General features: G+C 70.4%; 86 protein-coding genes. 37 read left to right on the top strand and 49 right to left on the bottom strand.

Annotated features, from left to right (window positions below; all coding sequences use genetic code 11):
• The first annotated feature begins 36 nt into the window (after positions 1-36).
• Together ACFWW9_RS14125 and ACFWW9_RS14120 are read left to right on the top strand one after the other, a co-directional pair.
• A complete protein-coding gene (locus ACFWW9_RS14125; RefSeq protein WP_390376207.1) occupies positions 37-3,747 on the top strand; it encodes a multifunctional oxoglutarate decarboxylase/oxoglutarate dehydrogenase thiamine pyrophosphate-binding subunit/dihydrolipoyllysine-residue succinyltransferase subunit in 3,711 nt (1,236 codons plus the stop codon).
• 71 nt (positions 3,748-3,818) lie between these two features.
• The gene (locus ACFWW9_RS14120) at positions 3,819-3,995 is read left to right on the top strand and encodes a DUF6104 family protein (RefSeq protein ID WP_390376204.1); all 177 of its coding nucleotides are present in this window, start codon (positions 3,819-3,821) and stop codon (positions 3,993-3,995) included.
• A 34-nt stretch (positions 3,996-4,029) separates the two neighbouring features.
• On the opposite strand, the gene ACFWW9_RS14115 is transcribed toward ACFWW9_RS14120, so the two are convergent.
• Entirely contained in the window at positions 4,030-5,022 is a 993-nt protein-coding gene (locus ACFWW9_RS14115) for an aldo/keto reductase (protein ID WP_390376201.1), read from the bottom strand.
• Between the two features lie 159 nt (positions 5,023-5,181).
• Here ACFWW9_RS14115 and ACFWW9_RS14110 point away from each other — a divergent pair, with 159 nt between their 5' ends.
• The gene (locus ACFWW9_RS14110; protein WP_390376198.1) at positions 5,182-6,690 is read left to right on the top strand and encodes a S8 family peptidase; all 1,509 of its coding nucleotides are present in this window, start codon (positions 5,182-5,184) and stop codon (positions 6,688-6,690) included.
• A gap of 21 nt (positions 6,691-6,711) precedes the next feature.
• Here ACFWW9_RS14110 and ACFWW9_RS14105 read toward each other — a convergent pair whose 3' ends face one another.
• From ACFWW9_RS14105 to ACFWW9_RS14060, 10 genes are all read right to left on the bottom strand, one after another.
• Positions 6,712-7,602: a multiprotein-bridging factor 1 family protein gene (locus ACFWW9_RS14105; protein WP_390376195.1), complete on the bottom strand. Its 891-nt coding sequence runs from the start codon at positions 7,600-7,602 to the stop codon at positions 6,712-6,714.
• A 20-nt stretch (positions 7,603-7,622) separates the two neighbouring features.
• Positions 7,623-8,753, bottom strand: coding sequence for an imidazolonepropionase (gene hutI / locus ACFWW9_RS14100; protein ID WP_390376192.1), 1,131 nt, complete (start codon positions 8,751-8,753; stop codon positions 7,623-7,625).
• The gene (locus ACFWW9_RS14095) at positions 8,750-8,926 is read right to left on the bottom strand and encodes a DUF397 domain-containing protein (protein WP_390376189.1); all 177 of its coding nucleotides are present in this window, start codon (positions 8,924-8,926) and stop codon (positions 8,750-8,752) included. The genes hutI and ACFWW9_RS14095 overlap by 4 nt, the downstream gene beginning before the upstream one ends.
• A complete protein-coding gene (locus ACFWW9_RS14090; protein ID WP_390376186.1) occupies positions 8,923-9,747 on the bottom strand; it encodes a helix-turn-helix transcriptional regulator in 825 nt (274 codons plus the stop codon). The genes ACFWW9_RS14095 and ACFWW9_RS14090 overlap by 4 nt, the downstream gene beginning before the upstream one ends.
• A gap of 44 nt (positions 9,748-9,791) precedes the next feature.
• A complete protein-coding gene (locus ACFWW9_RS14085; RefSeq protein WP_390376184.1) occupies positions 9,792-11,024 on the bottom strand; it encodes a formimidoylglutamate deiminase in 1,233 nt (410 codons plus the stop codon).
• The gene (locus ACFWW9_RS14080) at positions 11,021-12,199 is read right to left on the bottom strand and encodes an allantoate amidohydrolase (protein ID WP_390376181.1); all 1,179 of its coding nucleotides are present in this window, start codon (positions 12,197-12,199) and stop codon (positions 11,021-11,023) included. The genes ACFWW9_RS14085 and ACFWW9_RS14080 overlap by 4 nt, the downstream gene beginning before the upstream one ends.
• A complete protein-coding gene (gene hutU / locus ACFWW9_RS14075) occupies positions 12,192-13,844 on the bottom strand; it encodes a urocanate hydratase (RefSeq protein WP_390376178.1) in 1,653 nt (550 codons plus the stop codon). Before hutU ends, ACFWW9_RS14080 begins: the two co-directional genes overlap by 8 nt.
• Positions 13,841-15,349 (bottom strand): histidine ammonia-lyase, encoded by a 1,509-nt coding sequence (hutH, locus tag ACFWW9_RS14070; RefSeq protein WP_390376175.1) that lies wholly within the window; start codon positions 15,347-15,349, stop codon positions 13,841-13,843. Before hutH ends, hutU begins: the two co-directional genes overlap by 4 nt.
• 72 nt (positions 15,350-15,421) lie before the next feature.
• Complete coding sequence (locus ACFWW9_RS14065; protein ID WP_390376172.1) at positions 15,422-16,501, bottom strand: hypothetical protein; 1,080 nt, start codon at positions 16,499-16,501, stop codon at positions 15,422-15,424.
• Positions 16,498-16,995 (bottom strand): sigma-70 family RNA polymerase sigma factor, encoded by a 498-nt coding sequence (locus ACFWW9_RS14060; RefSeq protein WP_390376169.1) that lies wholly within the window; start codon positions 16,993-16,995, stop codon positions 16,498-16,500. The genes ACFWW9_RS14065 and ACFWW9_RS14060 overlap by 4 nt, the downstream gene beginning before the upstream one ends.
• A gap of 71 nt (positions 16,996-17,066) precedes the next feature.
• Between ACFWW9_RS14060 and ACFWW9_RS14055 the strand changes: the two genes are divergently transcribed.
• The 4 genes from ACFWW9_RS14055 (at position 17,067) to ACFWW9_RS14040 (ending at position 21,668) form a co-directional block, all read left to right on the top strand.
• Positions 17,067-17,459, top strand: a complete 393-nt coding sequence (locus ACFWW9_RS14055; RefSeq protein ID WP_390376166.1) for a hypothetical protein — start codon at positions 17,067-17,069, stop codon at positions 17,457-17,459.
• Positions 17,459-19,849 (top strand): DUF4132 domain-containing protein, encoded by a 2,391-nt coding sequence (locus ACFWW9_RS14050; protein ID WP_390376163.1) that lies wholly within the window; start codon positions 17,459-17,461, stop codon positions 19,847-19,849. Before ACFWW9_RS14055 ends, ACFWW9_RS14050 begins: the two co-directional genes overlap by 1 nt.
• Positions 19,850-19,868: 19 nt before the next feature.
• Positions 19,869-20,780 carry an NAD-dependent epimerase/dehydratase family protein gene (locus ACFWW9_RS14045; protein WP_390376160.1) on the top strand — a complete coding sequence of 304 codons (912 nt, stop codon included), beginning with the start codon at positions 19,869-19,871 and terminating at the stop codon, positions 20,778-20,780.
• A 105-nt stretch (positions 20,781-20,885) separates the two neighbouring features.
• Positions 20,886-21,668, top strand: a complete 783-nt coding sequence (locus ACFWW9_RS14040; RefSeq protein ID WP_390376157.1) for an IclR family transcriptional regulator — start codon at positions 20,886-20,888, stop codon at positions 21,666-21,668.
• 43 nt (positions 21,669-21,711) lie between these two features.
• On the opposite strand, the gene ACFWW9_RS14035 is transcribed toward ACFWW9_RS14040, so the two are convergent.
• Positions 21,712-22,599 carry an ABC transporter substrate-binding protein gene (locus ACFWW9_RS14035; protein ID WP_390376154.1) on the bottom strand — a complete coding sequence of 296 codons (888 nt, stop codon included), beginning with the start codon at positions 22,597-22,599 and terminating at the stop codon, positions 21,712-21,714.
• Between the two features lie 133 nt (positions 22,600-22,732).
• On the opposite strand from ACFWW9_RS14035, the gene ACFWW9_RS14030 reads away from it, so the two are divergent.
• Positions 22,733-23,878, top strand: coding sequence for an RNA-guided endonuclease InsQ/TnpB family protein (locus ACFWW9_RS14030; protein WP_390376151.1), 1,146 nt, complete (start codon positions 22,733-22,735; stop codon positions 23,876-23,878).
• Between the two features lie 103 nt (positions 23,879-23,981).
• Here ACFWW9_RS14030 and ACFWW9_RS14025 read toward each other — a convergent pair whose 3' ends face one another.
• The 3 genes from ACFWW9_RS14025 to ACFWW9_RS14015 are packed head-to-tail and all read right to left on the bottom strand — an operon-like array spanning position 23,982 to position 26,482.
• Positions 23,982-24,728: an ABC transporter permease gene (locus ACFWW9_RS14025; protein WP_390376233.1), complete on the bottom strand. Its 747-nt coding sequence runs from the start codon at positions 24,726-24,728 to the stop codon at positions 23,982-23,984.
• A complete protein-coding gene (locus tag ACFWW9_RS14020; RefSeq protein WP_390376230.1) occupies positions 24,728-25,336 on the bottom strand; it encodes an ABC transporter permease in 609 nt (202 codons plus the stop codon). The genes ACFWW9_RS14025 and ACFWW9_RS14020 overlap by 1 nt, the downstream gene beginning before the upstream one ends.
• Before the next feature lie 60 nt (positions 25,337-25,396).
• Positions 25,397-26,482: an ABC transporter ATP-binding protein gene (locus ACFWW9_RS14015; protein ID WP_390376148.1), complete on the bottom strand. Its 1,086-nt coding sequence runs from the start codon at positions 26,480-26,482 to the stop codon at positions 25,397-25,399.
• Positions 26,483-26,656: 174 nt separating this feature from the next.
• Here ACFWW9_RS14015 and ACFWW9_RS14010 point away from each other — a divergent pair, with 174 nt between their 5' ends.
• Positions 26,657-28,234: a bis-aminopropyl spermidine synthase family protein gene (locus ACFWW9_RS14010; RefSeq protein WP_390376145.1), complete on the top strand. Its 1,578-nt coding sequence runs from the start codon at positions 26,657-26,659 to the stop codon at positions 28,232-28,234.
• A gap of 12 nt (positions 28,235-28,246) precedes the next feature.
• Here ACFWW9_RS14010 and ACFWW9_RS14005 read toward each other — a convergent pair whose 3' ends face one another.
• Entirely contained in the window at positions 28,247-31,429 is a 3,183-nt protein-coding gene (locus tag ACFWW9_RS14005) for an EAL domain-containing protein (protein WP_390376142.1), read from the bottom strand.
• A 252-nt stretch (positions 31,430-31,681) separates the two neighbouring features.
• The gene (locus tag ACFWW9_RS14000) at positions 31,682-32,845 is read right to left on the bottom strand and encodes an NADP-dependent malic enzyme (RefSeq protein WP_390376227.1); all 1,164 of its coding nucleotides are present in this window, start codon (positions 32,843-32,845) and stop codon (positions 31,682-31,684) included.
• Positions 32,846-33,156: 311 nt separating this feature from the next.
• On the opposite strand from ACFWW9_RS14000, the gene ACFWW9_RS13995 reads away from it, so the two are divergent.
• Positions 33,157-33,759, top strand: a complete 603-nt coding sequence (locus tag ACFWW9_RS13995) for a dTDP-4-dehydrorhamnose 3,5-epimerase family protein (protein WP_390376139.1) — start codon at positions 33,157-33,159, stop codon at positions 33,757-33,759.
• On the opposite strand, the gene ACFWW9_RS13990 is transcribed toward ACFWW9_RS13995, so the two are convergent.
• Entirely contained in the window at positions 33,752-34,045 is a 294-nt protein-coding gene (locus tag ACFWW9_RS13990; RefSeq protein ID WP_390376136.1) for a S26 family signal peptidase, read from the bottom strand. The genes ACFWW9_RS13995 and ACFWW9_RS13990 overlap by 8 nt on opposite strands.
• A gap of 103 nt (positions 34,046-34,148) precedes the next feature.
• Between ACFWW9_RS13990 and sodN the strand changes: the two genes are divergently transcribed.
• Positions 34,149-34,565 (top strand): superoxide dismutase, Ni, encoded by a 417-nt coding sequence (gene sodN, locus ACFWW9_RS13985; protein ID WP_259627126.1) that lies wholly within the window; start codon positions 34,149-34,151, stop codon positions 34,563-34,565.
• 89 nt (positions 34,566-34,654) lie between these two features.
• Here sodN and ACFWW9_RS13980 read toward each other — a convergent pair whose 3' ends face one another.
• The gene (locus ACFWW9_RS13980; protein ID WP_390376132.1) at positions 34,655-35,233 is read right to left on the bottom strand and encodes a TetR/AcrR family transcriptional regulator; all 579 of its coding nucleotides are present in this window, start codon (positions 35,231-35,233) and stop codon (positions 34,655-34,657) included.
• A 91-nt stretch (positions 35,234-35,324) separates the two neighbouring features.
• On the opposite strand from ACFWW9_RS13980, the gene ACFWW9_RS13975 reads away from it, so the two are divergent.
• Positions 35,325-36,266: an NADP-dependent oxidoreductase gene (locus ACFWW9_RS13975; RefSeq protein ID WP_390376129.1), complete on the top strand. Its 942-nt coding sequence runs from the start codon at positions 35,325-35,327 to the stop codon at positions 36,264-36,266.
• On the opposite strand, the gene ACFWW9_RS13970 is transcribed toward ACFWW9_RS13975, so the two are convergent.
• On the bottom strand, positions 36,263-37,003 hold the full coding sequence (locus tag ACFWW9_RS13970) for a hypothetical protein (protein ID WP_390376127.1): 741 nt from the start codon (positions 37,001-37,003) through the stop codon (positions 36,263-36,265). The genes ACFWW9_RS13975 and ACFWW9_RS13970 overlap by 4 nt on opposite strands.
• A gap of 214 nt (positions 37,004-37,217) precedes the next feature.
• Between ACFWW9_RS13970 and ACFWW9_RS13965 the strand changes: the two genes are divergently transcribed.
• Positions 37,218-37,748 carry a pyridoxamine 5'-phosphate oxidase family protein gene (locus tag ACFWW9_RS13965; RefSeq protein WP_390376124.1) on the top strand — a complete coding sequence of 177 codons (531 nt, stop codon included), beginning with the start codon at positions 37,218-37,220 and terminating at the stop codon, positions 37,746-37,748.
• A gap of 55 nt (positions 37,749-37,803) precedes the next feature.
• On the opposite strand, the gene ACFWW9_RS13960 is transcribed toward ACFWW9_RS13965, so the two are convergent.
• Positions 37,804-38,346, bottom strand: coding sequence for a hypothetical protein (locus ACFWW9_RS13960; protein ID WP_390376121.1), 543 nt, complete (start codon positions 38,344-38,346; stop codon positions 37,804-37,806).
• A gap of 175 nt (positions 38,347-38,521) precedes the next feature.
• Between ACFWW9_RS13960 and ACFWW9_RS13955 the strand changes: the two genes are divergently transcribed.
• Positions 38,522-39,091 (top strand): TetR/AcrR family transcriptional regulator, encoded by a 570-nt coding sequence (locus tag ACFWW9_RS13955; protein WP_390376118.1) that lies wholly within the window; start codon positions 38,522-38,524, stop codon positions 39,089-39,091.
• A gap of 26 nt (positions 39,092-39,117) precedes the next feature.
• The gene (locus tag ACFWW9_RS13950) at positions 39,118-39,723 is read left to right on the top strand and encodes a TetR/AcrR family transcriptional regulator (protein WP_390376115.1); all 606 of its coding nucleotides are present in this window, start codon (positions 39,118-39,120) and stop codon (positions 39,721-39,723) included.
• 66 nt (positions 39,724-39,789) lie between these two features.
• On the opposite strand, the gene ACFWW9_RS13945 is transcribed toward ACFWW9_RS13950, so the two are convergent.
• Positions 39,790-39,945, bottom strand: a complete 156-nt coding sequence (locus ACFWW9_RS13945) for a DUF6131 family protein (protein WP_259627128.1) — start codon at positions 39,943-39,945, stop codon at positions 39,790-39,792.
• 124 nt (positions 39,946-40,069) lie between these two features.
• Here ACFWW9_RS13945 and ACFWW9_RS13940 point away from each other — a divergent pair, with 124 nt between their 5' ends.
• From ACFWW9_RS13940 to ACFWW9_RS13925, 4 genes are all read left to right on the top strand, one after another.
• Positions 40,070-40,681, top strand: coding sequence for a histidine phosphatase family protein (locus tag ACFWW9_RS13940; protein WP_390376111.1), 612 nt, complete (start codon positions 40,070-40,072; stop codon positions 40,679-40,681).
• Positions 40,672-41,166, top strand: a complete 495-nt coding sequence (locus ACFWW9_RS13935; RefSeq protein ID WP_390376224.1) for a GNAT family N-acetyltransferase — start codon at positions 40,672-40,674, stop codon at positions 41,164-41,166. The genes ACFWW9_RS13940 and ACFWW9_RS13935 overlap by 10 nt, the downstream gene beginning before the upstream one ends.
• A 118-nt stretch (positions 41,167-41,284) precedes the next feature.
• Positions 41,285-41,737: a DUF5684 domain-containing protein gene (locus ACFWW9_RS13930; RefSeq protein ID WP_390376108.1), complete on the top strand. Its 453-nt coding sequence runs from the start codon at positions 41,285-41,287 to the stop codon at positions 41,735-41,737.
• 196 nt (positions 41,738-41,933) lie between these two features.
• Positions 41,934-42,320: a DUF5684 domain-containing protein gene (locus tag ACFWW9_RS13925; protein WP_390376105.1), complete on the top strand. Its 387-nt coding sequence runs from the start codon at positions 41,934-41,936 to the stop codon at positions 42,318-42,320.
• Here ACFWW9_RS13925 and ACFWW9_RS13920 read toward each other — a convergent pair.
• The 5 genes from ACFWW9_RS13920 to ACFWW9_RS13900 form a co-directional block, all read right to left on the bottom strand.
• The gene (locus tag ACFWW9_RS13920) at positions 42,314-43,060 is read right to left on the bottom strand and encodes a DUF4328 domain-containing protein (protein WP_390376102.1); all 747 of its coding nucleotides are present in this window, start codon (positions 43,058-43,060) and stop codon (positions 42,314-42,316) included. The genes ACFWW9_RS13925 and ACFWW9_RS13920 overlap by 7 nt on opposite strands.
• A 57-nt stretch (positions 43,061-43,117) precedes the next feature.
• A complete protein-coding gene (locus tag ACFWW9_RS13915) occupies positions 43,118-43,669 on the bottom strand; it encodes a DUF4328 domain-containing protein (RefSeq protein WP_390376099.1) in 552 nt (183 codons plus the stop codon).
• Positions 43,670-43,759: 90 nt separating this feature from the next.
• Positions 43,760-44,539, bottom strand: coding sequence for an SAM-dependent methyltransferase (locus ACFWW9_RS13910; RefSeq protein ID WP_390376096.1), 780 nt, complete (start codon positions 44,537-44,539; stop codon positions 43,760-43,762).
• 193 nt (positions 44,540-44,732) lie between these two features.
• The gene (locus tag ACFWW9_RS13905; protein WP_390376093.1) at positions 44,733-45,476 is read right to left on the bottom strand and encodes a S1 family peptidase; all 744 of its coding nucleotides are present in this window, start codon (positions 45,474-45,476) and stop codon (positions 44,733-44,735) included.
• Positions 45,477-45,639: 163 nt separating this feature from the next.
• Entirely contained in the window at positions 45,640-46,047 is a 408-nt protein-coding gene (locus ACFWW9_RS13900) for a hypothetical protein (protein WP_390376090.1), read from the bottom strand.
• A 260-nt stretch (positions 46,048-46,307) separates the two neighbouring features.
• On the opposite strand from ACFWW9_RS13900, the gene ACFWW9_RS13895 reads away from it, so the two are divergent.
• Both ACFWW9_RS13895 and ACFWW9_RS13890 read left to right on the top strand, forming a co-directional pair.
• Positions 46,308-47,255 (top strand): diacylglycerol/lipid kinase family protein, encoded by a 948-nt coding sequence (locus tag ACFWW9_RS13895; RefSeq protein WP_390376088.1) that lies wholly within the window; start codon positions 46,308-46,310, stop codon positions 47,253-47,255.
• Positions 47,256-47,480: 225 nt separating this feature from the next.
• Entirely contained in the window at positions 47,481-47,735 is a 255-nt protein-coding gene (locus ACFWW9_RS13890) for a WhiB family transcriptional regulator (RefSeq protein ID WP_015104912.1), read from the top strand.
• 154 nt (positions 47,736-47,889) lie between these two features.
• Here ACFWW9_RS13890 and ACFWW9_RS13885 read toward each other — a convergent pair whose 3' ends face one another.
• On the bottom strand, positions 47,890-49,368 hold the full coding sequence (locus ACFWW9_RS13885) for a sensor histidine kinase (protein WP_390376084.1): 1,479 nt from the start codon (positions 49,366-49,368) through the stop codon (positions 47,890-47,892).
• 97 nt (positions 49,369-49,465) lie between these two features.
• Here ACFWW9_RS13885 and ACFWW9_RS13880 point away from each other — a divergent pair, with 97 nt between their 5' ends.
• Entirely contained in the window at positions 49,466-49,540 is a 75-nt protein-coding gene (locus ACFWW9_RS13880; protein ID WP_104061284.1) for a 50S ribosomal protein bL37, read from the top strand.
• Positions 49,541-49,657: 117 nt separating this feature from the next.
• Here ACFWW9_RS13880 and rsrA read toward each other — a convergent pair whose 3' ends face one another.
• Positions 49,658-49,963 carry a mycothiol system anti-sigma-R factor gene (rsrA, locus tag ACFWW9_RS13875; protein ID WP_390376081.1) on the bottom strand — a complete coding sequence of 102 codons (306 nt, stop codon included), beginning with the start codon at positions 49,961-49,963 and terminating at the stop codon, positions 49,658-49,660.
• Positions 49,960-50,592, bottom strand: coding sequence for a sigma-70 family RNA polymerase sigma factor (locus tag ACFWW9_RS13870; protein ID WP_390376079.1), 633 nt, complete (start codon positions 50,590-50,592; stop codon positions 49,960-49,962). The genes rsrA and ACFWW9_RS13870 overlap by 4 nt, the downstream gene beginning before the upstream one ends.
• A 180-nt stretch (positions 50,593-50,772) precedes the next feature.
• Here ACFWW9_RS13870 and ybaK point away from each other — a divergent pair, with 180 nt between their 5' ends.
• The 3 genes from ybaK (at position 50,773) to ACFWW9_RS13855 (ending at position 52,907) form a co-directional block, all read left to right on the top strand.
• Entirely contained in the window at positions 50,773-51,249 is a 477-nt protein-coding gene (gene ybaK / locus ACFWW9_RS13865; RefSeq protein WP_390376077.1) for a Cys-tRNA(Pro) deacylase, read from the top strand.
• A gap of 105 nt (positions 51,250-51,354) precedes the next feature.
• Positions 51,355-51,762: a YciI family protein gene (locus ACFWW9_RS13860; protein WP_390376074.1), complete on the top strand. Its 408-nt coding sequence runs from the start codon at positions 51,355-51,357 to the stop codon at positions 51,760-51,762.
• Positions 51,763-51,770: 8 nt separating this feature from the next.
• Entirely contained in the window at positions 51,771-52,907 is a 1,137-nt protein-coding gene (locus ACFWW9_RS13855; protein ID WP_390376219.1) for an RNA polymerase sigma factor, read from the top strand.
• 4 nt (positions 52,908-52,911) lie between these two features.
• On the opposite strand, the gene ACFWW9_RS13850 is transcribed toward ACFWW9_RS13855, so the two are convergent.
• A complete protein-coding gene (locus ACFWW9_RS13850; RefSeq protein WP_390376071.1) occupies positions 52,912-53,526 on the bottom strand; it encodes an alpha/beta family hydrolase in 615 nt (204 codons plus the stop codon).
• Positions 53,523-54,287: an SOS response-associated peptidase gene (locus ACFWW9_RS13845; RefSeq protein ID WP_390376216.1), complete on the bottom strand. Its 765-nt coding sequence runs from the start codon at positions 54,285-54,287 to the stop codon at positions 53,523-53,525. Before ACFWW9_RS13845 ends, ACFWW9_RS13850 begins: the two co-directional genes overlap by 4 nt.
• Before the next feature lie 104 nt (positions 54,288-54,391).
• Between ACFWW9_RS13845 and aroA the strand changes: the two genes are divergently transcribed.
• Together aroA and rsgA are read left to right on the top strand one after the other, a co-directional pair.
• Positions 54,392-55,657, top strand: a complete 1,266-nt coding sequence (aroA, locus tag ACFWW9_RS13840; protein WP_390376069.1) for a 3-phosphoshikimate 1-carboxyvinyltransferase — start codon at positions 54,392-54,394, stop codon at positions 55,655-55,657.
• Position 55,658: 1 nt separating this feature from the next.
• Complete coding sequence (gene rsgA / locus ACFWW9_RS13835; RefSeq protein WP_390376067.1) at positions 55,659-56,672, top strand: ribosome small subunit-dependent GTPase A; 1,014 nt, start codon at positions 55,659-55,661, stop codon at positions 56,670-56,672.
• On the opposite strand, the gene ACFWW9_RS13830 is transcribed toward rsgA, so the two are convergent.
• Both ACFWW9_RS13830 and ACFWW9_RS13825 read right to left on the bottom strand, forming a co-directional pair.
• Positions 56,669-57,202, bottom strand: coding sequence for a TIGR03086 family metal-binding protein (locus ACFWW9_RS13830; protein WP_390376064.1), 534 nt, complete (start codon positions 57,200-57,202; stop codon positions 56,669-56,671). The two genes, rsgA and ACFWW9_RS13830, sit on opposite strands and share 4 nt — an antisense overlap.
• A complete protein-coding gene (locus tag ACFWW9_RS13825) occupies positions 57,199-58,104 on the bottom strand; it encodes a sigma-70 family RNA polymerase sigma factor (RefSeq protein WP_390376061.1) in 906 nt (301 codons plus the stop codon). Before ACFWW9_RS13825 ends, ACFWW9_RS13830 begins: the two co-directional genes overlap by 4 nt.
• 136 nt (positions 58,105-58,240) lie before the next feature.
• Here ACFWW9_RS13825 and ACFWW9_RS13820 point away from each other — a divergent pair, with 136 nt between their 5' ends.
• Positions 58,241-58,627: a VOC family protein gene (locus tag ACFWW9_RS13820; RefSeq protein ID WP_390376058.1), complete on the top strand. Its 387-nt coding sequence runs from the start codon at positions 58,241-58,243 to the stop codon at positions 58,625-58,627.
• A 766-nt stretch (positions 58,628-59,393) separates the two neighbouring features.
• Here the strand turns inward: ACFWW9_RS13820 and ACFWW9_RS13815 are convergent.
• Genes ACFWW9_RS13815 through ACFWW9_RS13805 form a run of 3 tightly spaced genes read right to left on the bottom strand, consistent with a single transcriptional unit; the run spans position 59,394 to position 61,970 of the window.
• Positions 59,394-59,897, bottom strand: a complete 504-nt coding sequence (locus tag ACFWW9_RS13815) for a DUF6912 family protein (protein WP_390376054.1) — start codon at positions 59,895-59,897, stop codon at positions 59,394-59,396.
• Positions 59,894-61,276 (bottom strand): wax ester/triacylglycerol synthase family O-acyltransferase, encoded by a 1,383-nt coding sequence (locus ACFWW9_RS13810; protein WP_390376051.1) that lies wholly within the window; start codon positions 61,274-61,276, stop codon positions 59,894-59,896. The genes ACFWW9_RS13815 and ACFWW9_RS13810 overlap by 4 nt, the downstream gene beginning before the upstream one ends.
• Before the next feature lie 16 nt (positions 61,277-61,292).
• Positions 61,293-61,970, bottom strand: coding sequence for a phosphotransferase (locus ACFWW9_RS13805; RefSeq protein WP_390376048.1), 678 nt, complete (start codon positions 61,968-61,970; stop codon positions 61,293-61,295).
• A 65-nt stretch (positions 61,971-62,035) separates the two neighbouring features.
• Between ACFWW9_RS13805 and ACFWW9_RS13800 the strand changes: the two genes are divergently transcribed.
• Complete coding sequence (locus ACFWW9_RS13800) at positions 62,036-62,794, top strand: TrmH family RNA methyltransferase (RefSeq protein WP_390376045.1); 759 nt, start codon at positions 62,036-62,038, stop codon at positions 62,792-62,794.
• A gap of 512 nt (positions 62,795-63,306) precedes the next feature.
• On the opposite strand, the gene ACFWW9_RS13795 is transcribed toward ACFWW9_RS13800, so the two are convergent.
• Positions 63,307-63,798, bottom strand: a complete 492-nt coding sequence (locus tag ACFWW9_RS13795) for a cysteine hydrolase family protein (protein WP_390376042.1) — start codon at positions 63,796-63,798, stop codon at positions 63,307-63,309.
• A 36-nt stretch (positions 63,799-63,834) separates the two neighbouring features.
• Positions 63,835-64,245: an HAD-IA family hydrolase gene (locus ACFWW9_RS13790; RefSeq protein ID WP_390376039.1), complete on the bottom strand. Its 411-nt coding sequence runs from the start codon at positions 64,243-64,245 to the stop codon at positions 63,835-63,837.
• A gap of 145 nt (positions 64,246-64,390) precedes the next feature.
• On the opposite strand from ACFWW9_RS13790, the gene ACFWW9_RS13785 reads away from it, so the two are divergent.
• Positions 64,391-64,723, top strand: coding sequence for an Rv3235 family protein (locus ACFWW9_RS13785; RefSeq protein ID WP_390376213.1), 333 nt, complete (start codon positions 64,391-64,393; stop codon positions 64,721-64,723).
• Positions 64,724-64,991: 268 nt separating this feature from the next.
• Here ACFWW9_RS13785 and secA read toward each other — a convergent pair whose 3' ends face one another.
• The 6 genes from secA to ACFWW9_RS13755 form a co-directional block, all read right to left on the bottom strand.
• The gene (secA, locus tag ACFWW9_RS13780; RefSeq protein WP_390376210.1) at positions 64,992-67,850 is read right to left on the bottom strand and encodes a preprotein translocase subunit SecA; all 2,859 of its coding nucleotides are present in this window, start codon (positions 67,848-67,850) and stop codon (positions 64,992-64,994) included.
• A gap of 279 nt (positions 67,851-68,129) precedes the next feature.
• Positions 68,130-68,822: a ribosome hibernation-promoting factor, HPF/YfiA family gene (gene hpf / locus ACFWW9_RS13775; RefSeq protein WP_390376036.1), complete on the bottom strand. Its 693-nt coding sequence runs from the start codon at positions 68,820-68,822 to the stop codon at positions 68,130-68,132.
• Between the two features lie 1,646 nt (positions 68,823-70,468).
• Complete coding sequence (locus ACFWW9_RS13770; RefSeq protein ID WP_390376033.1) at positions 70,469-72,214, bottom strand: LpqB family beta-propeller domain-containing protein; 1,746 nt, start codon at positions 72,212-72,214, stop codon at positions 70,469-70,471.
• Positions 72,211-74,130 carry an MtrAB system histidine kinase MtrB gene (gene mtrB / locus ACFWW9_RS13765; protein ID WP_390376030.1) on the bottom strand — a complete coding sequence of 640 codons (1,920 nt, stop codon included), beginning with the start codon at positions 74,128-74,130 and terminating at the stop codon, positions 72,211-72,213. The genes ACFWW9_RS13770 and mtrB overlap by 4 nt, the downstream gene beginning before the upstream one ends.
• Before the next feature lie 19 nt (positions 74,131-74,149).
• Positions 74,150-74,827: an MtrAB system response regulator MtrA gene (mtrA, locus tag ACFWW9_RS13760; RefSeq protein WP_106187587.1), complete on the bottom strand. Its 678-nt coding sequence runs from the start codon at positions 74,825-74,827 to the stop codon at positions 74,150-74,152.
• A gap of 272 nt (positions 74,828-75,099) precedes the next feature.
• A complete protein-coding gene (locus tag ACFWW9_RS13755; protein ID WP_390376025.1) occupies positions 75,100-75,744 on the bottom strand; it encodes a dTMP kinase in 645 nt (214 codons plus the stop codon).
• A gap of 161 nt (positions 75,745-75,905) precedes the next feature.
• Between ACFWW9_RS13755 and ACFWW9_RS13750 the strand changes: the two genes are divergently transcribed.
• The gene (locus ACFWW9_RS13750; RefSeq protein WP_390376022.1) at positions 75,906-76,886 is read left to right on the top strand and encodes a hypothetical protein; all 981 of its coding nucleotides are present in this window, start codon (positions 75,906-75,908) and stop codon (positions 76,884-76,886) included.
• Positions 76,887-76,909: 23 nt separating this feature from the next.
• Here ACFWW9_RS13750 and ahcY read toward each other — a convergent pair whose 3' ends face one another.
• Complete coding sequence (gene ahcY / locus ACFWW9_RS13745) at positions 76,910-78,382, bottom strand: adenosylhomocysteinase (protein ID WP_390376019.1); 1,473 nt, start codon at positions 78,380-78,382, stop codon at positions 76,910-76,912.
• Positions 78,383-78,526: 144 nt separating this feature from the next.
• Between ahcY and ACFWW9_RS13740 the strand changes: the two genes are divergently transcribed.
• Together ACFWW9_RS13740 and otsB are read left to right on the top strand one after the other, a co-directional pair.
• Positions 78,527-80,962 (top strand): hypothetical protein, encoded by a 2,436-nt coding sequence (locus ACFWW9_RS13740; protein WP_390376016.1) that lies wholly within the window; start codon positions 78,527-78,529, stop codon positions 80,960-80,962.
• A 94-nt stretch (positions 80,963-81,056) separates the two neighbouring features.
• Positions 81,057-83,570, top strand: a complete 2,514-nt coding sequence (gene otsB, locus ACFWW9_RS13735) for a trehalose-phosphatase (RefSeq protein WP_390376013.1) — start codon at positions 81,057-81,059, stop codon at positions 83,568-83,570.
• Positions 83,571-84,254: 684 nt separating this feature from the next.
• On the opposite strand, the gene ACFWW9_RS13730 is transcribed toward otsB, so the two are convergent.
• On the bottom strand, positions 84,255-84,818 hold the full coding sequence (locus tag ACFWW9_RS13730; protein ID WP_390376010.1) for a TetR family transcriptional regulator: 564 nt from the start codon (positions 84,816-84,818) through the stop codon (positions 84,255-84,257).
• Between the two features lie 98 nt (positions 84,819-84,916).
• Here ACFWW9_RS13730 and ACFWW9_RS13725 point away from each other — a divergent pair, with 98 nt between their 5' ends.
• Together ACFWW9_RS13725 and ACFWW9_RS13720 are read left to right on the top strand one after the other, a co-directional pair.
• Entirely contained in the window at positions 84,917-85,786 is an 870-nt protein-coding gene (locus ACFWW9_RS13725; RefSeq protein ID WP_390376007.1) for an oxidoreductase, read from the top strand.
• 14 nt (positions 85,787-85,800) lie between these two features.
• Positions 85,801-87,156, top strand: a complete 1,356-nt coding sequence (locus tag ACFWW9_RS13720) for an alpha/beta hydrolase fold domain-containing protein (protein ID WP_390376004.1) — start codon at positions 85,801-85,803, stop codon at positions 87,154-87,156.
• On the opposite strand, the gene ACFWW9_RS13715 is transcribed toward ACFWW9_RS13720, so the two are convergent.
• Together ACFWW9_RS13715 and ACFWW9_RS13710 are read right to left on the bottom strand one after the other, a co-directional pair.
• Positions 87,133-88,413, bottom strand: coding sequence for an ATP-binding protein (locus ACFWW9_RS13715; RefSeq protein WP_390376001.1), 1,281 nt, complete (start codon positions 88,411-88,413; stop codon positions 87,133-87,135). The two genes, ACFWW9_RS13720 and ACFWW9_RS13715, sit on opposite strands and share 24 nt — an antisense overlap.
• A complete protein-coding gene (locus ACFWW9_RS13710; protein WP_390375998.1) occupies positions 88,410-89,102 on the bottom strand; it encodes a response regulator transcription factor in 693 nt (230 codons plus the stop codon). Before ACFWW9_RS13710 ends, ACFWW9_RS13715 begins: the two co-directional genes overlap by 4 nt.
• 197 nt (positions 89,103-89,299) lie before the next feature.
• Here ACFWW9_RS13710 and ACFWW9_RS13705 point away from each other — a divergent pair, with 197 nt between their 5' ends.
• Positions 89,300-90,517: an ABC transporter ATP-binding protein gene (locus ACFWW9_RS13705; RefSeq protein WP_390375995.1), complete on the top strand. Its 1,218-nt coding sequence runs from the start codon at positions 89,300-89,302 to the stop codon at positions 90,515-90,517.
• On the top strand, positions 90,514-91,827 hold the full coding sequence (locus ACFWW9_RS13700) for an ABC transporter substrate-binding protein (protein WP_390375992.1): 1,314 nt from the start codon (positions 90,514-90,516) through the stop codon (positions 91,825-91,827). The genes ACFWW9_RS13705 and ACFWW9_RS13700 overlap by 4 nt, the downstream gene beginning before the upstream one ends.
• Positions 91,828-91,866: the final 39 nt, after the last annotated feature.

The following is a 91,866-nucleotide window of genomic DNA, read 5'->3' as shown; positions in this document are numbered from 1 at the left end:
CAAAAAGATCCATATGGATAGAGGCGAGCGGCAGCCGTGTCCAGCAGTAGTCCTGCGTCACAGTTCGGCCCCAATGAGTGGTTGGTCGAGGAGATGTACGAGCAGTTCCTCGCCGATCCGTCGTCCGTAGACCCGGCGTGGCACGATTTCTTCGCCGACTACAAGCCGACGCAGCGGGCAGCCGGCAGCGGGGGCGTCACGGCGTCCTCCGCCGGTTCGACGACGACCACCACCACGACGCGTGCGGTCGAGAACGGGCAGGCTCCCAAGGCCACCACGCCCGCTCCGCAGCAGGCCGCGCCACAGCAGGCCGCGCCTGCCGTCAAGCCTCCGGCTCCCAAGGCGGCGGCGCCGAGCAAGCCCGCGCCGCAGCAGGCCGCGAAGGCCGCGCCGGTGAAGCCCGCCGAGGGCGAGGAGCAGAAGCAGCTCCGCGGTGCTTCCGCCGCGATCGCGAAGAACATGGAGCTGTCGCTCACCGTTCCGACCGCGACGAGCGTGCGCGCCGTGCCCGCGAAGCTGCTGGCCGACAACCGCATCGTGATCAACAACCACCTGAAGCGGACGCGGGGCGGGAAGGTCTCCTTCACGCACCTGATCGGCTACGCGGTCGTCCGGGCGCTCAAGGCGTACCCGAACATGAACAACCACTACGCGACGGTGAACGACAAGCCGTTCGTGATCAGCCCCGAGCACGTCAACTTCGGCCTGGCGATCGACCTGCCCGGCAAGGACGGCTCGCGCACCCTCGTGGTGGCCTCGATCAAGGGCTGCGAGGACATGACGTTCACGCAGTTCTGGCAGGCCTACGAGGACCTGATCCGCAAGGCCCGCACCGGCGGTCTGGGCACGGAGGACTTCTCCGGCACCACGATCTCGCTGACCAACCCCGGCACGATCGGCACGAACCACTCGGTCCCGCGCCTCCAGGCGGGCCAGGGCACGATCGTCGGCGTCGGCGCGATGGAGTACCCCGCGCACTTCCAGGGCACCAGCGAGCAGGCCCTGACGGACATGGGCGTCAGCAAGGTCATCACGCTGACCTCGACGTACGACCACCGGATCATCCAGGGCGCCGAGTCCGGCGAGTTCCTGCGCCGCGTGCACCAGCTGCTGCTGGGCGAGGACGGCTTCTACGACGACGTGTTCACGTCGCTGCGGCTGCCGTACGAGCCGATCCGCTGGGTCGCGGACATCCCCGAGGGCTCGGTCGACAAGACCGCCCGCGTGATCGAGCTGATCGACGCGTTCCGCACGCGCGGCCACCTGATGGCCGACACGGACCCGTTGAACTACCGCCAGCGCAGCCACCAGGACCTCGACGTCCTGTCGCACGGCCTGACGCTGTGGGACCTGGAGCGCGAGTTCCCGGTCGGCGGGTTCGCGGGCAAGGAGCGGATGAAGCTCCGGGACATCCTGGGTGTGCTCCGCAACTCCTACTGCCGCACCGTCGGCGTCGAGTACATGCACATCCTCGAGCCCGAGGAGCGCAACTGGATCCAGGAGCGCGTCGAGGTCCCGCACGAGAAGCCGCCAGCCACCGTGCAGAAGTACATCCTCAGCAAGCTCAACGCCGCCGAGGCGTTCGAGACGTTCCTCCAGACCAAGTACGTCGGCCAGAAGCGGTTCTCGCTCGAGGGCGGCGAGACGGTCATCCCGCTGCTGGACGCGGTGCTGGACAAGGCCGCCGAGCACGAGCTGGACGAGGTCGTCATCGGCATGCCGCACCGCGGCAGGCTGAACGTCCTGGCGAACATCGTGGGCAAGCCGATCTCGCAGATCTTCCGCGAGTTCGAGGGCAACCTCGACCCCGGCCAGGCGCACGGCTCCGGCGACGTGAAGTACCACCTCGGCGCCGAGGGCAAGTACTTCCGGATGTTCGGCGACGGCGAGACGAAGGTGTCGCTGACGGCGAACCCGTCGCACCTCGAAGCGGTCGACCCGGTGCTCGAGGGCATCGTGCGGGCGAAGCAGGACATCCTCGACAAGGGCGGCGACGGCTTCTCCGTCCTCCCGGTCGCGATGCACGGCGACGCCGCGTTCGCGGGCCAGGGCGTGGTCGCGGAGACGCTGAACCTGGCCCTGGTGCGCGGTTACCGCACCGGCGGCACGGTGCACGTGGTCGTGAACAACCAGGTCGGCTTCACCACCGCGCCGGAGAACTCGCGGTCGTCGAAGTACTCGACGGACGTCGCGAAGATGATCGGCGCGCCGGTCTTCCACGTGAACGGCGACGACCCGGAGGCCTGCTACTGGGTCGCGAAGCTGGCGGTGGACTACCGGCAGGCGTTCAACAAGGACGTCGTGATCGACATGGTCTGCTACCGCCGCCGCGGCCACAACGAGGGCGACGACCCCTCGATGACGCAGCCCGCCATGTACGACGTGATCGACACCAAGCGCTCGGTGCGCAAGACCTACACCGAGTCGCTGATCGGCCGCGGCGACATCTCCGTCGAGGAGGCGGAGAAGGCGTTGCAGGACTTCTCCAGCCAGTTGGAGCACGTCTTCAACGAGGTCCGCGAGCTGGAGAAGCACCCCGCCAAGGCCAGCCCGTCGGTCGAGTCCGAGCAGCAGGTGCCCGCGAAGCTCCCCACCGGGGTCAGCATCGAGGTGCTGGAGAAGATCGCCGACGCGCACGTCAACCTCCCGGAGGGCTTCACGCCGCACGCGCGCGTCAAGCCGGTCCTGGAGCGGCGCGCGAAGATGGCCCGCGAGGGCGGCATCGACTGGGCGTTCGCCGAGCTGCTCGCGTTCGGCTCGCTGACCCTGGAGGGCCGTCTGGTCCGCCTGGCCGGTCAGGACTCGCGACGCGGCACGTTCGTGCAGCGCCACGCGGTGCTGGTCGACCGCAAGACCGGCGCGGAGTACACGCCGCTGCAGAACCTGTCGGACGACCAGGGCAAGTTCATGGTCTACGACTCGGTGCTGTCGGAGTTCGCCGCGCTCGGCTTCGAGTACGGCTACTCGGTCGCGAACAGCGACGCGCTGGTGCTGTGGGAGGCGCAGTTCGGCGACTTCGTGAACGGCGCCCAGCCGGTCATCGACGAGTTCATCTCGTCCGGTGAGGCGAAGTGGGGCCAGCGCTCGGACGTCGTGCTGCTGCTGCCGCACGGCCACGAGGGCCAGGGTCCCGACCACACGTCGGGTCGCATCGAGCGGTTCCTCCAGCTGTGCGCCGAGGGCTCGATGACGATCGCCGTGCCGTCGACGCCCGCGAACTACTTCCACCTGCTGCGCCGCCACGCCCTCGACGGCGTGAACCGGCCGCTGGTGGTGTTCACGCCCAAGTCGATGCTGCGCCTGAAGGCCGCGACCAGCCCGGTCGAGGACTTCACCGAGGAGCGGTTCAAGTCGGTCATCCAGGACCCGACGAAGCCGGACCCGTCGAAGGTCACCAAGGTCGTGCTGTGCAGCGGCAAGATCTACTACGAGCTGGCGGCCGAGCAGGAGAAGCGCGAGGTCAAGGACACCGCGGTCGTCCGGGTCGAGCAGCTCTACCCGGTGCCCGCCCGCAAGCTGACCGAGGCGCTGGAGCAGTACCCCAACGCCACCGAGGTCCGCTGGACGCAGGAGGAGCCCGCGAACCAGGGCGCGTGGCCGTTCTACGGCCTCGCGCTCCCGGAGCTGCTGCCCCCGCGCTTCCGCGTGGTCCGCGTGTCCCGCCGCCCGATGGCCGCCCCGTCGGCCGGGTCGAGCAAGGTGCACGAGGTCGAGCAGCGCGAGATCATCACGAAGGCGTTCGACTAGGTTTCACGCCCCGAGCCGCCGGAACCGAGCACGTGGGTTCCGGCGGCTCGGCCGTTCACGGAGGAATTCCGATGTACTTCACCGACCGCGGCATCGAGGAACTGGAAACGCGCCGGGGCGACGAGGAGGTCAGCTTCGCGTGGCTGGCCGACCGCCTGCGCGCGTTCGTCGACCTGAACCCCGACTTCGAGACCCCGATCGAACGCCTGGCCACGTTCCTGGCCCGCGACGACGAGGACGACGAGTGACGCGGTGGGGCCTCGGTCGAGGCCCCACCGAGCACTACCAGGCGTAGGCCTCCGGGGCGGACTTGGAGCCGTTCGGGCCGGGGGCCGGGAACAGGGTGTCGAGTTTGGCCAGTACCTCGGTGTCGAGCTTCAGCTCGGCGGCGTGGAGTGAGCCGTCGAGTTGGGCGGCGGTGCGCGGGCCGATGATCGGGGCCGTCACGCCCTCCTGGTGCAGCAGCCACGCCAGGCCGACGTCGGCCGGGTCCTCGCCGAGGTCGGCGCAGAGCTTCTCGTAGCCCTCGATGGCGTCGCGGTGCTTGGCCAGGCCGTCCTTGGCGCGGTCCGAGGTGCCGCGGGAGCCGCCGCCCTCGCGCTGCTTGCGCAGCACGCCGCCGAGCAGGCCGCCCTGGAGCGGCGACCACGGGATGACGCCGAGGCCGTAGTGCCTCGCGGCGGGCAGGACTTCGAGTTCCGCCCAGCGGTTGAGCAGGTTGTAGATGGACTGCTCGCTGACCAGGCCGAGGAAGTGCCGGTTGCGGGCGGCTTCCTGGGCTTGGGCGAGGTGCCAGCCCGCGAAGTTGGACGAGCCGAAGTAGAGCACCTTGCCCTGCTGGCGCAGGACGGAGAACGCCTCCCAGATCTCGTCCCACGGCGTCGCGCGGTCGACGTGGTGCATCTGGTAGAGGTCGATGTAGTCGGTCTTGAGGCGGCGCAACGAGTCGTCCGCCGCGCGGCGGATGTTCAACGCGGACAACAGGTTCGTGTTCGGCCAGTCGCCCATGCCGCCGTAGACCTTGGTGGCCAGCACGGTCCTCTCGCGCCGACCGCCGCCGGTGTCGAACCAGCGGCCGATGATCTGCTCGGTGACCCCCTCCCCCTTCTTCGCGCCGTAGACGTTCGCGGTGTCGAAGAAGTTGACGCCCTGCTCGTGGGCGCGGTCCATGATCGTGAAGCTGTCGGGCTCGGTGGTCTCGGGGCCGAAGTTCATCGTGCCGAGGCAGAGGCGGGACACGGAGAGACCGGAACGACCGAGGTGCGTGTACTCCATGCCCTCCAGCTAACCCCTCGAACGGTCCCGCCGCCACGTGGAGCGACTCCAGCTTCCACAAATTTGACAGTATTGACCTCGAATATTCGACACTGCCATTTCACCCGGTCGTGGAGTTAGTTTCATCTCGGTTCAACCAATTCCCTGCGGAGGACCCAGATGATGAAACAACTGCGCCGAGGAGCCGTTCTCACGGCGCTCGGGCTGACCGGGGCGGTCCTGTTCGCCCCGACCGTCACGGCCGCGCCGCTGGAGGAGGCCGTCCTCCACGCGTCCGGCTCGGAGGCCGTGCCCGGCAGCTACCTCGTGGTCTACAAGAAGGGCGTGAGCGCCGACGCCAACGCGCTCGCCACCCGCTACCAGGGCAAACTGGGCCGCTCGTTCACCTCGACCATCCAGGGCTTCTCGGTGCGGGGGCTGTCCGAGCAGCAGGCGCGGCGGCTGGCCGCCGACCCGGCGGTCGACTACGTGGAGCAGGACGCGATCGTCCGGGTGCAGGACACGCAGACCGATCCGGTGTGGGGGCTCGACCGGATCGATCAGCGCGAACTGCCGCTGGACAAGAAGTACACCTACGACAACACGGCGTCGAACGTGACGGCCTACGTCATCGACACCGGAATTCGCAAGTCCCATTCCGAATTCGAGGGGCGCGCGAGTTACGGTTACGACTTCGTCGACAACGACTCCGACGCCTCCGATTGCAACGGCCACGGCACGCACGTGGCGGGCACGGTCGCGGGCAAGACCTACGGGGTCGCGAAGAAGGCCAAGATCGTGTCGCTGCGCGTCCTGGGCTGCGACGGCTCCGGCTCGTTCGAGGGCATCATCTCGGCGATCGACTGGGTGACCGCGAACGGCGTGAAGCCCGCCGTGGTCAACATGAGCCTCGGTGGCAACGGCAGCAACGCCACCATGGAGAACGCGGTGCGCAAGTCCATCGCCGCGGGCTTCACCTACGCCCTCGCGGGCGGCAACAGCGGGCAGGACGCGTGCGGTTTCACGCCTGCCCGCACTCCGGAAGCCATCACGGTCGGCGCGGTCGACCAAGCGGGGAAGAGGTCGGTGTGGAACTCCTCAGCCAGCTCCAACTTCGGCACGTGCCTGGACATCTGGGCGCCGGGTACGGCTATCCGTTCGGCGTCGTACTCGAGTGACACCGGGTACACCGAGATGGGCGGCACGTCGATGGCCAGCCCGCACGTCGCGGGCGCCGCGGCGCTCTACCTCGGCGCGAACCCGAGCGCCACGCCCAAGCAGGTGCGCGACGCGCTGGTCGCCAACGCCACCAAGGACCTGTTGACCGACATCAAGTCCGGGTCGCCGAACCTGTTCCTGTACACGGGTTCCGGCGGCCAGAACCCGCCGAACCCGCCCGCGGGCAAGCTGACCGCCGCGACCTCCCCTGCCTCGCAGACGATCGGCAACGGCCAGGTCGGCACCACCACGGTGACCGTCCAGGGCGGCTCGGGCACGGTCCGGCTGTCCGCGACCGGCGGCCCGCAGGGGTCGTTGAAGTTCTTCCAGCCGTCGACGATCTCGGCGGCGGGCAGCTCGCAGCTCTCCGTGTACACCGGGTTCGGGTCGGCGGGGACCTACCCGATCACGATCACGGCCACGGACGGCGTGAACAGCGCCACCACGACGTTCACGCTGACCGTCAGGTAGCTGCGCGAACCGGGCCCGGTGTCACTCCCATTCCCAGCGGATGCCGAGGATGCCGGGCCCGGTGTCGTGCGCGACCAGGTGCGCGCTGTGGGTCGTGCCGATCCACAGGTCGCGCACGTCGCTCTCCGGGTCCTTCGACGTCTCGCGGCGGAACCGGTAGCAGCGCACGGGAACCGCGTCGGGGTGGAAGTTCACCTGGAGCACGTAGTCCCGCGCCCCGCGCAGGAACCGCCGGTCGGTGACCGAGCTGATCCCGCCGGGGTTCGACGCGATCCGGTAGTCGACCAGCGCCGTGTCCCCGGCGCGCAGCATCCGGTCGAACAGCACCTCGGCGATGAGGAACCCGTGCTCCTGCTCGGTGCGCACCCGGCCGAGGCGGCACGCCCCCTGCGCGGTGATCGTGCCGACGCTCTCGTCCTCCTCGTCGGCCCGCTGGATGGCGAGGAACCGGTCGATGCCGTCCTCGTCGGCGCGCAGCACGCCGCTGGACCGGAACTCGACCTCCCGGCCGTCCGGTCCGACGGTCATCACGTCGCGCCAGGTCAGGTAGGTGACGGGGGTGGGTTCCAGGTGGTCGACCTTGAGCATCAGCTCGTTGAGGCCGTCGGCCTGCACGTCCCAGATGCCCTCCAGCGTCAACGCGCGCTCGGCGGCCTGCTCGGTCCACCGGCCGCGCGGCCGCTTCGGGCCGAGGCTGCACAGCAGGTCGTCGACGCCGAGGATCTCCTCCAGCAGCTTGACCACGCGCAGCGACTCCGGCCGTTCGGGCCTGCTGCGGCCGCGCCGCCAGTAGCTCAACGTCGACACGCTCACCTGCGCGCCGCGCCGGGCCAGGTGGTGTTGAACCCGTTCCAGGCTCAGTCCGCCCGCCTCGATCGCCCGCGTCAGCGCGTCGCCGAAGTCCTCCGCCACAAGGAGGCACCCTACGTGACCTACAGCACCCTGACCCCTGCTCGCCACACCGCCCGCGTCAGCGGGACACCGGGTCGGTAGGCCAGATGGGTGGTCGAGGGGGCGTTCAACACGTGCACGTCGGCGCGCGCGCCGGGCCGGAGCACGCCGATGTCGTCACGACGCAGCGCTTGCGCCCCACCAAGGGTCGCGGCCCGCACGGCTTCCTCGACGCTCATCCGCATCTGGAGGACGGCGGTGGTGACGCAGAAGGCCATCGACGACGTGTACGACGAGCCGGGGTTGCAGTTGCTGGCCAGCGCCACGGTCGCGCCCGCGTCGAGCAGGCCGCGGGCGTTCGGGAGCGGCTGGCGGGTCGAGAGGTCGCACGCGGGCAGCAGCGTGGCCACGGTGTCCGAGCCCGCGAGCAGCTCGACGTCCTTGTCGGACAGGTAGGTGCAGTGGTCGACGCTCGCCGCGCCGAGGTCCACGGCCAGCCGCACCCCCGGCCCCTCGCCGAGCTGGTTGCCGTGCACGCGCAGGCCGAGTCCCTTGGCGGCGGCCGCTTCGAGCACCGCGCGCGACTGGTCCTCGTCGAACGCGCCGGTCTCGCAGAACACGTCCGCCCAGCGCACGTGCGGGGCCACGGCGTCGAGCATCTCGCCGCGCACGAGGTCCACGTAGTCGTCGGCGGTCGTCCCCGCGGGCACCAGGTGCGCGCCGAGGAACGTGACCTCGTCGGCGTGCTCCCGCGCCAGCTTCGCCGACCGGACCTCGTCGACGACGCTGAGGCCGTACCCGGTCTTGGTCTCGACGTACGTGGTGCCCTGGCTGACGGCCTCGGCGATGTGCCGCTTGAGGTTGGCGGCCAGCTCGTCGTCGGAGGCGGCACGGGTCGCGCCGACCGTGACGGCGATCCCCCCTGCCGTGTAGGGCTTCCCGGCCATCCGCGCGCCGAACTCGGCGGTCCGGTCGCCCGCGAACACGAGGTGCGTGTGGCTGTCGACCCACCCCGGCAGGACGGCCCGGCCCTCGACGTCGACACGGGTGTCGGCGGCGGGCTCCCCGTCCCCGACCCACACGACCCGGTCCCCCTCCAGCACCAGCGCGGTGCCGGAGACCTCGGGGTCGTTGGTGGTCAGCTCGCCGATGCCGGTGATGAGGGTGCTCATCGACGCAGGAACCGCTTCCAGGCCTCGGCCGGGAACGCGATCCGCGCCCCGGTGTTCTTGGAGTCCCTCACAGCGACCACCGGTCCGGTGAAGGCGACCTCGACGCAGTTGCCCTCGTTCCCATCGCCGCTGTAGCTGCTCTTGCGCCACTCCACCACAAACACCTCTTTCACTCGGTGAGCATCCCTTCGATCAACGCCACCGACTCGGAGTGGCTCATGGCCTGGGCGACCACGTGTTCGAAGACCAATCTAGCCCGCGCCACATCGCTCGCGTCCTCGAAATGCGACGCGCCGATGGGGTACTCGATGTACAGCATGTCCGGGTCTTCCTGGTCCGGGAACTCCAGCAGGGTGAACGCTCCGGTCAACCCTCCATGGATGCCGACGTCCTCAGACAGCACCCGGAGGGTGACCGTCGACAGGTCGGACATGATCACCAGGGACTCCAACTGCTCGACCTTGAGTTCCGGGTGGCGGTCCAACCTGCGAAGAGCTGATTCATCGATCAACCCGATCAGGTTCAGCGGGCGCTGCTCATCAGTCAGGCGGAGTTGGCGGATCTTCCGGATCTCCACCTGGTTGGCGATTTCGGACCTGGTCCTGCGCAGTTGGCTCGCCTCGAACACCGCCTGCATGTAGGCCGGGGTCTGGAGCAGGCCCGGCACGTAGGAGAGGGACATCTCCCGCACCACCGATGCCTCACTCTCCAGGTCGACGTAGCCCAGCACGGTGTACCCGTACTTGACCCACCAGCCCGGCTCCAAGGCGTACCGGACGTCGTCCAGAAGCCTTGGCAGGTAGACGTCGTAGACGTCCATCATCGAGCGGGCGAGGTGGACGTCCACCTGTGACTCACCCGCTTCGATGCGGTACATCGAGGTGCGCTTCTTGTCCAGGGCGAGCGCCGCCTCGTCGATGGTCATCCCCGCCTGTTCGCGCATCTGGCGCAGGCGGCGTCCCAGCTTCCGGCGTCGGAATGGTGGCCTCTTCATGGGGGTCATGATGACCTTCGGGAATTCCGAAGATGGGAATCCCATCACCCGTTCGAGAAATGAACACCGTCTTGGGCGATGACCTTCCCGGCCACGACCACGGTCGCCACGTCCGACGCGGTGGCCGTCAGGACCACCTGCTCGGGCCGGGAACCGGCCGTGCGCACCGAATCGAGGCGGATCGCGACGAAGTCGGCCGGTGCGCCGACGCCGATGCGCCCGGCTTCCGGCCAGCCGATGGAGGCGTGGTTGGTCAACGCCGCCATCAGTTCCCGTGGCGAGAAACGGCCTCGCCTGCCGGTGCGGAGGCGTTCGCCGTGCTCCAAGGCCCGTGATTCCAAGAGCGGGTCGATGACGGCGTGCTGGTCGCTGCCCAACGACAACGGGCTGCCGGCGTCGACGAGTTCCCGCGCGGGGCCGATGCCGTCGGCCAGGTCGGCCTCCGTGGTGGGGCAGAAGCACGCGCCCGTGCCGGAGGTGCCGAGGAGGGCGATGTCCTTGTCGGACAGGTGGGTCGCGTGGACCGCCGTGGTGCGCGGGGTCAGCGCGCCCGCCTCGTGGAGCAGCTCGGTGGGGGTCATGCCGTACGCGGCCAGGCAGGCCTCGTTCTCGGCGGGCTGCTCGGACAGGTGGACGTGCAGCGGCTGCTCCGGGAACGCGGCGGCCACCTCCGCCAGCTCGGCGCGGGGAACGGCCCGCACCGAGTGGATGGCCGCGCCGATCCTGGTCATCGCGTCCGGGCGCAGCTCGGCGACGCGGGCGGCCCACGCCGAAGCGGTACCGTCGGTGAAGCGCTCCTGGACACCCTGTACCGGTTGGTCGATACCGCCGGCCAAATAACAGGTGTCCAGCAGGGTCAAGCGGATGCCTGCGTTCGCCGCCGCTTGGCGCAGGGCTTCGCCCATCTCGTTGGAGCGGTCGTGCAGGTAGTGGAACTCGCCCACGGCCGTGATCCCGGCGACGGCCATCTCGCGGTAGACCGAGGTGGCCAGCGCGAGGTAGCTGTCCGGGGTGAGGGACGCGGCGACGGAGTACATGGCCTCGCGCCACGTCCAGAACGTGCCGCCGTCGTCGTGGGTCCGGCCCCGGAGGGCCCGGTGGAAGGCGTGGGAGTGGGCGTTGGCGAAGCCCGGCAGCACCACGCCCGACAACCGGGTGGCGTCACCCGGAGCGTCCGTTGTGGACAGTCGGACGACGACGCCGTCCACGACGTCCACCAGGACGCCGGGGACGACACCCTCGGGCAGCCACGCCTGTTCGCACCAGTAGCTCGTCACGTCGCCAAGTGCTCCAGGGTCGTCGCCAGCGCCACGACACCCGCCGCGCAGTCGTCCGACGACGCGAACTCCTCCGGCGCGTGGCTGACACCGGTGGGGTTGCGGACGAACAGCATCGCGGTCCTGGCGTGGGCAGCGAGGATGCCCGCGTCGTGGCCCGCGCCGGTCGGGAGGGCGGGTACTCCGCCCAGGACCTCGGCCAGGGAGTCGCGCAGGCCGGCGTCGAAGTGCACGGTGTCGCCGTACGACTCCTCGGTGACCTTGAGCGAACAGCCCTCGTCCTCGGCGGCCCGCGTGGCCGCCGCGGTGATCTCGGCGACGACCTCGCGCGTGCGGGCGTCCTCCTCGGCACGCGCGTCCAACCAGACGTCGACCGAGGACGCGATCACGTTGGTGCCGCCGGGGTTCGGGATCAGCCGCCCCACGGTCGCCCGCGCGCCGCCGGTGGCGGCCTTGCGCGCCGCCAGGACCATCCGCGACGCCGGGAGCATCGGGTCGCGGCGGTCCTCGATCAGCGTCGCGCCGGCGTGGTTGCCCTCGCCGGTGAAGCTGAACCGCCACCGCCCGTGCGCCAGGATCGAGGACGCCACGCCGACCGGGACGTCGAGGCCGCGGCCCTGCTCCACGTGCAGCTCGACGAAGTCGCCGATCATCGACAGCGCCCGGTCGTCACGGCCCATCCGCAACGGGTCGAAACCCGCCTTGTGCGCGGCCTCGCCGAACGTGACGCCGTCCGGGTCGGTCAGCGACGCCGCGGCCTGCGCCGAGATCGCGCCGGTCATCAGGCGCGATCCCAGGCAGGCCACGCCGAACCGGCCGCCTTCCTCTTCCGCGAACACGACGATCGCGAACGGCCGGGTGGGCACGAAACCCTTGGCCCGCAACACGTCCACGGCCTGGAGCGCCGACACGACGCCCAACGGCCCGTCGAACGCGCCACCGCCAGGCACGGAGTCCAGGTGGCTGCCGGTCACGACCGCGTTGCGACCGGGCTTGCCCCACCACGCCCACAGGTTGCCGTTGCGGTCCGCCTGCACGTCGAGGCCGCGCTTGGCCGCCTCGGCGGTGAACCACTGGCGCAGCTCCAGTTCCGCGGGCGCGAAGGCGTGGCGGGAGTACCCGCCGCGCTTGGCGTCCCGGCCGACATCCGCGATGTCGGCGAGCAGGTCACCCATTGGACGACATGGGGATGCGCACGCCCCGCTCGTCGGCGACCTCGGAGGCGCGGTCGTAGCCCGCGTCGACGTGCCGCAGCACGCCCATGCCGGGGTCGTTGGTCAGCACGCGCTCGATCTTCTGCGCCGCCAACGGGGTGCCGTCGGCCACGGTGACCTGGCCCGCGTGGATGGACCGGCCGATGCCGACGCCGCCGCCGTGGTGGATGGAGACCCACGTGGCGCCGGAGGCGGTGTTGACCATGGCGTTGAGCAGCGGCCAGTCCGCGATGGCGTCGGACCCGTCGGCCATCGCCTCGGTCTCGCGGTACGGGGAGGCGACCGAGCCGCAGTCGAGGTGGTCGCGGCCGATGACGATCGGCGCGGACAGCTCACCGCTGGCGACCATCTCGTTGAACTTCAGCCCCGCGAGGTGGCGTTCGCCGTAGCCGAGCCAGCAGATGCGGGCGGGCAGGCCCTGGAACTCGACGCGCTCACCGGCCATCTTGATCCACCGGGCGAGCTTCTCGTTCTCCGGGAACAGCTCCAGGATCGCCTTGTCGGTCTTGGCGATGTCGGCCGGGTCACCGGACAGCGCGGCCCAGCGGAACGGGCCCTTGCCCTCGCAGAACAGCGGGCGGATGTAGGCGGGGACGAAACCGGGGAAGTCGAACGCCCGCTCGAACCCGCCGAGCTTGGCCTCGCCGCGGATCGAGTTGCCGTAGTCGAACACCTCCGCGCCGCGGTCCAGGAACCCGACCATGGCCTCGACGTGCGCGGCCATCGACGTGCGGGCGCGGTCGGTGAACTCCTCGGGCTTGGTGGCCGCGTAGTCCTGCCAGTCCTCCAAGGCCACCCCGGCGGGCAGGTACGCCAGCGGGTCGTGCGCGGAGGTCTGGTCGGTGACGATGTCGACGTCCACGTTGCGGCGCAACAGCTCCGGCAGCACCTCGGCCGCGTTGCCGACGACGCCGACGGACAGCGCGCGCCCCTCGGCCTTGGCGGCGAGCACCCGTGCGATGGCGTCGTCCAGGTCGTCGGCGACCTCGTCCAGGTACCGGGTCTCCAGCCTTCGCTGCACGCGGTGGGGGTCGACGTCGACGCAGAGGGCCACGCCCTCGTTCATCGTGACGGCCAACGGCTGCGCGCCGCCCATCCCGCCGAGACCGGCGGTCACGGTGAGGGTGCCGCGGAGGGTGCCGTTGAAGCGCTTGTCCGCCACGGCCCCGAAGGTCTCGTAGGTGCCCTGGAGGATGCCCTGGGTGCCGATGTAGATCCACGACCCGGCGGTCATCTGGCCGTACATGGTCAGGCCCGCGGCCTCCAGCCTGCGGAACTCGGGCCAGTTCGCCCAGTCCGGCACGAGGTTGGAGTTCGCGATGAGCACGCGCGGGGCCCACTCGTGGGTGCGCATGACGCCGACCGGGCGGCCGGACTGGACCAGCAGCGTCTCGTCGTCGGCCAGGTTCTCCAGCTCGCGGCTGATGGCGTGGAAGCTGGGCCAGTCGCGGGCGGCCTTGCCCGTGCCGCCGTAGACCACGAGGTCCTCGGGGCGCTCGGCGACGTCGGGGTCGAGGTTGTTGTGGAACATGCGCAGCGCGGCCTCGGTGGACCAGCTCTTGGCGGTCAGGTCCAGTCCCCTGGCAGCGCGGATCTCGGTGCTCAACGGAGGGCTCCACTTCGGATGAGGGCCTCGGCGGCCGCGATTTCGGGGGCGAGGTGCCGGTCGGGGCCGGGGCCCTGGACGGTCTCGCGGAGCTTCGCCACGGCCGCCGCGGTGGCGGGCGCGGGCTTGAGCGGCGCGCGCAGGTCGAGCGCGCGGGCGGCGGTGAGGAGTTCGATGGCCAGCACGGTGGTCAGCCCGTCGACGGCCTTGCGCAGCTTGCGGGCCGCGGACCAGCCCATGGACACGTGGTCCTCCTGCATCGCCGAACTCGGGATCGAGTCGACGGACGCGGGAGCGGCCAGGCGCTTCAGCTCGGACACGATCGCGGCCTGCGTGTACTGGGCGATCATGTGGCCGGAGTCGACGCCGGGGTCGTCGGCGAGGAACGGCGGCAGGCCGTGCGACCGGTTCACGTCGAGCATCCGGTCGGTGCGGCGCTCGGCGATGCTGGCGACGTCCGCGACCGGGATGGCCAGGAAGTCCAGCACGTACGCGACCGGCGCGCCGTGGAAGTTGCCGTTCGACTCGACCCGGCCGTCGGCCAGCACGACCGGGTTGTCGATCACGGAAGCCAGCTCGCGGTCCGCGACGACCTCGGCGTAGGCCACGGTGTCGCGGGCCGCGCCGTGCACCTGCGGGGAGCAGCGCAGCGAGTACGCGTCCTGCACGCGGGTGCAGTCCGGGCCGCGGTGGCTCTCCATGATCTCCGAGCCCTCCAGCAGCCTGGCCATCCGCGCGGCCGACGCGCCCTGGCCGGGGTGCGGGCGCAGGGCGTGCAGGTCGGCGGCGAACACCCGGTCCGTGCCCAGCAGCGCCTCGACGCTCATCGCGGCCGTGAGGTCGGCCAGGTCCAGCAGGGCGTGCAGGTCGCCGATGGCGAGCACCAGCATGCCGAGCATGCCGTCGGTGCCGTTGATCAGCGCCAGGCCCTCCTTCTCGGCCAGGACGACGGGCTCGATGCCCGCCTTCCGCAGAGCCACCCCGGCCTCGACGAGTTCGCCGTCCGCGTCGCGCACCAGACCCTCGCCCATCAGCGCCAACGCGGCCGCGGACAGCGGGGCGAGGTCGCCGGAGCAGCCCAGCGAGCCGTACTCGTGCACGACGGGCGTGATGCCCGCGTTGAGCATCGCGGCCATGGCGTCGACCGTCGTCGGCCGGACACCGGTGTGACCGGACGACAGCGTGCGCAGCCGCAGCAGTTGGAGCGCGCGGACGACCTCGCGCTCGACCTCGGGGCCCGCGCCCGCGGCGTGCGACCGAATCAGCGACCGCTGCAACGCCGTGCGCCGGTCCGGCGGGATGTGCCGCACGGCGAGCGCCCCGAACCCGGTCGAGACGCCGTACGTCGGCTGCTCGGCGGTGGCGAGCCGCTCGATGTGCGCCCTCGCCGACGCCACCAGTTCCCTGGTGGCCTCCGGGATCTCCACCGGCACGCCGTCTCGGGCGACGGCCTGCACGTCCTCGCGGGTCAGCGGCTTCGGACCCAGCTGCACGGGTTGCACCATGTGCACATCACAACGCCCCGGAGCCGTTTCCACGACCCCGGAGCGGGTGACTCCGTCTGGGATACCAGACAGCTACCTCTTGCCGAACCAGGAGACGTCGACGTGGTCGGCGACCGTGGTGGCGTTCGCCGTGGCGACGAGCGTCTCCAGGGGGATCGCCGACGGCTTGGGCGGAGTCCTCAGGTCGGCCTGGAACGACTTGCCCGCGATGGTCAGGAACAGGTCGCCGACGGGCACCACGACCATCACGTCCGTCCAGTCGTCGCCGACCTGCCTGGCCGGGACGAAGGTCGCGTCCGTCCCACGGGCCCGGACCGGCGTGCCACCGGTGGTGTCCGGGGAGTCGGACGACAGCCGCACCTCGGTCGGCGTGACGGTGCCGAAGGTGGCGATCGTGACCGTCCAGTCGGTCGGAGAGGTCCCCGTCGAGGTGTAGGAGGACGAATCCGTCGTGCGGTTTCCGGCGTAGGGCGCCGCCACCTCCAGCACGGGCCCGTGGACGGACTTGCCGTCGGTCCTCATCGCCTTGGCGATCCGCGGGAGGACCTCGCGCGGGTCGGGCAGGTTCTTGGCCCGGAGCCACACCAGGCGATCGTCCGCGCCGCGCCACAGGAGGGTGGTCGACTGGGGTTCCACGGGCAAGGCGTAGCGGCCCTCACCCAGGGCCCCGAGGTCGACCCGGTCGTCCTTCGCGTCCTTGAAGGTCTGCTCGACCATCGGGTTCGGGCCGTCCTTCGCCTTGGCGCTGAACGCCACGAGTTGCTCGGGGTCGGCCGGGTTCCGCCACTGGCGGGTGTAGATTCCCCCGGAGTAGAGCTCGCGGAACTGCTCCACGAACCCGTCCGGCAGCCATCCAGGCTCGTAGCGCAGCGGCACCTCGCCGAGCGAGTAGTCCGGCTTCGTGTCCGGGCGTGGCGGCTTGCCGGTGTACGACGTCGGCGTCTGGGTGACAGCCGGGTCGGCGACGGGCGCGGGCTGGCGGGTGATCACCGCCGCCACCGCGACCAGCGCCGACGCGGTCACCAGGACCGCGATCACCAGCGGCGTCCGGTTGCGACGCCGTCGGGCGAGCGCGGCCAGCATGGCGTGCGGTGGCGGGGCCAGGTCGGCCTGCTTCGCCAGGGCCTCGCGGATCAGGTCGTCGGTGGTCATCGGGCCTCCTCCAAGCTGTTGGCGGCGCGCAACGTCGTGAGCGCGCGGGAGATGTGGCTGCGGACCGTTCCGGCGGCGCAGCCCAGGACGTCGGCGATCTCGTCGTCGTCGAACCCGTCGTAGTAGCGGAGCACCACGGCCGCGCGCTGCTTGCGCGGTAACAGGGCGATGCGGCGCAGCATGGCGTCGCGCTCGTCGTAGCGGCCCACGGCGTCGACGGCCGTGCTGCCGACCGCGTCGAGGGCGGCGTGCGACATGGCGACGTCCTTGGCCGCCCTGCGCCTGCGCCACGACAGGTACTCGTTGGTGATCATCCGCTTCACGTACGCGGCGGGCGCGTCCAGCGCGCCGATCCGCTGCCACTTCTGCTGCGCCCGCAGGAGGCACTCCTGCACGACGTCCTGCGCCAGTTGGGCGTCGCAGGTGAGAACCATCGCGTAGCGCAGCATCGGGGTGGCCTCGTCCGCGGTGAAGTCCTCGAAACTTCGGCTCATGCCCCTCCAATGCGCGGGCCCACCATTTTGTTGAGCGCGTTTCTGTCGGACCCCTTCCCTACCCTGTCGGCATGGCGAAGGTGATGGTCGTCGACGAGACGACGTCCGGGACGAAGACCGAGCAGTGGATGCTCGACGTGGCCGAGGAGCGGCTGCCGCTGCGCGAGGTCATCCGGCGGCGGGTGTTCCAGGAGGTCGCGGAGTTCAACGCGCGGCAGGGCGTGGTGTTCCGCGGGCTGGTGCGGCCGACGGACGCCGAGGCGGAGCTGAACGGGTTCCGGCTGCGGGAGCACCGGCGGATCGACCCGGAGAAGCAGTCGGCGCTGGCGCTGGAGGCGTTCGGGCGCAACGGCTTCGTGGTGCTGGTCGGCGACCGGCAGGTCGAGGGGCTGGACGAGGTGGTCGACCTGGCGCTCGGCACCGAGGTCACGTTCCTGAAGCTCGTCGCGCTGGTGGGTGGCTGATGAAGCTGCTCGACGAGTTGTGCGGGTTCGTCAAGTCCCGCCACGGCGCCTGGGGCGAGCGGTGGGACTGGGCGCGGGGCAAGGTGGAGGCGCTGTCGCCGGAGGAGCGGGCGGAGTTCCTCGCGGCGTGCGTCGCCCGGTTCCCGAGGGGCGTGCTCGACCGGGGCACGGTGGAGTACAACCTCGCGCACTGCCTGCTGACGCTCACGGCCGCGGCCGATCCGGCGGGCGCGCTCAGCGAGGAGCGGGCCGCGGCGCTGGAGGCGCTGTCCCGCCAGCAGGGGTACTGGCAGCAGATGCGGCACGAACTGCTGGCCGAGGCGGACCTGGCCGTGGGCCGCCCGCTGTCGCCCGCGCTGATCGCGGTGTTCCGCCGAGCGGCGACGGACACGTACACCCTCCCGCAGACGACGGCGTTCGCGAGGAAGCTCACCGAGCCGCTGCTCAACGTCGGCGAGCCGTGGGCCGAGCGGGCGATGGCGGACGCGGAGGCGCGCGGCGAGCCGTGGCGGCGGCTGCTGGCGCACGTGCTGACCGCGACCGCCGCGAAGCCCAACGACAAGTGGAACCGGCCCGCGCGGGAGCTGATCGCCGAGATCGGCGCGGACGCCGTGCTGCCGGTGGTCCTGGAGTGGCTGGCGCTGGTCGGCCGCCCGCGCACGTTCCTGCTCGACCCGAACCCGTACGGGCCGGACGGCAACGAGTCGTACGACCCGTTCAACGCCAACGCGGTGCGCGGGCTCACCTGGCTGGTGGCGCTGCTGCCCGCCGACCCGGCGTCCGCGCGGACGTTGGGCGCGCTGGTGGAGACCTCGCTGCGCAAGGCCGCCGGGATCGGGCCGCGCAACCCGAAGGTCGCGAACGCGTGCGTGGTCGCGCTGACCCTGATGGACGGCGAGGCCGTGCTCGCGGAGCTGGCGCGGCTCGCGACCCGCGTGACGTTCAAGGGGACGTTGAAGATCCTCGACGCCGCCTTGGAGGCGAAGGCCGAGGCGCTGGGGCTCAGCCGGGAGGAGATCGAGGAGCTGGCCGTGCCCGCGTACGGCTTGACCGAGGTCGGCCGCGCCGTGGTGGAACTGGGCGAGACGAAAGCCGTGCTGGCCGTGGTGGGGCCGAAAGCCGTGCTGTCGTGGCGTTCCGCGGCGGGCAAGCCGGTGAAAAGCGTGCCCGCGGCGGTGAAGCGCGACCACGCCGAGGAGCTGAAGGAGCTCAAGGCGTCCGCCAAGGACCTGGACAAGATGCTGACGGCGCAGGCGGAACGGCTCGACCGCCAGTTCCTCGCGCGGCGCACGTGGGCGTTCGGGACGTGGCGCGAGCGGTACCTGGACCACCCGCTGGTCGGCACGCTCGCCCGCCGTCTGCTGTGGACGGTCGACGGTATCTCGTGCGGCTACGCCGACGGCGAACTCCGCGACCTGGCGGGGAATCCGGTGCCACCCGGCGAGGTCGCGCTGTGGCACCCGATCGGCAAGGAGACCACCGAGGTCCTAGCCTGGCGCGAGTGGTTGGAGCGGCACGGGATCACGCAGCCGTTCAAGCAGGCGCACCGCGAGGTGTACCTGCTGACCGACGCCGAGCGGAACACCCGCGTCTACTCGAACCGGTTCGCCGCGCACGTCCTGCGGCAGCACCAGTTCCACTCGCTCACCGCGATCCGGGGGTGGCGCAACAAGCTCCGGCTGATGGTGGACGACACCTACCCGCCCGCCACCCGCGACCTGCCGCACTGGGGGTTGCGGGCCGAGTACTGGGTGCAGGGCGACGGCGAGGACTACGGCGGCGACACCACCGAGTCCGGCAGCTACCTGCGGCTGCGCACCGACCAGGTGCGCTTCTACCCGATCGACGCGCCGGAGAGCCACGCCCACGCCTGGGCCAACGACAACTACACGACACCGGAGGGCGTGGAGCCGGTCCCGCTGGCGGACGTGCCCGCGCTGGTGCTCAGCGAGGTGCTGCGCGACGTCGACCTGTTCGTCGGCGTCGCCAGCGTCGGCAACGACCCGACGTGGCAGGACGGCGGCCCGGACGGCCGGTTCCGCGAGTACTGGACGACGTACGGCTTCGGCGAGCTGGGCGAGACCGCCCAGACCCGCCGCGACCTGCTGACCAGGCTGGTGCCCCGGCTGGCGATCGGCGGGCAGTGCGTGGTCGAGGACCGGTTCCTGCACGTCAAGGGCACGCGGCACACGTACAAGATCCACCTGGGCTCGGGCAACATCATGATCGAGCCGGACAACCGGTACCTGTGCATCGTGCCGAAGTCGGCGACCACCGACGCCTACCTGCCGTTCGAGGGCGACCGCACGCTGGCCGTCATCCTGAGCAAGGCCCTGCTGCTGGCCAAGGACACGGAGATCACCGACCCGACCATCCTCAGCCAGCTCTGAACCCGGCATGATCGTTCCCATGAAGGTTCTGGTGGTGGGTGCGAGCGGGTTGGTCGGGCAGCACGTCGTCGAGCGGCTGCGGGAACGGCGGCACGAGGTGACCGCCGTCGCCCGCACCGCCCGGCCGGGGATCGACCGGACGCTCGACGCGACCGCGGTGTCGGAGGCCGACCTGGCGGGCCTGCTCGCGGGCCACGACGGCGTCGTGTTCGCGGCGGGCGCGGACGACCGGGAGATCCCCCGCAAACCCGCGTACCCGGTGTTCCACCGCGGCAACGTGGAACCGGTCGTGAAGCTGCTCGGCGCGGCCCGCAAAGCGGGCGCGACCAGCACCGTAGTGCTCGGCTCGTACTACACGCACTTCAACCGCGAGCACCCCGAGTGGGAGCTGGAGGTCGTGCACCCGTACATCCGCAGCCGCGTCGAACAGGCGCGCGCGGGCCGTGAGGCGGCGGGCCCGAACCTGCCCGTCGCCGTGCTGGAGCTGCCGTTCGTGTTCGGCCGCGCGGGCGACCGGCTGCCGAACTGGTCCGGCGGCCTGGACAAGTGGGTCCGCTCCCGCTCCCCGCTGCTGGCCCCGCCCGGTGGCAGCGCCGCCACGACCGCGGCCAGCGTGGCGGAGGCGGCGGTGACGGCGTTGGAGGAGCGGTCGGACGCGGACATCCCGGTCGTGGACGAGAACCTGACGTGGAAGGACATGATCAGCCGCATCGCGACGGCGGCGGGCCACGCCCGCAAGGTCCACGACCTGCCGCCCGCCGTGGTCCGAGGGGCCTTGAGCGCCACCGGGGTGCTCCAGTCCCTCACCGGCAAGCAGTCGGGGCTCGACCCGGCGAAGCTGGGCGACCTCATGGTCCGCGAGCTGTTCGTGAAGGTGTCGCCGCCGCGGTCGATCGACCACGCCATCAGCCAGACCTTCCCGGCCCGTTAAGACCGCAAAACGGCGGACAAGCGCTGGTCGCGGGCCGAGTGGCGGACACCTCGACGCCGTTTTTTAGCCCACACGGGCGTGAAGGGACGCACTAACCTCGGTCGCATGGGGATCAGCAGCGACGTGCCCGCCCTGCGACGCGGACTGGCCGTGTTGCAGTTCCTGGCGGGCAGACCGGGACCGGTCTCGGCCACGTCCGTGGCCCGTGAACTGGCCCTGCCGAGGTCCACGACCTACCACCTGCTCGCCGAGCTGACCGAGGCCGGCTTCGCCACGCACTTCCCGGAGGACCGCCTCTACGGGTTGGGCGTGGCGTCGTTCGAGCTGGGCTCGGCCTACCTGCGCCACGACCCGCTCGAACGCCTGGCGCGCCCGGTGCTGCGGCGGCTCGTGGACCGCGTCGAACGCACCGCGCACCTGGGCGTCCTGCACGGCGCGGAAGCCCTCTACCTGGTGCGGGAGCAGCCGAGGCAGCCGCAGTCGATCGTCTCGGACGTCGGCGTCCGGCTGCCCGCGCACCTCACCGCGTCCGGGCGGGCGATGCTCGCGCGACTGCCCGCGGCCCAGGTCCGGGCGCTGTTCCCGACCGCGGGGAGCTTCGTCGACCGCACCGGCCGCGGCCCGCACAGCCTGCCCGCGCTGCGCGGCCTGCTGGGCGCCGAACGCCGCCAGGGCTGGTCGGTGGAGGACGGCTACGTGACCGAGGGCTTCGCGTCCGTGGCGGCCCCGGTCTTCGACCACGGCGAACGCCCCATCGCCGCCATCACCGTGACGTTCCGGCACGTGTGCGACACCGAGTGCGGCGAGACGTGGCCCGACGTCGCCAAGGACGCGCTGCTCGCCGCCGAGGAACTCACCTCGCGCATCGGCGGCCGTCCGACCAAATGAGAAAGGGCCGCCCCTTCCGGGACGGCCCTTTTCCCTTACCGCGTCAGATCTTCTCCTTCGACAGGAAGTCGGCCGCGACGTTCGCGATCGTCTCCTTGTCGACGTCCACGCGCTTGACCAACTCGGCCAGCTTCTCCGTGGTGAGCGCGGCGGACACCTTGTTCAGCGCCGCCTTGCCCTTGTCGTCCAGCGCGTCGGACCGGAACAGCGGCACGACGTTCTGCGCCGGGTACAGGTTCTTCGGGTCGGCCAGCTCGACGAAGCCGTTCGCCTTGATGTCGGCGGACGTCGTGTAGAGGTTGGCGACCTGGACGGTGCCGCCCTTCAGCGCGTCCACGGTGACCGGGCCACCGGCGTCGGTGGTCTTGATCTCCTTGAACTTCACGCCGTAGACCTCGTTGATCTTCGCCTCCCAGCGCTGGGCCCACTCGCCCGCCGCACCGAGCACGAAGTCCGGCTTCGAGGCGAGGTCGGCGACGGACTTCACGCCCGCGTCCGCCGTCGCCTTCGACACCACGAGCACGTCCTTGTCCTCCGCGGCCGACTTGTCCAGCACGGACAACCCGGACGGCGTCTTGGACTTGAGCGCCGTGTACACGTCCTCGGACGTGGTGGTGGCGTTCGTCTTGTCGAAGTAGTTGAGCAGGTTGCCGGTGTACTCGGGCACGACGCCCAAGGACTTGTCCTGCAACGCCTTCACGACGAGTTCGCGGGCGCCGATGCCGGACTTCACGGTCGTCTTCAGACCAGCGGTCTTCAACGCGCCCGCGTACACCTCGGCGAGGATCTTGTTCTCGGTGAAGTCGGCCGAGCCGACCACGACCTCACCCGACGCGGCCTGCTGGTCGCTGCCGCTGAGGTTTTCCGCCGAACCACAGGCCGACACCAGCAGTGCGGCCGCCGCGACGACCACGGCCAAGGAGCGCTTCATGGAAATTCCAATCGGTGGATATCCCGGCCTTGAGGCCGGGGAGGAGCCGATCCGTGGACGGTGCCGAGACGGTCGGGTCCGAAGTGGACAGGTTACTTCGGTCTTCGTTGGCAGGACGGGTATTCTGGAAGTCGTGCCGGAAGCGGTGGTGAAGCGGTCGTACCGCTATCGGTTCTACCCCACCGAGGAGCAAGCGGCGGAGTTGTCGCGGACCTTCGGCTGCGTCCGGCTGGTCTACAACCGGGCGCTGGAGATTCGCACCACAGCGTGGCGCCGGGAACAGCGGCGGGTCGGCTACGCCGACACGTCCGCGCTGCTCACCGCGTGGAAGCAGACCGACGAACTCGATTTCCTCAACGAGGTGTCGTCCGTGCCTTTGCAGCAGGGTCTGCGGCACCTGCAAAAAGCGTTCACCCGCTACTTCGGCAAGCAGGCCGACTACCCGAGGTTCAAGTCCCGCAAGAGGTCGCGAGCGTCCGCGGAGTACACCCGCTCGGCGTTTCGTTGGCGCGACGGCGAGCTCACCCTGGCGAAGATGGCCGAGCCTCTGGCGATCGTGTGGTCGCGTCCACTGCCCGAGGGCGCCGAGCCCTCGACGGTGACGGTCTCGCGTGACCCGGCCGGCCGGTGGCACGTGTCGATCCTGGTCGAGACCACCGTCGACCGGTTCGCACCCACCACGGCCGTGGTCGGCGTCGACGCCGGACTGACCTCGCTGCTGACCCTCTCCACCGGGGAGAAGATCGACAACCCCCAGCACGAGCACCGGGAGCGGGCCGCCTTGGCCCGCGCCCAGCGGAACCTGGCCCGCAAGGCCAAGGGCTCCACCAACCGGGCCAAGGCCAGGGTGAAGGTCGCCCGCGTGCACGCCCGGATCGCCGACCGGCGACGAGACCTGCTGCACAAGCTGACCACCCGACTCGTTCGTGAGAACCAAACGATCGTGATCGAGGACCTGGCAGTCCGCAACATGGTCAAGAACCGGTCGCTGGCCCGCGCCATCAGCGACGCGTCGTGGTCGGAGTTCCGGTCCCTGCTGGAGTACAAGGCCCGCTGGTACGGCCGCACGGTGATCGCGGTGGACCGGTGGTACCCCTCCAGCAAGACCTGCTCGCGCTGCGGGCACCTGCTCGACGCGCTGCCGCTCGGCGTGCGGGAGTGGACCTGCCCCGGATGCGGCGAGGTCCACGACCGCGACGTCAACGCAGCGCGGAACATTCTGGCCGCCGGACGGGCGGTCGCAGCCTGCGGAGACGGAATCAGACCCAACCGGCGCTAGTCGGTGAGGCATCTGTCGGAACCTCCCTTCCGGGGAGCGGAAACAGGAACCGCCCGCCGCGAGGCGGACGGAACTCCCCAGTCCCTCGGGACCGGGGAGGACGTCAAGCCGTGCTTCCTCCTGAATCAGGCTGAGCGGCGGTTGCCACCAGCTTCTGCGAGCGTTTGCCCTTCTTCGGCCCGACCGGTTGCCCGGCGAGCCGCAGTCCTCTCGGGACGATCGCCTTCTGCCCGCTCGCGAGCAGCAGGTCCAGCGCTACGGCGAGCACCGCGATCAGCACCGCGCCGCCCACGAACTGGCCGTAGTCCAGTACGCGCAGGCCGTCCAGCAGCGGGCGGCCGAGGGTTTCGATGCCCACGTACGCGGCGACCGACGCGGTCGCCACCACCTGGAGCGTCGCGTTGCGCAGGCCGCCGATGAGCAGCGGGAGGGCGTTGGGCAGTTCCACCCGCCACAGCACCTGGCCTCCCGTCATCCCCATGCCGCGGGCCGCGTCCACGACGCCGCGGTCGACGTCCTGGATGCCCGCGTACGTGCCCGCCAGAATCGGCGGGATCGCGAGCACGATCAACGCGATGAGCACGGGGCCTGTTCCGCCGCCCGCGATGAGGTACAGGAACGTGACCAAACCGAGCGTCGGCAGTGCCCTCAGGGCGTTGCTGCCGCCGACCAGGAACGTCCCGCCGCGGCCGGTGTGGCCGACGAACAGGCCGAGCGGCACCGCGATCGCGCTCGCGCCGAGCACGGCGCCGAGGCAGTACAGCAGGTGCACGCCGACCCTGAGCGGGATGCCCTTGGGGCCGCTCCAGTTGACCGGGTCGAACAGCCACCCGAACGCGTCCGCGAAGATCACGCTTTCACCCCCCGGACGTGGTTCCACGGCGTGAGCCACTGGCGCAGCGCCACGAGCAGGCCGTCCACGACCAGCGCGAGCAGCAGCGTCAGCACGATGCCGACGATGATCGGCGCCAGGTAGCGGCTGCGGAAGCCGTCGGTGAACAGCACGCCGAGCCCGCCGGTGCCGATCAGGGCGCCGACGCTGACCAGGCTGATGTTGCTGACCGACCCGACCCGCAGCCCGGCGAACAGCACCGGCACCGCGAGCGGCAGCTCCACCGTCAGGAACCGGCGCAGCGGCCGGAAGCCCATCGCGGTGGCCGCGGCGGTGATCTGCGCGGGCACCGCGTCGAGCGCGTCGCTGACCGGGCGGGTCAGCAGCGCCGTGGTGTAGACGGTGAGCGCGATGACGACGTTGTTGATGTCCAGCACCTGCGTGCCGATGATCGCGGGGATGATCGCGAACAGCGCGAGCGACGGCACCGTGTAGACGATGTTCGCCGTGCCGAGCAGCGCGCCGCGGAACCAGCCGTAGCGGTGGCACACCCAGCCGAGCACGACGGCCAGCACGACCGAGATCACCAGCGGCAGCAACGACAGGTAGACGTGCTCCAGCAGCATCGTCCAGATCGCCGACCGCGTTCCCGCGTCGCCGAGGTACTTCCCCAGGTCGCCCACGGGTCAGCTCCTGCTCTCGCGCAGGCCCTCGATCACCGCGAGCACCTGGGTCGCCGTCACCGCGCCGACGACCGCGCCCTCGGGGTCCACGGCCACGCCGAGCCCGGACGGCGACGACAGCGCCGCGTCCATCGCGCCGCGGATCGACTGCCCCACCTCGAACAGCGACCCGCCGGGCTTGAGCACGTCCTCGGTCAGACCACCGTCCACAGTGGTCCCAGGAGCGAGCCAGCCACGGGGGTGCTTGCGCTCGTCGACGGCCAGCCGCCACTCGGACGAGGTCTCGACGGGCGAGCCGACGACGACCGTGGGCACCGGGTCGACCTCCACGCCGGAAGCGTCCACAAAGGACAGGCTGCGGTAGCCCCTGTCCTTGCCCACGAAGTGCGCGACGAAGTCGTCCGCGGGCCGCGCGAGCAGTTCGGCTGGCTGGTCGTACTGCGCCAGGATGCCGCCCTCGCGGAACACGGCGACCTTCTCGCCGATCCGCACGGCCTCGTCGATGTCGTGCGTGACGAACACGATCGTCTTGTCCAGCTCCGCCTGGAGGCGCAGCAGCTCGTCCTGGAGTCCTTCCCGGACGACCGGGTCGACCGCGCTGAACGGCTCGTCCATCAGCAGCACCGGCGGGTCGGCGGCCAACGCCCGCGCCACCCCGACCCGCTGCTGCTGGCCGCCGGAGAGCTGCACCGGGTACCGCTTGCCCATCTCGGCGGGCAGGCCCACCAGTTCGAGCAGCTCCGCCGCGCGCGACCGGGCCTTCGCCTTGGACCACCCGAGCAGCAGCGGCACGGTGGCGACGTTGTCCAGCACCGTCCGGTGCGGGAACAGCCCGGCCTGCTGGATGACGTACCCGATCCCCCGGCGCAGCTCGGGCGGGTCGACGGACAGCACGTCCCGCCCGTCCACCAGGATCGTGCCGGACGTCGGGTCGATCATGCGGTTGACCATGCGCAACGACGTCGTCTTGCCACAACCGGACGGTCCGACGAAGACGGTGATCGTCCCAGCTTCGACCGTGAGGTCCAGGCTGTTCACGGCGATCGTCCCGTCGTCGAACCGCTTGGTCACGGCTCGGAACTCGATCACACGAGATCCCTCCGGTAGGGACGGCCGCCTATCGGCCGCTCTCACAGCAAGCGAAGTTCAGGAGAAACGACCCTAGCCCGAACGGCTGACGTCGGCAGGTCGTTCCAAGGCGTGGAAGCCCAGACGTCTCCTCCCCGTAACCTTCCGGAGCGCGGTCACTACTCTGCTCCGGTTGTGGGTACCAACGAGCCGATCGACCGAGTACGAGCCCTCTTGGCGGAGCGCGGGGTGCACGCGCGCAAGCTGCGCCCGGTGCTGACGCTGCTCGGCAAGGACTGGCACACCCTGGCGGAGCTGGTGCGGCTTCCCGCAGTGCCGCGGCGGACGGTGCAGGAGCTGCTGGCCGCCGCCGAGGAGGACCTGGAGACCCAGGGCGAGCGGTACCGGCTCGCGCCGTACCGGGCGGGGGCGTACGCCGAGGCGTTCGGAGTGGACGAGGGGCTCGCCGACCCGGTGAACACGTTGGTGTCGCGGCACACCGACACGCTGCGGTCGATCCTCGCGGACATCGCGAACGTGCCCGCGCCGCTGACCGCGCTGGACCACGTGCAGGCCACGGCGGACACCGCGTTGAAGCGGGCCCTGTGGCTGGACTCGACCTACGACCTGGGCGGCCGGAAGCTGCTGTGCCTCGGCGACCACGACCTCACGTCCCTCGCGGTGTGCGCGGTGAACCCGGACGTCGAGGTCACGGTCGTGGACGTGGACGACCGGCTGCTGGAGTTCGTCGACGCGCTGGCGTCCGAGCGCGGCTGGAACGTGCGGTGCCTGCACGCGGACTTCCGGTTCGGGCTGCCGCCGTCGGTGCTGGAGTCGGCGGACCTGGTGTTCAGCGACCCGCCGTACACCCCGGAGGGAATGGGCCTGTTCGCCGGGCGCGCGATCGACTGCCTCGCCGACCCCGCCCGCGGCCGGGTGCTGCTGGCGTACGGGTTCAGCGACCGCACGCCCGCGCTCGGGCTGAAGGTGCAGCAGGAGTTGCAGCGGCTCGGCCTGGTGTTCGAGGCGATCCTGCCCGCGTTCCACCGCTTCGACGGCGCGCAGGCCATCGGCAGCGCCGCCGACCTCTACGTGTGCCGCCCCACGTCCCGCAAGGGCGCCGGGTCGCACGGCAAGACCGGCATCTACACCCACGGCCCCCAGTCGTTGGAGGGCACGGGCCCGAGCAGGGAGGCGCTGGACAAGCTGTCCGACCTCGCGCCGCGCCCGGAGTCCTCGCCGCCGCCGAAGCCCCGCAAGCCCGGCTGGTACGAGCCGATCGGCAAGGGCGCGGCGTCGCTCGCCGTCGACCTGACCGGCGACCCCGGCCCGTGGCTGCTGCGGACCCTGCTCGCCAGCGTGCCCGCGCGGCTGGCGGCGCTGGTGCCGAACAACCACCCCAACGTGTCCAGTGAGAAGGGCCAGCACGAGCTGACGTCGTTGGTGGACAGCCGTTTCCGGCTCAAGTTCCTCCGCGGCACACCGGACAACAAGCACACGATCGTCGTCGCGGAACAGGTGCTCGCGGGTGAGCTGTCACCCGGCAAGCTGGTCGTCCGCGAGGTGCTGCTGCGCGCCCACGGCAAGCTCGGCAACGTGTGGCGCGAGGCGCTGATCACCGTGTCGCGCGGCGCGCTGACCAAGCGGGAGGCGCGCGAGCGCATCGACGCCGCCGTCGGCGAGCACGACGACCTGGACGAGCGGCTCGTCGACCTGCCGCGACACCGGATCGCCGCGCTGCTGCCGCTGGTCGAGGCGTCGGTCGCCGACTAGGCCGAACGCGGGCTAGCCCGCGCGGGGGATGTGCAGCGGGCCGAGCGCGAGCACGGCCCGGAACTCCTTCGCGGGCACCGGGCGGGAGAACAGCCAGCCCTGGTAGGCGTCGACGCCGACACCACGCAGCACGTGGAACTGGGTCGCGGTCTCGACGCCCTCGGCGACGCACTTGCGGCCCATCGCCCGCGCCATGTCGACCACGGCCCGCGCGACGGCGAAGTCCGACGAGTCGTTGCCGACGCCGGAGACGAACCGGCGGTCGACCTTGATGATCTGCGCGGGCAGGTCCTTGAGGCGGGCCAGCGACGAGTAGCCGGTGCCGAAGTCGTCCACGGCGAACTGCACGCCCCGCTGCACCAGCTCGTCCATCGACTGGCGCACCCGTGACGGCAGGTCGACCAGCGCGGTCTCGACCAGCTCCAGCACGACCCGGTTCCACGGGATCCCGGCCTCGGCGATCGTGTCCGCGACGATGTCGACGAACTCCGCGTCGCCGGGCACGAGCCCGGACAGGTTGACCGCGATCGACACGGACCGGCCGTTGTGGGTCGGCCACGTCGACGCCTCGCGCAACGCGGTCTTGAGCACCCAGCGGTCCAGGTCGCGCATGAGGTCGCCCTGCTCGGCGACCGGCAGGAACACGTCCGGCGGCAGCAGCCCGCGGTCCGGGTGCGGCCAGCGGACCAGCGCCTCGGCCGTGAGCACGGTGCCGTCGACGCCCACCACGGGCTGGTAGTGCAGCTGGAGCTCGTCGTTGGCGAGCGCGTCCCGCAGCTGGCCCTCGAGGTGCACCTGGCGGTCCGCGGAGGCGATCAGCGCGGCGCTGGCCAGCGACACCCGGCCCGCGCCGCGCCTCTTGGCCTCGAACATCGCCGCGTCCGCGAAGCGCAGCAGGTCAGCGCCGGTCGTGCGGGCCCCGTTCGGCACCGACGCGCCGATCGACGCGGACACCCGGACCAGCTGGCCGTGCACCGGCACGGCGGTCCGCAGCAGGCCCGCGACCTTCGTCGCCAGCACGTCCACGCCGCCCGCCTGCTCCAGGTCGGCGCAGATGATCACGTACTCGTCCCCGGACAGCCGGGCCGCCGTGCAGCCCTCCGGCAGCCCGTCCTCGAGTCTTCGGGCCAGCGCGACCAGCAGCTCGTCGCCCGCGTCGTGGCCGAGGGAGTCGTTGATGCGCTTGAAGTTGTCGATGTCGCAGAACAGCACCGCCACCTTGGCGCGGTCCGGGCTCTCCAGCAGCTCGCCGAGGATCTCCTTGACCAGCGCCCGGTTCGGCAGCCCGGTCAGGTCGTCGTGCGTGGCCTGGTGGCGCAGCGCCTCGGCCGTGCGGCGGCGCTCGGTGATGTCCTGGAACACGATCAGCCAGAACCGGCGGCCGTCGTCCTGCACGGACAGCGCGATGTGCAGCTCGCAGTACACCCGCTCGCCGTCCGGCCGGATCAGGATGCGCTGCGGGATCTTGTGCGTCCGGTCCGCGCCCAGCGCCGTCATCCGGTCCACCGACCGCAGCCGCGACTGGTTGTCGTCCGGGTGCGTCATCTGCTCCGCGGTCATCCCGCGCAGCTCCTCCAGCTCCATGCCGAGCAGGTCGCACAGGGCGTCGTTCGCGTCGACCAGCCGCTCGCCCTCGTCGAACAGGCCGATGCCGACCGGCGTCAGCGACACGAGGTCCGCGAACCGCTGGCTGGACCGCTTCATCCTGGTCTCGGCGGCGCGCTGCTCGGTGATGTCCTGCGCCGTGCCGACCGCGCGCGGCCGTTCACCCGGCTGGCTCTCGACGACCACGCCGTAGGCGCGGAACACCCGGACCTTGCCGTCGCGGCGCAGGATGCGGTGCTCGCACTGCACCGGCGACTGGTTGGCCACGAGCTGCTGCCACAGCTCGTCCACCCACGCCCGGTCGTCGGGGTGCACGAGGTCGAGGTAGGTCTGGTAGGTGGTCCGCTCCTCGTGGGGCACGCCGAACAGGTCGGTGAGCATGTCCGACCACACGGTCTCGTCGGACTGGAGGTCCCACTCCCACACGCCGAGGCGGGCGGCCTTCTGCGCGTCGGCGAGCCTGCGGCGGTCCTCGCGGAGCTGCCGCTCCAGCACGCGGGCCTCGGTGACGTCCTGGACGGTGCCGTGCAGCCGTTCGATGGTCCTGCCGCCCGGCCCGAACTCCGGCCGCGCGCGGCAGATGAACACCTTGTCGTTGTACTTGCTGCGGACCTCGACCTCGACGGTCGACTCGTCCACGGCCCCCAGCAGCTGGTCCCGCAGCTGGTCCAGCACGATCATGTCGTCCGGGTGCACGCCGTCGAGGAGCTTCGCGCCGGGCTCGTACTCGATCTCGTCGTACATCTCGACCAGCACCTCGCTGCGGTGCATGGCCTTGGTGTTCAGCTCGAACGCCCAGCTGCCGATCCGGGCGATCCGCTGCGCCTCCAGCAGGCGGCCGCGTTCGAGCGCCAACTCCTGGTCGGCCCGCCACTGGGCGGTGATGTCGCGGATGTAGCCGGTGATCAGCTCGGCGCTGCCGTCCTCGGCCATCTTCGCCTCGGCGACGCCGCGGATGCGCCGCAGCTCACCGTCCGGGCGGATGACCCGGTACTCGATGTCTATGGCGTCGCCGGACAGCTCGCGGTTCGTCCAGTAGCTGGCGACCATCTCGTAGTCGTCCGGGTGCACGACGTCCAGCACGGCCTGCGCCCCCGGCACGACCGAACCGGGCTCGAGGCCGAGCAGCTCGTAGTGCGAGTCCGACCAGACGGTCACGCCGGTGGCCGGGTCGTACTCCCACGAGCCGATCTCGGCGACCCGCTGCACGGTCCGCAGCCTGCGCTGCTCGTCGCGCAACTCGTCCGCCACCGCGGCCAGGTCCGAGACGTCCACCAGGAGCACGGCCTGCAAGCCGGTGCCGGGGACGGGGTTGCGCACGACGCGCACGGGCAGCGGGGAGCCGATGCCCCGGTTCAACCGGAGGTCCGACTGGGTGCCGAGCAGCAGCTCGCCGAGCGTCCGGCCGACCAGGACATCCGATGATTCCACGCGGGCGAGCTCGACGGCGGCGGCGTTCGCCTGCATGACGACGCCCTTGGAATCGACCAGCAAGGAGGGGGCGTCGGGGAGCGTCACGCCGTCCAGTGTGACGGCAGTTCGCTGGGCAGGCTCAAGCGCCACCGAAGCGATACCGGTCCGCTTGGGCACGGCCCCACCCTTCCCGCGTCGACGCCTGTCGCGGCGCAGGGGTGATCAGCCGTCGAACCTGGCTGCACCCGAATTGCGGCAGAAACGCGTCCCTCTCCTCGGGCATTCACCCGAGGAGAGGGACGGTAGCGCTTCGGAGCGTCATCGCCCACCCCCTTCACGGGGTAACGAGCTACCACGAACGTGGATGCGCTTTCCCGCAAAGTGACGGACGCGTGAACCAGGGCCTTCGCTCGCCCTACTCCTGCAAGATCAGGCTACGCCGTCGACCCGCGCCGCGGCAGCGACGGCGGCCGCGACTTCCGGGCCGACCCTCGGGTCGAGCGCGCTCGGCACGATGCGGTCGGCGGCCAGGTCGTCCGAGGCCACGGCCGCGATGGCGGCCGCGGCGGCCAGCTTCATGCCCTCGGTGATCCGCCGCGCGCCCGCGTCCAGCGCGCCGCGGAAGATGCCGGGGAACGCGAGGACGTTGTTGATCTGGTTCGGGAAGTCGCTTCGGCCCGTGGCCACGATCGCGGCGTGCCGGTTCGCCACGTCCGGGTGAACCTCGGGGTGCGGGTTGGAGAGCGCGAAGACGATCGAGTCCGACGCCATGCTCGCGATCAGGTCCTCGCCGACCTGCGACGACGAGACGCCCAGGAAGATGTCCGCGCCCCGCAGGGCCTCGGCGATGCCGCCGCGCAGGCCGCTGCCGTTGGTCACGAGGGCCATCTCGTCCTTGATGGAGTTCAGCCCGTCGCGACCGGCGTGGATGATGCCGCGCGAGTCGACCAGGGTGACCTCGCCGATGCCCGCGGCCAGCAGGATCTTCGCGCAGGCGATGCCCGCCGCGCCCGCGCCGGAGACGACGACCCGCTGGTTCGCGATGTCCTTGCCCAGGACGGTGTTGGCGCCGCGCAGCGCGGCCAGGGCGACGACGGCCGTGCCGTGCTGGTCGTCGTGCATGACCGGGCAGTCCAGCGCCTCGATGACCTTGGCCTCGAGCTCGAAGCAGCGCGGGGCGGAGATGTCCTCCAGGTTGACCGCGCCGAACGACGGCCGCAGCCGGACCAGGGTCTCGACGATCTCGTCGACGTCCGTCGTGTTCAGCACCAGCGGGATGGAGTCGAGGCCGCCGAACGTCTTGAACAGCGCGGCCTTGCCCTCCATGACCGGCAGCGACGCGGACGGGCCGATGTCGCCGAGGCCGAGGACGGCGGTGCCGTCGCTGACCACGGCGACCAGCCGGTGCGCCCACGTGTACTTGGCGGCCAGCGAGGGGTCCTCGGCGATCGCGCTGCTGACCTTCGCCACGCCCGGCGTGTACGCGATGGACAGGGCTCGGGGGTCGGCCAGCGAGGCCGTGACGCCGAGGCTGAGCTTGCCGCCGACGTGCGCGGCGAAGATCTCCTCGTCCGTCGGCTGGGTGGTGGTCATGGGCTTCTCGTTGAGAGCGGTCACGGGCGTGGTCCTCCTGCGGTGCGTGCCTGGCGGCGCACCGCGACCAGCGTTGTCACGCTCGATCCACGGGGCCTGAAAAGGTGCGACCGGACTCACTTTGTGGCCCGGTCTGGTGAAGCGGTCGGGCAAGCATGACAGCGATCAAGATTTGTGTCTGCGGCGCGCGTCACACTTCCGCCGCAGGTCAGAGGGGGTTTACCAAGACGTCCGTCCGGTTTATAAGACCACTCGGTCCGTTTCCGCAGGCAGAATCGGTCAAGATCAGCACGGTGTTTACGATTACCGCCATGAGAGTGCGCGAGACGAAAATCCTCGGAAGTTGGGAATTCACCCCAAAGGCGTTCCCCGACGACCGCGGGGTGTTCGCCGCCCCGTTCCAGGAGGCCGCGTTCCTCGACGCGGTCGGGCACCCGCTGCGCCTCGCGCAGACCAACCACAGCACCTCGCGGCGCGGCACGATCCGCGGCGTCCACTTCGCCGACGTGCCGCCCGGCCAGGCGAAGTACGTCTACTGCCCGCGCGGCGCGCTGCTCGACGTGGTCGTCGACCTCCGGGTCGGCTCCCCCACGTTCGGCGAGCACGACGTCGTCCGCCTGGACTCCACGGCGTTGAACGCCCTCTACGTGGCCGAGGGCATCGGCCACGCGTTCATCGCGCTGGAGGACGACACGACCATGACGTACCTCTGCTCCGAGGGGTACAACCCGACCGGCGAGCACGGCGTGAACCCGCTGTGCCCGGAACTGGCGATCCCGTGGCCCGCCGACGTGGCGCAGATCCTGTCGGAGCGCGACACCGCGGCCCCCACCCTCTCCGAGGCGCTGGCCGCCGGGCTGCTGCCGGACTTCGAGGAGTGCCAGGCCTGGTACGCGAAGCTCCGCTCTACCTGAGCCGCCGCGGCCGCGGCCACAGCCGCCACCGCACGACCCCCAGCACCTCGGCCGGCCCCAGCGTGCGGGAGTCCGTCGAACCGAACTGGTTGTCGCCAAGTACTTGCCACAAGCCGTTTCCGTGCTGCTCACGGGCGCGCTTGATCGACAGCTGACCGGGCCGCGCGGCCCACCGCACCACCACGACGTCCCCCGCCGTCGGCGGGATCCCGTACCGCACCACCACGACGTCGCCGTCCCGGACCGTGGGCGCCATCGACGGCCCACGCACCCGGAGCAGCGGCAACGGGTTCCCACCATGCGGAGCCAACTGTTCCCCTCCACCTGCCGCGCCGATCCGTCCGGAGTAGGGTCCTCCACGTCGGAGCATTCACTGTCAGGGAGGCAAGATGCGACTGCTGTCGCGCATCCGCCAACTCCGCCGCCCACTGCTGGAGGCCACCGCGCACTGCGACCTTCCGTGCGGTGTCTACGACCCGGCCCAGGCCAGGATCGAAGCGGAGTCGGTCAAGGCGGTACAGGAGAAGTACCAGGCGAACGAGGACCCGGAGTTCCGGGAGCGCGCGATCCTGATCAAGGAGCAGCGCAGCGAGCTCGTCAAGCACCACCTGTGGGTGCTGTGGACGGACTACTTCAAGCCGCCGCACTTCGAGAAGTACCCGGAACTGCACGACCTGTTCAACCGCGCCACCAAGGCGGCCGGTGCCAGCGGCACCAAGGGTTCCATGGACCCGGCCAAGGGACAGGAACTGCTCGACCTGATCGCCCAGATCGACAAGATCTTCTGGGAGACGAAGGCAGCCTAGTTCAGGGCTCTGAAACGGCGCTGACCAGCGAAGATCCTTTCGCCGGTCAGCGCCGTTTTGCGTGTCCGACCAACCCTGGACGACCCCAATCAGTCCACAGTGGACGATGTTGGGTGGCGGAGGCCGTCCAGGAGGAGGTCGAGAAGGCGGGTTGCCAGGGCCCCGCGGTCTGGGGAGGGGGCCACGGTGAAGATGCCGATCAAGGCCGCTGCCACGTCTTCTGCGGGGATGTCGGAGCGAAGGGTGTTGGTGGCGTGGCCTGCTGTGAGGATGGTGGTGATGGCGTCCAGCAGTTCTGCTCTGGTGTCGGTGTGGGTGAGTTCGCCTGATTCGATCATTGCCAGCAGGGTGTCGAGCATGCCGTTCTTTGTTGCTATCCAGTCGCCGAACAGGTCCATCCAGTGGCGTAGGGCCGTGGGTGGGTCGTGTTTGGCGAGCAGGTCGTGGGCGCCTGTGGTGAGGCGGGAGACCTGGTCCTGGTAGACGGCGTCCACCAGTGACTCGCGGGTCGGGAAGTGGCGGTAGAGGGTGGCGATGCCAACCTCGGCCGCGGCGGCTATGGCGCGCATCGACGGTTCCGCCTTGGACGTGGCGAACAGGTGGGTCGCCACGTCCAGCAGCTGTTGGCGGTTGCGGGTGGCGTCCGCTCGGGGTCTGCGGGCAGGCAAAACGGATCACGCTCCACTTGTGTTACGTTGGGGTCGTGGAAACGGAGCGTAATCCGTTTAGGTGACTTCACCCAGCCCCCCAGGAGATCAGGTGGACGTGGAAGAGCTGAGTCGGGCGGTCCAGTTCGAGTCGTTCGGCGGGCCGGAGGCCTTGAGGATCCGCGAGGTGCCGGTGCCACGGGCGGGCGCGGGGCAGATTCGGGTGCGGGTCGTGGCGGCGGGGTTGAACCCGATGGACTGGTTCATGACGTCGGACGCGGAGACGGCCGCTCGCTTCGGGCTGACGTTGCCGTGCGGGTTCGGCACCGACTACGCCGGGGTCGTGGACCAGGTCGGTGACGGGGTGAGCGGGTTCGCCGTCGGTGACCGGGTGTTCGGCGGCGCGTTGTCCCGCACGGTCGCCGACCACGTCGTCGTGGACGAGGCGGGGACCATCGCGGTCGGCGGCCAGGCGCACCGGACCCCGGACGGCGTCGACGACCGCACCGCCGCCACCCTCGCCATCGCGGGCTGCACGGCGGCCGCGGCGTTGGCCGTGGTGAACCCCGGTCCGGGCGACACGGTGCTCATCGGTGGCGCGGGTGGTGGGGTCGGCGTGTTCGCCGTCCAGCTCGCCCGGCTCGCAGGGGCGCGGGTGATCGGGACGGGGTCGGCGTCCTCGGCCGACGCGCTGCGGTCGTTGGGGGCCGAGCCGGTCGCCTACGGCGAGGGTCTGGTCGACCGGGTGCGCGCGCTGGCTCCCGACGGCGTCACCGCCGCCCTCGACCTGCACGGGACCGACACGGTGGCGGCGGCACGCGAACTCGGTGTGCCCGACGGGCGCATCACCACGATCGCCGGCCTGGTCGACGGGATCACGTCCGCGAACGGCGCCAACGCGGCCCCCGGCGCCATCGAGGAGATCGCGGGCCTCGTCGCGGCGGGGCGGCTCCGCGTGCCGATCGAGGCGACCTTCCCGGTCGAGCGGATCCGCGACGCGGTCGAACTCCAGGCCGGGCGGCACGTGCGGGGGAAGGTCGTCGTCGACCTCTAGGCGGTCGGCTCGGCCTCGATCGAGGGGTCGGGCTTGGCGAGAGGTCGCGCGGTCGCCGCCTCGGTCACGTCGGCGACCAGCTCGACGACGTCACTGCCGTACGCGTCGCGGTTGACGACCCGCAGGACCAGGCAGAACGACGTGAGCGAGCCGTACTGGGCGTGCAGGGTGTCCTGCTGGTCCACGAGGTACTTCGCCGCGGCGTGGTTGGTGATGGCGGTCTGGCCGCAGACGAGGAACAGCGGGCGGCGCTTGCCGGGGGCGAGCATCCGGGCCACCAGCACGTACTCGGAGGCGCCCCGTTCGCGGCGGTAGACGCGGTCGCCGACGGTCAGGGCCAGGCCGTCCGGGTCCTCGTCGAAGGACGACTGGGTGACGCCCGGCAGCAGCCAGCGCAGGTGGGCGGCGGTGCGGAGGTTCGACGTCGGGCCGCCGACGCAGAACTCGGCCTGGTCGCCGACGCCTTCGACGACCTCGGTGTGCAGCGCGATGTCCGGCTCGGCACCGGCCCCCTTGGCCAGCACCGCCAGTTCCAGCACGGCCGCGACGTCGGTCTTGTTGATGCTCATCGGCGCGGCCCCGTGCCTGCCGACGACGACCAGCGCCCGCTTGCCCGGAGCCAGGCCGAAGAACGCACGCCTGCGCGCCGCCTTCCGGTAGCGCAGGAGCCGCTGCGCGGCCCACACGGCGACACCGGCGATGAGGCTCGCGAGGAGGTTGATCGCCAGGTCGTTCACGTCGGCTCCCGTCGTCCGCCGTGCCGCAGGCGGATCCCGCGCGATCGGTCGGTCGCCATGGTTGTACCTGAGCGGGCGGTCGCGGGGTAGCGAAACCGGTCGACAAGATTTTCCACGCCGACATAACCGGCCGGACCAGCGAGAACAACGCTCAAGCTCCACAGTGGACGGTCGCCGCGCGATGAGTTCCCGCCGCCCGCCGGGTCTCACCCCCATGGACACCCAGAACCTCGCGGACCTCTACCGGCTGCCCGCACTCGACTGGTCGGCGATCACCGCCCGGCTCGACGCGGGCTACGAACAGGCCCCCGGCGGGGGCGGCCCCGACCGGCACACCACGTGGCTCACGACCCTCGACGCAGACGGCGGCCCGCACGTCACCGCGGTCGGCTCGCTCTGGATCGACGGCTCCTTCTGGTTCGAGACCGGCCTGACCACCCGCAAGGGCCGCAACCTCGCGCGCGACCCGCGCTGCGCCTTGGCCCTCTCGACCCACGACTTCGACCTCGTGGCCAAGGGCACCGCCGAGGTCGTGACCGACCCCGCCACCGTCGCCCGGTTGGCCGCGGCCTGGGCCGAGGGCGGCTGGCCGTGCGAGGTCGACGAGTCCGGCACCGCGCTCACCGCGCCGTTCAGCGCGCCTTCGGCGGGCACACCGCCGTGGGCGGTCTACCGCGTCACCGTCCAGTCGGCGCACGCCGTCGCCACGGTCGAACCGGGCGGCGCCACCCGCTGGACGTTCTGAGGAACGGCGCCGACCAGAGGGCCGACGCCGTTCTCCAATAACCGTCCACAGTGGACTAGGACTTGGCCTTCCGCCCGAGGCGGATCGCCGAGACCAGGAAGAAGATCCCGCCGATCGTGGCGTACCCGGCCAGACTCGTCAGCGACGCACCGGCCTGCGACGCCATCGCGATGAACGACGCGCCGGCGAGCACGGAGATGCCGCCGCTGAGGATCATCGGCCACTGGCCGCCGAGGCCGCGGCGGCGCAGGGCGACGACGAGTTGGACGGCGCCCGCCAGCACGGCCCACGCGCCCCACACCCGCAGCACGGCGGGGATGCCGGAGGTCGCGGCGAACACCAGGCCGAGGGCGGCGGCCGAGCTGATCACGATGTTGAGCAGCAGTTCCCGCGCCCGTGTCGTCCTGGCGTCGACGACGGCCGCGGCCACGTCGAACAGCGGGTAGACCACCAGCAGCACGCCCGCGGCGACGCCCAGGTCCGACGCGGTCAGGGCCAGCAGCCCGGCCCACACGACGGCGAAGCCGAAGCGGACGAAGTACAGGCCGCGGAGCGCGGGAGCGGCGTCGGGCGTCCGGGTCTCGGTGGCGGCGGTCATCGGGCGCTCCGGCCCGCTCGCCCGAGCGGCGACCCCTTGGTCGCGCGGCGGAGATTCCTGGACATGGGAGCCCCTTCGAGTCGTGGAGAAAGAACGTTCGTTCTTGTGGCACGAACAGTGGCACGCCCCGCCCACAACTGTCAAGAACGAACGTTCTTTCTGCTACCGTGGCCAGGTGACCCGCGCAGAACCCTCCGAGGCCAGGGAACGCCTGCTCAACACCGCCACCGGCATCTTCTACGCGGCGGGGATCCACTCCGTCGGCGTGGACCGGATCGTCGCCGAGGCGAAGGTGACCCGCGCCACGTTCTACCGGCACTTCCCCGGCAAGGAAGACCTGGTCGCCGCCTACCTGGACCGCGTGCACCAGCACATCCGCGGCCACTTCGAGCGGACGGTCGCCGTGGACGAGTCCCCGGTCGAGGTCCTGCGGCTCGTCGGCAAGTTGGTCGTCGACGAACTCCGCACGCCCGGCTTCCGCGGCTGCGCCTTCCTCAACGCGGCCGCCGAGTACCCGGACCGCGACAACCCCGTGCACCGCGCGGTGCTCGCCCACCGGGAGTGGTTCCGCACCGCCGTCACCGCCCTCTTCGCCCGGACCGGCGACAGCGAGCCGGAGGACTCGGGCAGGCACTTCGTGATGCTGCGCGACGGCGTGATGGCCGAGGGCTGCCTCGGCGACCCGGACGTGGCGACCCGGATCTTCCTGCGCGGCGTCGAGGGCCTGCTCCTCACGCGGGCATGACCGGCGGCTCGCGGCACGGTGGCCGCGTGCGTGCCGTCGACAGCGGCGAGGGCTACCTCAAGGGGCGGCTGCGGCGGGAGGACATCCTGGCGGCCGCGGTCGTCGTGTACGCGGAGGTGGGCTACCGCGGGTCGTCGCTGCGGGAGATCGCCCGGCGGGTCGGGATGACGCACGCGGGGCTGCTGTACTACTTCCCCAGCAAGGAGGCGCTGCTCGCGGCCGTGCTGGAGCGGCGGGACGCCGAGGACGTGGAGCGCGAGCACCTGTCCGGGCCGCCGGGCCTCGACGCGCTGCTGCGGCTGGTGGCGCTGGCGGCCCACAACGTGCGGCACCCCGGCATCGTGGACCTGTACTCCCGGCTGGCCGCGGAGGCCGTGGCGGAGGACCACCCTGCGCACGACTACTTCGAGCAGCACTACGGGCTGGCGCGCGGGTACGCGGCCGAGTCGTTCCACGCGCTCGCCGACAGCGGCGAGCTCCGCGAGGGCGTCGACCCGGACCTGGCGGCGCTGAACTTCGTGGCGCTGATGGACGGGTTGCAGGTGCAGTGGCTGTCCAACCGCGCGCGGGTGGACCTCGTCGAAGCGCTCCGCTCGTACCTGCGCGGGCTGCTCGCCGTGCCGCTCGACTGACCCCGGAAACGCCACCAGGGGCGTCCCCGGAATGGGGACGCCCCTGGCGAACGTTGGTGGCGGGCTTTAGAAGTAGTGCGCCCGGCCGCCGATCGGACGGCCCACGGCCCCGAGCACGGCGAGGATGGCGCCGATCACCAGAAGGATCGTGCCGACGGTCGTCAGGATCGAAATCCCGGCCAACCAGCCGACGACCAGCAGGATCAAACCCAGAACGATCATCACAACCTCCATGTGTCTTGTGAGGTGGATACCCGTGCCGCCACGGCCCAAACACGAACGAGTGAAATCACAGTGGGTTTTGCCATAAGGCGCTGGTCATCCCGGCCGGACTAGGATCGCGACGGTGAGCACAACTGGGCCCTACTCCGTCTACCTGCTGCGCCACGGCCAGACAGCGTGGTCCGAGAGCGGGCAGCACACCGGCCGCACCGACATCCCCCTGACCGCCAAGGGCGAGCAGCAGGCCCGTCGGGCCGGGGCCGTGCTGGCGCGGCTGCGGGGCACCTCGGTGCCGCCCGCGCTGGTGCTGACGAGCCCGCGCCAACGCGCGCTGCGCACCGCGGAGCTGGCCGGTCTGTCGGTCGACGACATCACCGAGGACCTCTCGGAGTGGGACTACGGCGACTACGAGGGCAAGACGACCCCGGAGATCCGCGAGACCGCGGAGGGCTGGACCGTCTGGACGCACGCGATCCCGAACGGCGAGTCGGCGGACGACGTCGGCAAGCGCGCCGCGGCCGTGGTGGCGCGGGTGCGCACGGCGCTGCTGGGCGGCGACGTGGTGCTGGTCGGGCACGGCCACTTCAGCCGCGTGCTCATCGCGACCTGGCTCGGGCTCGGCCCGCGCGACGGAGTCCACTTCGGACTCGACCCGGCGGGCACGTCGGTGCTGGGCGACGAGCGGGGCGACCCGCAGGTGCGCCACCTCAACGTGCCGCCGTGGGACTGGGACTAGTGGCCATCCGCCGCGTCCGGCCGGACGACGTGCCCGCGGTGGTGGGCCTGGTCGAGGAGCTGGCCGAGTACGAGCGCGCCCGCGAGGACTGCCACCTCAGCGCCGAGCAGCTGCACGACGCCCTGTTCCGCCCGTCGCCCGCGCTGTTCGGCCACGTCGCCGAGGTGGACGGCGAGGTCGTCGGCACGGCGCTGTGGTTCCTCAACTTCTCCACGTGGCGCGGCACGCACGGGATCTACCTCGAGGACCTCTACGTGCGGCCGTCGCAGCGCGGGTCCGGTCTCGGCCGGGCGCTGCTGACGGAGCTGGCGCGGGAGTGCGTGGCCAACGGCTACGAGCGTCTCGAATGGTCGGTCCTCGACTGGAACGAGCCCGCCATCGGCTTCTACCGGTCGCTCGGCGCGCGGCCGATGGACGAGTGGACCGTGTTCCGGCTGACCGACCAGCCGCTGAAGGACCTGGGCAGCACCGTCCACAGTGGATGAGTCTCCGGAAGTCGTTGCCGGAACCCCTATCTTCACCCGCTAGACCGAACGTTCTGACGTCCCCGCCCGTGCTGGGGGTGCGCATTCGCACCCCCGGCACCGCGGAAGGACTCCCCCTGTGAACGAGCAACTGGCCCAGGTCGACCCCAGGATCACCCTGATCTCGCTCGGCGTCGCGCTCTTCGTCGCCGTGCTGAAGATCGCGGCGACGTGGCGGATCTTCCGCAAGGCGGGCAAGCGCCGCTGGGCCGCGCTCGTCCCGATCTACAGCGGGTACACGCTGCTCAAGCTCGTCGGCCGGTCCGGGTGGTGGCTGCTGCTCTACCTGGTTCCGTTCGTCAACATCGTGGTCTCGCTGATCGTCCAGCTCAACCTGGCGAAGTCGTTCCGCCGGAGTGCCGCCTTCGGCTTCTTCGGCCTGTGGATCTTCGACGTCATCGGCTACCTCGTGCTCGGCTTCGGCCGCTCCACCTACTGGGGCCCGGCCGTGGGCCAGTGGCACCAGGCCGCCCAGTACCCCGCCTACCAGCCTGCGTACGTCCACTCAGGACCCCCGGCCTACCGGCGCTGACCGTCCCGTTTGGATGAACACCGGATGGCCGGTCCCTCCCCCCAGGTGGACACTAGGTCTCGAAAGCCTCACGAAACCAAGGTTCCACGGCGAACTCCCGGACGGTCTGGCAGCGTGCCGACTTCCGGCCGCGGGACCCCGAATCGCGCGCGACAGGCGGGCGCGAACCCGAGGGCCGGTCAGTGGAAGGACTCCTGTGAACTACGACAACCCCGGTGTGGACACCTCGATCGGCATCTTCCCGGCCGTCGGTGGCCTCGTCTTCGGCATCCTCTTCATCGTGGCGCTGTGGAAGACCTTCACCAAGGCGGGTCAGCCGGGCTGGGCGGCGATCATCCCGTTCTACAACGTCTACATCATGCTGAAGGTCGCGGGCCGCCCCGGCTGGTGGCTGATCTGGTACATCATCCCGCTGGTCAACATCGTCGTCTCGCTGATCGTCTCGCTGGACATCGCGAAGTCGTTCCGCAAGAGCGGCGTGTTCGGCTTCTTCGGCCTGTGGCTGTTCAACATCATCGGCTACCTCATCCTGGGCTTCGGCAGCGCGACCTACCAGGGTCCCGCCGCCGCCCAGCGCTACTGAGGTGAGAGCGGATCTCCCGCACGTGGGGGCAACACGTGCGGGGGATCCCGGTGGAGGCGGGCGTCGTCCCGCGAGATCCCGAGGACGACCAGGGCCAGCGCTCCGGCGGCGAGCAGCAGGAAGACGCAGCTGAGCACCGTGTCGCCGAGGTAGAGCGAGTAGTTCACGGTCTGGACCGTCCTGCCGTTCGGGCTCCTGGTCAGCGTGACCGTCTCCCGGAACGACGTGAACCACGCCAGGCACCACAGGGCCCACCACGTGAGCACCCGTGCGGTGGCCGCACCGCGCCCGCCGCGCGGCAGCCGGGCCCACCAGACGTCCAGCACGAACCGCACCGGCAGGTACAGGAAGCCGAGCGGGATGATCCAGCCCACGATGGCGAAGGCCTTGGGCAGCTGGTGCCGGTAGCCGATCCCGTCGACGTTCGTCCGGGCTTGGAAGAGCCAGGTGACGAGCGAGACCGCGGTCGCGGTCAGCAGCGCCATGTTCAGCTCCAGGGTCCCCCGGACGCCCAGCAGGACCAGCACGAGGACCACCGCGTGCAGGCCGAGCAGCACGACGGTGATGGTCGCCAGGACCTTGAGGTCGTGGCGCCTGCGCGGCTCCTGGTGCGGGTCGACCGGGACTCCGGTGGCCACCGGGACGGGCGCGGTCGGGCCCGCGGGCATCGCCAGCACCGCCGGGGTGTCGCGCTCCATCGACCCGCCGCACCCCCGGCAGCTCGTCACGCCTCTGGCCACGGTGGCACCGCAGTTCGGGCACTTCATCGCGTTCCCCCCAAGAAAAGCGAGCCTTCTTCACATCGTCCCGATGAGCCTCTCATCCACCGGGTGCAGCGCGGAGAGCTTTCGCACGACCGTTATCAGCAGCACGCTCGCCAGCGCGAGGAACACCGCGCCCACCCAGCGGGGGACCAAGGGCGCGACGACCATGTCGCCGAACCACCACATCCGCACGCTCGTGGCCGTGGTGGCCAGCCCGACGAGCCACGACAGCCACCAGGCCAGCACGGGCCGGGTCACGTCGGAGCGCCGAGCCTCGGGCACACCGGCCGCGGCGATGTCCGCGACGGCCTGGTAGGGCGCCCACAGGTTCAGCACCGGCACGAACCACGCGCCGACCACCCAGCCTGGGCTCCAGCGGTGGACGCGGCCGGGCACCTCGGCGTTGAGCCGGACCCGGCGGAGCCACACGAGCAGCACCGGCACGGTGCACACGAACAGCAGGGCGACGAAGAAGCGCAGGACCGGCATCGCGATGGACAGCACCTGCACGCCCGCCTGGGCCGTGAGCAACGCGGTCAGCAACCCGGCCTGGGTCGCCACGACGTGCGGACGGAGGGTCGTCACGGGGTCCACCCGGCACCCTCCTCACCTGCGCCGACCAGCCTGGATTCTAGATCGGTCGAGAGGCGGGGGCACTACGACGACCAGGGCGGGTCAGCGGTGGCGGACGCCGACCCCGCCGTAGGCCAGCGCCGACGCGGGACCGGTGGTCTCGGCGTCGTCCCGCCACCGGCTCGCCGGGACCAGGCCCGGCTCGACGAGGTCGAACCCGGTGAACAGCTCCGCGACGGCGGACTCGGAGCGGGGCGTCAGGGTGACCCCCGTGAGCTCCGCGAGGGCGGCCAGCTTGTCCATCAGGTCCGGTTCGAGGTCGGCCGTCAGGTGGGAGATCACGAGGTGGCTGCCGGGGGCCATCGCCTCGCGGTACTTCGCGACCACGTCGACGGGCCGGTCGTGGTCGGACAGGTACGGGAGGATGCTGACCATCAGCACGGCGACGGGCTCGTCGAGGTCCAGCAGGCGGGCGGTCTCCGGGGCGTTCAGCACGGCGTCGGGGTCGCGGACGTCGGCGTGCACGATCGCGGCGGTGCGGCTGTAGCGGAGCATCGTGCGGCCGTGCGCGACGGTGGCGGGCTCGTTGTCGACGTAGACGACCCGGCTGGTGGGGTCGATGCGCTCGGCGACCTCGTGCACGTTGCCCGCGGTCGGGATGCCGGACCCGAGGTCCAGGAACTGGCGGATGCCCGCGGCGGCGCACAGCCGCACGGCGCGGCGCAGGAAGGACCGGGCGGCGCGGGCGGCCTCGTCGACGGCGAAGATCTTGGTGGACCGCTCGGCGAACTCGCGGTCGACGGCGAAGTTGTGGGCGCCACCGAGGTAGTAGTCGAAGATCCGCGCCACGTTGGGGCGCTCGGCATCGCCGTTGGTGGTCACCCGATTCGGGCGCTCTTGCACCGCACACCTCACCCTGGAACGTCCCGGAGCAGCGCGAACTCTTCGCCGCACGGTATCCGGCTACTCCGTTCGTGTCTATCCGCCAAAAGTGAACACGTAGGGTGATTATTACTGGTGGCAGCCACCCGGACCAAACCCGGCCGGGGGTGGTGTCCCCCGGCCGGGCCAGTGGTTACACGCCTGCCAGCGACTGGATCCACGGGCGGTAGCGGGTGATGTTCGTGTAGTTCGAGACCGACGAGCGGTCGCTCGTGGAGGCCACGCCGACCTGGTAGTAGCGGCCGTCGGCCGGGCTCGTGGCGAACATCGGGCCGCCCGAGTCACCACCCGCGGCGATGCCGTTGCCGCGGCGCACCGACACGGCGATGCCACCCCGGTAGTCCCGGCCGTTGACCGTGGTCACGGTCGTGTTGGCGACCTTCAGGTAGCGCGACTGGCAGTTGATCTCGGGCTGGTTGGTGCAGGTGGCGCCCCAGCCGTAGAGCTGCACGGTTTGACCGGCGGCCACGGCCGAGGTCGTGCCCAGCGGCGCGTAGGTGGTCGACACCGAACGGTCGATCCGGACGAGCGCCAGGTCGACCGACGGGTGCTGGGTGATGCTGACCGCGTTGACGAGGGTGCCGCCGCTGGTCTGGTCGAGGCTGCCGACCCGGAACGTGTACGTGCCCGCGCTGGCGACGCAGTGCTGCGCCGTCAGGATCCAGGTGGGCGCGATGATCGAGGCCGAGCAGTTCTCGCGGCCGTTGACGAAGAGCCGGGCCGCCCACGGGGCGTTGGACGCGGTGCCGCCGCCGATGATGAACGGGGTCACGCCGCCGGTGGCCGGTTCGGCCGAGGCGGCGGGCGCCAGGGAGGCGAGGGCCACGAGTGCCGCGGCTCCGCCGATCAGCGCGGACAGGGTGCGCTTGAATCGCATGTGATGTCACCTAACGAACGCAGGGAGTGGTGAATTCACCACTCTCAGCGTCACGCTTTCGAGTGACACCGGACACCCGCCGATGGTTGGCCGAGCACCCGACCTTCGGAGGGGGACCAAAAGCACCAAGCGGGACCAATCGGTCTTTTGCCGCGGTGGAGGCCTACTCCTCGGCGTCGGGCTCGTCGACCCCGAGCGTCCAGCGGCGGACCGGGTTCGTGAACAGCAGCGCGATCACCACGACGGTGTAGAGGCCGATCAGCGACCCGACGAGCTGCTGCCCCGACGGGCCGTACATGTACCAGGCGACCCCGAGCAGCAGCAGCTGCACGACGATCGACGGCGTGCGCGCCCAGCGCTTGCCCAGCACCAGACCGACGCCCGCGGCCAGCACACCGGCGCACAGGATCGTGAAGTAGCCCGCCTCGCCGAGGACCTTCCCGGTCGACTCGGCGCCGCCGAACGCCCGCACCACCAGCGCCACGGCGAACGCGATGCCCGCCAGCCCCTGCACCGCGGTCATGGCCCCGGCCACCCGCACGGCTGCCGGGATCTGGGTTTGGATCGCCACCTGCGAGCCCCTCACGACGGTGCATAACGGTCTGTGGTCGTCACGGATCGTAGGCCACCCGTCCGGACCTCCCATCCGGCAGTCGGAGGGGCGAAGATCAAGGGGTCTTCGGCTTGCCGGCGGTCCGCTGGGGTGCACTTGTCGTAGACGGGGCTACTACGCGCGGGAAAGGAGATTTGGACCACTTCCGTGTGCGTGACATCCCTCGTCCGAGGGACGCGCGGGCCGCTCGCGGTCACGCGCTGTCCTACTCTGCGGGGGTGCGCGCACTTCTGGTGGTCAACCCGCAGGCGACCTCGACCACGGCCGGAGGCCGGGACGTGCTGGCGCACGCGTTGGCCAGCACGGTGAAGCTCGACGTCGTCGAGACGGAGTACCGGGGCCACGCGGGCGACGTGGCGGCTCAGGCCGTCGTCGACGGCTACGGCATGGTCGTCGCGCACGGCGGCGACGGCACGGTGAACGAGGTCGTGAACGGCATGCTCCGCGGTGGGCTGTCGGAGGACCTGCCGATGCTGGGCGTCGTGCCCGGCGGATCGGCGAACGTCTTCGCGGGCGCCCTCGGACTCCCCCGCGACCCCGTCGAGGCCACCTACCGCCTGTTGCAGGCGATCGAGAACGGGACGAGCCGTCGCGTCGGGCTCGGCAAAGTCGCCTCCGCCGGCCCCCTCTCCACGGACAACGACCGCTGGTTCACGTTCAACGCCGGTGTCGGCTGGGACGCGGACGTGGTCGCGAACGTCGAGGCGCAGCGTGCCAAGGGCCGCGAGGCCAGTCCTTCCCTCTACGCCCGCACGGCGCTGGCCAGCTACGTCGGCCAGCGCAGGCACATGCCCTCGCTCACGGTGCGGATCCCCGGCGAGGAGCCGCTCACGGACCTGCGGATGGCGTTCGTGTCGAACACCGACCCGTGGACGTACCTCGGCGGCAAGGCGATCCGGCTCAACCCGTCCACGTCGTTCGACAACGACCTCGGCCTGTTCGCGTTGCGGAACCTCGGCCTGCCGACGGTGCTGCGGTACGTGGGCCACCTGCTGGTGCGCGACGGGAATCCCAAAGGCGGGAACCTCTTGAGGCGCGACGACGTTGAATATGTTCGGGTGACGAGCAGGGAGCCGGTCAACCTCCAGGTGGACGGCGATCTGCTCGGTGATTGCACCGAAGTCGAGTTCACGTCCGTTCGGGGAGCTCTCACCGTCGCGGTGTGACCGTCGTGTGATGATCTTGAGGCCGACCTGCGATGTTCGACCAGATGCGAACTTCGTAGAGTGAAACCGCTGGTGAACGGTGTCGATCTTTTGGGTGAGTTCACTCACCGGGTTAGTGCTAACCCCTTGACATCCCCGCCGTTCGTGAAAGCATTCACAAGCACCCCAAAACGACCGCTGACGATCGGCGTGCCTTCGAGCGCGCCTAGCTGAGGAGTAGTTCCAATGGACTGGCGCCACCGCGCAATCTGCCGCGACGAGGACCCCGAGCTGTTCTTCCCCGTGGGGAATAGCGGTCCTGCGCTCCTGCAGATCGCCGAGGCGAAGACCGTCTGCCGTCGCTGTCCCGTCGTCTCCGACTGCCTCGCGTGGGCACTGGAGAGCGGCCAGGACGCCGGCGTGTGGGGCGGGATGAGCGAAGACGAACGTCGCGCACTCAAGCGCCGCAACGCCCGTACGCGGGCCCGGAGCAACGCCTGAGTCGCGAGACCGGCAGTTAGCCCCGAATACCTAGCAGAAACGTAGAGCCCGACACCGTGCCAGGTGTCGGGCTCTACGTTTCTTCGATTGCACACCCTCCCGCATGACCACGAGGCGCCGCTGAGGCTGGTCGCCACGTGTGCACGGAGGTAGTTTAACGCCGCCCCCGGAGCGGCACGCGCAGGACCGCCTCAGTACCGCCTCGTGGCCTCCGCCGCAAGCTCAGGGACCCCCTGAGTTCGGATTCCACGAGGGTCCGGACGATCTGCAGGCCGAGCCGTTCGGTGCGCTCCAGCGAGAACCCCGGCGGCAGTCCCTTGCCGTCGTCGGCGATCACCACGTCGAGCCAGCGCGCCGACCTCTCGGCGTGCACGACGACCTCCCCGCGCTGGCCAGGGGCGTACGCGTGCTCGAAGGCGTTCTGCACCAGCTCGGTCAGCACCATCACCAGCGGCGTCGCCAACTCGGCCGCCACGACCCCGAACGGGCCCTCGCGGCGCACCGACACCTGGGTCTCCGTCGTGGCGACGTCGCTCATCATCGGGATCACCCGGTCGATGACGTCGTCGAGGTCCACGCGCTCGTCGACGGACATCGACAGCGTCTCGTGCACCAGTGCGATCGACGTCACCCGGCGCACCGATTCGGCCAACGCCTCGCGCGCCTCCTCGTTGCTCGTGCGCCGCGACTGGAGCCGCAGCAGCGCGGCCACGGTCTGGAGGTTGTTCTTCACCCGGTGGTGGATCTCGCGGATCGTCGCGTCCTTCGACATCAGCGCCCGGTCGCGCCTGCGGACCTCCGTGACGTCGCGGCACAGCACCAGCGCGCCCGCCGGGTTCCCGCGCGGCCGCAACGGCAGCGCGCGGAACAAGACCGACGCGCCGCGGCGCGACTCGGCCTCCATGCGCATGCTCGGGTTGCCGTCCACCGCGGCTCGGAACCGCTGCGCGATCTCGGTCGCGTCGAACGGGTCGTCGATCAGCGAGCGGGTCAACGGGGCCAGGTGCACGCCGACGAGATCGGACGCGTGGCCCATGCGGTGGTACGCCGACAGCGCGTTGGGGCTCGCGAACACCACGGCCCCGGCCGCGTCGAGCCGGATGAACCCGTCACCGACGCGCGGGCTCGTGTGCACGTCCGGCGACGGCTCGGTCGTCGGGAACGTGCCGTCCGCGATCATCTGGCACAGGTCCGCCGCGCTGCCGAGGTAGGAGATCTCCAACGGGCTGGGCACGCGCGGCACGGCCAGGTTCGTGTTGCGGCTGACGACCGCGATGACCTGCTTGCCCAACCGCACCGGGATCGTCTCGCGCCGCACCGGGACCCCGAGGTGCCACAGCGGGTCCTCCTCGCGGCAGATCCGCGACTCGATGATCGCCCGCCGCAGCTGCGGGTGCTCCTCGACCTGCATCGAGCTGCCGACGACGTCCTCCGGGTGCGCGGTCGGCGCGGTCGTGGGGCGCGCTTGGGCGACGCAGAGGAACGTGGCGTCGTCGAGCGGCACCCAGAGCAGGAAGTCGGCGAACGACAGGTCCGAGAGCAGCTGCCACTCGGCCACCACGAGCTGGAGGTGGTCGACGGCCGCGCCGGACAGGCGGGTGTGCTCGGCGAGCAGATCCGTGAGGGTGGACACGCGTCATACAACCACGGTTCAGACCGCTGCCAGTGGCCAGGTGAGGCCATGTCACACTGGGCTGAAGCAGTTGACCTGATGCATCAAGGAGACACCCATGTCGAAGCGTGCCCGCAAGCGCCGCGATCGCAAGAGGGGTGGCGCTAACCACGGGAAGCGCCCCAACGCCTGATCTCAGGCCCTCTGTGAAAGGCCCTCGGGACATCGTCCCGAGGGCCTTTCGCTTCTATTCTGGGCAACGAAAAAGCCCCCTGGAGACCAGGGGGCTTTTCACGTTCTGGGGAGGCGGTTACTCCTCGACGACCTGGATCGTCGTCGTGCGGACCTCGACCGAACCGTGCTGCACCAGCGTCTCGTGGATGCGGGCGCGCAGGCGTTCCTTCAAGGTCTCGGGGGCGTGCTCGCCGCCGCACTTGCGGGCCAGCAGGGCCTTGAGGTGCTCCTCGATGCCGTACTGCTCCAGGCACGGGTGGCACTCCTCGAGGTGCTTCTGCAGCAGCTCCTTGCGCTTGACGTCGCACTCCTGGTCCAGGAACAGCCAGACCTCGGCGAGGACCTCGGAGCAGTCCGTGTCGTGGGGTTCGCCGCAGTTCATCGCCCCGCCACCTCTTCTTCGGGCTGACCGTTGCGCAGGAAACCGCGCTCGCGCGCGACATCGGAGAGCTGCTCGCGCAGCTGGCGGCGGCCCCGGTGCAACCGGGACATCACCGTGCCGATGGGGGTGCCCATGATGTCGGCGATCTCCTTGTAGGCGAAGCCTTCGACGTCCGCGAGGTAGACCGCGATGCGGAACTCCTCGGGCAGTCGTTGTAGAGCATCCTTCACATCGTTGTCCGGCAGCAAGTCCATGGCCTCGACCTCGGCCGACCGGAGACCGCGCGACGTGTGGCTCTCGGCCTTCGCCAACTGCCAGTCGGTGATCTCGTCGGTGGGCTGCTGCAACGGCTGCCGCTGCTTCTTGCGGTACCCGTTGATGTAGGTGTTGGTCAGGATGCGGTACAGCCACGCCTTCAGGTTCGTCCCCTGCGAGAACGACGCGAAGGCCGCGTACGCCTTGAGGTACGTCTCCTGCACCAGGTCCTCGGCGTCGGCCGGGTTCCTGGTCATCCGCAGCGCGGCCGCGTACAGCTGGTCCAGCAGCGGCATCGCGTCGCGCTCGAACCGTGCGGCCCGCTCAGCGGGCGTCTCATCCGTCGGGTTGGCCTGCGAACGGGTGGCGGGCACCGCGCTCCTCTCCCGCCGACCCGATGATGGCGCGACGGCTACTGCTGGCTGGGACGAGTCCCAGAATACGCGGACCTGATCCGCCAGGCCGTCGGCCGGCCGCTGCTCCATCACCTCGGTAACCACACCCGTCCAAACGCGGTGCGCGACCCGCGCATTCCCCCCGATATCGTGACGCCCATGGCCGGACGCGGGACCCCCGCCACAGCACTGCTGGACAAGCAGCGCGTGGCCCACACCCTCCACTCCTACGACCACGACCCCCGCCACGAGTCGTACGGCCTGGAAGCGGCGGAAGCACTCGGCCTCGTGCCGGGCCGGGTCTTCAAGACCCTCGTCGTGGACCTGGACGGGCAGTTGGCGGTCGGCGTGGTGCCCGTCACGGGTCAGCTCGACCTGAAAGCGCTGGCAGCGGCGCTGAAGGGCAAGAAGGCGAAGATGGCCGAGGTGGCGGCGGCCGAACGCGCCACCGGGTACGTCGCGGGCGGGATCTCGCCGTTGGGGCAGAAGAAGCGGCTGCCGGTGGTGCTGGACGCGTCGGCGGCGGAGTTCGACACGATCTTTTGCAGTGCGGGGCGGCGTGGGCTGGAAGTGGAGATCGCCCCGGCGGACCTCACGAGACTGACCGGTGCTGTCGTGGCGAGCATCTCGGCCTGAAGTCGGGGAAACTTTTTTCGGAGATCGTGTCGAGAACCGGCAACCGGCTCCGTCCCTGCCGTGAACGCGACCACCACGGAGTCGCACCAGCGTCGAGGAGACACCATGGCCAAGTACCTGCTGCTCAAGCACTACCGAGGCGCACCGGCCGCGGTCAACGACGTGCCCATGGACCAGTGGACGCCGGACGAGATCACCGCCCACATCCAGTACATGCGCGACTTCGCCACGCGGCTGGAGGGGACCGGCGAGTTCGTCGACGGCCAGGCGCTGGCCCCCGAGGGGACGTTCGTCCGGTACGACGGCGAAGGCCGCCCGCCGGTCACCGACGGGCCGTTCGCCGAGACCAAGGACCTCATCGCCGGGTGGATGGTGATCGACGTCGACAGCTACGAGCGGGCCGTCGAACTGGCGGGAGAGCTGTCCGCCGCCCCCGGCAAGGGTGGCGAGCCGATCCACGAGTGGCTCGAGCTGCGGCCGTTCTACGCCGAACTGCCCACCGTCACCGAGTGACCGAGATCCTGCCCGAGGCCCTGGTCAGGAGCCTCACGCCCGGTGTGCTGGGCGTCCTCGTCCGCCGCGGAGCCGACTTCGCGGCGGCCGAGGACGCCGTGCAGGACGCGCTGGTGGAGGCCCTTCGGGTGTGGCCCGCCGATCCGCCTCGGGACCCGAAGGGGTGGCTGATCACGGTCGCCTGGCGTCGGTTCCTGGACGCGACGCGGGCGGAGGTGGCTCGACGGCGGCGCGAGGACGTGGTCGAGCCCGCGCCCGCGGACGTTCCCGATCAGGACGACACCCTCCGGCTGTACTTCCTGTGCGCTCATCCGTCGTTGTCGCCGTCGGCGGCGGTCGCGTTGACGTTGCGCGCGGTCGGGGGGCTGACCACCCGGCAGATCGCCCGTGCCTACCTGGTGCCCGAGGCGACGATGGCGCAGCGGATCAGCCGGGCGAAGCGGGTGGTCGGGGGTGTGCGGTTCGACCAGCCGGGCGACGTCGGGACCGTGCTCCGGGTGCTGTACCTCGTGTTCAACGAGGGGTACTCCGGGGACGTGGACCTGGCGGCCGAGGCCATTCGGCTCGCACGGCAACTGGCGGCGGTCGTCGACCACCCGGAAGTGGCCGGGTTGCTGGCGCTGATGCTGCTGCACCACGCCCGGCGGGCGGCTCGGGTCACCGCGGGCGGGGCGTTGGTGCCGCTGGCCCGGCAGGACCGCGGGCTGTGGGACGTCGAGGCCATCGCCGAAGGGGTGGAGATCTTGCAGCGGGCCCTGTCGCGGGACCGGTTGGGGGAGTTCCAGGCCCAGGCCGCCATCGCCGCCCTGCACGCCGACGCGCTGGTGGCCGAGGAGACGGACTGGGTGCAGATCGTCGAGTGGTACGACGAGCTGGTGCTGGTGACGGACAGCCCGGTGGTTCGACTGAACCGGGCCGTCGCGGTCGGGGAGGCGGACGGGGCACGGGCCGGGTTGGCGGCTCTGGCCGGGTTGGACGAGTCGCTGCCGCGGTACGCGGCGGTGGCCGCCCACCTGCGCGAGAAGGGCGGGGAGGTGGAGGTCGCCGCTCGGCTGTACGCGGAGGCGGCGGCGAAGGCCACCAACCTGGCCGAGGTCGACCACCTGACCCGGCAAGCGGCTCGGCTTCGGGCAGGTGGCTCCTGACGCCTCAGACCTCCAGCGGGCGCAGGACCCTGGCCAGCCACTCCCCCACGGCGCGGTGCAGGCCGTCCACGTCGGCCTTCAGGGAGTGGTCCCCCTTCAGCAGGACCACTTCCCGGTGGTGGGCCGCTTCGGGACGCCCGAACGGGTCCGTTTCGCCCTGCACGATGAGCGTGGGCACCTCCACACCGGCCAGTTCGCCGAGGCGGGACTTCTCCGGCTTGCCCGGTGGGTGGACGGGGAACGCGAGGCACAGGACGGCCACCGCCAGGCCCTCCACGGAGGTCCGGCACGCCACCCTGGCACCGGAGGAGCGGCCGCCGAACAGCAGGGGCATCCCGTCGAACCACCGCACGCCCAGGTCCTCGACCACGGCGAGCCACGCGGTGTCCAACTGGCCCGCCGGGGCGGGGGCCTTGCGGCCCGCCACGCGGTACGGCTGTTCGACCAAGGCCACGTGGACGCCCGCGTCCACCGCCGCACGGGTGGCGGCGACCAGGTCGGGGGCGCCTATGCCACCGCCCGCGCCGTGGCCCAGCAGCAACGCCGCTCGTCCCTCCGCCGAGCAGTGCAGCTCGGCCCTGGCCGGGCCGTGCGGCGTGTCGACGAGGACGCTGGTCACGACTTCTCGAACAGGGTGGGTTCAGGCATCGCGTCGGCCGTCAGCGAGATCGGGTCCATCAGGTCCGGGGTGTTGTTGCGGACGCTGTTGACGGCCGTCGAGACCGGGCGCAGCTCCAGCTCCGACACGAGCGTCGGGTCGGGTTCCAGCAGGCCGGAGGGGTCGGTCGAGTCCGGGTCCAGCCACGACTCCCAGTGGTCGCGGGGCAGCAGCAGGGGCATGCGGTGGTGGACCGTCGTCATCTCGCCGATGGCGTCGATCGTCAGCACGGCGCAGGTGATGACGGCCTTGCGACCCAGTTCCTCGTCCGGCTGCCACCAGACGGACCAGATTCCGGCCATAGCCAGGCTGGAGCCGTCATTAGGATTGATGAAGTAAGGCTGCTTCCTGCCTTCTCCCGGCTGCCATTCGTACCAACCGGCGGCGGGGATGATGCACCGCCGTTTGGCCGCCGAGTCGCGGTAGGACGGCTTCGCGAGGACGCTCTCGGCGCGGGCGTTGATCATCTTCGCCGCGCCGGACAGGTCCTTCGCCCAGTGCGGGACCAGGCCCCAGCGCATCACCCGGAGGCTGCGCTCCGTGACCGAGGGGTCCGGTTCGCCGGACTCGTCGCGGGGGTGCCTCTGCACCACTGCCAGCACGGACTTGGTGGGCGCGACGTTGTAGTCCGGACCGGGGGCGTCACCCTCCGTGGCGTCCACCGCGTCGAACTCCGCCGCCAGCAGCGCCGGGTCCTTGGTCGAGGCGTACCTGCCGCACACTTCCGAGCTCACCTCCGCGCCAGATCAACTTCTGGGCAAGCCATCGTCGCACGTCATCAGCACCGGTGCGACCCCTCGACCACCGCATGCGGAATCATCGACCCATGACTCAGCAGTGGTCCGCTCCCACCGCCAACGGCCCCGTCACCGCGACGGTACCCGTGCCCGGCTCCAAGTCGATCACCAACCGCTTGCTGCTGTTGGCCGCACTGGCCGACGGCCCCTCGACGCTGCACGCACCCCTGCGCAGCCGCGACAGCACCCTGATGGTGGAGGCCCTCCGCTCGCTGGGGGTCTCCATCACCGACGGCCCCGACGGCAGCTGGCTCGTCGTGCCCGGTGAGCTGCGCGGTCCCGCGGACGTGGACTGCGGCCTCGCGGGCACGGTCATGCGGTTCCTGCCGCCCGCCGCCGCCGTCGCCACCGGCGAGATCCGGTTCGACGGCGACCCGCACGCCCGCCTCCGCCCGATGGGGACCGTCCTCGACGCCCTGCGCGCGCTCGGCGCGGACATCACCGGCGGCGGGCTGCCGTTCACGCTGAACGGCACCGGCTCGCTGCGCGGCGGCGACGTGACGATCGACGCCTCGGGCTCGTCGCAGTTCGTCTCCGGGCTGCTGCTGTCCGGCGCGCGCTACGACCACGGTGTGCGAGTGCTGCACGACGGCAAGCCCGTGCCCTCGCTGCCGCACATCGCGATGACCGTCGAGGTGCTGCGCGCCGCGGGCGTCGAGGTGGACGACCAGGGGCCGAACACGTGGACGGTCGCGCCGGGCCCGATCCGCGGCCGCGAGTGGCACGTGGAGCCGGACCTGTCGAACGCGACGGTGTTCCTCGCCGCCGCGGCCGTGACCGGGGGCGAGGTGACGGTGCCCGGCTGGCCGACGAAGACGACCCAGGCCGGTGACGCCGTCGGCGACATCCTGACGCGGATGGGCTGCGAGGTCGTGCTGGACGAGCGCGGGCTCACCGTGCGCGGGCCCGAGCGGTTGACCGGGCTGGACATCGACCTGCACGACGAGAGCGAGCTGACCCCGACGGTGGCGGCGCTGGCGGCGCTGGCCGACGGCCCGACGCGGATCCGCGGCGTGGCGCACATCCGCGGCCACGAGACGGACCGGCTCGCGGCGCTCGTCGCCGAGATCAACGGCGTCGGCGGCGCGGCGGAGGAGACCGAGGACGGGCTGGTCATCGACCCCAAGCCGCTGCGCGGCGGACCGTGGCGCGCGTACGCCGACCACCGGATGGCGACCGCGGGTGCGATCATCGGCCTGGTCGTGCCGGGCGTCGAGGTCGACGACATCGGCAGCACCTCCAAGACGATTCCCGACTTCCCAGGAATGTGGGCGACGATGCTCGAGGTCCGTTGACGTGAGCCGTGGCGACTGGCACAAGCTCGACGAGTCCGACGTCCGGGTCCGGCCGGGGAAGGGCACCCGGCCGCGCAGCAAGAAACGCCCCGAACACGCGGACGCCGTGCCCGCGATGGTCGTGGGCGTGGACCGCGGCCGGTGGACGTGCGCGCTGGACGACGACCCGAACCGCCTCGTCACCGCGATGCGGGCGCGGGAACTGGGGCGGACGCCGGTCGTCGTCGGCGACCGGGTCGGGCTGGTCGGCGACGCGTCCGGGCAGCCGGACACGTTGGCGCGCATCGTGAAGGTCGCCGAGCGGAACAGCGTCCTGCGGCGCACCGCGGACGACACGGACCCGTTCGAGCGGGTCGTGGTCGCCAACGCGCAGCAGCTGATCATCGTGACGGCGCTGGCGAACCCGGAGCCGCGCACCGGGTTCATCGACCGGTGCCTGGTCGCGTCGTACGCGGGCGGGCTGACGCCGGTGCTGTGCCTGACGAAGGCGGACCTGGCGTCGCCGGAGGACCTGCTCGCCGCGTACGCCGAACTGGACCTCGTGGTGGTCGTGACGCGGTCGGACGAGGACCCGAAGGCGTTGCGGGAGCAGATGGCGACCAAGGTGTCGGCGTTGATCGGGCACTCCGGCGTCGGCAAGTCGACGCTGATCAACCAGCTCGTGCCGGGCGCGAACCGGGCGGTCGGCGTGGTCAGCGGGGTCGGCAAGGGACGGCACACGTCGACGCAGACCGTGGCGCTGCCGCTGCCCGAAGGCGGGTGGGCGGTGGACACGCCGGGCATCCGGTCGTTCGGGCTCGCGCACATCACGCCGACCGACATCGTGGCGGCGTTTCCGGGGATGCGGGAGATGGCCGAGGAGTGCCCCTCCGGGTGCGGGCACCTCGGCGCGCCGGAGGACCCGGACTGCATGCTGGACGAGCTGGTCACCACCGGGGTGGCGACGCAGGGGCGGTTGGACTCGCTGCGACGGCTGTTGTCGTCCCGCGCCGGGCTGGAGGAGTACCCGGACTAGCGGCGGCCCAGGTAGGCGAGGAGCCGGTCGGCCGGGGTGCTCGGTTCGACCGGTGCGGCGAAGCGTTGTGGGCGGTCGGCGTCGCTGACGAGCAGTAGTGCCAACGGGTACAGCTCGTCGGCTAGCGCTTGCGGGAGTGGGCGTGGTTCGCCGCAGGCTCGGGCGATGTCCCAGCCGTGGACGGCGACCTCCAGTGCTCCTGCGCGGGCGACGATGTCCGTGGTGAGCGGGCAGCCGCCGATGGTGATCTCGCGGCCGTTCTGCGTGGTCCACGCGCCGAGGAGGCGGCGGGCTTGGTCGCGGGTGGCGGTGATGGGGTCCTGTGGTGGGTCGGTGGTGGGTGTTAGCGGGACGTGGCCGTCTTCCGCTGCCTCGCGGAGGGCGGTGAGGGAGTCGATGAGGTGTTCCAGGAGGTCCTGGAGGGTCCAGTCGTGGCACGGGGTGGGGCGTGCGAGGGCCGCTGGAGTGGCTGTTCGGAGGCAGCCGAGGGTGTAGGCGACGGCTCGTTCGAGCAGGGCCACGTGGTTCACGACGGCAGTCCGAACACCGGGAACAGGGACGGGTCGAGGAAGTTGACGACGTGGGAGATCCCCTTGTCGCCGATCGTCAGCACCTGGATGTTGAACGGCTTGCCGCTGAGGTAGACGCCGAAGGCGGGTTGGCCGTTGGCGCGGGTCGGGGTCACGCGGATGTCGCCTGGGCAGCGGACCTTGAGGTGGGTGGCGATCGCGTCCGGGCCTCGGTACCAGGACTTGTACGGGGGCATCTCCCAGATGACGTCGGCGGTGAAGAGGCTGATGAGGGTGGGGATGTCCTTGTTCTCGAAGGCTGTCGTGTAGCGGTCGAGGATGTCGCGTTGGGTCTTCGTGGTCGGTTCTTCTACGTCGTTTTCGGTGATGTCGGCCAGATGGGCGTGGGCTCGTTGGAGGGCGCTGTTGACGGCGGCGGTGGATGTTTCGAGGAGGTCGGCGACTTCTGCGGCTCGCCACTTGAGGACGTCTCGGAGGATGAGGACGGCTCGTTGCCTGGGTGGGAGGTATTGAAGGGAGGCGATCAAGGCCAGTCGGATCGTTTCCCGGCCGGTCACGATGGTGGCCGGGTCGGCTGTGGCGGCGTCGGGGATCGGTTCGAGCCAGGGGATCTCGTCGCCTTCGACGAGGTCGTCCAAGGGGTCGGAGTCGGTGCCCAAGCCGGTGGGGAGGGGGCGGCGGGCGCGTTTCTCGATGGCGGTGAGGCAGGTGGTGGTGGCGATGCGGTACAGCCAGGTGCGGAGGGACGACCTGCCTTCGAAGCGGTCGTAGGCCTTCCACGCGCGGAGGTAGGTCTCCTGCACCAGGTCCTCGGCCTCGTGGACGCTGCCGAGCATCCGGTAGCAGTGAACCAGCAGTTCCCGCCGGAACGGGTCCGAGAGCTGGATGAAGTCGTCCGCCATGGTCAGCCTCCTTGTTCCCCAGTGCAGACCCGTGGCGCGGGGGAAAGTCATCGGTTCGTATGAACGGATGGGGTCGTTAACCCGACCGGGTCGCGGCCATGTCGGGGGGAGCGGGTGTAGCGGTAGCCTGCGCGCCATGGCGCAGGTAACTGGGATCGGCGGCATCTTCTTTCGCGCCAGGGATCCCGCGCGGTTGGCGGTCTGGTACCGGGACAACCTCGGTGTGCCGATGAACGACCACGGGACTGTGACGTTCCACTGGGACGAGTCGGCTACCGACGCGGCGCCCGGGACTACGACGATCGCGTTGTTCGCGAACAACACGGAGTACCTCGGAGAGCCTGGGCAGCGGGCCATGTTGAACCTGCGGGTGGACGACCTGCGGATCCTGTTGGCGAAGTTGAAGGCTCGAGGGGTTGAGGTGCTGCCCCAGACCGAGGATTCGGAGTTCGGGCGGTTCGGGTGGTGCGTGGATCCGGAGGGGAATCGGATCGAGTTGTGGGAGCCTGCTGACGGGATGTGATCCGTTGGATGGGGGAACCCCCGGTTGCGCCAATTATCCCACCCTCTTTCGTCTTGTCAAGGCTGGAAAGACGCCTTGACAAGACGAAAGAGGGTGGGGGCGCAAAAACAACCGGGGGCCGCCAGGGGTGGGGGTTAAAAGAACCTGCCGGCACGTTGCGGTCTTGGTGCGGTGCGAGTGCCGGCCGGGGGCCGGAAGATATTTGGTGCGGTTGCGATCGGTGCAATTTGGATTTGGGTCGGGTTGGTCACGGGGCCGAGTTGAGGCCGGGGGCCCGCCGACTACGGCTGCCGATGTGGCCAGGCGGTAAGGGCCAGACCTGCGGTGCCTCAGGTGAAGGTTGCCTGCGGCAGGCCTACAGGGGCGGAAGTCGCAGGGTTGCCTCCGGCAGGCCCGCAGAGGTTCACGGCGAAGTGTTGCCTGCGGCAGGCCTACGGGAGTCGATGGCGCAGGGTTGCCTGCGGCAGCAGGCTTGATGGCCGATTGCCTACCTGCTGGGGCTGGCTGGTTGGTTCGTGTCCGATTTTATTTGGGGGATTTGCCCCTTAAAATTGGAGATCGGGCAGGGCTTTGGGGCACTGCCTTTTGGCCCGATCAAGGGGCAAATCTAGGGGCCCCAAATCAAATCGGACACAGCGGGCTGGAAATCGAAGCCGCCGACCGGCCAGGCTGGAAGCCGTAGCCGCTGGGTGGGCCCGGCTGGAAGCCGGAGCCACCAACCAACCACGCCGGAAGCCGAAGCCGCCGGGAGACCCCGCCCAAACCCCTACATCAGGTCCAACAAGAACGGCAGCTCCTGCCGCGCGTACCAAGCCAGCTCGTGGTCCTCGGCCGACCCCAGGGTGAACTCCGCATCCGGATCCCCCAGGTCCGCCTCGTCGATCACCTCAGCTGCCGCCCGAACCGCGTCCTCGGCCTCCGATGTGTCCAGGTGCACGGCCGCCACCAGCTCCATCGGCACGGCCCCGGACACCTTCACCACCGAGAAGTCCAGGTCAGGCCGAAGCTTCACGTCCTCGACGTCCACCGACACCACGGCCCGCCGAGGCATCGCCTTGTCGTCGGTGCCGAGTTCGGCGGCCAACAACCGGATGGAGGCGCGGGCCGCGTCGAGCATCGCCGCGTACTCCAGCTCCTCCGTGTCCCCCACCGCGTACGACTCCCGCAGTGCGGGTGTCAGAGCGAACGCGGTGCCGCCGACCGGGCGGAATTCGCCGGTTTCCACCAGGTCTCGCAGCATGGCCACGGTCGCCGGAAGGTAGACCCTCATTCCGACACCGTCCCCATCAGTTCTTCCACGGATTCCTCGACCATCGCAGCTAGAACGTCCACATCGGACATGGCGTCGCGATCGGCGTTGAGACCGAAGTAAACACCACCGTCGTACGACGTGACGCCAATCGACAGGGCTTGGTTCTTGGCCAGGGGGACGACCGGGAAGATCTCGGTCATCCGGGCCCCGGCCGCGTACAGCGGTACCTGGGGGCCTGGGACGTTGGTGACGACCACGTTGAACAGCCTGCGGGAGAACGAGCTCGCCGCGCGAGCGCCCAGGGCGTGCAGGGTTGGTGGGGCGAAGCCGGAGACCTTGACCAGGGTGTCCGCCGCTACGGACTGGCCGGATTCCTGGTGGGCGCGCATGGCGTGGCTGACGTGGTGGAGGCGCACCACCGGGTTTGGTTCGCCTACCGGGAGGTCGATCAGGTAGGCCGCTACGCCGTTGGAGCCGTCCTCGTCCCGGACGGAGAGGGGGGCCATGGCGCGCATCGTCGTGTGGGCCGAGACGACCTCGCCCCTCGACATCAGCCAGGCGCGCATCGCGCCCGACAGCACGGCGAGGACGCCGTCGTTGATGGTGCCGCCGTGTGCTTTGCGGATGGCGCGGAACTGGTCCAGCGTGCCCCTGGCCACGGCGAAGCGGCGGGCCGGGGAGATGCGGACGTTGAGGGGGCTGCCGGGTGCGGGAGTGGACGCGGTGCGCAGTGCTGACGCGAGGCCGCCCAGTGCGCCAGCGACCTTTTCGACGGTGTTGACGGCGTCGAGGGCGGCTGAGCGGACGTTCTCCACCAGTTCGCCGGGGCGTTGGACGACCTCGGCGACGGCGTCGGCGACCAGCTGGAACGAGCTGGGTTCCGGTTGGGGCATCCACAGGCTTTCCAGCGGTCTGCGCGGGGTCGGTGACACGTCGAGCATCACCTGGCCGATCTCGATCGCGCCCACGCCGTCCACCACGGCCTGGTGGGTCTTGGTGATGACGGCGATCTGGTTGCCCTTCAAGCCCTCGACCAGGTACGTCTCCCACAGCGGGCGGGTGTGGTCGAGGGGCCTCGACATCAGGCGCGCCACGAGGTCGTGCAGCTGCGCGTCGGTGCCCGGCTTGGGCAGCGCGGAGCGGCGCACGTGGTACGTGACGTCGAAGTCCGGGTCGTCCACCCACACCGGCCTGGCCAGCCTGCCGGGGACGTGCACGACCTTCTGGCGGTACCTCGGCACGAGCGGCAGGCGCTGCTCGATCAGCTCCACCAGGCGGTCGTAGTCGAACCCCGTCCGCGGTCGGCGGAACACCGCGACCCCACCGACGTGCATCGGCGTCGTGGCGTCCTCCAGGTACAGGAACGAGGCGTCCAACGCGGACAGGCGATCGGGCATGAGATCAGGTTATAGGTCAGGGCCGCCGACAGCGGGCAACCAGCTCCTCCACGGCCCTGACCTCGTCCGGGTCGCGGTCGTGGCGGGCCAGCCGGATCTCGGCGGCGGCGGGCATGGCCTGCCGGACGGCGTCGTCGACACCCGCGAGGAACGACTTGACCAACCGCGACCGGGCCGCGCGGCGGACGGGCCGGAGCTTGCCGACGGCCATCGCCAGCCAGCTCAGGGCGAGGTCGACGCGGCGGTCGCCACGGGCGGCGCACGCCCAGTCGATCACCACGGGGCCGTCCGGGCCCAGGACGACGTTGCCGGGGTGCAGGTCGAGGTGCAGGAGCGCCCCGTGCGCCGCGCCGGGCAGGAAGTCGGGGGCCGGGACGTCGTCGAGGCGGTGGTGCAGGTCGGCCAGCTCGCGGCCGAGCGCCGCCGCCCGCCACGGCCTGCGGTCCAGTTCCGCCGACATGCGGGGGCCGGGGACGTACTCCATGACGAGGTCGTGGTCCTCGACGCCGTAGACCCTCGGCACCGGGATGCCGCGTTTGCGCAGGTAGCGCATCAGCTCGGCTTCGGGATCGAGGTCCCGGCCGTCGCGGTTGTGCTTGACCAGGAGGCCGTCCGGCCGCAAGAAGACGTCCGCGTCCTGGCCGCTGGCCAAGAGGCGGGCGCGGTGCGCAACGCTGCGCTCGCCCGAGCTCATGTGACGATCCTCATGGTTGACGCCGCCAATGCAAGCCCCTAATCGGGCATGGCACCCTTCTGGGCGTGGAAATCTCCCCCAAGGACAAGTTCGTCACGGTCTACGGCCGCAAGCCGGTCCTCGAAGCGCTCGACGACCCGCGCCTCGACGTGGACAAGGTCATGCTCGCCGACACGGCCCGCGGGGCGGCGGCCAGGGAGATCCTCGACGCGGCCAAGCGGCGCGGGGTGCGCGTGCAGCGCGCGACCGAGCAGCGGGTCAAGGTGCTGGCGGGCAACGGGCGGCACGACCAGGGCGTGCTGGCCGACGTCGTCGCGCCCCGGATGCTCCCGCTGGACCTGGCGCTGGACGGCCCGACTCCCCCGCGCGGCGTCCTGGTGCTCGACGGCATCACCACGCCCGCGAACGTCGGCATGATCCTGCGCACCGCGACCGCGGCGGGCCTGGACGGCATCGTGGTGCCGCGCCGCGGTGTCGCCTCGATCGACCCGCTGGTGGTCAAGTCGTCCGCCGGGGTCGCGTTCCGCGCGCCGATGCTGCGCTGCGCGACCGCCGCCGAGGCCGCCGCGAACCTCCGCGCCCACGGCTACCCGCTGTTCGCGCTGGACGCCCACGCCGACGAGTCGATCTACACGGCCGACCTGCCGGAGAAGGCGGCGTTCGTGCTCGGCAGCGAGACCAACGGCATCTCCGACGACGTCCGCCCGCACGTGACCGGCTGGCTGTCGATCCCGATGTTCGCGGGCGTCGAGTCCCTCAACGTGGCCAGCGCCGCCGCCGTCCTCTGCTTCGAGGTGGTCCGCAGGCGCGAGGCGAGGAAGTAGTCGACTGGACCCGCCGCGTGCACCCAGCGGCGGGCCCAGCGAGCTTGAGACGCGGATTGCCGAACGGGTGCACGTGGTAGTCACCCACGCTCACAGCGCCCGGCAATCCGCCTCGGCATTCCCCGACCGACGCCTGGAAACCACGGCGGCGACTTCCCGAACTCGCGCCGCAGTTCACTCCGGAATCACTTTCACAACTACCCGGAAAAGCACGCCGACCCGAAGTCGCGGAACACCACCACCGCCTCCCCAACAGGAACACCCTGGTAGCGAGGGGGAAGCACTCGGGGGCGGACACCCGGAAACGGGCCCGACTCCCCGACAACAATCGCGACCAACTTTCGCATGTCCACCCCCTCGCTATTCGATGCTGACAACTCGAAGTTACGCGGGCGAACAAGGACGGCACAATGACCGAACAGGGGTCGCTTTTTATCGCTGACGGTCACCGATTAACCCTGGAGAGGGAGCCTTAGCAGCCCAACGCACTCCGCGGGGGTGGAACACCCGTGTCAGCGCGCCAGGAGTTCCGCGACGGTGCTGACGGTGACCCCGTCCTCGGACAACCGCCACAACGTGGCCTGGTGCTCCTCCACGGTCGTGCTGGCGGACGCGTCGGACACGACGGTCACCTCAAGCCCGAGCGCCAACGCCTTGGCCGCCGTCGCACCGACACCGTGCTTCGTGGAAACCCCCGCGATGACCAACGACTTGGCCCCCAGATCCCGCAGATCGGACACCAGCCGAGTCCCCGTGAACGCGTCGACCCCCGTCTTGGTCACCAGGTGCTCACCGCGCCCAGGCTCCAACGACTCGACGATCTCGTCCGCCCCGTCACCACGAAGATGCCGAACGATCACCACCGGAGCCGCCACGGCGTCGAAGGCGTCCCGCAACCGCACACTCGCCTCGACCACGGCGACACCGGAGTGGGGAGCGAGGGGTGTGGTGAGGATCCGCTGCTGGAGTTCCACCAGAACCAGAACCGACCGAGCGCTGAACACCGGGAAAGATCACCTGACTTCACGAAGAGTTGATCTTCAGCGTAGCAGCGGCACCCCCAGCAGAACCTCCAGCTCACCAACAGTCGCGGCAACGGAGGTGTGGTGCACCCCAACCATTCCAGCCTCGGCAGCACCACGAACGTTCACGGCCAGGTCATCCACGAACACGCACTCACCAGGAGCCAGACCCAACCGCTCCGCAGCAAGCAGGTAGATGTCCACATCAGGCTTGGCCATCCCCACCTCCCCGGACACGACGGCCACGTCGAACAGCCCGGCCCACTCCCGAGGAGGCGCCCACAACCCATCCGCATTGGACAGCAGCCCGGTCTTGACCCCCCGCCCACGAACCTCCCGAACAACAGTCAGAAGAGGAGGCTCAACGGCCCCGTCGTCACCAAAATCGGTGAGCACCCCACCAAAGTCCAAGACCAGTCCACGCAGCACCCCCAAAACCTACGCCGGGTAGCTGAACCGGGTGATCGTCGTCCTGATCCAGCCCCCACCCACTCGGAACCTGGGTCAAGTCAGCAGAAGGCAGAAGTGGGTGGAGGTCGAGTTGCTGCGTGGCCTGGGATCACTGTCAACACCGATGAAGATCGAAGTACCAGCCATGCGACAAGCACCGGAGCGAAGGCTGAGCGAGGACGACGCCCGACGCCTGCTGACGTTCGTGGTGGAAGCAATGGAAGGCCGACGCACCCCACACCAACTCAGGGACGTGGTGGACGGACGCGTCCTACGAGACCTCAAGGTCCTAGGCGGCCGCATGAAACTGGGCAAGGTCCGCCTCTGCCGAGTAGACCCAAACGCAGCCGAGGCAGCAGCAAGCCTCCACAGAGAAGACCGCGTCTACGCAGTAGCAGCCCGCATAGAACACCTGGCCGGATCATGGGTCTGCTCCGTCTTCAAAATACTGACGTAAGCCCCTCGATCCGCACTCTCCTCCGGCCCCCGGCCGGCACCTGCACCGTGCGGGACTGGACCAAAAATCTTCCGGCCCCCGGCCGGCACTCGCACCGAGACCAACCGCACCATGCCGGCAGGTTCTTCTAACCCCCACCCCGGCCGGCCCCCGGTTGTTTTTGCGCCCCCCACCCTCTTTCGCTTTGTCAAGCCGTCTTTCCAGGCTTGACAAAGCGAAAGAGGGTGGGACAATTGGCGCAACCGGGGGTTAGCCGTTCAAAGACCACCTACCGACGAGGCCCCTTACGAGCAGACTTGGCCTGAGCCCGAGCCGCAGCCCGACGCTCCTTCCGAGTCCCAGCGGAGTCATCCCCCTCGTCCTCACGAACAGCCTCGGCTTCCCCGTCCTCGTTAGGCCCGGAGTAGCTCAACCGCTGCCGCCCAGGCTCATCCAGCCCCTTCCCCCGCAAAGCGGGCGGAATAGCCGACCCAGCCGACAACTGCGCCAACGCGGGCCCAGCAGGCGCCTCAGGAGCCGCAGGCGCGGGAGCCTCAGCAGCCACAGCCCGTGCCCGAGCCCGACTACCGGTCAACGCCCCAGCCCCGTTGCTCAACGAAACAGGAATCGGCGGAGCGGCAACGGGCTCAGGTTCGGCAGCCTCCACCTGGAGGTTGAACAGGAACCCGACCATCTCCTCCTTCAAGGCGTCCAACATCCTGTTGAACATCTCGAAGCCCTCCCGCTGGTACTCGATCAACGGGTCCCGCTGCGCCATCGCCCGGAGGCCGATGCCTTCCTTCAGGTAGTCCATCTCGTACAGGTGCTCGCGCCACTTGCGGTCCAGCACCGACAGCAGCACCCGCCGCTCCAGCTCCCGCATGGCCCCAGGCCCGACGCGCGAGTCGATGTCGGCTTCCCGAGCCTCGTAGGCCTCGAGAGCATCCGCCTGGAGAACCTCCCGCAAGGACTCGCGGGTGATGTCGTCGTCGCCCTCGACGAGCTTCTTCCAGTCCAGCTGGATCGGGTACAGCGTCTTCAACGCCGTCCACAGCTGCTCGAAGTCCCAGTCCTCGGAGTACCCGTCGGCGGTGGCGCCGTCCACGTACTCCTCGACCACGCTGGTGATCATGTGCTCGACCTGCTCGCGCAGGTCCTCGCCGTCCAGCACCCGGTGCCGCTCGGCGTAGATCACCTTGCGCTGGAGGTTCATCACCTCGTCGTACTTGAGCACGTTCTTGCGGATCTCGAAGTTCTGCTGCTCGACCTGCGTCTGCGCGCTGCGGATGGCCCTGGTGACCATCTTGTGCTCGATCGGGACCTCGTCCGGCACCTTCAGCCGGGTCATGACCGTCTCGACCATCGCGGCGTTGAAGCGCCGCATCAGCTCGTCCTTCAGCGACAGGTAGAACCGCGACTCGCCGGGGTCGCCCTGACGCCCGGACCGGCCGCGCAGCTGGTTGTCGATGCGCCGCGACTCGTGCCGCTCGGTGCCGAGCACGTACAGGCCACCGGCCTCGCGGACCTCGTCGGCCTCGGCCTTGACCTCGGAGGAGACGTCCTCGATCAGCTTCGACCAGGCGGCTTCGTACTCCTCCGGCGCCTCGACCGGGTCCAGGCCGCGTTCGCGCAGCTCGTGGTCGGCGATGATGTCCGGGTTGCCGCCGAGCACGATGTCCGTGCCTCGACCGGCCATGTTCGTCGCGACCGTGACGGCGCCCTTGCGGCCCGCCTTCGCGATGATCAGCGCCTCGCGGTCGTGGTGCTTCGCGTTCAGCACCTCGTGCGGGATGCCGCGGCGGACCAGCAGCTTCGACAGGTACTCGGAGCGCTCGACGCTCGTCGTGCCGATCAGGACCGGCTGGCCCTTCTCGTGGCGCTCGGCGATGTCGTCCGCGACGGCCTCGAACTTCGCCTCCTCCGTCTTGTAGACGAGGTCGGGCTGGTCCTGGCGGCGCGCGGGGCGGTTCGTCGGGATCGGCACCACGCCGAGCTTGTACGTCTGGTGGAACTCGGCCGCCTCGGTCTCGGCGGTGCCGGTCATGCCGCCCAGCTTCTTGTACAGGCGGAAGTAGTTCTGGAGGGTGATCGTGGCGAGGGTCTGGTTCTCCGCCTTGATCTCCACGCGCTCCTTGGCCTCGATGGCCTGGTGCATGCCCTCGTTGTACCGACGACCCGCCAGCACGCGGCCGGTGAACTCGTCGACGATCATGACCTCACCGTCGCGGACGATGTAGTCCTTGTCCTTGGTGAACAGCTCCTTGGCCTTCAGGGCGTTGTTCAGGTAGCCCACCAGCGGCGTGTTCGCGGCCTCGTAGAGGTTCTCGATGCCGAGCTGGTCCTCGATGAAGGTGACGCCGATCTCCGAGATGCCGACGGTGCGCTTGCGCTCGTCGACCTCGTAGTGGACGTCCTTCTTGAGCAGCGGCGACAGCCGGGCGAACTCCAGGTACCAGCGCGACGACTGGTCCGCGGGGCCCGAGATGATCAGCGGCGTGCGCGCCTCGTCGATGAGGATCGAGTCGACCTCGTCGACCAGGCCGAAGTAGTGGCCGCGCTGCACGCACTCGTCCAGGCTCCACGCCATGTTGTCGCGCAGGTAGTCGAAGCCGAACTCGTTGTTCGTGCCGTAGGTGATGTCCGCGTTGTACGCCACGCGGCGCTGCTCCGGCGTCAGCTCCGACAGGATCACGCCGACCGTGAGACCGAGGAAGCGGTGGACGCGGCCCATCCACTCCGCGTCGCGCTTGGCGAGGTAGTCGTTCGTCGTGATCACGTGCACGCCCTCGCCCGCCAGGGCGTTGAGGTACGTCGGCAGCACCGAGGTCAGGGTCTTGCCCTCACCGGTGCGCATCTCGGAGATCTGCCCGAGGTGCAGCGCCGCGCCACCCATGAGCTGCACGTCGAACGGCCGCTGGCCCAGCGTGCGCTTGGCGCCCTCGCGGACGACGGCGAACGCCTCCGGCAGCAGCTCGTCGAGGGACTCCCCGTCGGCGTAGCGCTTGCGGAACTCGTTCGTCTTCTCCCGGAGTTCGGCGTCCGTGAGCTCAACGACTTCGTCTTCCAGGTTGTTGATGTGCGCTGCGATGTTGCGCAGGCGCTTGAGCATCTTGCCCTCGCCAGCGCGGAGCAGTCGGGACAGCACCATCCGGGTCGACCTCATTACCTCATCGCGACGCGCCCGGTTGGGCGCCTTCCACCAGGCTCGACAAGCCCGCTCTAGCCGACATCGTAGGCAAGAGCGAGACCTGTGTGCACCGACACAGGCAGGAACCGGTCCCGAACGCGCTGTGACAGGTCCCCGCTAGAGCCGCGCACGACACCTACAACGGGCGAGGGGGCGAGATGGTGCCGGGAAAACGCCGAGATCCCCCGAAGCGGGTGCTCCGGGGGATCTCGGTCGAAGGTCGATGGGCGGCTGGGCCGGTCAGGCGAGCCGGATCACGCCGTAGTCGAACCCCTTCCGCCGGTAGACGACACTGGGCCTGCCGCAGTCGGAATCCGCGAACAGGAAGAAGTCGTGCCCGACCAGCTCCATCTCGTAGAGGGCCTGGTCGACGGTCATCGGCTTGGCGGGGTGTTCTTTCTCGCGGACGATCCGACCGGGGAGGTTGTCCTCCAGTCCTTCGTCCCAGCGCTGCTGGGCAGGCACTTCGGCCATGCCCGCGTCGAGGTCGTCAGAAGGGTCGGGGGCTTCGAGCAGAGCGGTCTGCCCGAGCCGCACGCGCTGCGCGGACCCGTTCGTGTCGGTGGGGGTGACGACTTCCCCGAGGCCACTGGTCGCTTCCGCGACGGATGTCGGGCCACGTCGCCCGTGGTGCACGCGCCTTCTGTCGTGAGATCGGCGCAGGCTGTTCTCCAACTTGCTGACCGCCGAGTCGAGCGCGGCGTAGAAGTCGCCCGCGCAGGCCTCGGCGCGGACGATGGGTCCACGTCCCTTGCCGGTGATCTCGACCCGCTGGCAGTTCTTCGCCTGCCTGCGGTTCGGCTCGTGGAAGAGTTCCACGTCAAAGCGGATGACCTTGCGGTCGTAGCGCTCTAGCCGGGCCAGCTTTTCCGTCACGTGCACCCTGTAGTGATCGGGCACCTCGACGTTGCGGCCCTTAACGACGATGTCCATACACGACCTCCCTCGCTTTGCTGCGAGCTGTGGCTTGGATCAGTGCGGCACCGGAAACGCGAACAGTTGTCGCGGATTGTCGCTGAGGGTCGTCCTCAACAAGTCTTCCGGCACCTGGGTCATGGGCTTTTCGCCTCCTCCCCCACCGGGCCGGGAACGCTGATAGCGCAGCACGTTAGCCCGGTATTCATCTCAGCGACAGCCCCCGAGGCGGGGGAGTTCGAAGAAAAACGTCCCGTCACGCTCCGCGACAAAAACTGGCCACGGCGCGTGCCAACGGGGGCACTCCACGCAGCGCGCAGCCCCTCGTCCTCACCCGGATGGCGCAATCCACGCGGCAGACCACTCGGCAGAGTCACGGCCCTGCTCGGCCTCCGCGTGGACGTCATGTCCGGCCAACGGCCGACGTCGACGCCAGGTTCCCGACCGAGCGGAATAGATCCAATCCATTGTTGATGTTTATTCAGCGTCACTCTTGCGAGTGGTTTGAGCTCCGCGATCTTGGAGTGGATCTTGACAACGTGATGTGAGCGTGATCAAAAACGACCCCGGAGGAACCCGGTCGGACGATCGGATCAACCCGGTGGTGACCACCACCGATCGCCGGCGGCCGACGTGAGGGCGAGAACAGCGGCCACCCGCACACCCACGCTCCGAAGAACCCGCGCGCACTCACCGGCCGTCGCGCCGGTCGTGACAACGTCGTCAAGGAGGACCACCGACGTGCCAGGGGGTGGGAGGGCTTCGGTGAGGAGCACTCGCCCGGCAAGGTTGGCCCGGCGAGCGGCGGCGGGAAGGCCCGCGGAGTCCTGGACGCCAGGAGCGAGGGTCAGCGCCGGGGCTACGGCGGCGGGGACGGTCTGGGCGCGGGCCGCCGCACGGGCGAGGCGCAGGACGTGCGGACCGCCCCGGCGACGACTGGCCGAGCGGCGCGAGGGGGCGGGGACGAACCACCGGACACCGTCAGCGTCGGGAACCGCTTCCGGGATGTGGGACACCGCGCGGCCCAGGAGGGTGCCGAGGTGCGTGGCGAGATCGTGCCTACCGCGCTCCTTGAAGGCGAGGACGAGTTCGCGTGGAGCGCCTTGGTAGTCGGCGAGGGCGTAGGTGGGACGCCCCCGAATCCGAACGGAAACGGGAGGCCCGAACTCCGCGAGACAGGAAGGACAACACGCCCCAGGCCCACCACAGCCCGCGCAACGGGGAGGGAGGACGAGGTCGAGGAGTTCGGTCAGCACCAGGCCAGGATGAAGGTGGGGACCGACAATTTCGGACCGATGACCGCGCCGAGCAGCGCCTGTGCACCCATTGGGCGACCCACAACGAAACCAGCAGCCGACCTGGCGACCCACAACGGGACCGGCCGCCAACTCGGCGACCCACAACGGGACCAGCAGCCGACTGGCGACCACCTACGGAACCGGAACACGCCTGTTGACCTGCTACGGAACGCTACGGGCCGCACGCAACCGTGGCCGATTTTACTTGGGGATTTTGGCCTTAAAATTGGAGATCGGGCAGGCCTTCGGGCACTGCCTTTTGGCCCGATCAAGGCCAAAATGAGGGGTCCCCAAGTCAAATCGGCCACACCAACGACGCAAATCGCCTGGTGACGACGCTGGAACCGGAACACACCGGGAGACCGCTCACCCCGGGTAGAACACGTACCCCGTCGGATCGGGTTTCACCTGGCTGCCTCGCCACACGTCCCCGACCTCGCTCGCACTCCACAACCCCGTGTGGTCCAGTGCCAACACCGGCCGCCCAGGCGCAGCGGCGATCGACGTCACCGGCACCGTCAGGTTCGACGTGTTGTACCGCTCGATCTTCAACCCGTCGATGTTCAACCGCACCACCGGCGAGTTCGGCAGCGACGTCCCCGCCACCAGCACGTCCTGCGCCAGCCAATCAACGGTCGTCACCACCCCGTCCAACGACGTCGGCTGCGGCCGGGGCACCCTGATCGTCGGCGTCGAGTCCTCGCTGCGCACCACCGCCGCGATGAACAGCTTCCCGTTGATCACGCACGCCACTCGCGTACCGTCGCGCGACAGCCGGAGTTCCTCGATGTGCCCGAACCCCGCCAACTCCGTCGCGTTCACCGCGCTGGTGCTCCACACACCACCCTCACCGCGAACGGCCCGGAACACGTTGACGCCATCGCCCACGGTCCACACCTCGGTCCCAGGCTGCCCCGCCGTGTTCCCCGGCACCCACGTGGGCCGGGTGAGGCTGGCGGCCTCCAGGTTGACCTCGCGGAGCGCCTCCTCGGCCGGGCCGAGGAGCAGGCGGACGGCGTTCGGGCCGGTGCGGCTGACCACGGCCAACTGTGAGCCGTCCAACGACTGGGCGCCGCTGACGATGTTGTACTCGCCGGTCCCGGCCGGGCCCTTGACCTGCGTGTCGTCCGGCAGCGAGACGAGCTTGCCGTTGGTCGCCACCATGCCGCGCTCCTCCGCGGACGGGGTGATCAGGGCGTCGCCGGACTGGACGTCGGCGGGCCGCCAGTCCTTCCTGTCCGGGGAGATGGCCGCGCCGTCGAGCAGCACGCGCACCCGGCTGCTGGTCACGCCCGCCAACGACCGCACGACCTGCGCGACGATCTTCTTGCGCACGGCCGGACTCGGGTCGCCGAGTCGGGTCAGGTCTACCTCGAGCGCGCCGTCGTTCGCCTCGCCGGTGGGCTTGTTGATGCCCGCGTCGGGGCCCAGCTCGCTGAAGAGGGCGCCGCGCATCGCGCTGGACGGCCCCTTCACCAGCAGCTCGGTCACCCGCTGCGGGATGCCGATGACGGGCGGCACGAGCACGAACCTCGGGTCGGGCACCAGGACGTTGCGGTCCTTGTCGTAGAAGAACAGCACCACCCGCTGGTAGACGCGGCCGAAGTCCGCGCTGGTGACGAACACCCCCACCGGCGGCGTCGAGATGCGCCACTGGCCGTCGACCTGCTCGACCCGGACGGGCTCGTTGAGGTCGCCGCCCTGCTGCACGAACGAGCTGTCCTGGAGGTCCAGCCTGCCGACGTTGCGGCCGACCACCTGCACCGTCCGCTGCTTGGCGTCCGACGGCAGGTCGGAGTCGCCGCTGCTCGGCACGGTGTTGAAGACGTTGTCGATGATCGTCGGCGTGCCCTTGGTGTTCCACGACTTCCGCGCGTCCGGCGTGAGGTACGCCTTCGCGGCGGCGTAGTCGCCCTCCGGGCTGGCCGACGCGACGATGAACTCGCGCACGATCGACAGCGGGTCCAGGTCCTTCTCCGGCTCGGGGGCCTCGACGGACGTCTGCCTCGACGCCGACGGCCCCAACGGCTTGGGGTTGGTCTGCGTCGGGATCGCCGCGCACCCCGTCAACGGGAGCAGCACCACCAGCAGGGCCAGCACACGCCGCTTCACCTGGCCTCCTCCCGGTCGGACGGGTCGCGGCCGGGAGCACCCGGCGGCCGGTCTTCCTCGCGAGCCTCCTTGGCCGAGTCCCAGGTGAACGCCGGGGTCTCGGCCGCCGTCTCCGAGTCCCAGGCCAGCTTCACGGGCTCCGCGGGCTTCTCCGAGTCCCACGCGAGCTTGGTCTCCTCCGCGGGCGGCTCGCCCGACTCCAGTTCGCCGACCGGCTTGGCGGGCTGCCAGGTGAACTCCGACTCGGCGAGGTCGACCTGCTCCGGCGAGTCGGGGACGGGCTCGGCCTCGATGGCGGGCAGGTCGGTCGGCTCCAGCGGCAGCGGGCTGCTGGTGATCTCGTGGCCGTGGGTGCACGGGAGGGTCAGGCGGAAGACCGCGCCGTAGCCGCGCTCGCCCCACGCCTCCAGCCAGCCGCCGTGCAGCCGGGCGTCCTCCAGGCTGATCGACAGGCCGAGGCCGGTGCCGCCGGTGCGGCGGTTGCGGGACGGGTCCGCGCGCCAGAACCGGTTGAACACAAGCTCGGCCTCGCCGGCCCGCAGGCCGACGCCGTGGTCCCGGACGGTGATCGCGACGGCGTTGCCGTCGCCGCGGACGGTCAGCTCCACCGGCAGGCCCTCGCCGTGGTCGACGGCGTTGGCCAGGAGGTTGCGCAGGATGCGCTCGACGCGCCGCGAGTCGAGCTCGGCGGTGACCTCGTGGTCGGGCATGTCCATGACGATCGTGGTGCCGTTGCCCTTGGCGATGGCGCGGACGGCGTCGTGCGCCCTGCGGGCCAGCACGCGCACGTCGACCGGGTCGGCGGCCAGCTCCTCGACGCCCGCGTCGAGCTTGCTGATCTCCAGCAGGTCGCCGAGCAGGGACTCGAACCGGTCCAGTTCGTCGACCAGCAGCTCCGTGGAGCGGGCGAGGCCGCCGGGGAACTGCTCGCGGGAGGCGTGCAGGACGTCGGCGGCCATCCGGACCGTGGTCAACGGGGTGCGCAGCTCGTGCGAGACGTCCGAGGTGAAGCGGCGCTGGAGCTGGCCGAAGTCCTCCAGCTGCTGGATCTGCTCCTGGATGCTCTCGGCCATCTCGTTGTACGACTGGGCGAGCCGGGCGACGTCGTCCTCGCCGACCACGATCATCCGCTCGTCCAGGCTGCCGTCGGCGAACCTCTCGGCCACCTCCGCGGCCTGCCGGACCGGGCGGACGACCTGGCGCGTGACGAGGTTCGCGATCACCGCGAGCAGCAGCAGGAGGACCAGGCCGCCGACGACGAGGGTGTTCTGCACGACCTCGGCGGTGGCCTGCTCGGTGGTCAGCGGGAACAGCAGGTAGAGCTGCATGGCGCGGGCCGACGTGCTGACCGGGACGCCGACGACCAGCAGCGTGGTCGGGCCGGTCTCGCGGTCGACCGTGGTGATCTGGCTGCCCGAGAACCCGGTCTCGACCATCTTGGCCAGGCCATCGGGCACTTCCCAGTACGGTCCGACGGCGTTCGGCTGGCCGTCCGCGCCGACGTTGTCCGCGTCGTCGAAGACCGGCTCGAACGCCCCCGCGCCCGAGCTGGCGACGTCCTGGCCGTTGCTGGCCGTGTTGATCTTGTTGCGGGCGCTGAGGAAGCGCGTGCGCACGGAGTCCGGTCCGGGGTTGAGCCCCAGCAGGTCCGGCTGCACCACGGCGGCGCTGGCCTTGGCCTGCCGGATCGCGGCGTTCGTCTTCGTCTCCAGCAACTGGTTGGTGATCTGCATCTGGAGCACCATGCCCAGCACGAAGACGACGGCCGAGGACAGCGCGAGCGTGGAGACCACCACCCGCAGCTGCAACGACCGCCGCCACAACTCGCCGAACGCGAGCCACCGCCTGCGCGCCTGCTCCACGACCCGCCGTCCTTGCCGGACGACGGGGAGGAGCAGTCGCGTGCGCCACGTCATCCCAGGCGCTCCCCAGCTGTCACGGAGGACCGGCCTTGTACCCGACGCCGCGGACGGTCAGCACGACCTCCGGGTGCTCCGGGTCGCGCTCGACCTTGGACCGCAGGCGCTGGACGTGCACGTTCACCAGACGGGTGTCGGCGGCGTGCCGGTAGCCCCACACCTGCTCGAGCAGCACCTCCCTGGTGAACACCTGGCGCGGCTTGCGCGCCAGCGCCACCAGCAGGTCGAACTCCAGCGGCGTGAGCTGGATCGGCCTGCCCTCGCGCAACACCTCGTGACCGGGGACGTCGATGCTCAGGTCGCCGATCGCCAGCGTTTCCGCGGGCTCGTTCTCGGTCCGCCGCAGCCGCGCCCTGATCCGCGCGACCAGCTCCTTCGGCTTGAACGGCTTGACCACGTAGTCGTCCGCGCCGGACTCGAGGCCCAGCACCACGTCCACGGTGTCGCTCTTCGCCGTGAGCATGACGATCGGGACGCCCGACTCCGAGCGGATCGCCTTGCACACGTCGATGCCGTTCATGCCGGGCAGCATCAGGTCCAGCAGGACCAGGTCGGGCTTGAGTTCGCGCAGCGCGGGCAGGGCCCTCGCCCCGTCGGCCACCACCGCGGTGTCGAAGCCCTCACCCCTCAGCACGATGGTCAGCATCTCCGCCAACGCGGGGTCGTCGTCCACCACCAGCACACGTGCCTTCATACCCAACATCGTCGCACTGACGGCCGGCCGTTCGCGCACCGCCCAGCGATCATCGCTGCTGGTCGTCGCGCGGGTTCGATCCGTAACCAGCTGGTGCTGTCGTTCCACCAGGCCACCTCGCCCTGTTAGCGCCGCTGAGCGGTTGTCTGGAACTAATACGCGGTGCGCTCACTTTTCGTTACCGAAAGTACCGAAGCGGACAGGAAAACCCACCCTTACGGCCTAATATTGCCCGGTTAACTTCGCACTTCCGAGTGCACTTAGTGTGACGATCAGCGACCAAATAGGCGATCAAGAAGGGGAGAAATTTTCACGTCCGCAGTCCCGTCGACCACTTCCCACGGCCCCAGCCACCCGTCGGCGGCCAACCCGTCGTACACGGACGAGCACCGCTGCTGGAGCCCGCCGTCCGACTCGTACAGATCACGGGCCCGCTCGGCGTCGTCCGCCTCGCGCCGCGCCGCCCGGTCCGCCGCGACCGCCGTCGGCACCCGCAGCAGCAGTTGCAGGTCCGGCACCGGCAGCCCGAACCGGTCCACCTCCAGCGCGCGGACCCACTCCACGAACTCGCCCCGCGAGTCCTGCCGCAGCCGCGCGGCCCCGTACGCCGCGTTCGACGCGATGTACCGGTCGAGCAGCACCACGTCGTACTCGGCGAGGTCGGCGCGGATCCGCTCGGCGGCACCCCGCCGGTCCAGCGCGTAGAGCACGGACATGCCGTGCACCGAGTCGGTGAGGTCGCCCAGCCTGCCGTGCAGCGCGTCGCGCACGAGGTCGGCGTGCACGTCCTCGTCGTAGCGGGGGAACGCGCCCGTCGCCACCTTCGCGCCGCGCACGGCGAGTTCCGCGGTCAGCGCGCCCGCCAGGGTCCGCTTCCCCGCACCGTCAAGTCCTTCGATCACCACGAGCTTTCCCACCCGCACACCCTAGTTGTGCGGCGGATCGTCACCATCGGACGCAGGCGAACGCCGTAACCGTCCCAAGCTTGTAACCCACATGGGTGAAACGGGATCTTCCGGTCACCGGATCGAGTGACTACGGTGAACCAACACTTCGGCGTGCGGAAGGTGGTGCCGCGGTGACCGCGGACTTCGGGCACGCCGGTCCGGCTGACGAGCCGACCGGCCTCCCGACCGGAGAGATGCCCGCCTCACTAGCCGAAACGCTGCGCTACGGACCGTTCCACCGGGCGCTGCGGGACGCGATAGCGCTTCGGGGCCTCTCGCTGGCCCGGCTGCGCGCGCACATCGAGCAGCTCGGCGTGCAGGTCGGCCAGTCGACGCTCAGCTACTGGCAACGCGGGCTGCGTCACCCGGAAGTGCCGAGGGCGATCCCGACCGTGCGGGCCCTCGAGATCGTGCTCAACCTGCCGACCGATTCGCTCACCTCGCTCATCGGCCCGCGCCCGTCCCCCCGCCCCACGCCTTCGGCTTTCGCCGAACTGGCTTCGGCCTGGGCCGACACCGCGCCGCTGCTGTCGGAGTTCGACGCCATCCCCGAGTCGTCCCGGTCGAACGCCGACCTGGAGATGCTCTGCGTCCACGACGCCGTCCTGATCGGCGGCCAGCACGAGCAGCGCGCCGTGACGACCCGCCTGGTCGTCCGGGCCCTGCGAGCGGGGCCGGACCGCTACCTGGCCGTCCACCAGGGCGACGAGGGCAGCCGCATCGACAGCGCCGTCGTCCGCCCTGGGGAGGGGTGCAGGCAGGGCCGTCTGAGACGCCAGGCCGCGTCGCGCGGGCTGGCCGTGGAACTGCTGTTCGACCGGCGGCTCGCCGAAGGCGAGGAGCACGTGTTCAGCTACACCGTCGTCGACGACACCGGCGGCCCCACCCCCGGCCACCACCGCACCTTCCGCGACCCCTGCCGCAGCTACCTCGTGCAGATGGGCTTCCACCGCCGGGCCCTGCCCGCCAGGTGCACCAAGCAGTTCCGCAGCGGCCTGATGGCCACACCGGTGGACGTGGACGAACTGGTGTGCGGCCTTGGAGGCGTTGTGAGCGCCTACTTCAGCGACGTTGGCCCCGGTACCGCGGGTGTCTCCGTCGAGTGGAGCTGACGGAGACACCCCTTCTTTCAAAATCAGTACCTGTAGTGGTCCGACTTGTACGGGCCCTCGACGTCCACGTCGATGTACTCCGCCTGCTCCTTGGTGAGCTTGGTCAGCTCGCCGCCCAGCGCCGCGAGGTGGATGCGCGCCACCTTCTCGTCGTGGACCTTGGGGAGGCGGTAGACCTCCTTGTCGTACTCCTGGTGCTTGGTGAACAGCTCGATCTGCGCGATCACCTGGTTGGAGAACGAGTTCGACATGACGAAGCTCGGGTGGCCGGTGGCGTTGCCCAGGTTGAGCAGGCGGCCCTCGGACAGCACGATGATCGACTTGCCGGAGGGGAAGACCCACTCGTCGACCTGCGGCTTGATGTTGGTCTTGCGGACGCCGGGGTAGCGGGACAGGCCCGCCATGTCCAGCTCGTTGTCGAAGTGGCCGATGTTGCCCAGGATCGCCTGGTGCTTCATCGACGCCATGTGCTCGGCGGTGACGACGTCCTTGTTGCCGGTCGTCGTGATGACGATGTCGGCGATCTCCAGGACCGTCTCCAGGCGCTTGACGTCGTAGCCGTCCATGGCCGCCTGGAGCGCGCAGATCGGGTCGATCTCGGTGACGATCACCCGTGCGCCCTGGCCGCGCAGCGACTCCGCCGCGCCCTTGCCGACGTCGCCGTACCCGCAGACCACGGCCACCTTGCCGCCGATGAGGACGTCGGTGCCGCGGTTGATGCCGTCGATCAGCGAGTGGCGGATGCCGTACCGGTTGTCGAACTTCGACTTGGTGACGGCGTCGTTGACGTTGATCGCGGGGAACAGCAGGGTGCCCGCCGCGGCCAGCTGGTAGAGCCGCATGACGCCGGTGGTGGTCTCCTCGGTCACGCCGCGGATGCCCTCGGCGATCTTGGTCCACTTCGAGGAGTCCGCCGCGAGCGAGTCGCGCAGCGTCTGGAGCACGACCTTCCACTCGTCCGAGTCGTTCTCGTCGTCTGCGGGGACGACACCGGCCTTCTCGTACTGCACGCCGTTGTGGACGAGCATGGTGGCGTCGCAGCCGTCGTCCAGGATCATGTTCGGGCCGCCGTCGGGCCAGGTCAGCATCTTCTCGGTGGCCCACCAGTACTCCGGCAGGGACTCGCCCTTCCAGGCGAACACCGGGACGCCCTTGGGCTCCTCCGGGGTGCCGTGCGGGCCGACGACGACGGCCGCGGCCGCGTGGTCCTGGGTGGAGAAGATGTTGCACGACGCCCAGCGCACCTCGGCGCCCAGCGACACGAGCGTCTCGATCAGCACGGCGGTCTGGACCGTCATGTGCAGGGAGCCGGACACGCGGGCGCCCTTGAGGGGGTACACCTCGGCGTACTCGCGCCGCAGCGTCATGAGGCCGGGCATCTCGTGCTCGGCGAGCCGGATCTCCTTGCGGCCGAACTCCGCGAGCGAGAGGTCGGCGACGGCGAAGTCGAGCCCGTTGCTGGTTTGGAGCCTCGCGGCCTCGATGTCGGCGGTCATTCTCAGTTCCCTCCACGGCAGCACTAACGGGTCAATCGACCCTACCGCCGCCACGCCGGGCCGGTCCGTTCGCCGTGATCGGGTGGCCGATGGCCCACTATGGCGGTTCGACCTCACCACGCGGAGCTGCAGTTAGGACCGACGATGCTCATTCAAGGCCCCGACACACGGGTCGTCGAGTTGCGGGTCCACGGCGTGCAGGGCACGACGCCGCAGTCGCTCGTGGACGCCGTGGCCGCGGTCGACGTGGCGGGTGACGGGCTGGGCCGGATCGTGCGGCCCGCCGACCGGCTGCGCAGGCCCGGACCGGGTCCGGTGCTCCAGGCCGACGGGCGTCCGGTCACGCGGGTGGTCGAGGGGTACGTGTGGGGCGCGATGACGTCCGGTGGGTGGGCGAAGGCGACGTGGGCGGTGCTGTTCCCGTTCAGCCTGGCGAACGCGGCGCACTGGATGCTGCCGCCGGTGCCGGAGCGCAACACCGCCGCCCACCTGCTGGGGATCGGGCTGCGGTCGCTGCTGCGGCTGGCCGCGCTGCTGCTCACCGTGCTGCTGGTGGCGCAGACGGCGGTCGTGACGCTGGACCTGGTGGCGGCGCAGTGCCTCGCGCCGGGCTCCGCGTGCCTGGCCGACGTGGTGCCGCTGTCCCTGCGCACGACGCCGTGGGCGCGGACCGCGGTCGGGCTCGCCCCCATCGCGCTGCTGATCTTCCTGGTGGCCCGGCTGTCGAGGGTGGACTGGCGCGTCGACCGGCCGGAGCCGACCGACGGCGAGCCCGAGTCGTCCGTACTCCCCGGCGCGCACGTCGCCACCGACCCGGACGCCCCCGCGCTGCGCGCTCTGCACGTCGTCGCGGCGCTCGGCGGGGCCTCGGTGATCGCCCTCGGCGGCCCGCTCGGTCCGCTGGTGGCCCCCGGCCCGCAGGGCGTGGCGATCACGGTCGCGTGGGTGCTCGGACTGGTGCTCAGCGGCGTGGCCGCGCTCGGCGTGATGCTGCTGGACGACCCGACGGGCGGGGCGCCGCACCGCGGTGGCCGCTGGCTGCGCGCCGCGCTCGGCCACCGGGTCCGCCGAGGGCTGCTGTTCGGTTCGGGGGCGTTGCTGCTGGTGGCGGGCGGTCTGGTCGACCGGTTGCCGACGCGGATGCCCGGTGTGGACGTCGGCGTCCAGGTGTTGGCGGCGCTGCTGGTGCTGGTGTGCGTGCTGCTCGGGGTCCTGCTGGTCCCGGCGGCCCTGCTGGCCCGGCCCGCGTGGGCCGCGCTGCCGCGCCGGCTGCGGCCGTGGGCCGGTGGCTGGATGGCCGCGCCGATGCTGGCCGTCGCGGGCCTGCTCGGCGGCGGGTTCGGCGCGGGGGTCGCGCTGACCGTGCGGTGGCTGCTCGGCGGCGGGCTGCCGCTGCCCATCGGCTACGGCTACATCACCCTGCTGTGGGGCGTGGCCGGCGTGCTCGGCCTGCTCGCGGGCGTCTTCATCGTCGCGACCACCGGCATGGTGCGGTGGAGCGCGCTGCGGGGGAACCGCGAGTGGGCGCACGAGGCGGCGCTGCTGCACTCCGGGCGAGTACGGGACGTCAAGCTCGCGGCACGGGCGTGGTGGTGGGCCCGGTGGGCGCGCAACCACAGCCACCACGTGCTGCTGATCCTCGCGGCCGTGCTGGTCGCGGGCGCGATCCCCGCCATCGCGCTGCGGCTGCGGCAGATCGAGCCCGCGGCGTGGACCACGCCGTTCTCCGCCTTCGGCGTGCTGGCGCTCGGCGTCCTCGCCGTCACGCTGCTGCGCGCGGTCTGGCTGGCCGCACGACGGCCGCAGTCCGGTCGACGGCTGGGGGTGCTGGCGGACATCGCGTCGTTCTGGCCGCGCGAGGCGCACCCCGTGGTGCCGCCCTGCTACGCGCTGAAGGTCGTGCCGGAACTGGTGGCGCGCACCCGTGAACACCTCCAGGACCGGGGCACCCGCGTGGTGCTGACCGGGCACAGCCAGGGCAGCCTGCTGGTGGCCGTGGCCGCCGCCCGGCTGCTGGAGGTGCTGCCGCCGGAGGACCGCGAACGCGTCGGTCTGCTGACCGCCGGGTCCCAGTTGCAGTGGGCGTACCCGAGGGCGTTCCCCGCCGTGGTGCCGCACAGCTCCCTCGCCGCGCTGGCCGGTGGCCTGGACGGGCGGTGGCGGGCGCTGTGCCGCGGCACGGACCCGCTCGGCGGCGCCGTGACGACGTGGGACAGGCAGGTGTTCGACGGGCTGCTGCTCGGCGTCGGCTACCTCCCCGACGGCACCGAGGGCGCGCTGCCGCCCGCCGTGCGCGGCCCGAACGGCGCGCTCGTGCTCGGCGGCGACCACTGGCTGCCCGACCCGCAGCGCGGACCGTTCCCCGGCAGGCGGTGGGCGTCGGGCGTGTGCGGCCACGCGGACTACACCGCCGACCCAGAGTGGGACCGGGCCGTGGCCATCGCGGCCGGGCTCAGCCGGGTCGACTCGCCCGAGCAGACGACCGGCTCCCTGCCCTCGCTGCCCGCCGCCCGGCGCGGGACGACCCCGCCCATCCAGGTGAAACCGCTCTCACAGGCTTCGGAACCCCGTTCACCCTAAGGTTCGGTTATGCGCTGACTAAGTCCTGCGCAACGATGGTCACCACTCGCCTCACCCGACTTATGTTTCGGGCCCGAGACGAGGAGATGACACGATGTCGGGTGCACTGCCGAACGAGCTCCGCCGGTCGCTGAGCGAGATCGCCCGCACGCCACGACTGCTCATCGCCTGCGATTACGACGGCACGCTCGCCCCGATCGTGCCGGACCCCGCGCAGGCGTTGCCGCTGCCGGAATCCGTGGCCGCGCTGCGCGCGCTGGCCGAGCTGCCGTCCACCGAGGCGGCCGTCATCTCCGGGCGCGAGCTGCGCGACCTCGCGGTCATGTCGCGGCTCCCCGTCGAGGTGCACCTCATCGGCAGCCACGGGTCGGAGTTCGACGCCGGGTTCGCCACCGAGCTGCCGCCGTCCGTGCGCGACCTCTACCACCGCATGCTCGCGAAGCTGGCGAAGATCGCCTCCGACGCCGAGGACGTGCTGCTGGAGGTGAAGCCCGCGGGCATCGCCGTGCACACCCGCAAGGCCACCCAGGAGGTCGCCGCGCAGGTGTCGCAGGCCGTGCGCCTCGGGCCGGGCCGGTGGAACGGCGTGCAGGTCACCGAGGGCAACTCGGTCATCGACCTGACGCTCGTGCCGACCGACAAGGGCCAGGCCGTGGAGCTGCTGCGCAAGCGCTTCGGCACCACCGCCGTCGTCTACATCGGCGACGGGATCAGCGACGAGCGGGCGCTGTCCCGGCTGACCTCGTCGGACGTCGGTGTGAAGGTCGGCACCGACCCGACGACGGCAGAGCACCGCGTGGCCGAGCCGATCGCCGCCGCCCGCGTGCTGGCGTTCCTGCTGGACGCCCGTCGGCGCTGGCTGTTCGGCGAGCAGGTCGTGGCGATCGAGCGGCACAGCATGCTGTCGAACCAGCACACGCTCGCGCTGGTCACGCCCGCCGCCAAGATCAACTGGATGTGCTTCCCCGAGCCGGACTCCGCCGCGCTGTTCGCGGACCTGCTCGGCGGCCCGTCCGCGGGCCACTTCACCATCAGCCCCGCGCACTCCGGCCTCCCGCTGGGCCAGCGGTACCTGCCCGGCACGATGACCGTCGAGACCCGCTGGTCCAAGCTGGCCGTCACCGACTACCTGGACGACGACGCGCTCGTGCGGGTCGTGTCCGGTCACGCCGCCGCGATCGTGGAGTTCGCGCCCCGCCCCGAGTTCGGCGCGGTCCCGGTCCGCCTGGTCGTGGAGAACGACGGCCTGCGGGTCGTCGGCACGGCCGACCCGATCGTGCTGCGCTCGCCGGGTGTCGACTGGCAGATCGTCGACGACGGCGAGCACCAGACGGCCCGCGCGGTCCTCGAACCGTCCCCGGACACCCACGCCGTGTTCGAACTCCGCTGCGGCACCTCGGACCTGTCCCCGCACCCGGTCGCCGAGGTCGCCCGCCGCAAGGCGGCCGGTCAGACGTGGCAGACCTGGTTGGACGGCCTGACGCTGCCGGACGTGCAGCGCGACCTCGTGGCCCGCTCCGCCCTCACCCTGCGCGGCCTGGTGCACAAGCGCACCGGCGCGATCCTGGCGGCGGCCACCACCTCACTCCCCGAGGAAATCGGGGGCGTTCGCAACTGGGACTACCGCTACTGCTGGCTGCGCGACGCCGCGCTGACCGCGCAGTCGCTGGTGTCCCTGGGCTCCACCTCGGAGGCCGAGGCGTACCTGGACTGGCTGCACGACGTCCTGGACACCCTCCCCGGCCCGGAGCGCCTGCACCCGCTGTACACGGTGCAGGGCGGCAACCTGGGCGCGGAGGCGGTCATCGAGTCCCTCCCCGGCTACGCGGGCTCCCGCCCGGTCCGCGTCGGCAACCTGGCCAGCCAGCAGGTCCAGCTCGACGTGTTCGGCCCGATCGTCGAACTGATCACCATGCTCGCCGCCGCCCGCGCCGAGTTGGCCGAACGCGACTGGGCCGTCGTCACCGCCATGGTCACCGCCGTCGGCCACCGCTGGCAGGAAGCCGACCACGGCATCTGGGAGGAGCGCCACGCCCCGCGCCACCGCGTCTACTCGCGCGTCATGTGCTGGGTGACGGTGGACAGGGCCATCAAGATCGCCACCCGCTTCGGCCGCGAGGTCCCGGAGTCGTGGGTGATACTGCGCGACTGCATCGCCGTGGACGTCCTGAAGAACGGCTGGAACGACGAGGTAGGAGCCTTCACCACGGCCTACGACGGCGACGACCTGGACGCCGCCTCACTGCACGTGGGCTTGTCGGGCTTGATCGACCCGTCCGACGAACGCTTCCAATCCACCGTCACGGCAGTGGAAGCCGAACTCCGCCAGGGCGCAACGGTCTACCGCTACCGCCGCGACGACGGCCTCCCCGGCGACGAGGGCGGCTTCCACCTGTGCGCGGCGTGGATGATCGAGGCCTACCTCCGCACCGGCAGGCGCACGGAGGCAGAGGAACTCTTCGGCCAACTGGTCGACTGCGCAGGCCCCACAGGCCTCCTCGCGGAGGAGTACGACCCGCTGAACGAACGCTCCCTGGGCAACCACCCCCAGGCGTACTCCCACCTGGGCCTGATCCGCTGCGCCCAACTGCTGGACGAGGTCTGGTAGCCACCCCCCAAGCCGTGTGGGGCGCCCAATCCGCGCCGAAGGAAGGACGCTCCACACGTTCCACCCGAAGAGGCCCGCCCCCGCCACAGGGACGGGCCTCTTCACCTTCGAGGCCAGAAAATTCCAGAAGGGCCAGAGAGTGGACAGAGACGGGAAGCGGGACCGGCACCGACCAAGACCGAACCGAGCTGGACAGGACGGCCTGGACACGGCCGGAACCGGAGAGCCAGGACGAGGACTGGAACTGCGCCGCTGGCAGAACCGAGGCCCGGAACCGGGGCTACGACTGAGACTGAGCCACGACTGCGGCTGGGCCTGGGACTGAGCCTGAGCCGGGTTTGTGGCGAGGAGCCGAAGTTCAGGCCAGCACTGAGGTTGGAGTCGAGCCCTGGGTTAGGGCTGGGGCTGGAGTTGCCCTGGGCTGAGGCTGGCGCTGGAGTCGAGCCCTGGGTTAGGGCTGGGGCTGGAGCTGAGCCCTGGGTTAGGGCTGGGGCTGGGACTGGCTGTTCCTGTGTTCTCAAGCGGAAGCACGCAACCAGGGCGGCGACCAGACCCCCGGCTTCACCCCGATCCTGAGCGCCCTTCGTGCTTTTTCGTCTTTGTCAAGGCGTCTTTCCAGCCTTGACAAAGACGAAAAAGCATCGAAATAATTGCGCGATCGGGTTGAAGCCACCCCAAAAAACCTCAAGGCGCAACCAACACCCGCACAGCCTCCACCACCACACCCCGCCGCCGAGCATGATCATCATCCGACAACCCGGCGATCTCCTCCGTCTGCACAGACCACATCGACGCCGTGTTGATCACCAACATCAACAAGTGCTCAGCCGAGAACCGCGAAGACACCACCCCAGCCTCCTGCGCCTCCCGAATCGCCGCCACCTTCGCCAGATCCGCCTCCCGGATCGCCGCGATCCCCCCTCGCCCCTCACTCTCCAACCGATGCCAGGCAGCGAGCCGCATCACCTCCGGATACGCCACCTGCCCGTCGAACAACGCCCCCGCGTACCCAGGCAGATCCCGAGCATCGATAGGCAATGTCGACACAGCACGCACCACCACGTGATCGAACACCGCCTCGAACAGCTCGTCCTTCCCCCCGAAGTACGTGTACACCAGCCCAGCACTGCACCCGGCTCGTTTCGCGAGCCGGTCGATCCGCGCCCCCGCGATGCCGAACTCGGCGAACTCCGCGAGCGCGGCCTCCAGCAGCTGCTTCTTCTTGGCCTCTGGGTCCCGTGGCGCCATGCCACCCACCCTATTGAATGAACGTTCACTTGACAACTCCCCCACGACAGTGCTCCACTAGCACCAACGAACTGAATGAACGTTCATTTAGGAGCAGCATGACCCCCCAACGCGCCCTCATCACCGGCGGCAACAACGGCATCGGCTACGAAACCGCCCTAGCCCTGGCCACCACGGGCACCGAGGTGGTCCTGGCAGGCCGAGACGAGGCCAAGCTCCACACCGCCGCCGCCAAGATCCGCGAACAGCTCCCCACCGCCCAGGTCGACACCCTCCACCTCGACCTGGCCGACCTAGCCTCCGTCAAGACCGCAGCCCAGGCACTCCTCGCCACCGGCCGCCCCCTCGACCTGCTCATCAACAACGCGGGCGTCATGGCCGTCCCGGACCGCCGCCTCACCGCCGACGGCTTCGAACTCACCTTCGGCACCAACCACCTCGGCCACTTCGCCCTCACCGGCCACCTCCTCCCCGCCCTCACCGCCGCCAAGACCGCCCGCGTGATCACCGTCAGCGCCAAGGTCTCCCGCACCAAGAACGCCACCCTCGACGACCCGCTGAGCGAGAACTCCTACTCGGGCATGGCCGCCTACACCAAGTCCAAGCTCGCCAACGTCGTCTTCACCGTCGAACTGGCCCGCCGCACCAGGAACGTCCTCACGGCCGTCGCCGTGCACCCCGGCACCAGCGCCACCGGCCTCCAGCAGCACACCCCGAAGGTCTTGCAGGCGCTCACGTCCGTCCTCCTCGACCGCCTGGTCGGCCAGTCCCCGTCCGAGGCCGCTCGCCCTTCCCTCTACGCCGCAACGGTTCCCGGCGTGAAGTCCGGTTCCTTCATCGTCCCGAAAGGACGCGCCGAACTCCGCGGCGAACCCGGCGAGGCCGAACTCCCCCCAGCCGCGACGAACCCCGCCACCGGACAACGCCTCTGGAAGCTCTCCGAATCCCTCACCAACGTCCACTACTGAAACGAGCAGAAGCCATGACCTACGAACGAATCCAACAGTCCACTGTGGACGCCATGAAAGCCATCAACACCGCCCTAGCGGCAGCCAAGTACCCCGACCCCTCCACCCCGGAAGGCCTAGAGGTACTCCGCAACGCCACCTTCCAGGCCCCCGCCCCCACCGAACTCACCCCCGTTGACCGCACCCTCCCCAACGGCCAGGTCGTGCGGATCATCCGCCCCGACGGCCCCGTCAACGGCGTCGTCTTCCACGTCCACGGCGGCGGCTTCGTCCTCGGCAAGCCCAGTGACGACGACGCGATCAACGACCGACTGGCCCGCACGGCCCAGGTCGCCGTCGTCTCGACCACCTACCGCCTGGCCCCGGAGCACCCCTTCCCCGCAAACCTCGACGACTGCCTGACCGCCGCCCGCTGGCTCGCCGACAACGTCGAGGCCGAGTTCGGCACCGACCGGATCGTCATCTCCGGCTACTCCGCGGGCGGCTACCTGGCCGCGCAAACGCTGCTGCGCCTGCGGGACCTCCACCCGGAGGCGTTCCGCCGGTTCGTCGGCGCCAGCCTGGTGTTCGGCGTGTACGACCTCAGCCGCACCCCGAGCGTCCGCCGTTCGACCCCGGACACGATCGTCCTGCCGTCGCACTGGACGCGCCAGTTCACCGCCTTGGCGTTCCCCGGTCTGGACGACGAACGCTTGCGCAGTCCCGAGTTCTCCCCGCTGCACGCCGACCTCACCGGTCTCCCGCCCGCCCTGTTCACCGTCGGCGACCTGGACCCGCTGCTGGACGACTCGCTGTTCCTGTCCGCCCGCTGGACCGCCGCGGGCAACGAGAGCGACCTCTCGGTGTGGCCGCACTCGCCGCACGGCTTCGTCGGCATGACCCCGCCGACCGGTCTCCTCGCGCAGGCCCGGATCAACGCCTGGATCGCCGACCTGCTGGCAGCCAGGACCCCGACCACGGTCGTGCGCGCGTTCATCGACGAGGTCGTCAACGGCGGCGACCTCGACCGGATCGACGACCTGTGGGCCCCCGACCTGGTCTGGCACGGCGGCAGCCTCGGCGAGGTGCACGGGATCGAGGACTACCGGACCATGCTCACCGCCGCCAAGACCGGCTCGTTCACCGGCATGGAGCTCACGGTCCACGAGCTCATCGCCGCCGGTGACCAGGTCGTCGTGCGGTTCACCAACAGCGGCACGCAGGACGGCCCTTTCCTCGGCCTGCCCGCCACCGGGAAGCACGCCGAGTGGCTCGGCGTCGGGATCTACACCGTCCGGAACGGCCGCATCACCGAGGCGTGGTTCGCCGAGGACGTGCTGGGGATGCTGCTCCAGCTCGGCGCGCTCTCACTGGGGACGCTGACCCCATAGTCGCCACGCGCGGGGGCTCTGGCGCTCGTGGTTGCTGTCCGCCTCGGCGAACCGCAGCCGGATCCGGGCCCCGCCGAGCTTCCCGCGCTCTATGTGGATCGTGCCGCCCGTGCTCTCCACGGCGGCCCTGGCGATGTCCAGCCCGAGCCCGGTGGACCCGCGCCCGCTGGCCCCGCGCAGCAGCGCGGCCTCCGGGTCCGCCACGCCGGGGCCCGCGTCGTCGACGACGAGTGTGATCCATCCCGCATGGCGAACAACTGCCACGCCGACCTCCGTGGACGGCGGCGTGTGGTGGAAGACGTTGTCCATCAGCGCGTCGACGACCGCGCTCAGCCCCTCGGTGGACAGGGCGACGGGGGTCGGCTCGTAGGGCAGGTCGACGTCGCAGATCCGGCCCTGGTCCTCCGCGTAGGCCGTCCAGAAGACCATGCGGGTCCGCACGACGGCGCTGACGTCGCACCGGTCGCCGAACTCGCCGGAGTTCTGGTGCACGGACTGGATGATCCGGTCGACGTCGTTCTCCATGCTGGTCACGGCCCTGCGGATGCGCTCGGCGACCGGGCCGGAGCCGATCGACTCCGCGTCCAGCCGCAGCGCGGTCAACGGCGTCCGCAGCCGGTGGGAGACGTCCGCGATCATCTCGCGCTCCTTGGCCAGCAGCCGTCCGGTCCGGTCCGCGGCGGCGTTGATCGACTCGGCCAGCGTCACCAGCTCGGCCGGGCCGGTCAGCTTGATCCGCACGTTCACGTCGTGCAGGCCGATCTCCCGCGCCGTGTCGGACAGCACGCGGACCGCGTCCAGCGCGGGGTGCGCCATCCGGCGGCCCACCAGCACGGCGAGCCCCGCGCCCACGACGGTGACCAGCACGAGCAACGCGATCCGCAGGACGAGTTCCCCGTCCACGACCTCCGCCGGGGACGTGGTCACCACGATGGCCGTGTCCTCCAACGAGGTCGCCACCCGCAGGCCGTCCGTCAGCTCCGGCGTCGAGGTGCCGACCCCTATCGTCGCCCCGTCCGGCAGGTACACCGCCAGCCTGCCCTCGACCCCGGCGCTGGTGCCCGCGATCGCCGCGCGCACGGTGTCGTGGTCGGTCGTCACGGTGAGCACGGCGGCGATCGTCTGCCGCGCGTGCTCGTCGGAGACGCGGGCTTCCTCGCGGGCGTCGAGCACGACCAGCACGATCGCCAGGGCCAGCAGCAGGACCGCGGACGTCGCGGCGGTGACTCCGAGCGCGCGGGTGACCAGCGCCCTCATTCGGGCGCCGACAGCTTGAGGCCCACCCCTCGCACGGTGTGCAGGTACTTGGGGTTGGCGGCGGTCTCCCCGAGCTTGCGGCGCAGCCACGACGCGTGCACGTCGATGGTCTTGTCGTCGCCCACGTGCGGGTGGCCCCACACGGCCTGGATCAGCTCGCGGCGGGTGATCACCTTCGACGGGCGCTGCGCCAGGTACGCGAGGAGGTCGAACTCGCGCCTGCTCAGCGACAGCATCTTGTCGCCGAGCCTGGCCTGGCGCTGGCCGAGGTCGATGTGCAGGTCGCCCACGGTCAGCACGTCGACGTGCTCGGGCTTCGGGCGCTCGGTGCCGGTGCGGCGCAGCAGCGCGTTCATCCGCGCGGTGAGGTGCTCGCTGGAGAACGGCTTCACGATGTAGTCGTCCGCGCCCGCGTCGAGCGCCGAGACGATGGAGCTCTCGCTGCCGCGCGCGGTCGCGACGATGACGGGGACGTTGCTCACCCCGCGGAGCATCCGCAGCGCGGCCACCCCGTCGAGGTCCGGCAGGCCGAGGTCCAGCAGCACCAGGTCGAGCTCCTGGTTCGCCGCCTCGCGCAGCGCGGCCACGGCGGTGCTCACGGCCTGCACCACGTGCCCCAGTTCGGTGAGCGCGTGCACCAGCGCCGCTTGGACAACCGGGTCGTCCTCGACCAGGAGCACTTTCGACATGGGGTGAACACTAGGCATCCGAACGCCATCGGGCGAGTGCTGGTGTTGCCGGGGCATTATGCGCAGGTTGCGGACTTATCGCGATTGTGCCGACGCCTTAATCCTGCCTTAGTAGGCCTCCGTTTACGGTCTTCGCACCGAGGCCGTCGTGTCTCGGATCACAGTGGCAGGGCTTGATCGCCTGCGAGGAGATGGTCGTGGCAGAAGTAGTACTGACCGGGCTGGGCAAGGTGTACTCCGACGGGACGCGGGCCGTCGACGATCTCAACCTGGAGATCCGCGACGGGGAATTCCTCGTGCTCGTCGGACCTTCCGGCTGCGGGAAGACGACCGCGCTGCGGATGATCGCCGGTCTGGAGCACATCAGCGAGGGCACCATCCACATCGGCGAGACCGTCGTCAACGGCGTGCCGTCGCGCGACCGCGACGTGGCCATGGTGTTCCAGTCGTACGCCCTGTACCCGCACCTGAACGTCCGGGAGAACATCGGGTTCGGCCTGGCGCTGCGGAAGCTGCCCAAGAAGGAGATCGACCGCCGCGTCCGCGAGGTCGCGGAGGTGCTGGAACTCCAGGAGCACCTCGACCGCAAGCCGCGCGCCCTCTCCGGCGGCCAGCGCCAGCGCGTCGCCATGGGCCGCGCGATCGTCCGCGAGCCGCAGGTCTTCCTGATGGACGAGCCGCTGTCCAACTTGGACGCGAAGCTCCGGGTCCAGATGCGCGCGCAGATCGCCAGGGTGCAGCGCGACCTCGGCGTGACGACGGTGTACGTCACGCACGACCAGACCGAGGCCATGACGCTCGGCGACCGCGTCGCGGTGATGAAGCGCGGCGTCCTCCAGCAGGTCGGCCCGCCCCAGGAGCTGTACGACCGCCCGGTCAACCTGTTCGTGGCGGGCTTCATCGGCTCGCCCGGCATGAACCTCGTGACCACCCGCCTCGACAAGGACGCCGAGGGCCGGTACTGGGTCGCGCTGAACTCCGACGCCCTGCTGCTGCCGGAGAGCGTGCTGCACCAGCGGCCCGCGCTCGCCGACCACGTCGGCAAGGACGTCGTGCTGGGCATCCGCCCGGAGGACATGGAGGACGTCGCGCTCGCCGACGCGCAGGAGGGCCAACTCCTGCACTCGGTCGCGGACCTCGTCGAGGCGATGGGCTCGGACGTGCTCGTGCACTTCCCGATCGACGCCGAGCCGGTCGTCACCGAGGACACCAAGGAACTGGCGATGGACGCGGGCACCGAGGACCTGCCGTCCCTCACCAAGGGCAAGGGAACGGTCATGGTCGGCCGCTTCAGCCCCCGCACGCGCATCTACGAGGGCCAGCCGGTGGCGGCCTGGGTCGACACGTCGCGTCTGCACTTCTTCGACCCGGAGACCGGGTCGTCCATCTGGAACAGGTCAGGAGATCAGCGATGAGGCTGAACAAGGTTTCCGCCGTGCTCGCCGCGGCAGCGGTGGTCAGCGCGACCGCGTGCTCGTCCGGCGGGACGACCGACGGGGGCAGCGCGGGCGCGAGCCTGAAGGGACAGACCGTCGAGGTCGTCGGCCCGTGGTCGGGCGACGAGCAGCAGAAGTTCGAGAAGGTCCTGGACGCGTTCAAGACCAAGACGGGCGCCACGGTCACGTACACGCCCGCCGGTGACGAACTGCCCACCCTGCTCCAGACGAGACTCCAGGGTGGCACGCCACCGAGCGTGGCCCTGGTCGCCCAGCCCGGCCTGATCGCCCAGCTCGCCAAGGCGGGCTCGCTCAAGCCGTTGTCCCCCGAGGTCGAGAAGGCCGTCACGGACCACAACGCGCCGATCTGGAAGCAGTTCGGCAGCGTCGACGGCAAGCTCTACAGCGTGTACTTCAAGGCCGCCAACAAGTCCACGGTCTGGTACAGCCAGAAGGCGTTCGACCAGGTCGGCGCGAAGGTCCCCGCCACGTGGGACGAGTTCGTCGCCACCGGCAAGTCCATCGTGGACACCGGGCAGGCCGCGGTCTCCGTCGCGGGCGCCGACGGCTGGACGCTGACCGACTGGTTCGAGAACGTCTACCTGCGCACCGCGGGCCCGGACAACTACGACAAGCTCAGCAAGCACGAGATCCCGTGGACCGACCCGTCGGTGCGCAAGGCCCTCGAAACGCTGGCGCAGCTCTTCGGTGACGAGCGGCTGATCGCGGGCGGCCACGCCGGCGCGCTGCAGACCGAGTTCGCCAAGTCCGTCATCAACGTCTTCGGCGACGACCCCAAGGCCGCCATGGTGTTCGAGGCCGACTTCGTCGCCAGCGTCATCACCGCCAACACCAAGGCGAAGGTCGGCGAGGACGCCAAGTTCTTCCCGTTCCCGTCGGTCGGCGGCAGCAAGTCCGCGGTCGTGGCCGGTGGCGACGCCGCCGTGGCGCTCAAGGACGACGAGGCCACCAAGCAGTTCATGGCGTTCCTCGCCTCCCCCGAGGCGGGCACCGTGTGGGCCGAGCTCGGCGGTTTCCTGTCCCCCAACAAGGACATCGCGGCCGACTCCTACCCGGACGACGTGACCCGCGACCTCGCGAAGGCCCTCGTCGACGCCGGTGACAACGTCCGGTTCGACATGTCCGACCTCGCCCCGTCCGCCTTCGGCGGCACCAAGGGCGCGGGCGAGTGGAAGGACCTCCAGGACTTCCTGGCCGCTCCGGCCGACCTCGACGGCGCCACCAAGCGCCTGGAGGACAACGCAGCCAAGTCATTCGTCGGGAAGTGACATGACCGTTTCCGATTCCGCCGTCGCGGACGCCGAGGG

This window comes from Umezawaea sp. NPDC059074, assembly GCF_042738955.1.
Taxonomy (GTDB): Bacteria; Actinomycetota; Actinomycetes; order Mycobacteriales; family Pseudonocardiaceae; genus Umezawaea.
This window is presented reverse-complemented; position numbering and strand designations above follow the sequence as displayed.

Bases quoted from the DNA above. Each gene is read 5' to 3' on its own strand.
- ACFWW9_RS14120 (WP_390376204.1), top strand. From the start codon at position 3,819: ATGTACTTCACCGACCGCGGCATCGAGGAACTGGAAACGCGCCGGGGC.
- ACFWW9_RS14115 (WP_390376201.1), bottom strand. From the start codon at position 5,022: ATGGAGTACACGCACCTCGGTCGTTCCGGTCTCTCCGTGTCCCGCCTC.
- ACFWW9_RS14110 (WP_390376198.1), top strand. From the start codon at position 5,182: ATGATGAAACAACTGCGCCGAGGAGCCGTTCTCACGGCGCTCGGGCTG.
- hutI (WP_390376192.1), bottom strand. From the start codon at position 8,753: ATGAGCACCCTCATCACCGGCATCGGCGAGCTGACCACCAACGACCCC.
- ACFWW9_RS14090 (WP_390376186.1), bottom strand. From the start codon at position 9,747: ATGAAGAGGCCACCATTCCGACGCCGGAAGCTGGGACGCCGCCTGCGC.
- ACFWW9_RS14080 (WP_390376181.1), bottom strand. From the start codon at position 12,199: ATGGGTGACCTGCTCGCCGACATCGCGGATGTCGGCCGGGACGCCAAG.
- hutH (WP_390376175.1), bottom strand. From the start codon at position 15,349: ATGGTGCAACCCGTGCAGCTGGGTCCGAAGCCGCTGACCCGCGAGGAC.
- ACFWW9_RS14065 (WP_390376172.1), bottom strand. From the start codon at position 16,501: ATGACCACCGACGACCTGATCCGCGAGGCCCTGGCGAAGCAGGCCGAC.
- ACFWW9_RS14060 (WP_390376169.1), bottom strand. From the start codon at position 16,995: ATGAGCCGAAGTTTCGAGGACTTCACCGCGGACGAGGCCACCCCGATG.
- ACFWW9_RS14055 (WP_390376166.1), top strand. From the start codon at position 17,067: ATGGCGAAGGTGATGGTCGTCGACGAGACGACGTCCGGGACGAAGACC.
- ACFWW9_RS14050 (WP_390376163.1), top strand. From the start codon at position 17,459: ATGAAGCTGCTCGACGAGTTGTGCGGGTTCGTCAAGTCCCGCCACGGC.
- ACFWW9_RS14045 (WP_390376160.1), top strand. From the start codon at position 19,869: ATGAAGGTTCTGGTGGTGGGTGCGAGCGGGTTGGTCGGGCAGCACGTC.
- ACFWW9_RS14040 (WP_390376157.1), top strand. From the start codon at position 20,886: ATGGGGATCAGCAGCGACGTGCCCGCCCTGCGACGCGGACTGGCCGTG.
- ACFWW9_RS14035 (WP_390376154.1), bottom strand. From the start codon at position 22,599: ATGAAGCGCTCCTTGGCCGTGGTCGTCGCGGCGGCCGCACTGCTGGTG.
- ACFWW9_RS14020 (WP_390376230.1), bottom strand. From the start codon at position 25,336: ATGCTGCTGGAGCACGTCTACCTGTCGTTGCTGCCGCTGGTGATCTCG.
- ACFWW9_RS14000 (WP_390376227.1), bottom strand. From the start codon at position 32,845: ATGACCACCACCCAGCCGACGGACGAGGAGATCTTCGCCGCGCACGTC.
- ACFWW9_RS13995 (WP_390376139.1), top strand. From the start codon at position 33,157: ATGAGAGTGCGCGAGACGAAAATCCTCGGAAGTTGGGAATTCACCCCA.
- sodN (WP_259627126.1), top strand. From the start codon at position 34,149: ATGCGACTGCTGTCGCGCATCCGCCAACTCCGCCGCCCACTGCTGGAG.
- ACFWW9_RS13965 (WP_390376124.1), top strand. From the start codon at position 37,218: ATGGACACCCAGAACCTCGCGGACCTCTACCGGCTGCCCGCACTCGAC.
- ACFWW9_RS13960 (WP_390376121.1), bottom strand. From the start codon at position 38,346: ATGACCGCCGCCACCGAGACCCGGACGCCCGACGCCGCTCCCGCGCTC.
- ACFWW9_RS13945 (WP_259627128.1), bottom strand. From the start codon at position 39,945: ATGATCGTTCTGGGTTTGATCCTGCTGGTCGTCGGCTGGTTGGCCGGG.
- ACFWW9_RS13905 (WP_390376093.1), bottom strand. From the start codon at position 45,476: ATGCGATTCAAGCGCACCCTGTCCGCGCTGATCGGCGGAGCCGCGGCA.
- ACFWW9_RS13890 (WP_015104912.1), top strand. From the start codon at position 47,481: ATGGACTGGCGCCACCGCGCAATCTGCCGCGACGAGGACCCCGAGCTG.
- rsrA (WP_390376081.1), bottom strand. From the start codon at position 49,963: ATGAACTGCGGCGAACCCCACGACACGGACTGCTCCGAGGTCCTCGCC.
- ybaK (WP_390376077.1), top strand. From the start codon at position 50,773: ATGGCCGGACGCGGGACCCCCGCCACAGCACTGCTGGACAAGCAGCGC.
- ACFWW9_RS13860 (WP_390376074.1), top strand. From the start codon at position 51,355: ATGGCCAAGTACCTGCTGCTCAAGCACTACCGAGGCGCACCGGCCGCG.
- aroA (WP_390376069.1), top strand. From the start codon at position 54,392: ATGACTCAGCAGTGGTCCGCTCCCACCGCCAACGGCCCCGTCACCGCG.
- ACFWW9_RS13825 (WP_390376061.1), bottom strand. From the start codon at position 58,104: ATGGCGGACGACTTCATCCAGCTCTCGGACCCGTTCCGGCGGGAACTG.
- ACFWW9_RS13820 (WP_390376058.1), top strand. From the start codon at position 58,241: ATGGCGCAGGTAACTGGGATCGGCGGCATCTTCTTTCGCGCCAGGGAT.
- ACFWW9_RS13815 (WP_390376054.1), bottom strand. From the start codon at position 59,897: ATGAGGGTCTACCTTCCGGCGACCGTGGCCATGCTGCGAGACCTGGTG.
- ACFWW9_RS13810 (WP_390376051.1), bottom strand. From the start codon at position 61,276: ATGCCCGATCGCCTGTCCGCGTTGGACGCCTCGTTCCTGTACCTGGAG.
- ACFWW9_RS13805 (WP_390376048.1), bottom strand. From the start codon at position 61,970: ATGAGCTCGGGCGAGCGCAGCGTTGCGCACCGCGCCCGCCTCTTGGCC.
- ACFWW9_RS13785 (WP_390376213.1), top strand. From the start codon at position 64,391: ATGAAGATCGAAGTACCAGCCATGCGACAAGCACCGGAGCGAAGGCTG.
- secA (WP_390376210.1), bottom strand. From the start codon at position 67,850: ATGGTGCTGTCCCGACTGCTCCGCGCTGGCGAGGGCAAGATGCTCAAG.
- hpf (WP_390376036.1), bottom strand. From the start codon at position 68,822: ATGGACATCGTCGTTAAGGGCCGCAACGTCGAGGTGCCCGATCACTAC.
- mtrB (WP_390376030.1), bottom strand. From the start codon at position 74,130: ATGACGTGGCGCACGCGACTGCTCCTCCCCGTCGTCCGGCAAGGACGG.
- mtrA (WP_106187587.1), bottom strand. From the start codon at position 74,827: ATGAAGGCACGTGTGCTGGTGGTGGACGACGACCCCGCGTTGGCGGAG.
- ahcY (WP_390376019.1), bottom strand. From the start codon at position 78,382: ATGACCGCCGACATCGAGGCCGCGAGGCTCCAAACCAGCAACGGGCTC.
- ACFWW9_RS13740 (WP_390376016.1), top strand. From the start codon at position 78,527: ATGCTCATTCAAGGCCCCGACACACGGGTCGTCGAGTTGCGGGTCCAC.
- otsB (WP_390376013.1), top strand. From the start codon at position 81,057: ATGTCGGGTGCACTGCCGAACGAGCTCCGCCGGTCGCTGAGCGAGATC.
- ACFWW9_RS13730 (WP_390376010.1), bottom strand. From the start codon at position 84,818: ATGGCGCCACGGGACCCAGAGGCCAAGAAGAAGCAGCTGCTGGAGGCC.
- ACFWW9_RS13725 (WP_390376007.1), top strand. From the start codon at position 84,917: ATGACCCCCCAACGCGCCCTCATCACCGGCGGCAACAACGGCATCGGC.
- ACFWW9_RS13720 (WP_390376004.1), top strand. From the start codon at position 85,801: ATGACCTACGAACGAATCCAACAGTCCACTGTGGACGCCATGAAAGCC.
- ACFWW9_RS13715 (WP_390376001.1), bottom strand. From the start codon at position 88,413: ATGAGGGCGCTGGTCACCCGCGCGCTCGGAGTCACCGCCGCGACGTCC.
- ACFWW9_RS13710 (WP_390375998.1), bottom strand. From the start codon at position 89,102: ATGTCGAAAGTGCTCCTGGTCGAGGACGACCCGGTTGTCCAAGCGGCG.
- ACFWW9_RS13700 (WP_390375992.1), top strand. From the start codon at position 90,514: ATGAGGCTGAACAAGGTTTCCGCCGTGCTCGCCGCGGCAGCGGTGGTC.